Origin of the sequence: Actinomyces urinae (assembly GCF_900119695.1) — a bacterium.
GTDB classification, from domain to species: Bacteria; Actinomycetota; Actinomycetes; order Actinomycetales; family Actinomycetaceae; genus Gleimia; species Gleimia urinae.
On the sequence record NZ_LT632547.1, the window covers coordinates 1,153,431 to 1,268,773 of the forward strand.

Below are 115,343 nucleotides of genomic sequence, written 5' to 3' on the forward strand. Positions count from 1 at the left end.
ATCCGGGTGCAGCAGTGACGGTGCTGCACCAAGAAGAGTCTTTGTGTATGGATGCTGTGGATTCTCAAGCAACTGCTTGGCTGGCCCCTGTTCCACGACCTTGCCGGAGTTCATCACAGCAATGATGTCGGAAATGTAACGAACCGTCTGGATGTCATGGGAGATGAAGACCATTGCGAGACCAAGTTGGTTTTTCAAATCCATCAGCAAGTTCAAAATCTGGGCGCGAACCGACACGTCGAGTGCAGACGTGGGTTCGTCTGCGATGATCGCATCTGGGCTGAGCGAGAGCGCGCGCGCAATAGCAACGCGTTGACGCTGACCGCCAGAAAGCTGTCCGGGAAGCGCGTCTAGAGCTGAATGAGGTAGTCCCACCATGTGGATGAGTTCTTCCACTCTAGCTTCTCGATCAGCTTCACTTCCGATTTTGTGGACTCGAAGAGGGTCCATCAGCTGGTCACGCACCGCCATGCGAGCGTTCAATGCGGTTGCGGGATCCTGGAACACTACAGAAACCACGCGTCCAATCTTGCGCCTATCCGCCGCCGATCGTTTGGTGACTTCGTCGCCACGGAAGAACACTTTGCCCGACGTTGCGGACTGCAGGCCACACATAACGTTGGCCGTAGTGGACTTTCCGGAACCGGATTCACCCACGAGGCCGAGGACTTTGCCGGGCATCAGTTTCATGCTGACGTCTTGCACAGCATGAACCTTGTTCGGGCTGAAAACCGAGCCGGTACGGGTTTTGAACGTTACGCTGACGTCCTGTAGTTCAATGATTGGCCCATCGTAAGGGGCGAGTTCTGTCATTGAAGCTTTGCTAGCCATTATTTGGCCTCCCCATTCAACTCGTTTTCAACAGGCTTGCCGGGATGTTTTGGCGGCTCGTATCCCGCCTCGATCCAAACGCTGTCTGGCTCGGCAGCGTACCTGTGGCTGACGCCCGGAATACTCATGATGATCGGCTTCGTTTGCAGGCCTACATCCGGGTGGGATGAGCGGGGCGCAAAGCGGTCACCGTCGGGGAAATCCCGCGGCGAAGGCACCGTGCCGGGAACCTGGTGAAGTCGTCCTGATCCGGCCTCGATTGAGAGCACGGAGCCCAGTAGGCCGCGCGTGTACTCGTGAACCGGGTTGACCAGAAGTTCCGATGTCGTTGCCTGCTCCACAACCTGGCCGGCGTACATGACGGTAATCTTGTGGGCTACTTCGGCAACTAGAGCGAGGTCGTGTGACACGAATACCATGGCGAAGCCTAGCTTCTCACGAAGCTCGTTGAGCAGGTCGATCACTTGGCGTTGAACGGTGACGTCGAGTGCCGTGGTGGGTTCGTCTGCGATGATGAGCTTCGGATCGCGGGTGAGAGCCATTGCAATGAGGACGCGTTGACGCTGACCGCCGGAGAGTTCGTGCGGGTAGGACTCGAGCGTTCGCTTGGGGTCCAAGCCCACGAGCTCGAGGAGCTCTTCTGCGGTGCGGGTTCCCCCACGCTTGGTCAGCTGCTTCATTTGGGAGCGAATCAGCATGGCGGGGTTGAGCGAAGACAGGGCGTCTTGGTAGATCATTGCCAGTTCGTGACCGAGGAGCTTCTGACGCTCCTTGGGCGTCATCTTCAACAGGTCGCGACCCTGATATAGGATTTCTCCGGTAATCTGCGCCTTCGGGTCAATCAACCCCATGATGGTGAGAGCAGTGATCGACTTGCCACATCCGGATTCGCCTACAAGGCCCATGGTTTCGTTCTCGCGCACTGAGAATGAAACACCGTCTACCACATTCACGTCGCCGTGGCGGGGGAATTTGATCGACAGGTTCTTCACCTCGAGTAGCACTTTGCCGCTTTCCACAGGGGCAAACCGGTCGGTGCGCTCACGCTCAACGGCGGCCAGTTGGTTGATGCGCTGCTGTAGCGATTCGGCTTGCTCAGCGTAAGCGAGACGCGGGTCAAGGAGCAGGCGATCTTCCTTCCGCTCGCCTGAAACTGCCTGAACCTTCTGGGTGGATGCGGGGGCGGCAACCATTGCGTCCGTGATGCCTTCGGACAAAATGTTGAGGCACAGAACGGTCACCATGATCATGATGCCGGGGAACGTTGCGGTCCACCACATGCCCGCCAGGATTGAGCCGGATGAGGAGGCATCGGAAAGCACGTTACCCCAGGTGGGAACCATGGTTGGCTGCAGGCCCGAACCGATGAAGGTAAGGGAGGCTTCCAGGATGATCGCGTCAGCGACAAGGACGGTTGCGAACACGAGGACGGGTGCCGCGGTGTTGCGCACAACGTGCTTGGTCACGATCCACGGCGCCCTTGCACCAGAGACAATAACTGCACGCACGTAATCTTCGCCGTAGGCGCTCATGACGTTGGCGCGGACAATGCGCGCGATCTGGGGCGTGTAGACGAAGGCGATAGAGACGATGATGACCGTGACGATACCACCGACGTTGTCCGCATCCAGACGTTTGCTGAAGACCAGGACCATGACGGCAGCCATTGCGATGCCAGGAACCGCCATGATGATGTCCATGATGCGCATTATGACTTCGTTAACCCACTTGCGTGAGACGGCGGCAACGGCGCCGATGATTGACCCAACGAAGAGGGCTCCGAGGGCTGCGAACAGGCCGATGGAGATTGAGTATCGACCACCGTATAGGAGGCGGGAAAGGATGTCGCGACCCACGTGGTCGGTTCCGAACGGGTGTTCACCACCCGGGGCAACCCAGTTAGCGAAGGTTTGGGACGGACCGTAGGGCGCGATAAGGGGCGCGAGTAGCGAGAGTAGTACGACGAACGCGATCACGAAAATGGAGATGCGCGAGCCGATCGACATGTTCTTGAAACGCGTGAACTTAACGCCCGGTTGAGTAACTTTTTCTAGCTTTTTCTTTTTTGAAGTCATCGCTGTTTACACCGACCTTATGCGCGGGTTGATTAGCAGGTAGAGCATGTCGACGATGATGTTGACGATGATGAAGGCGATTGCGACAACTAGCACGCCACCTTGCACCAGGCTCACGTAGTTCGCTTGAATACCGGTGACGAGTACGCGTCCCATTCCCTGCAGGTTGAAGATGATTTCGATAACTACTGCGCCACCGATTAGGTAGCCGACGCGCAGACCCAACACAGTGACAGGGGTGATGAGCGCGTTGCGCAGAACGTTGCGAGATATGACGACAGCGCGAGGAATGCCTGCGCCAAGTGCAGTGCGGACGTAGTCCGAGTCAAGCTCTTCAACCATTGACGTTCGAACCACGCGGGTCATTTGACCAATTACCGGGGTTGCAAGAGCAACGGCCGGTAGCAACATGCGAAGGAACCAGCCGGAAAAGTCACCGGTGATTGAAGGTAGGGGGCCTGACACCGGGAGGGGTGATCCAACGAAGCCAAGCACGAGGAGGCTGGCTAGCCAAAATGACGGGGTTCCAAGGAAGATGACTGAGAGTACGCGGATCACTTGGTCTGGCCACTGGTCGCGGTAGATAGCTGCGATGATTCCTAGCGGGAATGCAAAGATGACCGCGATGAGGAGGCCGAAGAATGTTAGTTGCAACGTGATTGGCAGTGCGGTGCGCACAAGGTCCGAGACTTTGTTTGCGCTACCCACGCCGTAGGATCCAAGGTCGCCCTGGATCATGCCGGCCATGTAGTTGAGGTATTGAACTAGAAACGGATCTTTTAAGCCGTTGTCGATCCGGAATTGTTCGAGCGCCTCAGGGGTGGCAAATTCGCCAAGCGCTGAGTAGGCGGGATCGATAGGCGACAGGTACATGATGAAGAAGACCACTAAGGTCGCTCCAATCACCATGATCGGGAGAGCGATGAGGCGCCGACCGAGAAGTCTAAGAAGATTATTCACAACCCATTTCCTGTTCTATCTGCGCTAAGAGATGACGCAGATTTTTGGTGGGGGTTTATTGGAAAGGTGAAGGGAGGGGCGGGACGTAATCTCGCCCCTCCCTTGCTTAGATACGGGTTACTTGACGGTTACGCCAAGTGCTTCAAGGCCGGTGGTGCCGATGCCTTGGAAGCCAGAGACCTTGTTCTCATTCACACCGGTGATCATGGTGCGGTGGAAGAGTGGGAATACTGGCGCATTCTCAGCAATCAGATCCTGGGCTTCGCCCCACTTAGCCTTGGCTGCATCGCCATCAAGCTGGGAGGCTTCAGCAATGACGTCGCGCAGCTTCTTAAAGCTCTCCGGATCCGAGTTCTGCCAGTAGGTGCGCTTCTGAGTCCAGATGTTGTCGCCATACCACCAGTCGATGATGATGCCGGGGTCTTGACCAAATACCGACGGGTCGCCAGGTGCCATTGCAAGGTCGAAGGTTGGGTCATCAACGTCGGCGTAGTTTGCGTACAGGTCAGCGGAAGCTACGGACTGTACGTTTACCTTCAGGCCGGCTGCCTCGAGATCCTGCTTAACTTGCGGAACGAGGTTCACGATCCAAGCGTGGTCGGTGGTGACCAGCGTGATTTCGGTAAGACCCGCATCTGCGAAGGCTGCCTTCGCTGCTTCGGTGTCGAAGTCGAACTGCGTGGCGGCCTTCTTGTATACCGGGTTAGATTCTGGCAGGAAGGAGCTGGCTACTACCGCATCACCTGCAAGACCCTGCTCAACCAGCTTCTGACGGTCGATTGCCTGGTGGAATGCACGGCGTACCTCAGGCTTGTCGAAGGGTGCCTTTGAGGTGTTGAACATGAGGAACGCGTTGTTGTAGCCCGGGGTTTCCTGGATGGTCCAGCCGGCGCCCTCAACCTGCGACTTGAGCGCAGAGGGTACGGTTTCCATGATGTCAATGGTGCCGCCGAGTGCTGCGGAGAGGCGAGCCGAGTCATCCTTCAAGATATCCCAGTGCATCTTCTCTACCGTTGCGGGCTTGGAGCCGTTGTAGAACTCGTTCGGAACCGCATCAATAGCGGTATCGGTGATGGATTCGTACTTGTACGGGCCGGTACCAACGGGGAATGCCGTCATCTCTTCCTGCGTGGAAGAGGCGGGAATTACCTTGACATTCACGAGGCGCTGCGCCAGGTTGGCGAACGGGTACTTCAGCTTGAACACGAGGGTGGAATCGTCTTTTGCCTCTACTGAGTCCACCATTTCGAAGAACTGCTTGTAGATGGAGGTCTCATCAGTAGTGCGCGTCCAGGACTCGAGGTAGTCCTTTGTGGTCACGGGGGTGCCGTCAGAGAACTTGGCGTCCGCGCGCAGCGTGGCTTCGTATTCGGTGTCGGAAACCTGCTTGAGTTCTCCGTCAGCAAGTGCCGGGTAGACCTCGTACGTTGCCATGTCGAACTCGTACAGGCCTTCCATTACGTGCCAGTTAGACCCCATTGCAAGAGCCGAGGACGTGGTGGAAGGATTGTAGTTGGTGGTTTCATAGGCTACACCCAGATTCAGGGTGCCGGTGGGTGCACCACCATTATCGGCAGCACCTGTGGATTCCGTGCCGCCCTTGTCTGCCCCTCCGCCACAAGCTGAGAGCGCAAGCGCCGCGGCTGCCGCAACTGCGGCTACTTTGGCCCAGCGTTTCGAAGAACTCATTACTTTTCCTCTCCGTTGAGAAATGGGAATGAAACGGATTCGCTTCACTTCTGAAACAATAAGCATCGGTGCTTAGCATCAGTTAGGATAATCGTATGATGACAGACAACCTAATGCAAGCGTTTTTGGAAACCACTTCTAAAAACCTGCTGAAGAGCTCAGACTCTGGCAGAATCACGTCTGTTCACAGGTCCAAAGCCACTATGGACGCGGTGAAAACCTACATACTTGACCATCAGCTCAAGCCCGGCGATCCGCTGCCCACGGAGATTCAGCTATGTGAAGACCTCGGTGTCTCCCGCTCCTCCGTGCGTGAAGCTATTCGCAAGCTCGAAGCCCTTGACATTGTGCGAGTTCAGCAAGGACGCGGCTCGTTCGTTGGTGAGATGTCACTTCAGCCGATGGTAGAGACATTGATTCTGCGCTACGCTCTCGATCATTTTGAGGGATCAGAATCCATGCGACACGTGGTGGCCATTCGCAGATACATCGATCTTGGAATGAGTAACAGCCTGGCTCGAGAGATGAAGGGAACCTCCAATCCGGAGCTAGAAAAGCTGGTTGAGGTGATGATCAAGAAGGCGGAGTCCGGACAGACCTACCTAGAAGAGGACATTGCATTCCACAACGGGATCTCCTCCTACCTGGACAACAGCCTGCTAAATCAGTTGGTTGCGGCAATGTGGATGGTGCATCAGTCTTTCATTCCGGACATGGAACATAGGATCAAGCAAGATCTGGTGTCCACAGCGAAGGCTCACGCTCTCATGTTAGAAACCGCTCAGGCTGGTGACGCTGACGCGTATCGCGATGCCGTATACGCACACTATGAGCCGCTTGCAAACATTCTTGATCTCAGCTGATTCAAGACAATGAACATTTCACCGTGGCGCGCCCCGCTTGGGGTAGCGCCACGTTAATTTGAGGACAACGATGATGATGCCCGGTAGCGTTTGGTTTTCGAAGTGGACTGGCGGTGCGGCCACCGTTATGAGCGGCCCCGACTGGACCCTCGGCGTGGATGGCGACTGCCTGGTGTTCTCGGGAGAGAAGCCAGGCCCCTTTCACTACGTGTTAGAGGACACGCGCCTGAAAGGCGAGCATACGGTTGCGCTTTATGCTGGTGGACCGACACGCATTTTCTTGGACGGATACGAGGTGTGGTCTACGCCTATAACCGTTAGTGATCCGGTGGATGCGGATTCTTCGATACAGGTGCCCACTAACGCTTATGAGGAGATTGCACGACTGGCAAAGCAAGGTAGCACGCTACCAAAGGCACTAGTTGAGTTTGCGGCAATGGAGCTCAGTGAACGCGATGCCGCGCGCATTGGTGAGGTGCGTGAATGGGCGGTACACGCGCGCTTCCGGGTGCGCGGAGAAGGCCAGTACGGCACCGTGTTTGCCGCCCAAAACCGGGGTAAACCCACACTGTCTGCTTTCGTTTGTAAAGAGGGCATCCGAGTGGAGCTCCCCGCAACAGATACGCGGGTAGAGTGTGATGGCCGTTGGTCCGATGGGCGCTGGCACGACCTCGTAGTCGCATTTGGAGGCGGAGCTATTGAGGTTTTTGTGGACGGCTGGATGACGGGTCATGTTCCTGGTTCCGCGCCCCACCTTGATCGCTTCGTGATTGGGCAATCTCCACGCGGCGAACGCCTGATGGGCGAGGTTGGTCGCGGCGGCATATACCCGGCATTGAACGACCAGCAGGTTGCGGCGCTGAGCCGACGCGCCCCCGTGTTGCAAAACCCCGTGTTCGACCTCTTCCCAAACGGGATTTTTCACAGAATTCCCAGCCTGTTACACCACAGCAGTGGACGCCTGGTAGCGTTCGCAGATGCGCGCCATGGTCTGCCAAACGATTCTCCGAATGTAACCGAGATTGTCACCTCGTTTTCAGATGATGAGGGCGCCACGTGGTCTGATACGCAGACTATTGCGGGCTATCCGTCAAACCCTAAGGAACCGATTTCGGTTACGGACCCGGCGTGCGTGGAGGATGCGAAGGGCCGTATTCACTTACTGTTTGACCTGTATCCAGCCGGCATTGGCTTGTTGAATTCGCAGCCGGGTCACGGCCATGATGGCAAGGACCTGCTACTGCGAGCGAAGGACGAGCAGGAGTTTTTGATACCCGGAGGTTGGCCGCAGCGGCCAACGCCGGTGGTGACACGTAGCGGTGAACCCACCGAGTTTGTTGCCGAAGCCGGCCCGCAAATTCTTGGAAGGGGCCCGCTAACGGTAGTTCCAACGGGGCACATCGCTATCGTGACGTCCGCGGATAGGGGTGAAACCTGGTCAAGTCCTCGCCTAATAACTGCCGAGGTTAAAGACGAGTGGATGACGTTCCTGGGAATCGGACCGGGCGCGGGAATTTGCTTGCGCCGTGGAAAGAACGCGGGCCGCCTGTTGGTGCCGGTGTATTTTTCAAACGAGGATGCCTCGCAGTTCTCGGCCGCCGTAATCTACTCCGATGACCACGGCCAAACATGGCAACGTTCCGGTTCCACCAATGACGCGCGCATGGTAGACGGGAAGCAGGTGGATCCGCGCCGCTTCACTAATCCCGCGGCAACGATGTCAGAGTCCGCGATAGTTGAGCTACCCGATGGCTCCGTTGTGATGTTTTCGAGGTCGCAACGCCCGTTCATCCAACGCGCGGTTTCGCGAGACGGGGGTCTAACTTGGGGCGAGGTCACGGAAGAGACGCAGATTTCGGAGATCTTCTGTCAACCCGCAGCAGTGGCCAAGGGGGATTTCGTGTACTTCGCCAACGCGTCGCGAATGCTGCCCTACCGAGGCTGCGGAACACTGTACCGAGCCAGCGCGCAAAGCCTCACTAGCACAGGAGCGAAGCCGAATTGGGTCAAGCTAGCGATCAATCCGCGCCATCACGGCTATCAGAGCATCGTTGCCCTCGAAAAGGGCATCGGCATGCTGTGGGAGCGAGAAACGGCGGGCGTTTGGTTCAGTTTCATCCCCTTTTCCCTCTTCCCAGGCCAATAAATGAGGGCTGGGCGCGACACGCGCATGATTACCGAGCGCGGAATTGAAAATTTCGGCCAACCACAAAGTAATATGCTCATAAAGATCTAACTAACGCGAAGCCAAAGAGGGCGCCCTATGAACGCACACCCCACTAGAACTTTCATAATGCAGATACTGCGATTACTGGTCTGGGTGATTATCGCCGTTGCGCTAGTTAAGTTCGCGTTCTTTCCAAACCAACAGAAGGCGCCGGATTTGGCGGGAGATGGGGACTTCGCGTTCCCCACTACGCAGGTAACGCGCTCCGATATTTCCCACGAGGTCACGCTAGACGCGTCAGTCGTGCGTAACAAGTCGGAGACGGTGAAGGCAACGGCGCAGGGAACCGTCGTGTGGATGTTTGTTGAGGACGGCGCAAAGGTAAACGCGGGCGATCGTATTATGCAGATCATGCAAAAGGTAGTTCCTGAAACTCCCGATCCCGGCCCCGATGGTGAAGCGGGGCCGCCCCCCGCCGCGGTTGTGACCTACCACGACGTGGTTGCGGCCTCGCCCGGCACGATTTCTTTGGATGCCCTCATCGACCAACAGGTTGAGGTTGGCACACCCGTTGCAACTATCGTGCCCGACACGTTCCACGCGGAAGTTCCCGTGACGCCCGATCAGTTGTATTCGCTTCAGGGCGTTCCCGAGGAGGCCGAGCTGGCCGTCACCGGCGGCCCCGCACCGTTCAAGTGCACCGGTCTTAAAACCGTGACCGGCTCCCCGGTTAAAAAAGAGGGCGAAGAGCAAAGCAACTCCGGCCCTCAGCTTCGCTGCGATATTCCCGAATCAGAGCTCGTGTTTGACGGTGTTAAAGCCAAGCTAATCATTCATGGCGGCGAAGCCAAAAACGCCCTCGTCGTACCGGTTACGGCTGTAGAAGGTCGCTACCAGAAGGGCACGGTCTACCTCCCCACGGATGACATCACGCAAAAGCCCGAAAAGGTTGAGGTGAAGCTCGGCATTTCAGATGGCTACCTCATTGAAATCAAAGAGGGCCTAACGGAAGGACAGGAGATTTTGGAGTTCGTCCCCCGCCAGGACAACCAGAATAATGATCCGGCTGGTGACGACATGGGCGCGGGTGGAGTCGGTTAAACCGTGTTAGAACTTACCGGCGTAACCAGAACGGTCACTCTTCAAAACGGCAATCCCCTCCCGATTTTGCGCGGGGTTGACCTAACCGTGTCCGCACGCGATCACATTTCTATTGTCGGCCAGTCCGGAACGGGAAAGTCGACGCTACTGAACATTATCGGCATGTTGGATTTACCTGATTCGGGTACGTACATTTTTGCCGGCAAGGACGTAGCTAAGCTCTCCGAAAGCAAACGTGCGGCTCTGCGCGGCAGCTCATTTGGTTTCGTATTCCAACAGTTCAACCTGTTCAATGCGCGCACGGCCCTAGAGAACGTCGAGGTGCCGCTGCTGTATTCGTCCTCTACGAAAACGCTGTTGCGCCGCTCAAGTTTGGCTGCAGAAATGCTCGAGCTTGTGGGCCTAGGGGACCGTTTAGAGGCGATGCCCAGCCAGCTGTCGGGTGGCGAGCAGCAGCGCGTTGCGATTGCTCGCGCCCTCGTACGCAGACCAAAAGTGATCCTCGCGGACGAACCCACCGGCGCCCTCGACCTGCAAACCGGCAGCATGGTGATGGACCTGCTGGAGCGAGTGGCAGCAGAGATGAACTCCGCCCTCATCATCATTTCGCACGACATGCAGGTGGCGGCTCGCGCGAAGCAGATTTATCAGATTTCCGAGGGCGTCCTGGTTGAACGTAGCCACGAGCAGGTAAACGATGCTTTAGCTACCCGGTCTTTGGAGGTGGAGGCGCAGTGAATAAGGTTTTGAGCGCCCTCATCGAGGCCTGGGGCGAAATCAAGATTAACAAGGGTCGGTTTGTGCTATCGCTAACGGGTGTGGCCGTGGCCGTCTGGGCAATGGCCACCGTCCTGGCGCTAGGTTCGATAGCGCTTGCAACCGATGAGTATTTCCAAACTATCTCGGGAAACAGGCCAGGTGTTCTCACCTTCCAGGCCACGCCTTCAAGCGGTGACGGCGCCAATCCAGAAAGCAAGTTTGGCCCCTACGGCCCCTACGGTCCCGCTGGTTACGACACCGGGTCTGGTCAGCCGCAGTTTGGCAAGAGCGCCGAGCTCGTAGAAGATTCCACCGGTACGCGCACAAGTAAGTTCGGGGCAGCCGCGCGGGAGGCCATGGCGGACCTGAAGGTCACCAACTGGTCGCGTTCGGTGAGCGTATCTCCGAACATACGCACCTCCTCGTGGTCCTCCAAATGCGATTACAGCAAGGAAGACTGCTACGAAAAGCAGGTGGATCTAAAAGGCGTTGACCCCATTTACTTCAAGTTTTTTGCACGCCAGCTTTTGGTGGGGCGGTTTATTAATGACGCTGACGCTATGCTGCAGATGAACCCTGTTGTGATCAACGAGAAGCTATGGGACAACATGGGCAGGCCCAACCCGCTTAACTATCCGCGCATAATTGTTGAGGGCGATCCTGGCTTAACCCTTACCGTCGTGGGCGTTGTAAAAGGCCAAACGCGGTGGGATCAAAACGAGATTTTCATGCACTACGACGGCTTTATTGGTTCCCAACCCCGTCTTGCCGCAGGACAAAACGATATCCCGAATCTCGAATCTGGCGAGCTTCGCGCCTTGGTTCCCGTTGGTGAAGAAGAGCATGCGAATGATGTTGTGTTAGCCACGCTGAAATCTCGGCTTGGGCCTAACTGGCAGGTGGATGGCTACTGGTCTGGCGAACAGTCCGATGTGGGCGAGGGGCAGCGAGCAATCATTACAACCATCGTCTCCATCATTGGTGGCATTGTGATCATGCTGGGCGCATTCGGTTTGCTAACCGTTTCGATTGTGACGGTTCGCCAGCGCATTCGCGAGATTGGCATCAGGCGTGCGATGGGCGCATCCGCTCGGCGCGTGTTCTTCTCCGTATTCCTCGAATCCGTAGTGGCTACTACGGCCGCCGGCTTTACGGGCGTGCTGCTATCGATCCTCACTATCCGGCTTGCCCCTAGCGATTGGTTGGATTTCCCGATCCCGATCTCTTCCATCCCGTACCCCATGACCGCCGCCCTTCTGGGCGTCCTCATCGCGGCGGGTGTGGGAGCTCTTGCAGGCATCATTCCCGCGGCCATCGCGGTAAGGGTAAAACCGATCGACGCGATCAGGTACTAGCAACTAACAGCGTTTGGCCCGCTTACCCCGATACTTATCGGAATGTAAGCGGGCCTTTTCACTGTTCTGGATGGGATTCGCTAAACAAACTGGTTGACCCACGAAGCCTGTTTTAGGAAGTGGTGTAGGCCGCCGCCATCGTGCCCGGCGTAGGGGTACACCTCCATTTCGGCGGGCGCGTTATAAACGTTGTAAGCCGCATATGTGGTTGAGGGCGGCACCGTCACGTCCATCATGCCGAGGCTGAACAGTGCCGGGGCCTGGGCAATGCGAGCAAAGTTCACGCCGTCAAAATAGTTCAGTACTTGCTCGTAGTGGTCTACGCGGCCCGGGTGAGTGTTAAAGAAGCGCGCTAGTTCGCGATACGGATTGTCATCCGTGAGGTCAACTCCGCGCATAATGTAACAGAATCCAGCTACATCTGGCATGGAGGCACGCACGCGATCATGAAGGGCCCCCGCCGCGATGGACAGGTAGCCACCCTGGGACGCGCCCGTAACGAACACCCGTGACTTATCCACAAACGGAAGCTCCAACGCAGTATCCACAACCATTACCGCGTCGGTTACCAGCCTGCGAAAATAGTACTCCTCCTTGTTTTCAATCCCGTTCGCCATGAAGCCGCGAGCGTGAGGAGAAGCTGGATGAGGATCCGGCGTGGCAGCGTATCCTCCAAAATCCCCGCCCTGCCCGCGCGAGTCCATCGACAGGTGCACGTAGCCGGCCATAGGCCAGTGCGGGTAGGCGCCAGGGATTCCTCGTCCCCCTCCATATCCGTGATACTGCACCATGATTGGCAGATCATTTTGCTGCATGAAACCTGCCGGCCCGGACAGCCAGCCACGGATTGGATCCCCCATAAAACCGGGGAATTCGAGATCGTAATACTCCACCTGCTTATACGGGGTGTCAAGTGCGGTAAGCGAATAAACAAGGCCGCCTTGAGCGACCTTCTGGCGGGTTTGCGCCAGCGTGTCTTCCCAAAACGAGGTGAAGTCAGAAGGCATGTGCACGTCGGGTTGGAACGTGCGCATCTCGGTCAAAGTCAGATCTGTAAGTGCCACCCCACCAGATTAACGCTCGCCCGCGAGTGCGATTCCATTTTCAAGACCAACGCCTCTTTCATCAGATGTCTTATTTGTTAATATTTGAGAGAAACATTTTGTGCACGCAAAGGAGCCAACGGTGGCACTATCCTCCTCAATACTTGCAACCAGTGCCCGGCGTTTCATCGCCATAGACATTGGCGGCACCAAAATAGCGTCCGCCATCGTCGAACTTGCCGGCGATCTTCCCCGTGTTAGCAACAAGTCCGAGGTTCCCACCCCTGCCCAATCCGGCTCCAAGGCTGTAGTTGAGGCCGTGTTTGAATCTGTTCGACGTTGCCTCGCCATCGAAAATGAAGCCCCCGCGGCTATAGGCATTGCATCTGCCGGTGTTGTGAACACTGAAACCGGCGCGATCATTTCCGCAACGGATTTGATTAAGGGATGGGCGGGCACGCCACTGGCAAAGCTGGTTGAGGAAGAGTTTGGTTTGCCCGTGGCCGCGTTGAACGACGTGCACGCTCACGCGTTTGGAGAATGCACGTTCGGAGCGGGTAAAGGCTACGATTCCGTTCTTGCGGTGGCCGTTGGCACCGGCATTGGCGGGGCTATTGTTGTAGGCGATGAGCTCCACATGGGTGCGCACTTCGCCGCTGGACACGTTGGCCACGTCCCCCACCCTCTCGCGGCCGGTTTCCTCTGTTCGTGCGGCGCTAGTGGACACATCGAGTCCGTTGCGTCCGGTACCGGCCAGGTTGATCTTTACAATGCGCGCACAAGTGCGAATGAGGACCGGGCCAGGAGCGGGCGGGAAATCACTCAGCGCGCGCAGGATGGCGAGGCCCTTGCCAGGCAGGTTCTGGCCGACTCTGGCGCCGGACTGGGAGATGCTATTGCGGGGATCGCGAACTGTGTTGACCCTCAGGCCGTGGTGCTATCAGGTTCGGTCACAAGATCGGGCGAGATCTGGTGGTCCGCCCTCAAGAACGCATTCCAAGCTGGCGCCCTGCCCATTCTTAAAGAAATCGAAATACTTGAAGGCACGCTCGGATCTGACGCTCCCCTACTTGGCGCCACTACCTGGGCCGCTTCCAAACTTGCAGGAGTAAAAAATGAACGATAGAGCAAACACCCTTCTACAGCAGATCAAAGGCGGCCTTGTAGTCTCGGTTCAGGCCTACCCAGGCGAGCCGATGCGCCACCCCGAAACAATGGCACAGATTGCGCTCGCGGCACAGCAGGGCGGGGCGGTAGCTATTCGCTGCCAGGGCCTAGCCGATATTTCCGCGATTCGCGGCCAGGTGGACGTACCCGTAATCGGTCTGTGGAAAGACGGCCACGACGGCGTATTCATCACCCCCACGTTGCGCCACGCGCGTGCTTGCATGATGGCCGGAGCCGACATTGTTGCTCTTGATGCCACGCGTCGCCCCCGCCCGGATGGTCTAACCTACGCAGAAACTGTTGCGGCCCTGCACGATGAGGGCGCCGTTGTGATGGCTGATTGCGGGTCTTTTGAGGACGCAGTTATGGCCGCCGAGGCCGGCAGTGACATTCTCTCCACAACCCTTTCGGGATACACGGGTGAACGCCCCAAAACCGATGGCCCCGACTTTGAAGTGCTCCACCGCATCGTCGAGGAGTTCCCCAATCATCCCGTACTGTGCGAGGGCCGTATCCACACGGTTGATCAAGCCCGCCAGGTAATGGAAGCGGGGGCTTGGGCGGCCGTGGTTGGCACCGCAATCACGCACCCCACGTCAATCACCAAGTGGTTTGCCGCTGCCGTCCAAGAGGGCGCGGCCAAGTAGCTAACAAAAGCCGGTAGCGGGATGCCGCTACCGGCTTTTTGCCTAATCTTGCAGTTCGAACTCGACCTCAACCTCAACCGAAGCGTCGAGCGGGAGCGCGTTCACTCCAAGCGCGGAGCGCACGTGCTGGCTGCCAAAAATCTCTTGGTACAGCTCCGACGCCCCATTAATCACGGCCGGTTGGGCGTGGAAAGCGCGCGAGGAAGCCACAAAACCCGTCACCTTCAGTACTCGCTTTATGCGGTCCACTCCCCCGGCGGCCTCAGCTGCGGCAGCCAGTGCGTTCAAAGCACAAAGGCGCGCGGCCTCATACGCCTCCACCGGACTGGTCCGGTTCGGTCCAACGCGGCCCTGGCACGTCACTCGCCCGTCCGCCATCGGCAACTGACCGGACGTGCGCACCGTGTTTTCAAACACGAGGGCTGGCGTGTAGGCCGCTACAGGAGCCACCACTTTCGGCAACTCGATACCAAGTTCTTCCAAACGCTCACTAACACTCATAGCAGCTCCTTTCGCCCCAAATTTATCAAGCGAGCTCAAGCCAAAACTAAAACCTCGCGAAGATTCGCGGCACTCGGCACACAGAATTGAGCGCGCCTTAACTAACGGGTATCGTCCACAATTCGAGCAGAAGATGAGCGCCTTTCGGAGCACGAAGCGTTTTACTGATATTTTCCCATTAGAAAATGGCATTCGAGATTGGAACCGTGATGAGCGATCCTCAAAATACCCCATCGGGGCCACAGGCTGGTGAGTCTGGGTCAAACCCAGAGAAGCTACAACGAAAGCTTGGGGCTCGCCACCTGAACATGATCGCTATGGGCGGCGCTATCGGCACCGGCCTCCTCGTCGCATCAGGCGGTTCTATCTCCCAAGCTGGACCAGGTGGTGCCCTAGCCGCCTACGCAGCCATCGGTTTCATGGTGTACCTGCTGATGCAGTCGCTGGGAGAAATGTCCACATGGCTACCCACCGCAGGTTCGTTCGAGAACTGGGCAACCCGCTGGATCTCACCCTCATTTGGTTTTGCAACCGGATGGAACTACTGGTTCAACTGGGCTATCACCCTGGCCGCAGAGATCGTGGCCGTGGCGCTAGTCATGCGGTACTGGTTTCCAGACGTGCCCTCCTGGGTGTGGTCGGCCGCGTTCCTCACCGTCCTGTTCCTTATCAATGCATTCACTGTGAAGGGATTTGGCGAAACTGAGTTTTACCTCGCCCTCATCAAAGTCGTCACGGTGATCGTATTCCTAATCGTTGGCGTTGCCATGATTTTTGGCATTTTGGGCGGCCCGTCTCCCGGCACGCAAAACTGGACTTCAGGTGATGCCCCATTTGTTAACGGATGGTTGGGATGGTTCTCAATCATGATGATCGCGGGCTTCTCGTTCCAAGGCACCGAGCTTATTGCGGTTGCCGCAGGCGAGGCCGAGAACCCGGAGCGCACCATCCCTAAGGCTGTGCGCACCGTGTTCTTCCGCATCACCCTGTTCTACATTGGCGCGATTGCCGTTATTGGATTCCTGTTGCACTACTCTGACCCACACCTGCTGGCGGCAGATATTGGCGACATTTCCATCTCTCCCTTCACCCTCATTTTTGAGCGCGCTGGCATTCTGGCTACGGCAACCATAATGAACGCAGTGGTGCTGACTGCAATCTTGTCAGCAGGAAATTCCGGCATGTACGCCTCCTCCCGGATGCTGTACTCGCTTGCCCTCTCGGGCAAGGCCCCCAAGATTTTCACCAAGGTAAACAAGCGCGGAGTGCCCATGCCCGCCCTCCTGGCCACCACCGCAGTAGGCGCATTCGCATTCATCACATCACTGATTGGAGATGGAGCGGCCTACCTGTGGCTCATCACCGTCTCGGGCCTGTCCGGCTTCATCGTGTGGGCCGGCATTGCGTGGAGCCACTACCGCTTCCGTAAGGCCATGAAAGCCCAGGGTCACGATCCAGCCGAGCTTCCGTTCCGCTCCAAGCTGTTCCCGCTGGGACCCATCGTTGCCCTCATCATGGTTCTAGTCATTATTTTCGGGCAGAACATGGAGATCTTCTCGGGCCAGTTCAATGTCGGCGCAATCTTCTCAACCTACGTTGGCCTGATCGCGTTCCTGCTACTGTGGATCGGCCACAAGATAGTTACCCGCTCGAAAATGGTAGACCCCGCAACCGCTGATCTTTCCCGCGTGGACCACTAAAACACTCGTTGTTTGTGGCAAGCAGTGAGACAACTGCGTGAGAGCAGGGCCCTTGCTAGGCGATGCGCAAAACGTTGCTGGAGCGGCGTAGCGCCTCGATAGTAGAGGCGGATTTTGCCAAGCCTTCCAAGGAATTAACCTCAATCAAGACGCCCAGAACGCTTGGGTTGCGACGCAAGCCAGTGATGGCCTGTACGGGCGTATCGGAGTTTACTGAAACGATCACTGTAGTTCCCGCCCGGCGCGCCGCCGCGAGGATTCCTGCGGTAGCCTCCGCCCCGAAGTCCGATGCGCTAAACGAGACGTAGCTCAAACCCACTATCGACATTGCGCGCATTGCCTGACGGACCGTTCGCACACGCACACCCCAATTGCGAACCAGGCCCTCATCCTTCAAGGCGTGAAGCACCTGCACCTGCTTGCGCGACAACAAATGATCGGCGCACTGTCCGGTTAACTGCACGATATCTAGGCTTTCCCTGCCCGTGCGTTGGAGAGCAGCCAAGACGCTAACTTCAAGAAGCTGCGGGTCCATCCCAAGATCGTGTAGCGCCGCAGGCTCGCTAGGGTTACCGAGTTGGATACTCAATGCTGACTGGGTGGGAGCATTTGCAAGAAGAGATTGTGAAGAAGAGTCCGTGGCCTCAACAAAACGCAAGCCGGAAAGATCAACCCGATCCACGCCGGCACGCTGCGCGCAGCGAGCGAACGCATTGGTCAAGCTAATACCAACCGGAGCGTCCAGGCTCACCGACTGTGAATCGAACGCCGTATTCATCTCAAACATCGCAACCCCCTATCCTCTTTATGATTAGGTAAAGCTACTTTACCATCTATTGACTTATTTCTTTGCTTCAGTTTGCAATTTGTCTCATTTATCGCAAAAGGCTCGCTCTTTCGAGCGAGCCTTTCCTTAAATCACCAACAACTTCAACGAGGTCTCACGGCCTGACCTTGGCCTGCCTTTGCAAACTCCAGCCCTCGCCGGCTAGACACACTGACCACTTCACCCGTTTGCGGATCGGTGAACTCGAGATTCTTCGCCAGCAACTGCAGGTGCGCAAACCCCAGGGGAGTCTCGTCCAGCCCGTACCTTGCCGCAAACTGTCCTCCATACAGCGGATCACCCACAATCGGAGTACCCACCCCAAAAAAGTGTGCGCGAATCTGATGCGTGCGGCCAGTTACCGGCTCAACCTCCCAGACCTGCAAGCCCGCCCCGCACCCGGGCCCAGAAGCCTCGGGAACCAAACCGGCAGCGGGGCGCATAATCGTCTGCGAGTTAGGCTCACCCGCCTCGTTAAAAACCCTCGTTCCGCGCTTTTCAATACGCGAAGTAACGCACAGGTAGGGGCCGCGCTCGTCCACGCCGCCCGACACTCCAACATTGTCGTGTGTCCGAGCCGCAAACCAGCTCACATCCAACGCGCCCGCACTATCAAGGTCGAGGGCTGTCTGGCTTTGCACCCCCGCAACTTCCTCGCCCGCTGGGAGACCCGTGACCGCGAGGTAGCGCTTCTTCACCTCGCCGCACGAAAACATCTGCTGATACATGCCGCGTTTAGCCGGGTCCGAGGTTGCTAAAACCACCCCGGCCGTAGCTCGGTCCAAGCGGTGTGCAAACACAATGTCGTCATTTCCCTCTTGCCGGCGAAGCGCCACCGTTAGCGTGCGCGCCACAAACCTTCCTCGCGGCATTGTGGCTAAATCATGCGGCTTATCCGCAATCAGCCAGCCCTCACCGCGAGCCAGCACCTCCACCTCAATCGCGCTCGAAGGCTCGTCCGGGATTGGCCTATAAATCCACACGCCCTGCGAAAGACTTACCGTAGAAGCATCCGCGTCCAAGCTCCTCCCTCGCGCATCAACCACATCCCCAGCCGCAAAAATTGCTTCAATCACGGCCTTATCCAGGGTTGGAAACCGATTCTCCAAAGCAGCGCGAAGAGTCGAAAAATCCGAAACGCCCACGCGAATTGGGCGCACTCCCCCACGGACAGGAGGCACGTGCCTAGCGGATCGCATCCATCACGCGCACAGCATCCAACGCCCGCATGTGGGGCAGTGGGTCAACGCCCATTGAGATCACGTAGTCCGTCAGCTGCTCGCGCACCTCGTCTACAAGTTCCTCGGCGTTCCAAGGCTTTGTGAAATAGTGATCCAGGCTCGCCTCGTTCAGCGCGCGAATCGTGTCTTCCTGATCCGCCTGGCCCGTCACCAGTACCTTGCGCGTATCCGCTGTCTGCTCATCAGAGGCCAGCGCAATCAAGAAATCAACGCCAGACTCTCCCGGCAACCTGTGATCGGCCAGAACCAGCGCAAGCACGTCGCCGTCCTCGTCAATCTCATCAATCGCAAGGCGCGCGTCCTCCGCCGAATCAGCCACCTCAATGCGGCATACGCCCTGAAATGACTCGAGGTCACGCTCAAGCGCGTCACGCACCTCCGGCTCGTCCTCCACAATCAAGATCGCAAGCTTCATCATTCCTCGTTTCCACTATCTTCTAACAACAACTTTTCCACATCTGGCCCCGCAACGGGTAGAACCACAGAGATTGTGGTGCGACCTGGCTCGGACACGATCGAAAGCGAGCCGTCGTGATCATCCACAATCGACTTCGAAATCGACATTCCCATACCCAGCCCAAACCGCACCTGGCCGCCCTTTGTGGTGAAATGAGGCTCCAAAATGCGATGCACAAGCTCGCGGGGGATGCCGGGGCCGTTGTCTGTAATAGCAACGCGCACGTGCGCTTCATCTGGAGCCGACGTTTCCACCACAATCTTCGCCGCTTCCTCACCGCGCGCCGGAAGCGAGGGGGTGGGCGCCTGCGCCAGCTCGCCAGCTTCGTCCTGGATCGCCTCAGCCGCATTAATGAGCAGGTTAGTCCACACCTGCTCCAAGCGAGCCGGATACGCGCGGATCAGCGGTATCTCCGCGAAGCGGCTCTCCACTTCAACCCCGCGCATACGGTGAGCAGTCAGACGTAGCACGTCCTCGATGTTCTCATCCAGATCCACGCCCTCCACAGGGGACGTATCCGGGCGCGCATACGCCTTCAAAGAAGACACCAAATCCGTAATCCGTCCCGCCGCAACCGTGGAGTTTCGCACCGACCGTCCGATTCCAGCTGCGGCCTCAATAACTTCCAGTGACGGGCCCTCCGAGCCGCGTCCAAACCGACCCTTCTTCTGCCCGCGCAACACCTGTCGCACCTGATCTGGGTCCGTAATGCCAGCGCCCACCAGCCTCTTCGCCAATTCCCGGTTGCCATCAGTTAAAGCCATGACCTCGCGCACCAAAGCCCGCTCCTGCGCAGTTGAACGCGGACGCGCATCGCGGGCGCGCACCATCGCCTGCGCCGCATCCTCCATACCACCGCGAGCGCCCAACACAGTAGCCACATCGCTGGCAATATGCTCGGTGGCCCGCTGCAGCGCCGCCACGGGATTGTTCAACTCGTGCGCGATACCAGCCGAAAGCTCACCAAGCATCGCGAACTTCGTTTGCTCCACCAGCTGCTCACGGGCTGAACGAAGCTGCTGAAGCGTTTCAGACAGGTTCTTCCGCTCCATCTCAAGCTGTTCGGCCAGCTCATGGTTTTCAATGTGCAGGTACTCGGCGCGCACCAGCCGCGCGGTGAGAGCCTGGATTGCCACCACCGCCAAGTTGGCTGAAGTATCTGGTGAATGCTGGAGCACGAACTCCAACTGCTCAATAGACAGGCGAACCAACTCCACCCACGTTGTGGTGGTGGACGTGAACATGGCTCGCTGCTGGCGGGCCAGAGACAACAATCCGATGAGCGGCCCGGAAGTAGCATGATGCAAAAGCACGTCCCCAAACTGGGAGGAGCGATGCAAAGCCACCGAACCGCTGAGCACCAGGTACACCGCGTCCACAGACTCGCCCTGACGCGTCAGATCCACACCCTCGGGCAACACCATGCGCGGGCGCGGCCCCAAAATCCGCTCAATGCCCTCCAGAAGCACGCGCTGCACCTGCTCACCCGGAGTGTCCAACCCGTACAGCAAATCACCGGCTCGCGGCTCATCCCACGCATCAAACCCGGCAGTCACCCGCGTTATTTCCGCATCCGGCAAATACTTGAACAACCACCTGTTGATCACCGCCGAAACCTGCTCAACCAGCGCGGGCGGAGTCCACGGCACCGCCACCACCGATACCAGGGAGCCGTCATTCACAGACTGGGCCACGTCCTCGTGCCGCTTCTTATCCGTAAGTAGCACAAAGCCGGAGCGCACCAGTACACCAAACTTACGTAGGCGAGCCACCACCTCGTCCACACTTCCAAGACGCGGAGAAATGAGGACGCCTGGCACCAGACACTGGCTTGTCTCACACTGTGACGCGAGCGTGCGTTCGACCTGCTCAAACCCGAACGCAACGCGCACATCGCAGTTTTTAAGCTGCCCGTCAATATCAGAGGCCGCCTGGCAAACCGGATCGCTCTCATCTGCGGCAACGGCCAAAACATGCAACATGTATTCGGCTGAATCGCCGCCCACGCGCGTTACGCTCACATCTACCTGCTTTCCGCTAAACGCCTCGCGTTACAACAGGCCTGCCCCGCCCCAGTACAGCGGCATCACAAAAGCGAGTAGCAACGTGCCGGACACGCCAACCACAAGACCCGTCTTGATCATGCGCGGCGTGCTGATCTCGCCCGTCGAGTAGGCAATAGCATTCGGAGGCGTCGAGATCGGTAGACACATGCCCAGCGAACAACCGAGCGCCAACACCACCGCGATCTCGGCCGGCGTTGCCGCAACCGATGCACCCAGGCCCATGCCTAGCGGAATCAGAAGGTTTGCCGCAGCCGAGTGCGAAATAACGTTTGACATCAAGAAGCCCACTCCCGCGAGCGTCAGCATTAGCAGGGCAACCGGCACGGCCTCCCAATTAATGAGGCCAATTATCCAAGCATCGAGACCCGTCTTGCCCACACCGATACCCAGGGCAATACCGCCCGCAACCAGCCAAAGCACAGGCCAGTCAAGGTGGCGCAGATCATCGCCTGACATCGCCTGCGTCACCATCAGCAGCACCACGGGTACGAAACCAACCGTGTTAGACGAAATGCCGTGTAGCGGTTCCGTCATCCACAGCAACACGGTTATACCTGCCACTACGTAGAAGATCATGGCGTTGCGACCGCGATCGAACTTGGCACTTAAATCGAGCTCGATTTTGAGGTCCTTCGGCATGTAAGCAAACGCCAGCCATACCCACGAGATTGCCAGCACCACCAGCATTAATGGGACCGCCAGCGCCATCCAGCCGATGAACGAAATATGGATGCCCGCGCTTTGGAGAGCACCCAGCGCGATCGCATTGGGCGGCGTGCCCACGGGCGTGCCAATACCTCCCACGTTTGCGGCCACCGGAATTGCCAGGGCCAGGCCAACTCGGGACTTCCCCTCGGGCAACTGCGCCAAAACCGGCATGAACACCGCAAACATTGTGGCCGTTGTAGCCGTATTAGACATGAACATCGACAGGGTCGCCGTGATCAGCATGACGCCCATCAGCATCATCTTTGGAGAGGACAAGAACGGCTTCAACATAACCGCTGCAATCGCCTTATCCACGCCAAACTTTGCGGCCCCATCCGCAAGCATGAAGCCACCCAGGAACAGGATGATCACCGGGTTAGCAAGGGATGCAAAGAACGTGGCAGAAGTGGGCACACTATCAGGAACCGGCAAAAGAGCCTGATCGGAAACCAGCAGAACTTCTGCCATTATCACCAACACGGCGGTAGCTGACAGCGGGATAGCTTCAGTCACCCACAGCATGATCGCAGCCAGGAATATCGCCAGCATGCGCGACCCAACCGGATCAAGACCCGGAATATCAACAACAAACGGAATAATAAAGCCTATTACTGCCGCGATCTGACCAAATCGCTGAAGCTTGGTGGTCTGCTGAGCCACCACTGCTTTTGGCCCCGACTTACGGGGCGCGGACTTCCTAACCGTCGGCGTAGCTGAACGACGCCGAACCTGCTTAGATCCGGGGGTCATAGTGCGTCCTCATCCATATCTACAAATGCCAGCTCCTCATTGAGCGCGGCTTAACGCCCCTATAGTCTAGCTCACACTTACGAGGCAAATTGGGTCGAATGGCACGCTTTTCAACTCTCCGCCACCCTACTGCGGACACACAAGTAGAAAGCATGCGGGCATGGGCTTTGCTCGCATGACTCGGATGTAACTAGCTCCCTACTGGAACGACACAAACCACGGGCGCGGTTCAATACCCATGGTCTGCTCCGCGTTCAGCATCGGCTGGTCCTCATCGATGAAGTTCTTCCACGCCATCCAAACCCACGGCTGCATATCCTCACGAATCACGTCCCACGTATGCATCTTTGCCTCCGGACTTCCATGACCATCCACGTGAACAACCGTTGCCAACTCGGGGTGCTGCACCATCTGGTCGCGGTCGCGAATCATCTGCAACTGAAACTGGTGCAACATAAACACCTTCTGTGGCAGATTGTTATCGCGCACAAGCTCGGCCAGCCACTGCGAAACCTCATTCACTTCCGCAATCTCAACGTGGCCAACCTGCTGCAAATGCACCTGGTCGCCATACAACTTCCACTCCGGATCGAGCGCTAATCCAACGTTCGGGCGCTTCAACAGTTCCGCGTAAAGCTGCGCCTGATCAAGCAATTTCGCATGCCCCGGCTGCAGGTCGATAATCGCGTAGCCACCCACCTCGGTAACCGCATCAACAGAAGAAGCCAGATCAGCTGCCGGCGTCACATCCGAATAAAGACCGTCATCTCCCGCACCCGCCGATGCGACCGTGGCAATGATTTCAAACGCCGGAATAACCGGCACATCACTGAACTGCTGGTACTGCTGCGCATACTGCAATGCCAGCTGTGCCGCTTCAGTTGGGGACTGTTCGCCCAGCGCTCCCAAAGCCGCCAGCTTCGGGTGGCCGTACAGAGCCACCATTCGCCTGCCCGGGAACACCAGGCCACCCCCGCCGGGCAACTCATCCGCGGAAGTCGCCAGCTGAGCGGTCTGAGCCAGCATCTGCGTTCCCCCAAAATCCGGGCCTAAACCAACCGCAACCCTACCCTCGCGCATCAACTTCATAGATTCACTCGTCGCACGCGGATCAGCCTGCGCCAACACACTCACGTCAAGCCCCGCAGTTAGCGCATTAGCTACCACTCCCAAGGGAGAATCCTGCGTGGCAAACCCGACCGCATTCGGATTCGCCTTGCCCCTTTCACCGCGTGGAAGGGAAGCTAGATCCACCATTCGCGAGGTGGGGGCTGCCTCCGTACTTTCCAAAACAGTCTCGGCTTTCTCCTCGCCGGTTTGCTCGGTCTGAGCGGGGTGTTCCGTGACGTCCTCGGCCGCAGTCTGCGGGTCAAACTCCGGCACCGTCACATTGGCTGGATCAAGACTTAGTAGATCATCCACGCCAAACTCATCGGTAACGCGGACCTCGGATCCCAAAACGGTACTCAGCGCCTGCACGTTGCCCGCATCCGTCATCACGTCCACATCGGCTACAACGTCCACCGCGCCCACAGCCAACACCGTCTTCACGCCCAAACGCGTAAGCTCTGCACCTACGTCACCGGCGCTGGTCTCGGTCAACATAGGGATCGAGAGAACCCCTGCCACGGCGGCCGCCCGCGCCTGCGCAACCGGCTCTGTAGATGCAACCACCGCGGCCTCAGCCCGTTCGAACAGTGCTTTGGAAACCTCCACATCCGTATCAAAAGCAACAGTCTCAGCAGGCGCGGCGGGCTGCGTGGCCTCCGTAAGTTCAGACTCAGATTTCAAAGACCCATCACGTGCGTTGGAGCAGGCCGCTAGACCACTCACCATCAACGCGGCAACCAAACCGGCTAGAAGCCGTGCCCCAATAGAAAACGCGCGCATACCAAACCCCTCAGATAGTTAGCGCCCAAAGTCTAACAAGTGCGGGGCATCTACCCGAACGCAGGTTCACTGCAGCCGTCCACGACTCGACGAAATCAAGCTGGGCGCGCGACCTTGTTAGACGTAACGGGACACCCAGCTGGCGATGATCTCTCCTGCCCAGGCAGCTACACCCGGCCTCGTCAACAAATGATCCGATCCATCCAATGCCACAAAGCTCTTCGGCATCTGCGCAGACCGGTAAATATCCATCGCGTTATGCACGTCCACAACCCCATCTTGAGGCGAATGCATCACCAGCAGGGCGGCGGAGAGCGAACTGATCTTCTTATGAAAACCGTCTTGATTCTTCAGGTCGTGGAAAATCGGCGCGCCCACCAGCATCTCATGACCCGCAATCTGAATGACAGCCGTGCCCTCTTGGAACACCGGCGTCAGACGATCCTTCAAAATTTCTGCCACATGTCCCGGATCCGAGGGCGCCGCAATCGTTGTAACCGCAACAACCGAATCTAAATCCCCAGCTGCCGCAAGCACAGCCGCGCCGCCAAGTGAATGACCCACCAACAACTTCACCGTGCGTCCCTGCGAGTTCATCCACCGGCACGCGGCTTTCAAATCTTCAACATCGGCAGAAAACGTGGACTCTGTGAAGTTACCAGCCGACGCGCCCAACCCTGCAAAATCGAAACGCAACACGCCAATACCACGATTCTTCAAAGCTTTCGCAATCCGTGACACCGCCGGAACAGAAATGTTACACGTGAAACAATGCGCAACGATAGCCCAAGTTTTCGGCTCGTTATCAGGGGTATCCAACACCCCGCTGAGCTTTAATCCCGTCGCGCCTTCAAACGTAACCTGCTGCGCCATGCCTCGCTCCTTTGCGCGCGTACCGGCCTCTTAGAATCCGACCTCTTTATCGACTACAAAATGAGGACGATGCTTAACCTCACGATAAATCCTACCCACGTATTCACCAATTACACCCAGCGCAAGTAACTGAATGCCTGAAAACGCAATGATCGCCGCGATAGTCGTAACGTAACCGGGAGTCTGCACGCCGTAAATCGACCAGTCAACGATTAGCCAAATCAGGTAAACAAGGGCCAGAGCGAACATGAAACCACCGAGGCTCGCAACCACGCGTAGCGGCTTCGCATTGAACGAGACGATACCGTCCCAACCGTAGTTGAACAGGGACCTAAACGACCACGAAGATGCTCCTGCAATGCGCTGCTCATTCTCATACTTAACGTAGGAAGTAGGATAGCCGATCCAAGAGAATAAGCCCTTTGAAAACCGCGAGCGCTCATCGAGGGCGAGGAGTGTTTCCACTGCGCGGCGCGAAAGCAAACGGAAATCGCCGGCTCCGTCCACGAGCTCCACTTCCTCCATCATCTTGTTGGACAACCTGTAGTACATGCGAGAAAAAGCGGTTCTCAGCCTCGAGTCACCATCGCGATTGCGAAGCGCAACCACCTGGTCGACGCCCTCATCCTCCATCACTTGAATCAGCTTAGGAATCAGCCTGGGCGGATGCTGCAAATCCGCATCCATAACCAACGTAGCGTCACCATCGGCATACGTCAGCCCGGCGAGCATTGCCGGTTCCTTACCGAAATTGCGCGACAACAGCACGCCGCGAACCCGATCATGCTTGCCTGCAAGCTCCTCAATCACCGCGGCAGTATTGTCCGCAGACCCATCATCAACCAAAATGAGGTCCCAATCTTGCGGACCGTCCACAAACGCGGCCTCCACCTGACGAACCAGCTCAGGTAGCGTCTGCTCCTCATTAAAACAGGGCACAACAATGGAAATCCGCTGTAACTGCACGCTTAGAGTATAACAGCGGCAAAAAGCGTGCAGTCAGGCCGTCACGCGGCCCAAAAACAAAGGGAGCGCGGCAAAACCACCGCGCTCCCCCTAACCGCAAGGCGGCCAAGGCCTCACAAAATCAAACCTGCTCGGGAACCATCGAGATCGAACCGCACGGGCACTCCTCAGCACAAATTCCGCAACCCTTGCAGTAGTCGTACTTGAACTCGTACTCGCCCGGCTTGATCTTCGTGATCGCATTATCTGGGCACACGCCAAAGCAATTGTCACAACCAAAACAGTTGCCACACGACATGCAACGGCGAGCCTCAAACAGCGCCGAATCCTCGTCCAGACCCTTCACGACCTCATCAAACGTAGACGCGCGGCGCGGCCCCTCCAAACGAGCCCGCATACGCCTTGGCGCATCCGCGTAATACCAGGTGGTCAGGCGCTCAAACGCAGCATCATCGTGCTTGATCGGCGGCTCGTACTCGCTTCCGCGCAGGTACGCGTCAATGTAGCGAGCAGCCTTCTTGCCGTGGCCGATCGCAACCGTAACCGTGCGCTCAGATGGCACCATGTCACCACCCGCAAACACACCTTTCAGGCCCGTCATCATCTGGCGGTTAACCTGCACCACGCCATCTTCAATCTGAATGTCCTTAGCGTTTTCAATCAGCGACAGGTCGGCCTCCTGGCCGAGCGCCATGATCAGTGAATCCGCGCCAAGCTCTTCAAACTCGCCGGTGGGCTGAGGGAATCCCTTCTCATCCAGCTCCATCTTCTCAATCGTGATGGAACCGCCATCCACGTGCTTAACCGTGGACAGCCAGCGCATCATAATGCCTTCCTCCTCGGCCTCCTTGACCTCAGAGTCATGCGCCGGCATACGGTCACGCGTGCGGCGATACAAAATCACAGCCTCTTCCGCGCCGAGCCTCTTAGCCGTACGAGCAGCATCAACAGCCGTGTTGCCACCACCGTAAACCACCACGCGGCGGCCCAGTAGCGGCTTGTCACCCGTCTCCACCTCGGACAGCATCGAAACTGCGTCCATGATCTTCGCCGACTCACCGGCAGGCACGTAAGCACGCTTACCGATGTGGGCACCAACCGCGAGGAACACGGCGTCAAAGTCACCCGTCACGTCCTCCACGTTCTCGACCTTTCGGTTAAGCTCAATCCTCACGCCCATATCCACAATGCGTTGAATCTCGCCTTCAAGGATGCCGCGCGGCAGACGGTACGACGGAATGCCGAACCTCATCATGCCGCCAGCCATCGGACCAGCCTCGTAAATCGTCACGTTATGACCCAAACGACGCAGGTGATACGCCGCGGACAAGCCGGACGGGCCCGCACCAACAATCAGCACGTTCTTACCCGTATCCGCATTCACTGGCTCAACCGTCCAGCCTTCTTGAAGTGCCTTATCGCCCAAGAAACGCTCAACCGCGTTGATCCCCACGGTCTCGTCAACCTTGCCGCGGTTACACATCGTCTGACACGGGTGGTAGCAAACGCGCCCCATCACTGCAGGCATCGGATTGTTCACCATGATTTCGCGCCAGGCGGACTCATAGTCACCCTCTTCGGCGTGGTAAAGCCACTGCTGTACGTTCTCACCAGCCGGACACGCCTTATTGCAAGGAGGTAGCAAATCCACGTAGATCGGGCGCTCCGTGCGCCACGAACCCGTCTCATTTGCCAGCGACGAACCCACGTCCAAAGTGATAGCAAACGGCTTCGTATCACCGCTAATGCCAGAAGTTGCGTCACTGCGTGCCGCCGCCGAAACGTCTACGGCCTCACTTGTCACATCACTCTTACTCATCGTCAGTTCTGTCCTTGCTTATCCGCCATGCCAGCGCCCTCGCCAGCCTTCACATTTGCCGCCCCGTCAGCGCGCGTTTGCGCTCCAGCAGAATACTCACTCTGCGTTGAGGTCGCGTCCGTCTGCTCCGTGGCGCCCTCATCAAACTCGTCAAATGGCTTCCTGAACCCGTAGCGGGCCTCTTCGAACTCCACAAAACGCTCAGTTGCGAGGTCGTAATCCTCATCATCCACCAGGTTGTAGCGGCGAATATTCCTATCCGCGCCCGCCTGAATGCGCCTAATCGCCTCCTGGTCGCCACCCTTTTTAAACAGGTGCGCGAACCGGCGTTGCGGCTTCAAATACTCCTCAACCGGTGTGGGCCTGCGTAACTTCATCACCGAAGTGACCTCACCATACTCGGCCTCGTAAACCGGGAAAATACCCGTCTGTACAGCAAGGCGTGCCAAATGGACCGTCTGTGCCGAGGCCGAACCCCAACCCAACGGACACGGCACCAGCACGTGAATGTAGCGCGCTCCGTGGAACTGCATCGCGCGGTTCACCTTGTACTCCAAGTCGCGCAAGTCCGCCACGGTTGCCGTTGCCACGTACGGGATTTCGTGAGCCATCGCGATGCGCGGCATGTCTTTACCCTGGCCCCATTCGTTGCCCGGATTCGGACCCACCGGCTGGGTGGTAGCCGTGCGCGCCGTAGCAGGCGTAGCACCCGAACGCTGCACGCCCGTATTCATGTACGCCTGGTTGTCGTAACAGATGTACAGCACGTCATCATTGCGCTCAAACATGCCAGACAGCGGGCCAAAGCCAATATCTACCGTACCGCCATCACCGCCCTGAGCCACCACGCGCGTTGTGCGACCCTTTGCCTTAAACGCCGCGGCTGCGCCCGTTGCCACCGCCGCCGCGTTGCCAAACAGGGAATGCAGCCAGGGAATAGTCCAAGACGTTTCCGGATAGGGCGTTGAAAATACCTCCAAGCACCCGGTTGCGTTAATCGCCACCATGTCCTTATCGGTTGCACGCATCGCCGTATCTAGGGCGTAGCGGGCGCCCAGCGCCTCACCACATCCCTGACAGGCGCGGTGACCGGAGGTCAGCGAGTTATAACGGTCCGGATCCGACTGGACCGAACGCAACTGCTCGTCAGCCAGACGGTTACCCACCGCGTAAGAGCCAACCTGGTAGAACTTGACCTTCTCTCGCGCCGGAATAGCAGTTTGGCGCACCTGCGGAAAGCCCTCGCGTACTCCACTATCAGTACTCATCAGTTATCCGCCTTCGTAGAAACTTCCAAATCCAACTTCGCGTTCACCCGATCTTGCATGTCGCGAATCATATTCTCAGCGGGAGCACCCGAACGGCGCGTGCGCGCCTCGCGCTCCAACTCACGCTCAACGAGTTCCTTATCCAAATCCAAGAAAGTAAGGTGCTCGACGTCGTCAACAACTGCCTTATCAAGGTATTCCTGCAACGAGCCCGCGGTAATGTTGCGGCCACCTAGGCCTGCGATCAGCTCGTGACACGTGAAGTTCAAGCCGCGCATTGCCGCCCGGCAGTGCGATGACACGATGCCACCGATACCAACGGAGAACGCCTTTTCCAAAACCACAAAACGCTTCGCGCCCTGCAAGACCTCACGAACAGCGTCGGAGGGGAAAGGACGGAACGAGGTAATACCGAGAACGCCAATCTTCTCGCCGCGAGCGCGGCGAACATCAACCACGTCCTTGATCGTGCCCAGTACAGATCCAAGCGCCACGATGATCGTCTCCGCGTCCTCGCACTTGTAGGGGCGCACCAGACCACCAGAATCGCGGCCAAACACCCGCTTAAACTGTTCTTGCACCTGCGGGATCAGTTCCAACGCCTGCAACTGCTTCGCGTGAGCCAGGTAACGGACCTCAGTGAACGCCTCCGGGCCCACCATCGCGCCAATCGAAACCGGATCGGACGGATCCAACACCTGGCGCGGCTCGTAGGATGGCAAGAACTTTTCAACCTGCCCGGCCTCGGGCACATCCACTTGCTCCACCGCGTGCGTCAAAATGAAGCCATCCATGCACACCATCACGGGCAACGAAAGCTCCTCCGCGATGCGGAATGCCTGCACGTGCAGGTCGGCAGCCTCCTGATTATTCTCCGCGTAAAGCTGCAGCCACCCAGAATCGCGTTGGCTCATCGCATCCGTATGGTCATTCCAAATGTTGATCGGAGAACCAATCGCGCGGTTCGCAACCGTCATTACAATCGGCAAGCCTAGGCCCGAAGCGTTGTAAACAGCCTCAACCATGTACAACAAGCCCTGCGACGCGGTAGCCGTGTACGCCCTCGCCCCCACAGCCGAAGCGCCAATGCATGCCGACATTGCGGAGAATTCCGACTCCACATTCACATACTCGCAATGCTCCAGTTTGCCGGATTTAACCAGGGCCGAAATGGCCTCCACAATATGGGTTTGCGGACTAATCGGGTAGGCCGCAACGACCTCAGGATGGCACGCTGCAACAGCCTTCGCGATGGCTTGCGAACCCTCAATCTGCTCAAGCATTATCTACCTTCATTTCCTCAACCAAACGGAATGCGGCCTTCGCGGCCTCTTGGTTCGCCTCGCCAACCTTGCCTGCAAATCGGCCCGAAATAGCGCCAAGCACCGACTCCAAACGCACAATCCCGGTAAGCGCCGAAACACCTCCCAAAAGCACCGCGTTAGGCAGCGGACGCCCCAGGTGTTCTAGCGCAATCTCAGTAGCCGGAATCGTAACGATATGTCCCGGCAAAGAGCGTTCCTCCAACTCGGCAAGTCCGAGCTCCTCCAGCGACTTTGCTGAATTCACAAGACCGTATCCGTCTGGCTGCAAGCCTGAAAACACGTCCATAATCGGCAAAAGAGTTGGATCTTGAACAATAACCACATTTGGCGAGAGCACAGGCTCGCGACTGCGAATCACTTCATCGCGGATCCTGCAGTAAGACACAACCGGGGCGCCCATACGCTCAGACCCAAAAGAAGGGAAAGCCTGCGCGTGGTGGCCGTCTTCGAATGCCGCCATTGCCAACAGGTCCGCGGCAGTTACAACACCTTGTCCGCCTCGACCATGAATTCTTATTTCGACCATATGTTCATGCTAGACACGCGCCAGGTGCGCAATAGTGCAGGTGGGAAGATCGTTGAATTAGTGCGGCTTAACCTCTGTACACAATTATGAAACTGGCGAGGTTTTCATAATTTACGTGTTACATATATGTCATCGCCTCTATACTTCAGCGGATTCCTCCAACCGCTTAGCAAACCGAGTGAACACGCGCTCAATCACTTCGGCCTCGCCTCTTTCCCACCCAACCGCTACTTCCACGCACATTGCAAACAAAGCGGCCGCGAAACCAAACTCGCGGCCGCTCCCAAGTAACTACCAGCAGCGCATCATGCGCCAATAACCATTAACTAGGCCTGCTGCCACACAGCATCAAACGGGGTGTGAGCGGGAAGACTTCCCGCAATACCGCGCGTCACAATCTCCTTAGCGACACGCACAGCCTCGTAAATATCCGATCCCTTAGCGAGCTCAGCCGTAATCGCGGCCGCAAGCGTGCAGCCCGCGCCCGTCGGACGCTCATCACCAATCTTCGGCGAGGCATAGCGCGTGATCTTCTTGCCATCCCACAGCAGATCAACGGCCTCATCGCCTTCAAGCTGCATGCCGCCCTTAGCAAGCACATACTTCGGACCAAGCTCGCCGATCTTTTGCGCCGCACGAGCCAAATCGGCCTCCGTGCGCACCTCAATGCCAGAGAGCTGCTCCGTCTCAAACAAGTTCGGCGTCACAACCGTTGCTAGTGGCAGCACCTTTGTCTTCAGCGCTTCGTCGGTATCGTGCGCGTCACCCGCCTCCTGGCCCTTACAAATCAAAACCGGGTCAAGAACAATGTTCTTCCACTCGTTAGTCGCCAGCGCCTCGCGCACCGCTTCAATAGTGGCCACTGTGCCAAGCATGCCGATCTTCGTCGTATCCACATCCCAGGTATAAACTCCAGCTTCAACCTGATCCTTAATCACCTGCGGATCAACCGGAACGAACCTGTGAGCCCAGTTATTCTTCGGATCGAATGACACGATGCAAGTGACCGCACCCATACCAAACACACCAAGCTGGTGGAACGTCTTCAAATCCACCTGTAGCCCGGCACCACCAGTTGCCTCGTTGCCTGCTATCGTCATGACCTTAACTGGATTGCTCAATGACATTTCCACCTCGATAAAAATAGTTCGGAAAGCATAAGAAAGCGCCTAGCGAGCGCGTCTACAACGCAAAGATTACACTCAAACTACTGCCTTGCCATATCCACAAACCGCGCGTAATGGCCCTGGAAAGCAACCGGGATAGTTCCCGTCTCACCATTGCGGTGCTTGGCAACAATAATGTCGGCCTCACCCGGGCGCTCATCCTGATCGTAATAATCCGGGCGATGTAGAAGCATGATCACGTCCGCGTCCTGCTCCAGCGAGCCCGACTCGCGCAGGTCGGCAATCATCGGCTTCTTATCGGTACGCTGCTCCGGACCACGGTTCAGCTGTGCAACCGCAACCACCGGGATCTCCAACTCTTTAGCCAAAAGTTTGAGCGAGCGGGAGAACTCCGAGACTTCCTGCTGACGCGACTCCACCTGTTTTCCTGACGACATCAGCTGGAGGTAGTCGATAACTACAAGTCCAAGATTGTGCTGCTGCTTCAAACGGCGACACTTTGCACGAATCTCATTCATCGCCATATTTGGCGAATCGTCAATAAAGAAGGGTGCCTTTGAGATGTTCGAAATTGTCTTCGACAGCCGCGTCCAGTCTCGGTCTTCCATTTCTCCTCTACGCATCTTGCCAAAATGCACGCCCGCCTCGGCCGCCATCAGGCGCATACCGATTTCTTCCCGCGACATTTCCAACGAAAAGATAACCGAAGTGATGTTGTGGTGCACCGACGCCGCCCTCATGAAATTCATCGCGAGAGTTGACTTACCCATTGCTGGACGCGCGGCAACGATAACCATCTGGCCCGGCTGCAAGCCTGTAGTGAGGTGATCCAGGTCTGCAATACCCGTAGGCACACCCTTCGAGACGTCCTTGTTCTGCGCGAGCTCATCAAGATGGGCAAGTAGTGGATCTGCAATCTCGGACAACTGCACGTAATCCGTGGTACTCCGGCGTTCAGACACCGCGTAAATCTCAGATTGTGCGGCATCCACAATGTCATCAACGTCGCCGCCCGTTTCGGCGTAACCAAGCTGAACAATACGAGTGCCAGCCTCCACAAGATGCCGCAGTTGCGCTCGCTCACGCACAATGCGTGCGTAATAACCCACATTTGCAGCCGTCGGGACCGAAGCAATCAGAGTGTGCAGGTAGGTTGGCTCTGGCAAACGATTTAGATTTCCCTGGCGTTTAAGCTCACCCGCAACCGTTAGGGTATCCACGGGCTCGCCACGGGAGTAGAGCTCCATTATCGTGTTGTGGATCATTTCATGGTCCGGGCGATAGTAGTCCGAGCTATCCATCGCCTCAATAACGTCGTTCACGGCGTCCTTGGAAAGCATCATTGAGCCAAGAACAGATTGCTCCGCTTCAATGTCTTGCGGAGGGATTCGATCAAAACCCGACTGGTCTGCCACAAAAACCGCCTTCTAGTTACATGCACCCTGCGTCCACGATTTCAGTGAGGCTACGCTAGAGACGCGCTCTGTTTTGCACAGAGGCGCGGTTATCAACAGTTACTGAGGGAAACAGTTAATACCGGTAAGGTTATCCCCGAAAGGTCAACTTCAAAAACCCTAAATGTTAATAACTTGTGCATTTTCGGTGGATAACTGCCATAAATTGTTTAAAACCTGTGGATAACATGTGGATTGTGTGGAAATCGTGTCAACGATGTCCATTCTCAAACCCTTGGAACGGCGCCAAATTATCCACAGTTTTGTTCACACCCTGTGGAACAAAAGTCGAAGGTAAATAGGTGGATAACTTTGACACAACACTCAAGTAAGACTGAACCACAACTTGAAGGTTCACAGCTCAATCGAGAAATTCTGCGTCTCGCTCTCCCTGCACTCGGAGCGCTTTTAGCTCAGCCACTCTTCACTACCATCGACTCAGCCATGGTCGGGCACCTCGGAACGGAGCAGCTAGCGGGCCTCGCCCTCTCTTCGACCATCCTTATGACGGCGGTAGGACTATTCATTTTCCTGGCTTACTCCACAACATCAATCACTGCGCGAGCACTAGGTGCAGGGAATATTGCTTCCGGCTTGCGCGCAGGCATTGAGGCTATCTGGTTGGCCGCACTTCTTGGCGTCATAACCGCGAGCGTTCTCATTATTGCAGCCCCCACCATAATCAGCTGGTTCCGAGCTGACGCTTCGGTTATTCCACACGCCATCGCCTACCTGCAGTACTCGTCACCAGGACTCGTGGGAATGCTCGTAGTGCTTGCCGCGACAGGAACGTTACGCGGCCTTCTCGACACAAAAACGCCGCTGTACGTTGCCACAGCAGGCGCCGGGGGCAACGCAGCTCTAAACGCAATCTTCATTTACGGACTAGACATGGGGATTGCCGGTTCTGGTTTAGGCACCGCAATCGCACAAACCTTGATGGGGATCACCCTAGTGGCGGTAGTGATCAAAGGCGCTCGGCACGAGGGCGTCAGCCTAAAGCCATCATTCGGAGGATTGCTAGGCGCCACAAACGCTGGCCTGCCACTACTTGTGCGCACGCTGACACTGCGCATCGCGATCCTCGCAACCGTTGCTGTAGTTACGCGTGCGGGCGCGGTCGCCCTTGCCGCCCACCAGGTTGTAAACACAGTGTGGAACTTCGCGGCCTTCGCTCTGGACGCCCTTGGAATTTCTGCCCAGTCATTAACCGGCTACTCCATCGGTACCGGAAACCGTGCACGAACCCACGCGCTTGTTCACCGCATTACCATTTGGGGCGTTGCAACTGGCGCTGTGCTCGGACTGGTAATTGTCGCAGCCTCCGGCCTGCTTCCGTGGATCTTCGGTACCGACCCAATCATGCACAGCGCAGCTATGCGCGGACTATGGATTGCCGGCGGGTTCCAAGTTCTGGCCGGTTTTGTTTTCATGATGGATGGCGTATTGATAGGCGCGGGTGACAACCGTTACCTTGCTGTGGCAGGTATTCTCACGCTGGTGCCATACCTGCCCGTTTTGTGGATTATCGTGACGGTTTTCGCGGATGATAAGACCCTGACTGCCGCTACCCAAACCACAGTACTTATGTGGGTGTGGGTAGCTTTTGCAGGGATTTTCATGGGGGCGCGAGCGCTCACTACCGGGCTGCGTGCTCGCGGATCGAAATGGATTGCTCAAGCAGAAAGCACTCAGTAACGCGAGTTTTGGTGGGAGTTGCTCACATTTATTCGCGCGGTCTGGTACATGCGAGACCATCACGGTAGCATGAGAGTTCGGTCCACATTTGTGTACCGATTCGCATATCCCTCCTGTCACGGAACGACCGTGACCGTTGAGACCAGAGGAGGTGGGGAAACATGCGTAAGTACGAACTGATGGTGATCTTCGATCCCACTGTTGATGAGCGCACCGTCGGCCCCTCGATGGAGAAGCTTCTGACCAAGGTAACCGAGGCTGGCGGCTCCGTTGAGAACGTCGACATTTGGGGCAAGCGTCGTCTTGCCTACGAAATCAACAAGCAGTCTGAAGGCATTTACGTGGTTGTAGACATGACCACCACGCCGGAGGTTTCCAAGGAAATCAACCGACTGCTGTCACTGAACGAATCCGTGATGCGCACCAAGCTGATGCGCCCGGAAGCGTAACACTGGATGAGAATCTGAGGAGCCAAAGATGGCTGGAGATACCGTAATCACGATCATCGGCAACCTAACTTCCGACCCGGAGCTTCGTTACACCGCGTCGGGCGCACCGGTTGCTAACTTCACTGTTGCGTCTACTCCGCGTAGTTTTGACCGCAACTCTGGACAGTGGAAGGACGGGGAAACCCTGTTCATGCGCTGCTCCGTGTGGCGCGATGTTGCAGAGAACGTTGCAGACTCCCTCACCAAGGGAACGCGCGTGATTGTTCAAGGACGTCTCCAGCAGCGTTCCTACGAGACCCGTGATGGCCAGCAGCGCACCACCATGGAGCTCGCGGTCGATGAAATCGGCCCGTCGCTCCGTTACGCGCGCACGCAGATTACCCGCAATCCGTCCAACTATGGGGGCGGTAGCGGATACAACCAGGGCGGAATGCAAGATTCCTCTGGTTCGGGCGGACCGTCTTACGGCGGTGACGCTGGCTACGACGCGCCTCAGGGAGGGGCTTCTAATGACCCGTGGGCAACGGGTGGTTCCACGAACTTCGATTCGGAGCCTCCGTTCTAAACGGTTCTTATCTGACTTTGCTCAACAACAAGGGCGCACGCTAGTGCGTGAGATTTTTAGGAGACACCATGGCGAAGCCTCAACTTCGCAATAAGCCGATTAAGAAGAAGGCGAACCCGCTAAAGTCCGCCAAGATTGAAAAGATTGACTACAAGGACACAGCGCTTTTGCGCAAGTTCATTTCGGACCGTGGCAAGATCCGCGCCCGCCGTGTAACTGGCGTGTCCGTTCAAGAGCAGCGAAAGATCGCGAAGGCCGTGAAGAACGCCCGCGAGATGGCTCTGCTGCCGTACTCGAGCTCTGGACGTTAAAGAGGGAGGAGACTGAATAATGGCAAAGCTAATTCTGACCCACGATGTCCCTAACCTCGGTGCTGCTGGTGATGTCGTTACCGTTAAGGACGGCTACGCCCGCAACTACCTAGTTCCACGTCGTCTCGCTGAGCGTTGGACGCCGGGCGCACAGAAGGCGCTGGACAAGATCGCTGAACGTGCACGCGCGAAGGAAATCGCAAACGTGGATGATGCTCGCGAGGTTCGTGACCAGCTTCAGGAAATCAAGTTTGTTGAGATCTTCAAGCTTGCTTCCACCACCGATGCCCTTTACGGCGCTGTCAAGACCGGTGATATTGCTTCCGCTATCAAGGAAGCTTCGGGCATTGACATCGATCGCCGCAAGATCGTCGTGGAGAAGGCTATTAAGTACGTTGGCGACCACAACGTGACCGTTAACCTCCACCCGGAGGTTTCCGCACGAGTCAAGGTTCGTGTAAGCGCCAAGTAGTTTACGCATAAAAGGTGCCGTCCTCATGAGTTTGAGGTCGGCACCTTTTGGTATTTGCGCAGTAGGAGGGAGCCCCAAACTAGGCTTTCTCCCGCTTATGGGTTAATGATCCTCACTGGGTTCAGTTGCTGGCTCGGTGGTCGGAGGATTGGTTGCGTGAGTTTCGTTCGGAGCTTGCGTCTGCGCAGGTTCCTCGTTCCTCTCTGTACTCCTAGTTTCCGTTGCAGTAGTCTCCGTTGGCGGCGTGTACGTTTTGAACGTGGATTTACGGAAATCAGGCTTGTACCAGTCAAACTCCGCGACTTCGTACTTGTCGATAGCTTTCAACATATACGTTTGCCACACGGTGCCTGGCCATGTGGATCCGGTAACTTCGTATTCTCCACCGAATGGGCTGATGGAGACTTCATTACCGTCTTCACCGATCTGGTACATGGACACAACGGTTGCAAGTTGTGGAATTGCACCTGCGAACTGTGCAGAACGGTTTTCTTCAGATGAACCGGTCTTGGCCAGAACGGGTCGACCGATGATCCCAGCTTTTTCACCCGATCCCCACTGAGCACTTGCCTGCATACCAGGCAACGCAGCGGAGATGATTTCGGAGTCGAACACGCGCTCGGTGCTTGTCGGGCCTTGATAAATTTGTTCGCCGTCGTAGCGGGTAACTTCCTTAATTATGTGAGGCGTGCTACGAAGCCCGCCCGACGCGATTGTGGCGTATGCGCGGGTGAGGTCCAGATTATGTGGTGATGCTGATCCGAGGACATTGCGGATCGTGTCGTCAAGGCCCAGAGTGTCTTCTGGAAGGCCAAGCTTAACCGCGGCCTCGCGCGTCTTGCCCGGCCCCATCTCGTTATTCATTTCAACAAATGGGGTGTTGATGGATAGCGCGGTTGCACGAATCATATTGACGTAGCCGTACGAGTAGTCCCCATAGTTACTGAGTGGAGGCGTAACTTCCCCGGTGCGCTTGTCGGTGATTTGTAGCGGCGAGTTACCGTTGTACATATCCTCGATTGTTCCGCCGGCCTGCATGTATGCGATGAGGCCGAATGGCTTCATCGTTGATCCTGCCATCGCCCTGTCCTGAGTAACGGAGTTGGATTGGCGTTCTTGATAGTCAGCTCCAGCAAATTCGGCCAGTATTTCTCCGTTGGCCGGGTTAATGGAAGAAAGCGCCACCTGAAGCCCTGCATTGTGATCGTCAGGCAGCTCGTTAACGGCCTCAACGGCAAAGTTTTGCAGGTCCTTATCTAGAGTTGTGACAATCACGTAGCCGCCCGAATCTAGCTGTTCGGGCGTGATGCCTGCACGGCTTTCCAGCTCGGTGCGAATCTGTTGCATTAGATGACCCTTCCAGCCAGTCATGCTGGTTTCAGATTGCGGGTCAATGGTTTCTGGGAAGGCAGCGTTGTCAGCTTCGTCCTGCGTAATCCACCCATCTTCAACCATGTGCTTCAGGACGCGATCAAAGCGGGCTTCAGCCATGTCGGGGTCTACTGCAGGATCCCACGCAGAGGGTGCGGGAATGATGCCGGAAAGCATGGCTGATTCGCTCAATGTCAGATCTATCGCGGAATGTCCAAAGTACTTGAGAGAGGCTTCTTCGATGCCGTATGCCCCGCGCCCAAAGTAGATGGTGTTCAAATAGTTTTCCAGGATTTCGTCCTTGGATTGCTGCCTGTTGATTTTGAGGGCCAGCAGGGCTTCTTTAATTTTGCCCGGGATACTTGTGGTGGTGTCCAGGTAGTAGCGCTCTACGTATTGCTGACTGAGGGTGGAGGCACCCTGCAGAGAACCACCGCGTACGTTGTTGATAAAAGCGCGGGCTACGCCCTTCAGGTCAATACCGGAGTTGGTGTAGAAGGTGCGATCCTCTGACGCTATGACGGCTTTCCCAACGTAGTCGGGGATGGTTGAGGTATCGATGATGGTGCGGTCAATTTCAGCAAAGGTACCAAGTTCGGTTTCGCCATCTGAGTAGAAGACGCTCGTCTTTTGCGCCATCGCGAACTCTCCCGGCTTTGGCACAGTGACAGAGGCGTAGGCGAGCATAAACCCGATGGATCCAAGAATGATCATCGTGAGAATGGTGATGAGAATGCCGATTCCAATGCGAGCGCCGGTAGATTTCTTCTTTTTCCCGCTTTTTGCTTTCTTCGCATTTTTGTTGGCGGGTTTATTTGCGGTTTTATTCGCTGCTTTACCGCTCGGTTTACTCACATTGTTGGCGTTTTTTTGAGGCGCAGAAGGTGTCGTGACACCCGGTTTTCTTCGGGGGCGCTTGGGAATAGAAGAGGACGCCTTAGAGGAGGTGTTGGCGGTTGTGCCTTTTTGGTGGATGGAACGACGCGAAGGCAGCCCGGAGGGTTTTCGGCTGCTGTTTTTGTTAGGTTCGCGACTGTCAGCCATGTGAACCACCTTTCTAGAGCATTGCCCGGCGGTAATCGGGGGCCGGGTTCCTCGTTTCGTCTATGTAGTAATTGTGCACGGTTTTATTGCGATTCCCACCATTTTAGTAGTTCGTGTTCGGCTTCCGCTTTGCCAAGCGGGCCTCGTTCCATGCGTAGTTCGAGGAGATATTTGTATGCTTTTCCAACTTGAGGACCGGGCTTTAGGCCTAGCAGGTGCATGATTTCACCGCCGTCAAGGTCAGGCCGTACCGCGTCAAGTTCCTCTTGTTTTTTAAGTTCGCGAATGCGATTTTCGAGGTCGTCGTAGGCGGCTTGGAGGTAGGCGGATTTGCGTTTGTTGCGCGTGGTGCAGTCGGCGCGGGTGAGGCGGTGAAGGTATTCGAGGTAGGGACCGGCGTCGGTGACGTACCTGCGCACGGCAGAGTCGGTCCACTGTTGTTCGCCGTAGCCGTGGAATCGTTGATGCAGGCGCACTAGTTCAACAACGGCTTTGGTGGTGGCTTTGTCAAAGCGGAGGGCAACCATGCGTTTTTTGGTCATTTTCGCGCCGACAATTTCGTGGTGGTGGAAGGTGACGGTGCCGTCGGGTTCGAATCTGCGCGTGGCGGGTTTGCCGATGTCGTGCATGATGGCAGCGAACCTAAGAATGAAATCGGGGCCGGGAACAGGCCCTTCGGGACCGGTTTCAAGGGCGATTGCGTGTTCGAGGACAGTGAGGGTGTGCTCGTAGACGTCTTTGTGCCTATTGTGTTCGTCTTTGAGATCTTGGAGGTTCGACAGTTCGGGCAAGACGATGTCGGCGACCGTGGTGTGGACCATGAGTTCGAGGCCGCGCCGCGGCTTAGGGGATGTCAGTAGCCGTTCAAACTCAGAGCGGATGCGTTCTGCGGAGACAATTTCGAGGCGGCACGCTTGCTGCTCCATGGCTTTCATGACGTCTTCGGAAACGTCAATGCCAAGCTGGGCACTGAACCGTGCGGCACGCATGATGCGTAGGGGGTCGTCGTCAAAGGATTGCGTGGCGGTGACGGGCGTGCGCAAAATGGCGTCTGCTAGGTCTTGGAGGCCACCGTGCGGGTCTATGAGTTCAAGATCGGGCAAGGTGATGGCGCAGGCGTTGACGGTGAAGTCTCGTCTGGTGAGGTCACCTTCTAGTGTGTCGCCGTATTCGACTTGGGGTTTACGCGAGTTCGGGTCGTATGCCTCTGTGCGGTATGTGGTGACCTCAACTTGAAGGTCGCCTTTGCGCGCCCCGATGGTGCCGAAGGCTTTGCCGACGTCCCAGGTTTTGTCGCCCCAGATGCCAAGGAGGCGTTCCGTGTCGTCAGGCCTGGCATTGGTGGTGAGGTCAAAGTCGTGCGGTGTTACGGCAAGAAACGCGTCGCGAACTGGTCCGCCCACAAGGGCGAGTTCAAATCCGGCCTCGTGAAATACGTGGCCAAGTTCAATGATTTGTGAGGGAAGTTCGGCGAGAGCTTTTTGGGCGTTGCTACGAAGCAGTTCAAGGTCGCCGCATCCTACAGCGTCAAGTGCGTTCGCGTTTTGGCTTGCCTGAGTTACCCGTTTGTTGGTTTCTTGTTCCTTTAGCATCCCTATTAGCGTGCCATGAATCCTCACAATTCGGTATATCGGACGCGCCACGTCATAGAGTAGGAGCATGGATATTCATGACGGCACTCCTCGGATGGGTGTTCCGCGTCCCCCGCGCCGCCATTTTGCGGTACGTGGGTTTAGGGTGAGCGCGCGGCATTTGCCGGTTGTGGATGAGACGTCAGCTGGCGGTCTTGTGATTAAGGTGCGCGAGGGCGTTCCGTGGGTGGCGGTGATTGCGCGCCGCAATCGGGCGGGCAATATCGAGTGGTGTTTACCGAAGGGCCATCTTGAACGCGGCGAGTCGGCGGAAGAGGCAGCGGTTCGCGAGATTACTGAGGAAACTGGCATTACGGGCCGGTTGGTGACGGGTTTGACGTCGATTGATTACTGGTTTTCTACGGGGGATCGTCGGGTACATAAGGTAGTGCACCATTATTTGTTTGAGTACGTGTCCGGCGAGGTTACCGTGGAGAACGATCCGGATCAGGAGGCCGAGGACGCTGCCTGGTTCCCGTTGGATAAGGTTTCTCGAATGTTGGCGTATCCAAATGAGCGGCGCGTGGTGGCAATCGCGTTGGATTTGCTGTACCCAGAGGCGAACGTGTGAGCGGGCGTTTTAGAGGCGTTGCGGTTTTGCTGGCGGGAGCTTTGGTTTCCGCGATTTGCGGCGTTTTTGGGGGTTTCGAGGCGGTGGCAGCCCCTGCCGCCCCCGAGTCCGAGTACATCGTGGAGATTGATGATCTGGCGCCTCGTGTGGTGACGAATCAGAAAAGTGTGAAGGTTTCGGGCACGGTTAGTTTTGGGAAGGCGCAAAGCGAGGCGACCTTGAGCGTGTTTGTACGCGCGGATTCGATGGTGACGGTAGCAGATGCGAAGGCGTATTTGGAGGACTTCAATTTCGCGGGTGATTTTGTTGCTTCTGCGACGTTGAAGGATGTAAAGGCGGGCACGCCAACTCCGTTCTCAATTTCTATCCCGGCGGACGATTTGCCGTTCTATACCCCGTTTTTTTGGGGTCCAAGAGGCATTGAGGTGCGGGCTGAGGCAGAAGGTCATGTGGCCTCGGACAGGTCTTTGTTGCTGTGGGATTCGGGTTACGAGGTCCAGCCTTTGAACCTGTCTGTGGTCAGTTCAATTGCTATGGGCGTGGATGAAACTGACCAGGGGGTTAGGGCGACGAATACACCTGCCGAGCAGGTCCGTGTGGTGCAGAGTTTGGCTGGAGTTGAGGGCGTGACGCTTGCGGTTGGAGCGGGTTTGCTTGAGCAGGAGGATTTCGTTCAGGGCCTGGTGAAGGCGGGTGCGGGTCCGGTGATTTCGTTGCCGGCGGCTGATGCGGATGTGACTGGTATTGCTCATCTTTCGCAACGTTCACAGATTGTGCAGTTGGTGCAAGATTCGAAGTCGGCAGCAAATCTGCCGGTGGCACACGGGGCCGGTTTGCAGATTTTAGATGACTTTGTTGTGCCCGAGGTGGAAGAGCTTGACCGCCCGGTTGTGGATTTGTGGGCCAATCAGACGGTTGTGAGCACAGGCCAGGGTCTGACGCCTTTGGATGTCCTAACTTATGACCCGTCCGCGTGGTCTCGCTACGACGCGCAGACCGGTCTTGCGGTGAACGAAGAAGAGCCCGGCACGGACGTCTTGCTTGCACACAATGCGTTGTCGGATCTCCTTTCTTCTTCCGCTACTTCTAAGGCCGATGAGCTGGATGTTCAGCAGATGATTCGTTCTACCACAGCGATTATTACGCGCCAGTTGCCTAACCAGTCACGCACCGTGCTGGCTTTGACGCAGCGTAATCCGGATAGCGAGGTCACCGTGGCCCGGGTGAAGGCGGCGTTGGGAGACCGTTGGGTAAATCCAATCTCGGTAGCGGACGTGAAAGACATGTCAGGTATGCCCGAGCCACGCACTACCCTGCCAGATCTGGTTCCTTCTGCGGGTGGCATCACGGACGCGGAGGTTAGTTCTCTATACGAAGCGATTGAGTCTACGGCCGCAATGACTTCAGCGCTGGAGGATTCGACAGGCACTGTTGCAGAGCAGCGCTCCCGCGTGTTGCTGGCAACGTCTTTGGCGTTGCGGGAACAGCCAGATTTGCGCGCGCGGTTGATTAAGGGAGTGAATGAAGAAGCCGAGGCGCTGGCTACGTCCGTCAAGGTTGAGCAGTCTGCCCCCATCAACCTGTTGGATCGCAAGGCGCATTTGCCCGTACGGGTTAGTTCGGCGCTTGATGAGCCGGTGAATGTGGTTGTGGAGCTGGTTTCACCTGATCCGCGCCTGCAGATCGAGAAGAGTGTTGATGTCAGTGTGCCAGCGCACGGCTCATCGGTGGCGGAGATTCCGGTTCGGGCAATTGGTTCGGGTAATGTTGCCGTTCAGGTTAAGGTGAAGGGTCCAAATGACCTCGTAATCGATGATGCGGCGCGGCTACAGATTCGCGTTCGCGCGGAATGGGAGTCTATGGGTACGCTCATTCTCTCGATTGCCTTGGCGCTTTTGCTGGCGGCGGGGATTTGGCGCACTATTAGGCGAGGCCGCCGCGTGGATATCGCCGAGGAAGACGCAAGCGGCGGTTTGGAAACACCGCATGTGAACGAGGGTGCGCCTACTGATTTGAGTTTGGGAGGACATGATGAGTGAGGCCGAGTTGGCTGGCGATCACGATCAGCCGGTGGGTGATCCGAAAGAGTCCTCCCTGTTTAGGTCTTCGGCGATAATGGCGCTGGGCACCACTTTTTCACGAGGGCTTGGCTTTTTGCGTACTGCGTTGCTTCTGGCCGCGTTGGGTGCGGCGGGGGCGAATGATGCGTTTAACGTAGCGAATACGTTGCCCAACGTGGTGTTTAACCTGTTGGCAGCGGGTTTGCTGGATGCGATTCTGGTGCCGCAGATTGTGCGGGCATTTAAGACGAGGTCTGGCTCGGACTACGTGAATCGCCTGTTGACGCTGGCTGGCTTGATCATGTTCAGCATCACGATAGTGATGGTTGCGGCCGCAGGCATATTGGTGAATTTGACAGCTGGTTTGATGGCTCCGGCGTGGAAGTCGCTGGCAATAGTGTTTGCCATTTGGTGTCTGCCCCAGATTTTCTTTTACGGCATATATGCCCTCCTGGGCGAATTTTTGAACGCGCGCGGCATTTTTGGCCCCTATATGTGGACACCGGCGGTTAATAATGTGATCGCAATTATCGGCTTGATCGTGTTCATTGCGGTGTACGGTGCGGCCTCGGATGTGAATGACCCGTCGGTTTGGGATTTCCAACGAACGGCGCTTTTGGCGGGGCCGGCAACGTTGGGTGTGATTGCGCAGGCGCTGCTGTTGATTATCCCTCTCCGGCGCGCAGGTGTGCGGTTGCGGTTGGATTTTCATTTCCGAGGCACCGGCTTGCGCCGAGCGTCAAAGATTGCGGGCTGGGTGTTCGCAACCCTAGTTGTGGGCCAAGTGGGATACCTGTCTACGTCGAACATCGCAGCAGCAGCTAACGCGTGGAGTACGCAAACCGGTGTTTTTGCGGCATCCACTGCGGCACTGGGCATTACGTTTACGGTGTATATGCTCCCTCAATCGATAGTTTCGGTTTCGATTGCTACAGCGCTGTTTACAAAGATCGCGTCGGCGGCCGCTGATGGCGACCAGGAGAGCATGGTGCGCAATTATCAGATTGGCGTGCGCTCATCACTGTTGTTGACGATGTGGATGGCAGCGATTCTGGGTGCGGCGGCGATCCCGGTTTTCCAAATTCTGGGGCCTTCTAACGCGATTTCAGAGATGGTTGCGTACGCGAACGCTCTGGTGATTATTTTGCCGGGCCTTGCGGGCGCCGTGGTGGTTATTTTCAGCCAACGCGTTTTTTATTCGATGGAGGACGGCAGGCCCGTCTTTTACACGGTGCTTTGGCCAACGCTCGGCCAGGTGGTTTTAGGCTGGGCATTGATGATGTTCCTCCCTCCGGTGTACTGGCTGTTTGGGGCGCTATTTGCCGAGACTGTCTCGCGCATTGTGCAAGGTGTTTTGTCGACGTATTTTGTTCGCGCCAGGTTGCCGCAGGCAAATCCGTGGGTGGTCGTCGGCGATATGGTGAAGTATGGCGCGATAGCGGTTGGAGCTGGCCTGCTAGGTATGGGGGCGCTACATTTTGTGGGAGCGTTTGACACTTCAAGCACGGTAACGGGCGCAATTTGGGGTGGCCTCTGGCGTGCGGTTCTGGTGGCCGTGGTGGTGAGCGTCGGATACTTCTCGCTCATAGCAACGCTTGATCGCCAAAATTTCCAGACCGCTTTAGGGATGTTGGGCTCGCGAATCCCATATTTCCGAAGGTTTGCATCCGAGGGGGCAGCTCCGGGCGGCGGTGAAGGCTTCACCGACAACGGGTAGCCCCGCGTGCCGTTCTAACTGAGGATCTGACTTGCTAGAGCCCCACTGCTGGCGGGTTTTGAGCGACACTGGGCGGCGGCGCGGGCTTGCTCTACGCACGTGTATTAGTCTTGCAGTTGATGTTATTGAGGGGGCTCTATGTCTAAAGACGATCTTGGGTCGAATGAGGATTTCGATTCTGAGCAGGATCGCGGCGATCAGTTTACGCCGGAGCAGACCAGTGGATCTTTTGATGCCCTGCTTGAGGATTTGAACGAGAAAATGGTTTCAGGTCGCTTGGCGAGTCGTTTGCGCAACTCCATTTCGCGGACAGGACGACGCGGCAAGGAAACTTCAGAGACTGATGAAGATCTGAATGGCAACGCGCCCGCCTCCGATGATGAGGCGCCCGATGCGCACATCGAGGACAACGACGCTAACGAAGGCTCGGATGATACGCGAAAATTCATCTCATCTTTGGACGAGCGTTTCCCCAGCGTGCGCTCGCCGAAAATGCCCCCTCCACCCACACCTGAAGATGAAGCTCAGACTTCGGACTCTACTGAGGAAACTCAGGCAACGTCCGATTCGGATGATGATCTAGGCGAGGATTCCGTCGCCGATCATTCACTCACAGAAGAAACCAAGCATTTAGCAAATATTTCAAAAAGCTTTATTAAAGCGAAGGCTGCGAAGATTGCCGCAGCAGCGGCTGCGAGGGAAAACGCTCGCCGGGCCAAAGCGGAGTCCAAGCGCCTGGAAAAGCTTGCGAAGGAGGAGGAAGAGGAGCTTCTACAGCCCGTAGAAACCGGCTGGGGCAGTATCCTTGATGATGCCGTTTTTGACTTGGACATTTCCGAAAGTTCGTCCGCAGCTGCCAATTCTTCCAACGACGAGAGCGCGGCGCCGGTCTCGAAGAAGGACGAATCTGGCCGCGAGCGCTCTTCTACGAGCATTCCGAAGGCAGCGCCAACAGGTGAACCGGTACGGATGGCTGGGGATACAGACAGCTTGAAGGCCGTCGATTCGGATTTGCCGAAGAAGGTTAGCTTCACGCGGCGTGGCTCCTCGATTATGAAACTGCCTTCGGGCACGCGGGTTATTCAAAACTCGATGCGTTCGGTTCGTTCCACTGTGGATGCTTTGAACGAGGGGCAGAGTATCGACCCAACTCGGCCTACGATTGCGCTATTTGCGACGCTGATGGTGGCAGCAACGATCGTGTCACTAACTACGATGGCTGGCACGCACACGTTCTCTTCTTCGATTTTGAACATTGAGCCAAAGCCAACTGAAGTTGTTGAGGCTACGGAGGAGGCGCCGTCGGAAGCTCCTACTCCGCCGCCTGCGGGCGCACCCAAGATCGCTTCGATTGACGTTGTTTCATACAACAATGACGATGGTGACCACCCAGAATGGGCGCAATACCTGTTTGATGGGGATCAGTCCACGAGGTGGCAAACGCGCTACTTTGCCCAGCCCGAACTGCCTGAGGATAATCGCATTCGCCTGGTAATTCATTTGGAAGAAGAAAGCTCTGTTGAGAGCGTGAGCTTCCAGGGTCCGGTCGACGGCGGGCAAGTCGATCTGCGGGTTAATGATGGTTCGGATCCGTTTGCAACGCCCGTTTTGACGTCGTCGAAGATGGCTAAGACCACTACTCTCGCGCCTTCCGAACCCGCTGTGGGAACCACGGTGACGTTAGATTTCGTAGCTCTTCCCACGGATGACGAGGGGCAGTTCCGCGCAAAGATTGACGAGCTCACTCTCAACTAGCCGTGAATCAACTCTCAAATAGACGGTCGTCGAGTTTTTATGCGCCGCGCGTGAAATATTTACGCGCACGGAGCGGTTAGTTAGAGTGTTGTTGCGTGTAGGCCTTTTGTTTTGCACAGAAAGTTGTTTGTCTCATGGTCCATGATCTGATCATTGTTGGTTCCGGTCCCGCTGGTTATACCGCAGCTATTTATGCATCGCGTGCGGGTTTGAAGCCGATTGTTTTTGCCGGCTCATTTACGGCTGGCGGAGCCCTCATGAACACCACCGAGGTGGAGAACTTCCCCGGTTTTCCCGAGGGAGTGATGGGTCCGGAGCTCATGGTAAAGATGCAGGAACAGGCCGAGAAGTTTGGTGCTGACGTGCGGATGGAGGACGTGGAGCGCCTTGACCTTTCAGAAGATGTGAAGGTTGTTGTTTCGGACGGCGAGGAGTTCCAGGCTCGCGCGGTGATTGTGGCGACGGGCGCCGCGTACCGCACGCTGGGTTTGGAGGGTGAGCAGACTTACGCTGGTCGCGGGGTTTCATACTGCGCTACGTGTGATGGTTTCTTCTTCCGCGATAAGCAGATTGCCGTTGTGGGCGGTGGTGATTCCGCTATGGAAGAGGCCCTGTTCTTGTCGCGGTTTGGCAAGGTTACGGTGATTCATCGTCGCGACGAGCTTCGCGCTTCGAAGATTTTGCAGGAGCGCGCGCTTGCGGATCCGAATATTTCGTTCGCGTGGAACTCTGTTGTTGTGGACATGAAGGGTGAGACGAGCCTGCAGAGTCTGATTCTTGAGGATACGGTTACGGGTGAGCGCCGCGAGCTTGACACTGACGGTCTGTTTATTGCTATCGGTCATGATCCGCGTACGGAACTGGTGAAGGACCAGCTTGAGTTGGAAGGCGCCTACATCAAGGTGGCTGATCCCACTACGAACACTTCCGTTCCGGGCGTGTTTGCGTGTGGCGATGTTGCAGATCCCCGTTATAGGCAGGCCATCACGGCTGCTGGTACGGGCGCGAAGGCCGCCCTTGATGTACAGCATTACCTGGAGAACCTGTAGATAGTTGTAACGCTTAGTTAGGGGTTAAGAATGGCTGAGACAATCGAGGTTTCGGATGCCAATTTCGAAGACGCGGTGAAGAGCTCTGCGTTGCCGGTGCTGGTTGATTTTTGGGCGCCATGGTGCGGCCCATGCCAGCAGATGTCTCCGATTTTGGATGAGATTGCAAACGAACTTTCAGACAAGATTGTTGTTGGCAAGGTAAACGTCGATGATAATCCCACGCTCGCCACGAAGTTCGGAATCGTTTCGATTCCTACAATGATCCTGTTTAAGGGCGGCGAAGCGGTCAAAACAATCGTTGGTGGTCGCGCGAAGGCCAAGCTGAAGGCCGATATCGAGTCTGGTTTGTAGTTGCAGACCTGAAGCGCCGTCTTATTTTTGAGGTTTTTCTTTGGTTCCTTGTGATTTGGGTGGCACAATCAAGAGATAAGAACTTTCCCTTCGCTTTGAAAGATTGACTACATTGGTTGAACGTCCAGATCCGCATTCCGATTCAGGTACTTGGCTAGATCCCTGGCACGGAGCGTATGCGGCGCGAGCTCATGGGTTGCGTTCGTCAGAAATCCGCGCTCTGTTTGCCGTGGTCTCGAGGCCAGAAGTAGTGTCTTTGGCTGGAGGCATGCCAAACATTAAGGATTTGCCTCTGGATTCGTTGGCTGAGTCTGCTCGCACGCTCATTTCTCGTCACGGCGCGCAGGCTATGCAATACGGCTCGGGCCAGGGGTGGGAGGATCTTCGCCAGCGCATCACTGAGGTGATGACGTATGACGGTATTAATGCAGATCCTGATGATGTGGTTGTCACCACCGGTTCGCAGCAGGCTTTGGATCTGGTTTCTGAGATTTTCTTGGAGAAGGGCGACGTCGTGCTGGCGGAGGCTCCCTCGTATGTGGGCGCGCTCGGCACGTTCCGCGCGTACGAGGGCGAAGTTGTCCACGTGGACATGGACGAGGATGGCCTGATTCCCGAAGCTCTTGAAGAGATGATCCGCCACCTTCGCGCACAAGGGCGTCGGATTAAGTTCTTGTACACGATCCCGAATTTCCACAATCCGGCGGGCGTAACTCTTTCGGAGCAGCGCCGTCCTGTAATCGTCGAGATTTGTCGCCGCGAGCATATTTTGATTGTTGAGGACAATCCATACGGCCTGCTTGGGTTCGACTCGGATCCACTTCCAGCGCTACAGTCTTACAATCCCGAGGGCGTGGTTTATCTGGGCTCGTTCTCGAAGATGTTCGCTCCTGGTTTCAGGATCGGCTGGGCGCTTGCTCCGCACGCTATTCGCAACAAGCTGGTTTTAGCTTCGGAGTCTGCGATTCTTTCGCCGTCTATGGTTGGGCAGATGGCTATTGAACAGTATTTGTCTGATTATGACTGGTACGGCCAGGTTAAGGTTTACAGGCAGATGTACCGGGATCGTTGCAACGCGATGATGACCGCGTTGCAGGACTTCCTACCTGATTTGCAGTGGACCACTCCGAAGGGTGGTTTTTACACGTGGGTGACGTTGCCGGAGGGCCTGGATGCAAAGGCGATGCTTCCGCGCGCGGTCACAGGATTGGTCGCGTATGTTTCGGGTACGGCGTTTTACGCTGATGGCAGAGGGGGCGACCACATGAGGCTCTCGTTCTGTTATCCGCCGCCCGAGGAGATTCGTGAGGGCGTTAGCCGCCTGTCTCGCGTGATTAATGCGGAACGCGAGCTGGTTGAAATGTTTGGCACAAATGATCGCGCAGAGTTGCCCGATGACGCGGTGTCAGCGCCGGCTCCAGATCAGGTTTAAGTAAGGAGATCGCTGTGTCTGAAGCTTTAAAGATTTTGGTTGTTTCTGGCGGTTTGACGCACGAGCGCGACGTTTCGCTACGGTCGGGGCGACGGGTGGCTACAGTACTTCGCCATGCCGGCCATACGGTTGAGGTTTGCGATCTGAATTCTCAGTTTTTACCTACGGTTGCTGAGTTCGAGCCGGATGTGGTGTGGCCACTGATTCACGGTTCAGTGGGCGAGGATGGCTCGGTTCAGGATCTTCTTGAGCTAATCTCATTCCCCTACGTGGGTTCCACAGCAGCTTCGTGTGCCTTGGCGTCTAGTAAGCCAACAGCTAAGTCTTTGGCGCGGTTGAGCGGGGTGAGGACTCCAAGGTGGCTATCACTCAAGCAGGCTTTGTTCCGCCAGGTGGGAGCCCCCGCAATCATCCAGTCGATTGAAAATAATGAAGCCGGGCTTACTTTCCCTCTGATAGTGAAGCCTTCGGATGGTGGCTCTGCGCTTGGTCTGTCAAAGGTTTTCAACGAGGAGGAGCTCCGCTCGGCGATGGTTGATGCTTTCGCCTACGGAGACACCGTGATGGTTGAGCAGTTCGTTCCGGGCAAGGAAATCGCGGTTTCGGTGCTTGATCTTGGCGAGCCGGTGGCGCTACCTCCGGTAGAGATCGAAACTGATGACGGCAGGTACGATTATGACGCCCGCTACAACACGGGTCGATCTAAGTTTTTTGTACCCGCTCGTCTTTCCGAGGAGGAGCTAGCAGCTGTAAGCGATGTAGCGTTGGGAGTCCATAAGACTGTGGGAATGCGGCACTTGTCGCGTATTGATCTCATCCTTGGTGAAGACGGCACGGTCTGGTTCATTGACGCCAACGTGAGCCCGGGTATGACGGACACTTCCCTATTCCCGCTTGCCGCTGAGGAACACGGAAGTCTTAGCGATGTATTGGAAGATATAGCGCTGTACGCGGCGAGTAATCGGGACTAGGACCTGATGTAACACTTCTCTTTCTGGTCAGCTCTTTAAGGGCTGGCCAGAATTGTTTCACGTGAAACAATTGGTCCGGCAGAACAGCTCCACACAAAATAATTCCGCACATATAACTTCAGTGTTCTTAGCTTCGATCTACATGGTTCCTGCTCAAGTCATGCAATGAGTGGCACATTTGGCAGACCGCTTCAACTGTTCGATCCACTAGACAGCTGACACGAAACCCGGTTCATTTACAGAATTAGATCCTCTAAGCATGTCGCTTTAGAGGAATCCCGCAAATAGTGCGATGTTCAAGCAGATGAGTTCATGTGCGTTTCAAGAGCGGTAAGCAAATTGTTTCACGTGAAACAATTTGCGGACCAACATCGATCGGGAGACTACCTTCAACCGATTAGTCATTGACCCAACGAGTGTCCGCAAATGTCTCAGCGTTTTGCGTAACGCACACACTGTCTTGCCGGTAGCTATTGACTTCACGACCCGTTACACTCTGCAACACAGCGTCATATATCGGTTCGTGTCCACTCTAGCCACCACACGATTTGGGACGGGAGCTAATCAACTTGTAGCTGCGAGCATGCCACTGAACTAGATGCTGGCATGAACGAGATGCTAACGCTGAACGTGCCGCCTGTCATGAAACCAATTGTTTCACGTGAAACAATTGGCAGTGCACACGAAACAAAACCGTGCAGATCGAGTTACCACACACTACGGCGTAGACATCCATCCGGCAAGTACACGACGACCCTTAGCCGCGGAGATTGACGATTACTTGAGTAATTCTCTCCAGGTCCTCTGCACCGGCGTACTCAATGGAGATGCGCCCTTTATGTTTACCTTCAACTACTGTCACACGCGTGTCCAGCAAGTCTGTGAGGCGTTCTATTACGTTCGAGGCGTTTTCCGACAGAGGCCGTGGAATACGCTTTGCGCTCTTCTTCGTAGCAGTGTTAGAGACTTCTCCTAATGCCACAATCTCTTCCGTTGTGCGAACTGACAGGCCTTCCGCGATGATGCGATCGGCGAGGGCATCCATCTGTGCAACGCTTGGCAGGCCAAGAAGTGCACGCGCGTGTCCCGCACTGAGCACGCCCGCAGCCAGCTTGCGCTGAACCGAAGGAGGAAGCTTCAACAGTCGTAACGAGTTCGCGATTTGCGGCCTTGAACGCTTGATTCGTTCTGATAACTCCTGCTGCGTGTACCCAAAATCTGACATTAGTTGCGCGTACGCATTTGCTTCTTCAATCGGGTTCAACTGCGAACGGTGCAGGTTCTCCACCAAAGCTTCACGTAGTAGCTCATCATCTTCGGTGTTGCGCACAATCGCGGGGATCGTCTGTGCGCCCGCAAGCTTTGAAGCGCGAAGTCTTCGTTCGCCCATGATCAGTTCGAACTTAGGGAGCCTATCCAGACCCTCGGCCTTTCGCTGTTCAACGAGTTCCTGATAACGGTGGGCACCACCATCAATTTCACGTACAACGATAGGTTGCAGAACGCCGATTTCCTTAATCGACTCAGACAGTTCTGCTAGTTCGAACTCGTCAAAAATTTCGCGTGGTTGCTTAGGGTTAGGCACCACTAAATCAATGTCTATCAACGTGAAGTAAACTCCGGGAACCTCTACCAGATCTGGCGCATCATAGGTCGTTACCTCGGCATCCCTAGCTTCAGTGCCCTCCGGAATAATGTCTGCAAATAGGGGACGCTTTTCACGGCCAGAGCCGCCGCCACTAACAGCGCTGGAGCCAGAGTTCAAGGGACCTCCGGAGCCTGTAGTGCCACCGGAGCCAGCGCCCACCGGAGCCAGCGAAGCAGAACCTACATCTCCACGAGCCGCACGTGCATCATCAGCAGATGCGCGCCTCTTCGAGGACTTCGTTGACGAAGAAGAACGCGCTTGACTTCGCTTAGAAGCGCCATCAGCCGCCGAACCACTCTTAGTTGCTCCCTTGGCCACGGTGCTCTTCCCTCGCGTCCCGCGACCCTTGCGTGGTGCTGGCTTCAAAAGATCAGCGGAGAGAGACTGAGAACGTCTTTCTCCCGAGTCCTTACCCGAGCCACCCGCGAAAAATAGGTCGGAGGGCCGGCCAACGTTATCCTCGTGTGTAATTGTTTCACGTGAAACATTTGCATCTCGTTCCGGAATTAGGGAACCAAGCCCGCGCCCCAGTGCGCGCCTTTCACTCGCCGCCATCTTCTACTCCTAAACTCGCCCAACGCGAAGCCAACTCGTACGCGGCCGCCTTGTAGGCAACAGCGCCCTGGCCGCGTGGATCATGCCCAAAAATACTGGTTCCGAAACTTGGAGCCTCAGAGAGCTTAACCAGGCGCGGAATGTAGTTCTCCAAAACCACTCCTGGGAAATAACGTTTAATCTCGGCGGCTACTTCCGAACTAAGATTTGTACGCCTGTCGTACATCGTTAGCAGGATCGCGCCAATGGTTAAACCCGGATTCAAGTAGTTCTTGATCCGCTCAACGGTATTGACCAACATGGACAGACCTTCCAGCGCGTAATACTCGGTCTGGATCGGCACGATTACTTGATCCGCAGCAACAAAAGAGTTCAGGGTAAGCAGTCCCAGACTTGGCGGACAGTCAATCAGCACAACGTCCACACCTCGATTAACCGCGAGGAAATCCTTAATGGCCTTGCGCAACACGAATTCGCGGCCGTCGACAGTTGAGAGTTCAAGTTCCGCACCAGACAAGTCAATCGTGGCCGGACAAACAAGAAGGTTCTCAGACTCCTCGCACGCGTGTAGACACTCCGCAAGGCTCATCGAGCTGCTCAATACATCATACGTAGAGGGGGTACCCGGCCTGTGGTCCACGCCCAGCGCCGTAGAAGCGTTTCCTTGCGGATCAGAATCAATCACCAGCACGGAAAGGCCTGCTTGAGCTAATGCAACCGAAAGGTTCACCACCGATGTCGTCTTGCCTACTCCGCCCTTCTGGTTCGCGACTGCAACAACCAGCGGTCGCTGAGGACGAGGGAACACAACACCCTCAAGTTGTGCACGCAAACTAGCTGAGCGCGCGATCTCATCTGCAAGGGGACTAGAACCAGTGGTCACCAATGCTCCTTTCAACTACGCCTAGTGTAGTTGTTTTGCACGGTCTGGAACTCGTGGGCTTGCCGGGTGTGAACAATACCCCGCAGCGACGCCTGTGGAAAACTGCGCTAACGCTTCTTCTGCATCTCCACTACGCGCGTTGATTCTTCTTCCATGAGAGAGGGCACTTCGTGAACATGCACGCGCCCCACATTGAATTTCTTGAACAGGGGCCGCGCGGCCTTCACTTCCTCAGCGGCTCGCCTACCCTTCAAAGCAAGCATCTTCCCGCCAGGCAAGACTAGCGGCATTGTCCACCGCGTCAACTGCTTAAGGTTGGCAACAGCGCGAGAAGTTACAATGTCAGCTTCACCAACGTCGTGAAGCTCCTCCGCTCGCGCATTGTGGATCGTAACGTTTTCGAGCCCGATCTCACCGGCCACATCAGCAAGCCACTCACACCTGCGCACCATCGGTTCAACAAGATGTACGTCCAGATCCGGCCTCGCGATGGCAAGCACCAGCCCAGGAAATCCCGCACCCGAACCCACGTCCAGAACCTGCACACCCTCGGGAATGAATCCTAGAACAGCTGCCGAGTTCACGATGTGTCGGGACCACAGCCGCGGCAATTCACGTGGACCAATGAGGCCGCGAAGTTCGCCTTCTTCAACGAGCATGCGCGCAAAGTGACCCATCGCCCCAAATTGCGGGCCGAAGAATTCGCGAACCGCCTCATTCGGCTGTTCAACAAAAGAGCCGTCAGAGGCAGCCTGGATCGTAGTTTCCACCTTGTTCGAAGGCCCTACCTACTCGGCCGAATCCGAGCTTTCGCCGGCCTCTGCTTCGCCATCTTCCTCAGCAAGCTTGCCGGGCAGAATCACTACGCAGCGGTTTGGCTCAACGCCCTCGGATTCAGACATGAGGTTCTCGCGTGCGGCCACGTCGTGACAGATCTTGCGCTCAAACGGGTTCATCGGCTCAAGCATCACGGCCTCGCCAGTGGTGCGCACGCGCGTGATTGCCTCTTCGGCGATCGCGGTAAGTTCCCTGCGCTTATCGGCGCGGAATCCCGCAATATCCAACATGAGGCGCGAGCGCTCACCCGTCTCGTTCTGTACCGCGAGGCGCGTGAGCTCCTGCAGAGCATCAAGTACGCGGCCATCCTCACCCACCAGGCGCTCCAGGCGCGAGGACGGGTCTTCAGAGCCGATTTCCACGAGGGCGCGATCATTCTCAACGTCGAGTTCAATGTCGCCGTCAAGGTCAGCAATGTCGAGGAGTTCTTCGAGGTAGTCCGCCGCAATGTCACCCTCTTCAACGAGGTGAGCGATGCGGTCCTTCTTGGGGGTTTCGTCAGTCATTTTGTACCTTCTGGATCTTTCTGGCAGTACGCGTGGTGCTGCTATGCCTTGTCGTTTTGATCCTTACCTTGCTTCTTCTTACGCGCGGCGTTGCGACGCTGCTGGCGGCGCTCCTCCCGCTTGCGTTCAAGTTCTTCAGGGGACATTCCCTGCTGGCGTTCCTTGATCTGGCGTTCGCGTTCAAGTCGGCGACGCTCAGCTTGGTCTCGCAGCTGCCTCTCACGCTTGGTGAGGCGTTGAGGTTGCTTACGTTCTTTCGCGGCCTCCGCGTGACGCCTCGCGATTTCAAACCTTCGAGTCCAACGCTCGTCCGGCATCGCATCCCATTCGGAATATGCCAACTCGCGGTAGGCGCCAAGCTGCTGTTCAGCGGTTACATCCGCACCAAACTTTGTGGGAATCTTCTGCTTCGGCGCAGACTTCTTCACCTTCTTCAAAGTACGTTCAACGAGATCGGCGCGGCCCTGGTCGTCGTCAGCATCAAGGGTGCGAACTTCGTTGTCGTACTCTTCGAAAACGGGGCGAGCCCACTCGATGTAGTCCTTGCGGCGCTTGCCCATGAGTTTGGTGTAAGCATCGGAGCCAGGAGTCGGCATCTGCGCAATGGTCCAGAACTGCTGGCCCATGGTCCACAGGTTGGTGGTGAACCAGTAAACCAGCACACCCGTTTGGAAGAAGAAGCCGGAAACACCCATGATGAGCGGCATCGTGTACATCATCATCTGCTGGCTACGCATCATCGGGTTCGAGGGATCCTTCGCCGATTCTGGCATGTTCTTCATGGTCAGCTGACGCATGGTGATGAACTGCGTGATGACCATGAGAATGATCATGACGACGATGACGATCTTCGGGGTAACATCAACAGCAGTTGAGAACGTTGCAGATAGCGGCGCACCAAACAGGGTAGAGCCTTCAATCTCTGCCGCCTTCGACGCCGTCAGCGGGCCCAGCGAGGAGTACTGATATGTACCTTCTGCAATCGGTCCGGTGGAGGCAAGCACACGGAACAGGGCGAAGAATACCGGCATTTGGAGCAGGATTGGCATGCATGAGGAGTACGGGGAGGTTCCGTGTTCCTTGTACAGGGCCATCATTTCCTCGCTCATGCGCTGGCGGGAAGCTTGGTCCTTCTTGTTCTTGTACTTATCCTGAAGCTTCTTCAACTCCGGCTGCAGTGCCTGCATGCCGCGAGAAGCCTTGATTTGCTTGAAGAATAGCGGGAAAAGGAGGATACGAACGATGATGGTGAGGCCAATGATGGACAGTACCCATGCCGGTCCGGAACCGTCATCCATGCCAAGGAAAACGAAGACGTCATGTAGACGCACCATCACCCAGGCAACTGCAACCTTGAAGGGGTACAGAAGCTTGTCAAACCACACGGTTAGACTCCTTACTTATTTTAGGGTTCTTCCCATTCGTCGTCTTTTGGCCTCACGTAGGGCTCTGGTTTCCACTTACCCTTATCAGGCACGTGATCCACGCCGCCCAATGACCACGGATTGCATCTGAGCAGCCGCCACGTCGCAAGTATTAGCCCTTTAGCAGGTCCGTGCATTTCCAACGCCTTGACAGCGTAGCTGGAGCAACTCGGATAGTACCTACAGGTTGGCGGCATTCCCGGCGATATGAACTTCTGATAGAAGCGTACAGGCGCTACCAGGATACGCGAAATAGGGTTCATTTCGCGCTCCGCGCTAGTGCACGTGAAAGCGCATCGTCTACTGCCTCTTCAAGTTCATGGTAGTCGCTACCACGAGCGCCTTCTAGAACTCGAATCACGAGGACGGTGCGAGGGGGAAGTGTTTGCGCTCTGTCACGGCAAATGTGCCGCAACTGTCTCTTCACCTTGTTGCGAGCAACTGCCCGGGCAAATACCTTCTTAGGTACGACGAAACCGACGAGGCGCTCATTTTGAGAAACCTCGCCGGTCAGTACGTGAACTACTAACTTCCGGTTGCCCGCGCGTTCACCAAAGCGGAATGCTTTGCGAAATAGCTCCGGGTCTCGTAAGCGGTTCTGAGCTGATAGCACTCAGGCAGATAGCTGCTTGCGGCCCTTGCGGCGGCGGTTTGCCAAGATTGCGCGGCCTGCGCGCGTGCGCATACGCAGGCGGAAGCCGTGCTTCCTGGAGCGGCGGCGGTTATTCGGCTGATAAGTACGCTTCGTCACTTTGATCTCCTCAGGCTTGAGGGCGCCTGAAGGGCCCTCCCTATCTCCACATTTACTGCTGACGCAAAGAGCGCGCACTAAATGGTGCAGTGTCTGCACATACAACGATCCAGCTTATTGATTGGTTTTCGACTAGTCAACGTGATAAAAAACGAGATTCACCACATTTACTATCACCAACTGTGAATAACCCTGGGAATAACTACACTGTTGTGGCTGTGCATAAGTTTTAGTCAACATCGTTCTATACGAAACTTAATTGCTTGTAAACAGTGGGAACCACATTTGTGTAGTTCTATTCGTGTTATCCACAAAGTTTTCCCCATTGTGGGGATAACTTCACTAATTTGGTGTAAAAGTGACAAACTAAGGGAAGTTGAATGATCAGCCGTGTATTAGGTCACGTTTGAATAAGGAGCTGAGGTGGACGGCAAGAAGTTAAGCGCCGCTTGGAACACCGTTATTGCGGACCTTTTGAAGGACGACGAAATTGGTCCATCCGTTAAAGCGTTCCTATCTACAACGCGTCCACTCGGCGATCTAGAAGGCACCATTTTGGTGGCAGTTCCAAACGAATTCACTAAGACTTTTATTGAAAAGAACGCCAATGACGCCATTTGTAGCGCTCTTTCAAACTATGTTGGATCATCCGTTCGAATCGCGATCACGGTTGATCCGTCTCTCAACGAGGAAGTCGAAGCCGAGATTGATAAAGCTGAGCAGGCTGAAGAAGTAGCTCCTGCCGTAGATATTGCTGGCCTGTCACAATCCCATCCCTCCGTTGCAAGGGAGGTTGAAACTGAGGTAGACCCAATCCAAGCGGGCAACCCAGCTACGTCCTCGCCAATTGATTTTTCTGGCTCAAGACTCAATCCCAAGTTCACCTTCGATACTTTTGTTACCGGCTCGTCCAACCGTTTCGCTAACGCCGCAGCTACGGCCGTGGGTGAGATGCCGGCAAAAGCCTACAATCCTCTTTTTATCTATGGCGGTTCGGGACTGGGTAAAACCCACCTGCTACACGCGATTGGTAACTACGCGCTTTCGCTCTACCCGAATCTGAAGGTCAAGTACGTGAGTTCAGAAGAGTTCACAAACGACTTCATTAACTCGATTCGAGACGACCGCGCCGAGCAGTTTCAACGTCGCTACCGCGAGGTAGACATCTTGCTCATCGATGACATCCAATTCATCCAGGGAAAAGAACAGACAGTCGAAGAGTTTTTCCACACTTTCAACACGCTGCACAACGCGAACAAGCAGGTTGTTATCACCTCGGATGTGCCGCCGAAGAAGCTCGAGGGCCTAGGTGACCGCATGCGGTCCCGCTTCGAAATGGGATTGCTCACTGACATTCAGCCACCGGATCTAGAAACCCGTATCGCGATTTTGCGTAAGAAAGCTATCGCGGAAAACCTCGATGTTAATGATGAGGTGCTCGAGTTCATCGCCTCGCGTATTTCCTCAAACATCCGTGAACTTGAAGGCTCGTTGCTTCGCGTAACCGCATACGCGCAGATCACCAATCAAGAGATCAACAGGTCGCTTGCAGAGGTGGTTCTAAAGGACGTTCTTTCAGACCCGGATGACACCGAAATCACGATCGCGATGATCATGGGACAGGTTTCTGACTACTTCCAGGTCAGTATTGAACAAATGAATTCAGCTGACCGATCCCGCCAGATTGTTGAGGCGCGCCAGATTGCCATGTATCTGTGTCGTGAACTCACCGAGCTCTCGCTACCCAAGATTGGCCAAGCATTTGGGGGACGCGATCACACGACTGTTATGCACGCCAATAAGAAAATCTCTCATCAGATGACAATGAAGCGTGAAATCTACAATCACGTCACCGAACTCATCAGTCGAATCCGCGCTCAGGCGCGCCAAAGCCAGTAGTATCCACATGGTTTTGTGAATTCGTGTGGACAAGAGCTACTTCTTTGCCTCTCCACAGCAAAAATCTGTGGATAAATTTCTATAGTAAATTCACGTATTCACAACTGGTCTTCTTAAGCACAAGAGTTATCCAGATTTCATTAACAACATAGAAGTGCAACAGAGCAACGAAAAATCTACTTATCCACAGTTTGCACATAACCTATGACTACTACTGGAATTACAAATTATTGTTTCTATGTCCGCACAGAAAAGAAAAATCTGTGGATTGCGGGTTCGCGGCGTGGCACCTTGCATCATCGCTGGAGTGTGATCCAGCAACGTGCCTAATTGGATAAAATAACGTAAAGTAAAACAGCTAGTACTAATGATTGAAAGTGAGGCGGACTGTGAAGTTCACCGTTGAGCGCGACGTGCTATCTGAAGCAGTTAATTGGACTGCACGTACAGTTCCCACGCGTCCTTCCGTGCCTATTCTCGCTGGTGTTCGCATGGAAGCAGCCGATGGAGTTCTTACGCTTTCATCATTTGACTACGAAATTTCAACGCGTTCAGAAATTCCAGCAACCGTTGATGTTGCTGGAGAAGCCCTAGTTTCGGGTCGCCTACTTGCATCGATCGCTAAATCATTGCCTAACCAACCAGTGCAATTCACGCTAGAAGGCCCGAAGATGAGCCTCGATTGCGGCACCTCTCATTTCACCCTGGCCACAATGTCGGTTGATGAATATCCTCCGTTGCCAGTGATGCCTCAGGTACGTGGAACTATTGATGCCCAGGTTTTTGCGCAAGCAATCGCTCAAGTTTCAGTTGCTGCATCCTCAGACGACACAATTCCGCTCCTTACTGGCGTGCGGATGGAAATCGAGGATGACACTATTACCCTTTTGGGTACAGATCGTTACCGTCTAGCCATGCGTGAGTTTAAGTGGGAGCCCGCTGAGCCCGGTATTTCCACCGCTCTTTTGGTCAAGGCACGCGTGCTTGGCGACGTCGCGAAGTCGATGACTTCAGGCGGAAGCGTTGAACTAGCTTTCGATACTGAGGCTGCGGGCGCAGCGAACTCCCTCATCGGTTTCGCATCGGGATCCAAGCGCACTACATCAACTCTCATGGATGGTGACTACCCGCCGGTACGCCGTCTATTCCCGAATGATACGCAGATTCAGGCAGTGGTTGACCGCCACGAGCTTGTAGAGGCAGTCAAGCGCGTATCTTTGGTAGCAGAGCAACGCACTTCTGTTCGTCTCGGTTTTGAAGACGGGCAAGTGAATCTAGAAGCGGGTACTGATGACAACGCACAGGCCTCTGAAGTGGTAGCCGCGACCGTCGAAGGCGGTAGCTTGACTACTGCGTTTAACCCGAGATTCCTTGAAGGTGGACTTGGCGTAATTGACACAAGTCACGTCCGTTTCTCTTTCACTGATGCAGCTAAACCCGCAGTGATTACCGGACAGAAGGATGAATCGGGCGATCAAGACGGTTCCTTCAAGTACCTCATTATGCCTATCCGTTTTGGAATCTGATTTCACTAACGGCACCGCGGCAAATTTGCGCGGGGATTTACGGCTCCGATTGGTAAGGGAAAAGTCAAAGATTAGCTAGTGAGGGGAAGATATGTATATCTCGCATCTAGCTCTTGATGACTTTCGGTCCTACAAACACGCAGTTGTTGAGTTTGAACCGGGCACCACAGTTTTACTTGGCCACAACGGACAGGGCAAAACTAATCTCGTGGAGGCTGTTGCCTACCTTGCAAGCCTTTCTTCACACCGCGTGGCAGCCGACACTGCTCTCGTTAGATTTGCAAAATCAGATGAGCAATCCCCAGCCGGCGCAGTAGTACGCGCGAAGGTAAGAACCGGGGGTAGAGACCGCGTAGTGGAGTTGGAAATTATTCGCGGTCGTGCAAACCGAGCGAAGCTTAATCGTGCACCAGTACGCCCAGCAGAGTTAATGGGAGTTGTCAAAGTTGTCATTTTCGCTCCCGAAGACCTCGACCTAGTCAAGGGTGATCCAAGTGGCCGACGCAAGTTTCTTGATGAAATAGCACCGCAAATGTGGCCTGCTGCCAGAGTTGTCAAAAACGATTTTGATCGGGTGGCAAAACAGCGTGCGGCTCTGTTAAAACAGTTGGGAAAAGATCGTAGAGCGGGTAGGTACCTAGACTATTCGGGTATAGAGATCTGGAATGAGCAGTACATTCCGCTGGCCCGCCAGGTACTCGCATATCGTTTGAAGACCATTCAAGCCCTAAATCAGCCCGTCACTCTGGCTCATGACATCGTTTCCGAGGAAGCTCGTAAGCTTACTCTAAGGTATCAACACTCGTTAAATGAGGTTGACCAGGTTGATAATGGAGATCTATTTTGGCAAGTTCTCGAAGAGCCCGGGGCATACGAGGAACGACTCCGACTCGCGCTGAGTAGGGTGGTTGACCAAGAGATTGCACGGGGCGTGAATTTAATTGGACCTCATCGGGATGATCTTGGGATGACTCTCGATGAGATGCCGGTCAAAGGTTTTGCGTCCCACGGCGAATCCTGGTCGGTTGCATTAGCTCTGAGATTAGGCGCATTTGAGGCTCTTACTAGCGAAGCTGGAATTGGTGAGGAACTAGATCCTCCTATCTTGATTTTGGATGACGTGTTTTCCGAGCTCGACGGTAAACGACGAGAGGCCGTATTGGGAGCCATAGAGCGTGCGGAGCAGGTGTTCATAACCGCAGCTGTTGGCACGGACTTGCCAGCAGAACTTGACGCTAAGGTAATGACGGTTCAACTCGACCGGCAGGAAGGTTCTATTGTCGAAGGACCGCAGCCAGGAGGTATTGACGGCTCGTCAACTCCGTCAAGTGATAACCATGATTCGGCAGGCTTTGATGGGGCGAGTGCTCCATGACAACAAAGAATGGGTTTGAAGCACAGGCAGCTAGCTACGCCCAGGAGGCAGTGCGCCGGCAAAAGCAACTTGCGCAAGACTCTGGCTACTATCCGCAGACGGCTGCTAAGGTTCGGTTACTGAGTGAGCGCGGTGGTAAATCACGCGCGAGCTCATTTCGTACCAAGGGCGACGGATCTGGTCGCAGTAGTTACGGCCATTATAATGGGGGTTCGAAGGAAGGACTCGCTACCTCCAAATTGGGCACGGGTCCATCAAAATACGACCCCCAGCCGGTGGATAATGTAATTGGCAATTTGGTCAACAGACTTGGCTGGTCTTCAGTGCTAAACATTGCCACGATCGCAGCTAGGTGGCCGAGTATTGTAGGTGCTTCAGTTGCACAGCATTGCAAGGTAGAGACGTTTGAAGACAACGTCCTTGTAGTTAAGACCTCGTCAACCGCCTGGGCGAATCAAATGAAGCTTTTGCTTCCCACATTAGAGAAGCAGATTGCGCAGGCTTTTGGAGAGAACGCGGTAAAGCGGGTCATTATCAGAGGACCTCAGGCACCCTCGTGGAGAAAGGGCCGCTTACACGTTCCCGGTCGCGGTCCGCGTGATACATACGGGTGAGTGATCCAGTAAAGAGGTCACAATAAAACCTGTTTCCAAGAGTTATACACAGCTTTTCCCACCGTTGTGAATGACTTTTAGCCGCCATTTTTGGGGTTTTTAAATTACAAGGTTGACTGAGGTGCAGTGCGTTGCTCGAATCTGTGGATATGACAAAAAGTGGTAAGATTATAGAGGTTTTTAAGTGTAAATCTGCGTGTTTATGCGGTTTTTGACAGCCATCTTTTCGTGGCTTGAAGTCCCGCATCTGATTGATCTTTCGGGTTTAGCCCGGGCGCAGTTTGCTTCCCGCTAGAAAGGGGCTAGTTTGGCTGACCTAGAAGCTCGCCAGGCACAGCAAAATGGTGGTTACGACGCATCGAACATTACCGTTTTGGAAGGTCTAGAAGCTGTTCGCAAACGACCGGGTATGTACATCGGTTCAACGGGCGAGCGCGGTCTTCACCACCTGGTGTACGAAGTCGTTGATAACGCAGTTGATGAGGCATTGGCCGGATACTGCGATCATATTGAAGTTACGATCCGCGAGGACGGCGGAGTCACCGTTCAAGATAATGGCCGCGGTATTCCTGTGGACATTCATCCCACGGAAGGTCGCCCAACCGTAGAGGTGGTAATGACCATCTTGCACGCCGGCGGAAAGTTTGGAGGCGGCGGATACGCTGTGTCTGGTGGTCTGCACGGCGTGGGTATATCGGTGGTTAACGCGCTTTCGTCTCGCGTAGAAACAGAGGTGCGTCGCCAGGGTTACGTGTGGAGGCAGACGTTTGGTAACGGCGGGCACCCCCTCACCGATCTTGTTCGCGGAGAAGAGACCGACGAGACCGGCACGTCTCAAACTTTCTATCCGGATCCTTCAATTTTTGATTCCGTTGAGTTTTCGTTCGAGACTTTGCGCAGCCGCTTCCAGCAGATGGCCTTCTTGAATAAGGGCCTGCGGATCACCCTCACGGATGAACGTCCAGGTGTTATCGACGAGGGTGACGAGATCACCGGGGACGACCTCGGATCAAATGACGACCCAATTTCCGGTTTCCGCCAGGTTACTTATATGTACGAAGGCGGGTTGCGTGACTACGTCAACTTCATTAACAAGACGAAGAAGGCGGAAGTCATCAACAGCGAAATCATTGACTTTGAAAATGAGAACGCTGAAGGTTCCATGTCTATTGAAATTGCGATGCAGTGGACGCGAGCCTACTCCGAAACGATCCACACATACGCGAACACAATCAATACCACTGAGGGTGGTATGCATGAGGAAGGCTTCCGTTCCGCGCTAACTTCCATCGTCAACAAGTACGGGCGTGAGAAGGGAATCCTTAAGGATAAGCAGGATAACCTCACGGGCGATGATATTCGCGAGGGCCTAACCGCTGTTGTGTCGGTAAAGCTCACAGAGCCGCAGTTCGAAGGCCAGACCAAGACCAAGCTCGGTAACGCCGAGGCCCGAACTTTCACGCAGCAGCAGGTGTACACGCAGCTCGGTGACTGGTTTGATGCGCATCCGACGGATGCGAAAGCAATCATCCTCAAGGCTCTAGCTGCTCAGGAGGCGCGCCTAGCTGCGCGCAAGGCAAGGGAAGCGACCCGGCGAAAGAGCGTTCTGGAATCCGCATCGATGCCGGGTAAGCTCCGCGACTGCTCGTCGCGCAACCCGGACGACTGTGAAATCTTCATCGTAGAGGGCGACTCGGCTGGTGGTTCCGCCGTTATGGGTAGGGATCCTGAGCATCAGGCCATCCTGCCTTTGCGTGGCAAGATCTTGAACGTTGAAAAGGCACGCGTTGATCGCGCGCTGGACAGCAACGAAATCCGCGACCTCATTTCCGCACTCGGCACGGGTATTGGAGAGGAATTTGATATCTCCAAGATTCGCTACGGCAAGATCGTGCTGATGGCGGATGCTGACGTTGATGGACAGCACATCACCACTTTGTTACTGACTTTGCTGTTCCGCTACATGCGTCCGTTGGTGGAAGAGGGCCACGTGTATTTGGCGCAGCCGCCTCTCTACCGACTCAAGTGGACCAACGCACCACACGAGTACGTTTACTCCGATAGGGAGCGTGACGAACAACTCGCAGCGGGTAAGAATGCGGGATACAGACTTCCTAAGACCGGTGGCGTGCAACGCTACAAGGGCCTTGGTGAGATGAACCACGACGAGCTTTGGGACACTACGATGGATCCTTCAAGGCGACTACTAAAGAAGATAGATGTTGCCGAGGCGGCATCGGCTGACGAAGTGTTCTCCGTTCTGATGGGAGACGACGTGGAATCTAGGCGTTCATTTATTCAGCGCAACGCGCAGGACGTGCGCTTCCTAGACTTCTAGTCAACCTGGTCAAATTCGGATCGAAAGCTTATAAGGGACGGAAATAACGTGAGTGACGAAAAGCAGACTCCTGATGAGGTAGCCGCAACCGAACAAACCGGTGCCGCGGTGGCTCAGAAGATTAGCCACGTTGACATTGAAGTTGAGATGCAACGCTCCTATCTCGACTACGCGATGTCTGTAATCGTGGGACGTGCACTGCCCGAGGTTCGTGACGGTCTAAAGCCGGTACACCGACGGATTCTTTACGCCATGTACGACGGCGGCTACAGGCCAGACGCGGGATTCTACAAGTCGATGCGCGTAGTTGGAGACGTACTCTCTCACTACCACCCGCACGGTGATGCTTCGGTTTACGATGCGCTCGCTCGCCTTGTACAGCCCTGGTCCATGCGCTACCCCCTGGTAGCCGGTCAGGGTAACTTCGGTTCGCCAGGTAACCTGGGTCCCGCTGCTCCGCGTTACACAGAGTGTCGCATGCATCCCATGGCTATGGAGATGGTTCGTGATATCGACGAAAAGACAGTTGACTTTATTGACAACTATGACGGTCGGAATCAGGAACCAACGGTATTGCCGGCACGCTTCCCGAACCTTCTCGTAAATGGGTCTGAGGGTATCGCAGTTGGTATGGCCACTCGTATCCCGCCGCACAACCTTCGTGAGGTTGCTGAGGGCGTGCAATGGCACTTGGATCATCCGGAGGCAAGCCGCGAAGAGCTACTGGAAGCACTCCTCGGCATCATCAAGGGTCCTGATTTCCCGACGGGCGCAACGATCCTCGGTAAATCAGGCATTGAGCAGGTCTACCGCACCGGGCGCGGGCCGATTGTGCAGCGCGCAGATGTTACAGTTGAAGAGATCAAGGGTCGTACCTGCCTGGTAGTCACCTCGTTGCCCTATCAAGTCAACCCAGACAACCTCGCAGCCAAGATTGCCCAACTCGCAAAGGACGGGGTAATCCAGGGCATTGCGGATATTCGCGATGAGACTTCGGGTCGTTCAGGCATGCGTCTTGTGCTCGTTCTGAAGCGTGATGCGGTTGCGAAGGTCGTGTTGAACAACCTCTACAAGCGCACGCAGCTACAAGATTCGTTCCCCGCCAACATGCTTGCCCTCGTTGACGGTGTTCCCCGGACGCTTTCCATCGACGGCTTCATCTACTACTGGACCAAGCATCAGATTGACGTCATTGTGCGTCGCACCAAGTTCCGCCTGGATAAGGCACGCGAACGCCTGCATATCTTGAATGGCTATCTAAAGGCACTTGACGCACTTGACGAAGTGATCGCATTGATTCGGCGTTCACCAACCGTGAACGATGCGCGCGCAGGCCTTATGGAATTCCTGGAGATCGACGAGATTCAGGCAGACGCAATTCTCGCTATGCAGCTACGGCGCCTAGCAGCGCTCGAGCGCCAGAAGATCATGGACGAGCACGCAGAGCTTTCTGCCCGCGTGGCATATCTTGAAGACGTTCTCGTAAAGCCGGAGCGTCAGCGTCAGATCGTTTCAGAAGAGCTCGCTGAAATCGTCGAGAAGTACGGTGATGATAGGCGTACGCGCATCGTTCCGTTCTCGGGCGAAATGTCCACTGAAGACCTCATCCCCGAAGAAGACGTAGTTGTCACAATCACCCGTGACGGTTTCACAAAGCGCACCCGCGTGGATTCCTACAAGAGTCAACACCGTGGCGGTAAGGGAATTCGGGGCGCGAAGCTACGTCAAGACGACGTCGTGCAGCACTTCTTCGTCACTACGACCCACCACTGGTTGCTGTTCTTTACAAACCTTGGCCGCGTTTACCGCGTCAAGGCGTACGAGATCCCTGAGGGTGGCCGCGATTCGCGCGGACAGCACGTTGCGAATCTCCTCGCTTTCCAGCCGGATGAGGAGATCAGCGACGTCCTCGCCATCAAAGACTACGACCAAGCCGATTACCTGGTTCTTGCAACCAAGTCGGGCCTGGTCAAGAAGACTGCCCTTCAGGACTACAACTCGCCGCGAAGCGGTGGCCTGATCGCAATCAACCTTCGGGACGTCAATGGGGAGCCGGACGCGGTGGTATCGGCGAAGCTTGTGAATGCCGACCAGCACCTAATTCTCATTTCCAAGATGGGGCAGGCTCTGCGTTTCGAAGCGAGTGACGAATCTGTGCGTCCCATGGGCCGTGCAACTTCGGGTGTGCGCGGCATGAAGTTCCGTGACGGTGACTACTTGCTCTCTCTTGACGTCGTACATGAAGGCCGCGACCTCCTCGTCATCACAGAGGGTGGATTTGCCAAGCGTTCGGCTATCGACACCTACCCAACGCGTGGCCGCGGCGGCCTTGGCGTTAAGGTAGCGAACCTCGTGGATGAGCGCGGCGATCTCGTAGCTGGCCTTGAAGTCACCGAAGAGGACGAGGTTCTTGTCATCATGGAGAGTGGCAACATCGTGCGTAGCGCGGTAAGCGAAGTTCCGCGCACCGGCCGTAACACGCAGGGCGTGACCTTCGCGCGTCCCTCGAAGGATGACCGTATTATCGCAATCACTAAAAACCTGGAATCACAGTTGGATGATGATTCCGAGGCAGTAGACTCAGATGATGAGGACACGGCAACCTCGGAAGCACAAAATGCCAGTGAGATTGCCGAAGGAGTCGAACCCGAGTCCGCGGCTCGAAATGAGGAAGGTGACGAATGAGCGACACCTCGCGATCTGACGTTCAGCAAGATTGGGAGCAGGACACCCCGCATCAGGTGATGCTGGCAGTTGCCAGAGTTGACCCATGGACCGTGATGAAGGTCAGTTTCATGCTTTCTGTTGCCTTTGCAATCGCAACGGTTATTGCAGCGTTCGTGATTTGGCTGATGCTCGATGGCATGCACGTTTTCGCTGACATCGAGCACTTCCTGGTCAGTATTGGTGCCGAATCGTTCGTCAAACTACTTGATTACGCTCGTTTGCCGCAGGTGATGTCCATGGCAACTCTGGTGGGCGTGGTGAACATCGTGATCCTCACGGCGCTATCCACGCTTGGGGCACTCATTTATAATCTCGTTGCTGCACTTGTTGGCGGCGTGCGAGTGACCCTCATGGACGAATAACCAAGCTGCGAAACGAAAGTGCTGATCGCTCCAAATCGTTCCAATGTAAGGATTGTCACTGATGGCGGTTTGGAATTGTCCAACTGCGTTGGGTAATCTTATTTGGTGCGAGAGCGCAAGGGCCTATAGCTCAGTCGGTTAGAGCGCTTCCCTGATAAGGAAGAGGTCGCTGGTTCGAGTCCAGCTAGGCCCACAGGCGTTTGAATCACAGTAACGGAGGCTCGTATGATTCGCGAAGGACTACGAAATCTAGTTATTGGTGGGATCGTTGGTACAGTAGGTCTTGTGACTTACCAGATCACCCGCGATCTTTCAGACGATAAGAATCTGTGGCAGCCCGTCCAGGCTGAACCATCCAACTCGATGGACTAACAGATTCCCAATAGGGGCTATGGCGCAATTGGTAGCGCACCTGCTTTGCAAGCAGGGGGTTAGGGGTTCGAGTCCCCTTAGCTCCACAATCCTGAGGATCTCAGTGATTGCGGCGCTTTTCTTTTATTGTCGCAATGTGCGTGTGAATACGCGCGTGAATATACGTGTCCTGAATGAATCCAGAGTTCTTCGGAAAAGGGCATCAGAAAATCTGCCTCCCGTATGAAAACGTATGCAGATTACGATTTGGTAAAGCTTCGGGGACAAGTCCCTATTTCTTGACGAGATTGCCGCAAATGCTCTACTATCTCCGGTGTGGAAACGTATCCACAACTCCGAACTGTGCATAGACAACATATATTGCAACGGAAGGCTCAATGATGCGCGCACGCTACACTGCTCTCCCCGCCGCACTCCTGGCACTCTCTCTCGCCGCCTGCTCTGCCCCCGAAGGCCAGAGCACCCAGGGAGGCTCCGCCTCGGCAGATACCCTGAACATTGCCTGCTCCCAGCAGGAAGATTTCTGCCAGGCGATCGTCACCGCCTACACCAGGGAAACCGGTCAGAAGGCCACCTACGTTCGCCTGGGTGCCGGCGAAGTCCTCGCCCGCCTCGAAACCAACCCCGGTGAATTCGACGTCTGGTCCGGCGGCCAGGCCGAAAACCACCTCGTCGCCAACGACAAGGGCAAGATCGAAAAGTACGTCTCGAAGAACGCCTCCGCACTGCCCTCGCAGTACAACAACGCCGAAGGCATCTGGTCCGGCTTCTACACCGACTCCATTGCGTTCTGCTCCAACAAGAAGGAACTCGAACGCATCGGCGCACAGGCTCCCACGTCCTGGCAGGACCTGCTCAAGCCCGAATTCAAGGGGCGCATTGCCATGCCGCACCCTGCCACCGCAGGCGTTGGCTACATGGCCATGTACACCGTCGCCACCCTGAACAACGGCGACCAGGAGAAAACCATTTCCTACTTCAAGGAACTGGTTCCCAGCATCATGCAGTTCTCCAAGTCCGCAGCAACCGGTACCGAACAGGCCGGACGCGGTGAGGTGGCCGTTGCCATCGCCCTCGACTCCGACTGCGAAAAGGCCAACAAGGCCGGATATTCCGACCTGGTCACCACCTACCCCTCGGAAGGCACCGGCTACGAAGTGGGCGCAGTCTCCGTCCTCGCGGGTGCACGCAACCCCGAAGGCGCCAAGGCCTACATGGACTGGTTGCTGACCACCAAGGCTCAGGATCTCTACGCGGACGTCCCCTCCTTCGCAGCACCCACCCTGCCTGACGCCAAGGTCGGTCCGAACGTCCCCAAGCAGGACGTCGTGAAGCACGTGGACTGGGATGTACGCAAGGCAGCTGACTCTCGCGCCAACTACATCGGCATCTTCGAAAGCCAGATCGCCGGAGCAAGCTCCGCCAAGTGAGACCACGGGGTGCGCGAGAACCCACTGAGGAACCCGCGCACCCGTGTGCGTCTCTCCTGCCGTTTTCATTGGAGACAAGCTATGAGCATTCCACAGCTGCGTAAAGGTCGACAGCTCGACATCCCCGTCGCCCTCATCACCACGGTGACAGTTATCGGGCTGATTCTCCTCCTGGGAATCCCCGTTGCCAAACTCATCGGTATCGGCGTGTCCGAACGCGGGCTGGCAGCTATCACCCAATCCTTCGGCGCCAACGTCGACACCCTGGTGAACACCCTGGTGCTGGGACTGTGCGTCGGAATTGTCGGAACCTTCATCGGATTCGTCACCGCATTCGCCCAAGTGTTCCTCACCTTCCCCGGGAAGAAGCTCCTGCACTGGGTGACCCTCCTGCCCACGATTTCCCCGCCCTTTGCGACGGCCACCGCCATCATCACCCTGTTCGGTAAGCGCGGCATCATCACGTACGGAATCTTCGGCATCGAGAACAACATCTACGGCCTGGTGGGTCTGGTCATGGTGCTCTCCCTGACCTTCGCGCCCGTGGCCTACCTTAATATCCGCGGCATGATGGAAAACTTCGACAACTCCCTGTTCGAAGCATCCGCCACCCTCGGAGCGCAGCCGCTGAGTACCCTGGTGAAAGTCACCATCCCCATGGTGGTTCCCGCAATGCTGGCCTCCTTCCTTGTGCTTTTCGTTGAAGGCATCGCTGACCTGGCAAACCCCCTGGTACTGGGCGGTGACTTCCGAGTCCTGGCCAGTCAGATTTACTTTGCCGTCGCAGGAAGCGGTGACATCGCAAGTGCCGCAGGAATTGCCCTGGTGCTGCTCCTGCCCGCACTCACGGTGTTCGCCGTTCAGAAATACTGGTCGAACCGTAAGTCTGTGATCACCGTGACCGGTAAGCCCGTGGGCTCCCTCAAAGAGGTCACTGCGTCCAGCGTCAAGATCCCCATGCTCGTCCCCGTCTACGGGTGGATCGTCTTCGTCATCGTCGTCTACATGACGCTCTTCGTGGGAAGCTTCGTCAAGATCCTCGGCGTTGACAACACCTTCACGATGGAACACTTCTGGTACGTCCAGCGCCTGGGATCCTCCGCAATTGTCACAACGCTGTCGATGACCCTGGTCGCCGCTCCGATCGCAGCCGTCATGGCGCTGATTATTGCGTGGTTGGTCGTCCGCAAGTTCCCGAAGATCGGTAAAATCTTGGATTTCTGGGGCATGCTCGGTATAGCAATCCCCGGCACCGTCCTCGGTCTGGGATTCGCCCTGGCCTACTCCAACCCCACGTGGCTGTTCGGCAAACAGATTCTGCCCACTCTGGCAGGTGGCTTGGCCGTCGGAAGCGGCGCCATCGCCATCATCCTGGTCTACATTGCGCGCGCCATCCCCACCGGCCAGCAGGCCTGTATTTCCGCGCTCAAACAGATCAACCCGCAGGTGGAAGAAGCCGCGCGATCCCTGGGAGCCAGCCAGGTGTCCACCCTGGTGAAAGTGACACTTCCGCTGGTGCGTTCCGGCATCGTCACCGCCGTCACCTACGGCATCACCAAGTCCATGACCATGATCACCGCGATCATCTTCATTACGACGCCTCAAACCAAGGTGATGACCTCCCAGATCTTGGACGAGGTTGATGCCGGGCGTTTCGGCCACGCCTTCGCCTACTGCACCCTCCTCATCGGCCTCGTGCTCATCATCTTGATGATCGCCAACCTTCTTGTTAACCGACTGAATAGCTCCACCAGGACGGTAGTGAAATGACGACTGAACACCACACGCAGGCAGGCGCACTCCAGCTGCGCTCTGTCACCAAAATCTACGATGCCAAGCAGGGGCAGCTCCGAGCTGTTGACAGCATCAACCTCGACATTGAGGCCGGAAAATTCGTGACCTTCCTGGGACCGTCCGGCTGTGGGAAGACCACGACCCTGCGTATGATCGCCGGATTTGAGGACGTTACGGAAGGCGAAATCACCCTGGACGGTCAGTCCCTGGTGTCTGTCCCGCCCGAAAAGCGCCCCATGTCGATGGTGTTCCAGTCCTACGCGCTCTTCCCACACCTGACGGTGAAAGACAACGTGGGATTCGGTCTGAACTACCAGAAGCTCCCCGCCGCAGAACGTGAGCAGCGGATCGCTGACGGTCTGGCGCTCATGGGGATCGAACAGTACGCTCACCGCTACCCGCATCAGCTGTCCGGAGGCCAGCAGCAGCGCGTTGCCCTGGCGCGAGCACTCGTCATGGAACCGAAGATCATCCTCTTCGACGAACCCCTCTCGAACCTGGATGCGCGCCTGCGTCTGCGCATGCGTAGCGAAATCCGTGCACTCCAACAGCGTCTGGGACTTACCGCGATCTTCGTGACCCACGACCAGTCCGAGGCTCTCACCATGTCCGACATGATTGTGGTGATGAGCGCGGGCACCATCGAGCAGGTCGGGGAGCCGCGTGAAATCTACCATCGCCCGGTGAACCGCTTCGTGGCCTCCTTCATGGGAACTGCATCCTTCGTGGCCGGCACGGTCAGTGAGGTACGAGGCGACCGCTACCTGGTGGCCACCCCGCTGGGTGATCTGGACACCGCGGGAGTCCCCGGACTTGGTGTTGGCGATCACGTGGAGTTGGTCGTCCGAGCAGAAAACACCGCGGTCGGCCTGGATGCATCCGGGAACGAGCAGGCAGGGGAGGGCAGAGACGTGGTTCTGGAAGCCACAGTGCGCTCCGCAGCCTTCGACGGCTCGGTCAACACCTACGTCCTGGACACCGCGGCGGGCACCCTCGAAGGCCATTCTCACGGCATGAATGAACTTCATGCTGCCGGAGAGAAGGTCACCTGTGTGATCTCCCGCGAGTCCCTGTGGGTGATTCCCGCGGATTCCTCGGAGAAATAAAAGGTCGGAACCATGCGACGCTTTTTTGATCGTGAGGATACGCGGTGGCGCCGAGGAAATGGTGCGCTCCACTTCTACCTCGCGCCCCCCGAGGATTCCCCCCTGTGGGACTTGGTGCGCGAGGCGGAAAAACCCCTGTCAGCGCTCCCGCAGATCGGTATCCAACCGCCGGAGTGCATCCACGTGACGGTGCAACGCCTCGATCTGTATCGAGACGAGATCAGTGACGCCCAATGGGAGAAACTGCGCTCGCAGATGGATCGTCGCATGGCGCAGATCGACCCCTTCACGTTGACCTTCGCTCCGCCGGCCGTCCAGGAACGGGCAGTGGAAGTGATTTCCCCAGAGAACCCCTCATTTACGAGGCTGATCGACGCTGTGCGTGACAGCATCGTTGACGCGGGGCTGGGGGAGGCGCTCACGGATCCACCGTTTGGCCCCCATTTCAGCCTGGCCTATGCGGTTGCGGGGACGAGTAGCGAAGAGGATCGGGCGCTTGCTGATGCTCTTCACGCTCTGAAAACCGACAATTCGATGGAGTGCTCACAGATCGCTCTTGTCGAAGTCGATCAAGACCAAGAGGCCGGTATTTTTTCCTTCCGTCCCCTATATACTTGGACGGTCGGAACCCCGCGCTGACGTCGGGGAATACCCCACCACTCACTGAAAGGCGGATGTTCGAGGATGCCCAGAAAGAAACGAGCCAGCATCATTGATGTGGCTCAAGAAGCGGGAGTGTCGCAGGCGACTGCCAGCCGCGCACTTTCTGGGCATCCCGCCGTCAGTTCCCAAGCGCGCGTCGCTGTGCGCCAAGCTGCCGCCCGCCTCGGATATGTGCGAAACCTCGGTGCTGCTGGGATCGCCAGTTCCAGCACCACCACTGTCGGCCTTTTGGTGCGCAACGTTGGACACAGCTTCTATGGGAAAGTTGCAGAGGAACTCCAAGCGCACACCGACGAACTCGGGTTAGAACTGCTGATTACCGCTGGAGGTGACAGCAAAGAAGGCCAGATGCAGGCCATTAACAACCTCGTGGGACACGGGGTGGGCGTGGTTATCGTTGCTTCTGGTCGAGTATCGAACGAGGCCATGCAGTATGCGGCTTCCTTCGTCCCGCTCATTACTATCGGCTGTGGGGAAACCCGCCCTGAATTTGATTCCGTGCGCATCGATCCCGCGTATGAAGCGATGCTGGCGCAAAAAGTTGTGGCCTATGGACACCGGAAAGTTGCTGTCACCGCCACCAGCCACCCCCTCGCGGCCACCCTGCATGCCCGTACCGCAACCTTCATTACCCAGCTGGTTGTCGACGGCGTCCAGCCACATATCGTGACGTCTCACAGCGACTACGGTGAGGATCTTTTCGACGGCATTGACCGGGCGATTGATGCCGGGTGTACTGCGGTCATTACGGGAAGTGATCTGATTGCGGTGAAAATTTTGGAACACTTGGCGTCGCGAGGGATTGCCTGCCCGGAGCAGGTGTCGGTGACGGGCTTTGACGCGACCGGTCCGTATTCTTCCCCGCTTTTGAACCTGACGACGGTTGCGCAACCGGTGCGTGAATTGGCGAGGCGGACCGTGCTGCTCGCGCAGGAACGCCTAGCCGGTTCCGAGGCGCGCAACGCCTCGATCCTGGTGCCCGGAGACTTCATCGAAGGAGGAACTCTGGGGCGCCTTCCTGAGGTCAAATAGGGATCTTTTCTCGTGAAAACGGACTGTGGGTGGAGGGGATCTATAGCTTTCTCCTCCACCCACAGACGTCGCTAGCGAACAATCACTCGATCAATATCAGGAGCCCATGGGGTGTTCCCTGAGATGGTCACAGTATTTGTACCGGAGTGGAGTTCGACTGGAATATCAACGGTTCGGACGATTTCCCATCCGCTGGGCTGCCCGTCATTTCCTTTCCCGGAACGTGGAGGTGCCACCACAATATTGCGGTCGTTGACGCGTAGCAGGAAAGAGCAAGGATCTTCAGAGAGGTATCCGACTGACAGTGTGTAAATTCCTGCCCGGTCTACCGAGATATTCGGAAAAGTGATTGCGCCGTTACTTCCCAGATTTCCTACTTTGCGACCGCCTGAACAGCCGGGGCACGGGGAGATCGATGCCTGCCCGGAGCTATGAGACAACTCGGCTTCAAATAACGTTCCCGTGTGATCTTCGCAGGGGAGAGGAGTGCGAGAAATATGAATGCTGATACCGCCATGACGAAGCATGCGCAGATCAAGTGAGTCCCGTGAGGTTACTCGCTGGGTGCTGATAGTGAGAGCTCGACCATCGTTTATATCGCTGAAGATCGTTGCTGTGTATGTGGTGTTTTGATTTAGGAATGAGAGGGGAATCGAGAGGGAGCGAGCCTCGTCTGAGATTCCTCCGATGAACCACTCGTCAGCATTTCTTCGAGCGAAAACTGCGTAATCATCTGGGAAGCCAGCAAGAAGACGGCTTTCATCCCACACCGTTGGAAGTGCTCGTAGAAGGTGACGCCCAGGCCATGTTTCATAGGCTGCGGCTGAATCCGCTAAATGGAGCATGGCGGAGGAATAGACAATGCTCAAGGCGAGCTGGTGTGCAACCGTTGTTTTGAGTGTGGAATTCGAGAAAATAACAGGTGTTGCATCCATTTTGCCGATAATGTTGCGAGTGAATGGAAAGGTTGCATCATGAGTGGCTGTGGGTGGGCGACCGTACTTGTATTGTTCGCTTCCGAGCACCGCTTCGCTGGTCACGATGTTCGGATATGTTCGGTTTTCTCCCCCAGGTTTGGTGCTCCCGTGGAAATTCACCACGAGCCGATGCTTGAGAGCGCTTTGAGCAATCCAGCCGTATAGCGTAAGAGTCTCGAGGCGATCAGATTGCATAAAATCAATCTTGAGTCCCGCTATTCCGCCTGAAGCCAGCGAGGACGAGGTGGTTGAGGAAATCTCTGGGATGCTTGCCCTCTACCACGACGAGGAGGTTGAGCGCGCCTCACGCTGCCATGGCCACCAACAAAAGGTGATCGCGAGCCGGCACGAGTTCGACACGTGCCCCGTGAACTCCACAACCACCCGGCCGAATAGGCCGGGTTTTTTGATGCCCAAGGTTGTCCGCGCGGTTGTCTATAACCGAAGCCGTTTGTGGGGCGCGATTTGGGAAACACTGCGGCGCTATGCAGCATATTCGTTCAGATTCTCTAACAAACACCACTTATGCACAGATATATCCACACCTGGGGAAACTTACACATATGTAGTTTTCACAATGTAGTTCCTTGGAATCTCACACAGTTTACAATGCGCAAACAAAAATCGAGCCCGACCTGTGGAAAACCAGCAGGTCGGGTTCGAAATAGTTGTGGAAAGCTGTGTATAACTCAGCCGTATAACTGAATAAGCCCCCAGTAGATCCCGTAGTTCAAGGTCAACAGCGCTACAAAAATCCCAATAGATGCCAACACGGTGGCGGTGGTTTGGCTCTTTTCAGTCTTTCCGGGCTTCGGTCTTGCCAGGCGAACCAAAATCCATGCAACCAGCGCGCCCGTGATCAAACCACCTAGATGGCCTTGCCACGAAACTCCAGACACTACGAATCCGTAAACCAGGTTCACGGCCAGCAAAACCACAATCGACGTTGTATCTGCGCCAGAGGCCTTTTGGAGCACGAAAATAGCTGCAAATAGACCAAACAGTGCGCCCGATGCGCCCACCGTTGCTCCCACTAGAGAAGTGGGATCAACAAATCCCCACGTCAGCACAAACAGTGATCCACCCATTGCAGAAGCCGCGTACAGAACAAGGTAGCGCCCGGCCCCAAGGACCTGTTCCACGGGGTTACCAACGATGTAGAGCGTCAACATGTTCAAGCCCAAGTGCAAAAGCCCACCGTGCACGAGGGCAACCGTGAGTAGGCGCCACGGCTCGTGCATTGACCAGGCGGGCACATACATCAGCCAAACCTGGAGGGGCTTGTAAACCGTAGCAAGAAGCGAAACCGCTATGGTTATGCCAAGAATCCAAGTGGTGATGCTCTTGCCCTGCAAGCGATATGAAGGCCTGCGCACGCGGGCGCGCGTGCTACTACTCGCGCACTCGGGACAGATTGAACCTACTTCAGTGTGTATAGTGCAGTCCGAGCAGGTGCCCCTTCCGCACCGTTTACACGTGGAAATGGCGGGGAGGTTTGGGTGGCGAGGGCAGGCCACAGCGGGCTGTGACCTGCGTTCACCGTAGCGTGGTTGATCGCTCACTCTTCGATATCAATCGTTTCGATTACAACGTCCTCAACCGGCCTATCATTCATGCCCGTTGGGACTGCGGCAATCGCATCAACAACCGCCTTAGATTCGTCGTCAATAACCTTGCCGAAGATCGTGTGGTTACCCTGCAGCCAGGTGGTTGGAGCAACGGTGATGAAGAACTGCGAGCCGTTTGTGCCGCGACCCATACGCTTGCCCGCGTTAGCCATTGCAAGTACGTACGGTTCGTTAAAGTTCAGCTCCGGGTGGATCTCGTCGTCAAAGTTGTAACCGGGGCCGCCAACGCCAATGCCAAGAGGGTCACCGCCCTGAATCATGAAGCCGGGAATAACGCGGTGGAAAACAACGCCGTCGTAAAGTGGTGCGTTGGTCTTTTCACCCGTTGCTGGGTGCGTCCACTCCCGCTCGCCTTGCGCAAGTTCCGCAAAGTTCTTCACTGTGATCGGTGCGTGGTTGGGGAAAAGTTCGATGGCGATGTCGCCCTTATTCGTGTGAATTGTTGCTTTCATACTGCGATTGTCGCAGATTTGTTTGGATATGTCTTTCTTGATCGTCCAAGATTCTCGGCCCGTTCATCCTGCAATGCGCGCAGTTTCAGTGCAAAATGGAAGGGATAGTGTTTCGCTAACGCGAAGCTGATTCTCAACGTAACGGAGGAAATGATGGGCAAGCTAGACACTAAGAAGCTCCATCGTGAGGCCGATGCCGCAGCTGAGGCCGCGATGCGTCATGGCGAAGAGTTTGTAACAAAAGCGCAGAACCTGGCGCAAGAGGGCGCAGAATGGGTTGCTCCTCGCGCTCAGCACCTGTGGGATGAGACGGTTAAGGCAACCGCCCCGGTGCTAGAGGAAGCCGCAGATCGCGTTCGTCCCTACTTGGATGACGCTCAGGCTGTGGCCAGTGATTACGCCAAGCGCGGCGAGAAGGCTGCTCGTGCAGCCTCCGCCGCAGCGAAGAAGGACGGCACTATTGCAGAGCGCGTACAGCGCGCGGGTGAGGCCAGCCGCAAGGAGCTAACAAAGCCGAAGAAGTCCGTTGCCGGTACGGTAGCTAAGACGTTCGGGTGGGTACTGCTCGGTACCGCAGCAGCTGGCGTTGGCTACCTGCTTTGGCGTCGTTCCCAGCCGATCGAAGATCCTTGGGCAGAAGAGTACTGGGCGGACCTCGACACCGATGTTGACATCGTCGAAACCCCGGCAGAATCTGCTGAGGAAACCGAAGAGTAAGCCAAACTTAGCTTCTTCGATAAGGGAGGTTGAGGCCGCGAGCCTCGACCTCCCTTTATATTTCAAAGCTCTCGGCAGCTACAGCCTTACACCGGTAACAGCCGTGCTAGAACGGGCTTAGAAAACACAAAAATGGTGGGCAATCAGCCCACCATTTTGAGTGAAACTTTAACGCCAGCGCAGGGTCATGAGGAATCCGGTCATCATGAAACCAAGGCCGATTGCAAGATTCCAGTTGCCAATGCCAGGAATCGGGAAGCGAGCCCCCGTCATATACATGACAACCAGCCAGAGCAGGCCAATGATCAGCAAAGCTACGAACGTGGGAGCCCACCAAGACGGTGAGAGCGGGATGCCGTCAGTCCACGATTTGATTTCCAAATCATCCGAATGGGACGAGCTGGACGTCTTCTTGCGTTTTCTTGATTCAGGCACGCCTAATACCTTCCGACAGAGCCCCACCCGTACACTGGTTACACTGGATTGGGCGAATGATTAAAATCTTGTAATAGCGTACCAAAAGTAACAGATATCGCGAAGAGGAGGGCTAGTGGAACACGCGGAAACGCGCGGCGCTCACTGCGGCGCGCCCAGTCGCGGAGCTACTCATAGCCGCAAAACTCCTTTTTCAGAGCGCATGAAACACATCTTTGGTCGCGGATTTGTGCTCTTCTTAGCTGGATTACTGTTTGCTGGTTCAATGACGTTCCGCCCTTCGGTTGGCTCGAGATACGACTCAGATTTGCTGTCTCTTGTGGCCCGCAAAGAAGCTGCCGTGAAGGAGTTATCCGCGGACAATGAAGAAATGTACAAGCAGATTGACCAGATGATCACAGCTGTGCCCGACCAGCCGCAACTGCCCGTGTCGGAACGTACGCGTGTGGAGCTGGCAGGACCGGGCGTCACGGTAACGTTGAATGACGCGCCGATACCCGAACCATTACCGGAGGGCGTTGTGGCAGACGACCTCGTAATCCACCAGCAGGATATAGAGGCGGTTTTTAATGCCCTACGAAGCGGCGGTGCGGAGGCACTCAGCGTGCAGGGCCGGTTCGTTCGCGCTGACTCGAAGGTTTCATGCGTGGGGAATGTAATCAACATCGACGGTAAGCTCTACTCGCCTCCTTACGAGATCGGGGCGATTGGAGATGCTGCGAAAATGCGTGGCGCGCTCGCTCAGGATCCACAGATCGCTGTCCTGGGCGAGTACGTAGCACGGTTCAACTTGGGCTACAGTGTTCGAGACGAAGCAAAAGTTAGAATTAGTGCCGTGAATCAACAGCCGGTATTCAACTTTGTGAAAGTGACGGCTAACAATGACAACTAGTCCATACCCCAGCAGACGCTCAGCCGCGCGCAAAAAACCAAGCCTTTTTATTAGGTTTATTGGTGTGCTTGGCGAGCTCATGATCACAGCTTCGCTTGTGATTGGATTGTTTATCTTCTGGCAACTGTACTGGACCTCCTGGGAGGTCGAAGCAGACCGGGAGCAGGCGATCAGTGACTTCGAAGCAAAACTTCCAAAGGTTGCTGTCGATAAGGTTCCTCCGGCTCATACGGAGGCTCCACCAGAGTTCACCCCGGTGGGTTATGGCGAAACCATGGGCATTTTGCACATACCCGTTTGGGACAATATGAAAGTTCCGGTGGTGCATGGAACTGCACAGTACCTGTTGGATCAGGCGCTGGGCGGACACTATGAATTCACGCAATGGCCGGGCGAGGTTGGCAACTTCGCTGTTGCTGCTCACAGGCGATCGTATGGCAACAACTTCCGTTATGTGGATACTCTCGAAGAGGGCACCCCCGTGGTTATGGAAACCTCGAACGCATTCTTGGTATACAAGGTAGTGCAAAAAGAGATTGTGCTTCCAGAGCAGACGGAGGTTATTAACCCAGTTCCTGATCAGCCGATTGACGTCACTCCCACAAAGCGGATGCTAACGATGACCACGTGTAGTACTGAGACTGGAGGCCAGTTTGGTAACAGTCATCGCTATATCGTGCACCTGGAGTTCCAACACTGGTATGAGCGCGATGAGGGCCTGCCACCCGAACTGAAGTCTGAGAAGGAGGGCGCATAAATGTATGCCGCTATCTTCCGCCTGCTGCCGGGCCCGAAGTGGTTGAAGGTTGTCTGGTCGATCCTGCTGATTGTTCTCGTGGCCTGGTTGCTTCTCGAGTTTGCCTTCCCATGGGTACAAGAGACGTTTAACGTGGTTGAGAATACGGTCGACGTGCCGGGTGTGACAACAACGAGTACGTAAGCACTTAACATACGAAAATAGGTGGGCGGTCCGTTACATGAGTTTACGGACCGCCCACCTATTCGTGAGGATTATTGCGTATTTTCGGAGGGCTGTTCCTCGGTTGGTTCCGTCTGCTCTGGAACGGGAGGCTGCGCGGGCGCGGGCGCCTTAGCAACTGTGACGGTGATCGTAGTGTCCTTCGATACCGTTCCGGTTGCGGAAAGGCTCATCACGGTGCCCTCCGCGTGGTCAGCACTCTCTTCGGTTTCAACGTTGGTGTTAAGGCCCAGCTCCTGCAGTACTTGGAGTACCTCGTCGCGGGGGCGTCCAACTAGATCGGCTGGTACGGAAACGTTGCCAGACGCGATGAATAGTGTCACTGACTCGCCTTCGCTGATCTTAGCTCCGGCCTCTGGGTCGGTCTTGATAACCCGCCCCTTCTCCTGTGAAGGATCGTCAACGGTGACAACATCAGATACCTGTAATCCCTTTTGCTTGAGTTGATCTCGAGCTTGCTGCTGAGTTAGGCCGCTAACGTCAGGAACCGTTGTGTCTGCAGGACCTGAAGAGAGGACCACCTTCACGGTTGTGCCCTTATCTACGATCGTGCCTGCTTCCGGGTTAGACGAAATGACCGAGTTTGCAGGAATTTCTGAACTTGCTTCGGTGCTTTCGATGGCAAACTCTAATCCAGATTCTTTAAGCGTCGCGATTGCTTGTTCTTGAGTTTGTCCAACAACGGTTGGAACCGGAACTTGCTCTACTTCCGGCTCCCCCGAGTTGGTGGCGAACCACCACACCAGGCCGCCAATCATGGCAAGGGCAACAACGATAAGTAAAGCGATTGGCCAGCGCTTCTTCTTGGGTTCCTCCTCCAAAGTGTCAATGCGCGCCATGGTTTGCGTATCGTAAGCGGGGGCAGGAGGTGGCATGGTTGCCGCAGGTATCGTCATGGTTGCAGGGGACATAACCTGGGTTGCTGGAATCTGCCACGAGTCCGTTTCAGGTGCCATCACGAGAGCGCCGCGTGCCGCTCGGTTTAGGTCGGCACGCATCTCTTCAGCGGAGCTGTACCTGTCGTCACGGTTCTTTGCCAAAGCCTTGAGGACAACCCGGTCAATCGAGTCCGGCACGTCACTGGTGATAGACGAGGGGGTGGGCGGAATCTCTGAGACATGCTGGTAGGCCACGGCGACAGCAGAATCTCCCTTGAATGGCGGCTGCCCCGTGAGAAGTTCAAATAGTACGCAGCCCGTGGAGTAAATATCAGAACGGGCGTCAACCGGGTCGCCGTGTGCCTGTTCGGGGGAGAGGTACTGAGCGGTTCCAACCACGGCATTGGTCTGCGTCATGGTGGCTTGAGAATCCGTGAGGGCACGTGCGATACCGAAGTCCATGACTTTGATCTTGCCGGTGTTCGTCAGCATGATGTTGCCCGGTTTGATGTCACGGTGAACCAGGCCGTGTACGTGCGAATACTCGAGGGCGGAGAGTACGCCAGAGATGATTTCTACGGCTTCGTCGATAGGAACCGGGGCCCCTCCAGCAAGGAGGTCACGCACCGTGTGTCCTTCAACGTATTCCATAACGATGTAGGGCACGGAGACCGTTGATCCGTCAGGAGTTGTCACGTCCTCTTCGCCGGTGTCATAAACCGCAACTATGTTTGGATGATTCAAAGACGCGGCAGCCTGCGCTTCGCGGCGGAAACGCGTTTGGAAAATAGAGTCTCGCGCAAGGTCAGTGCGGAGCATCTTGATTGCGACCACTCGAGACAGGCGGGTATCGAAGCCAAGATGTACCTGTGCCATGCCTCCACGGCCGATCATCGACCGCACTTCGTAGCGTCCGGCTAGGCGGTGGGTGTGGTTGTCAGCCATGCTTGAACCTCCGTTGATGTGTTCTCTGCCAGAATACTCGTAAATCTCTCGTGGCTCGCTGTGGAGCTTACGGAGCTCGGGGTGCTTTTGAAAGCAAATATGACTAGCAGCGTGACAATAAAAATAACAATTGCGACAACTAATAACTCTTGTATTTTCAGCTCGTAAGCATCTGTAGCTGCGTGTCTGTAGGTCTTGTTACCTGATGGTTGTTGCCGTGAATTAGGAGCATATTGTGCCCGGGTGGGTAAATTGCTTTTCGTTGCCCGTTTTACGGATTGGTTGCGCTGGCCAGATTTGGAAGTGGGTGACGCGTCGGTTCGCACTTTAGAGGCAGTGGTTTTGCGTGGCTTGGTCACGTCAGTGCGTCTTTTGGTTGCGGCCTCGTTAGCGGAGTGTTTCTTAGGGATCGAAGTGGTAAAGCCCGCGCGATTACGTTTGAGGGTAGCTGGTGGCGCATCAGGTAGCGAAACGGGTTGAGGATTGGTAGATAGTCCAAGGGAGAGAGCGGCGTTGGATAGTTGCTTGGCGAGGGTAGCACCATCTTTTGGTCGATCTGATGGCTTCTTTTCCAGCAGTTTCATGACGATCTGCGCGAGCTCTTTGGGAACATCGTCGGGTAGTGGTGGGACTTCATCATTGACGTGAGCGAATGCGACGTCCACCTGGGTTTTGCCTGTGAATGGACGCTTTCCAGCAAGTGCCTCGTAGGCAATCACGCCCAGTGCATAGAGGTCGCCGCTGTGGGTTGCGGGATCTCCCATCGCCTGTTCGGGCGGCAGGTATTGAGCGGTACCCATTACCATGCCAGCCTCAGTCATGGTGGCTTGGCCAGGCGTAGTGGAAATGCCAAAGTCGGTGAGTTTAACCAAACCTTCGGGCGTGATGAGGATGTTGGAAGGCTTAATGTCGCGGTGGACGATTTCTCGGTCCTTTGCCGACTGAAGCACGTACGCGGTTTGGATAAGGATGGGTAGTAGCTGGTCCGGAGCGATGCGGTTACCGCCACGCAGGTACTCGTTGAAGGGACGGCCCTCAACGTACTCCATGACAATCCATCCTGTGCCGTCCTCTTCACCGTGATCGAGGACCGCAGCGATGTTGGGATGTTGTATGCGCATGGCGTTAGTTGCTTCCATGCGTAGACGTTGGAGGAAGGTAGCCTGGCCGGTGAGTTCTGGTTTGAGGATCTTCACGGCAATGTGTCGGCCCGTCACCTTATCGCGCGCGGTCCAAACTTCGCCCATGCCGCCCGTGGCAACCTGGCGGACAAGTTTGTAGCGCCCGCCCAGTACTTTCCCGCTGTAGTTACTCATCGGCGTACTCAGCTTCCAAGAGTTGGCGCACCACTGGGCCGGCGTCCGTTCCGCCACCCACATACGGGTTGATGTCGTCGCCCTGGATGGCAACGGCAACAACTACGGGGTTGTCGTTGGCGATAAAGGCTACGGACCAGGCGATGTTGTGATCTGCCACCTCGGCCGTACCGGTTTTTGCAGCGACGGTGGCGTCAGGCAGGTACATGGTTCCGCCCGTGCCGTACCGAGTGTCAACTACCGCAACCATCATTGTGCGCAGCTGAGAGGCAACCTCTGGTGTGATTGGAGTAGAGAGGAGTTTTGGTGTAGTGGTGGTTTGAACCTCAAGATCGGCGTTTACTACCGAATCGATAAGGTACGGCTTCATTAGTTGCCCATTGTTTGCCACCGCCGCAGCGATCATAGCCATTTGAAGAGGCGTGACTTGCACGTCGCTTTGCCCAATCGCGGCGAGGGCGGTCTGAGCCTGGTCTAAGTCGTCAGGATAGGCTGAGGGAGTAACTGGTAGCGGGATGGCAAGATCCTGCTCGAAGCCGAAGTCTAGGGCCTTCTGGCGGAGCTTTTCTGCGCCAACTGTGACACCGCCCTCGGCAAAAGTTGTGTTGCACGAGCGCGCGAAGGCTTCGGTCAAGGTCGGGTGGCCGTCGCCGCAGGCAAGGCCACTAATGTTAGGCAGGTCGGTTTCAGTGCCGGGTAGGCGGTATGAAGCCGGGCCGTTCACCTTCGAATCTGGAGTGAGACCGGATTCAAGCATTGCCGCGGCAGTCACAAGCTTGAACACTGAACCGGGTGCGTAGCGATCGCCTGCAATGGCGCGATTCTTGAGTGGCTTTCCACTGTCTGCGTCCAGCTGCTTGTAATAGTCCATTGCTGCCGCCCCGTCCGGGTCGGCTAGTTTGTTCGGATCGTAGGAGGGGGAGGAGTAGAGGGCGCGGATTGCCCCGGTCTTCGCCTCGATGGCAACCACAGCTCCTTCACGACCTCCGAGGGCAGATTTAGCGGCTTCTTGGAGAGAGGCGTCGATGGTCAGGTTGACGCCTCCACCTCGCCGCTCCTGACCGGTGAGCAGGTTTTGGAGCCGCTGGGTGAAGAGGGAGGGTGCGTCGCCCTCAAGAATCTCGTCGGCGGCGGATTCAAGGCCGCTGGATGATCCGAGGTTTGTGGAGAACCAGCCGGTGAGGTGCCCGTAGAGGTCGCCGGCCGGATAGCTGCGGTTGTACCTGCGCGAGTCCGGGATTTTCACCGACTCGGCGATGGCGGTGCCGTTCACAATGATGGGCCCGCGGTCACGTTCTGCCGCGTGCAGGATGGTGCGCGAGTTGCGTGCGTCCGCGTTGAGTTCGGGCGCCTTGTAGAACTGAATGTAGGTGGCTGCTAGCGCCAGGGAACACACCATGGCAAACAGGATGATGTAAAGTTTGCGGATTTGATTGTTCATTGGGCGCCTCCCGCAAGGTCGCTAGGCATGGCAACCGGGGTTGGGGGGCGGCGCGACGCGTCGGATATGCGTAGCAGTAGGGCCACAGATATCCACGAGGCAACCATGGACGAGCCACCTTGTGCGAGGAAGGGCGCGGTGAGGCCCGTGAGTGGGATCAGGCGGGTGATGCCGCCGAGCACTACAAATAGTTGGAGGCCGAGCGAGAAGCTGATGCCGGTGGCAAGTAATTTGCCAAATCCATCGCGCACACCGATGGCGGCGCGCAGCCCGCGCTCGATGAGGATTAGGTACATGAGCAATATGGCCATGAGGCCGGTGAGGCCAAGTTCTTCCGCGAGGGAAGACAGGATGAAGTCAGACTGTGCAAAGGGTACTAGTTGTGGGTATCCGCGCCCCCAGCCGGTACCGAACAAGCCACCCGATGCCATTCCGAACTGGCCTTGCACTACCTGGTGTGAACCGCCGATGGCGTTGTAAATGTCATTGTCGTACGCGTGAAGCCAGATGTTGATTCGCCGCCCAACATGAGGGAAAGTCTTGATTGCGAAGTAGGCGGCTGGTGCGAATAGTGTAGCGCCGATGATTAACCAGGAAACGCGGGCAGTGGCCACGTAGATCATGGCGATGAACAGGCCGAAGAATAGTAGCGAGGTGCCAAGGTCGCGCTGCAAGACGAGCACGAGGATTGCTACCAGCCATGTGAGCAGGATGGGGCCGAGGTCGCGTGCGCGAGGCAGGCGTATACCGAGGAATTTCTTGCCTCCAACGGTGAGCATGTCGCGGTTGGTGACGAGGTATCCGGCGAAGAAGATGGCGAGGGTGATTTTCACGAACTCGGCAGGTTGGACGGAGAATGGGCCGAGGTAAATCCAGATGCGCGCGCCGAAATGTTCCTGTCCAAGCCCGGGAATGAGGGGCAAGATTAGTAGCACGATGGACACGAACATGGCGATGTAGGTGTAGCGGCGCAGGTTTCGATGGTTGCGAACCAGAATGAGGACGGCCGCACCGGCCAGTAGCCCTACGGCTACGAAAATCAGCTGTTTCATACCGACAATCGGGTATTGCGATTCAGGCGGTAGGTTTTCGTTCAGCGTTTTGTAAGACACGTCGAGCCGGTAAATCATGGCGAGGCCAACGCCGGTCAGTCCGACAGCCACGGGTAGGATCACTGGGTCAGCGTGCGGAGCGAGTTTACGTACCCCGAGGTATGCAACGGTTGAGAATACGACGAGGATTACCACGTGCCAAAGGATGTTGGCAGGCAACTCGTCGGTTCGATTCAGGGAGGTGAGGACGTAACCGCCCAGGCCCGCGGCCGTGGACAGGACAAGCAGGAGCAGCTCTAAGAAGGGCCGCGATCTTGGAGGAGAGATCGTTACGGTTGCCATTAGCTCTCCTTAGTGGCAGCCGTTGTTGGTGAGCTGGTTCCAGATTCAGATGGTTTAGTTTCCCCCGTTTTGCTAGTCGTTTCAGTTGTCGAAGTTGTCTTACTGTTCTTCGCTGTACGCTTTAGGGATTCAACGTACTGGTTGATTTCCTCCATGGAAGATCTGCGTACAGGCTCTTGTAGACGCGTTCTTTCAACAGGGAGGAGATCTGTAGCCTTGAGCTCGGTTAGTTCAACTGGGTGAGATAGCTCGAACGGGCCAACCGCCTGCGGAATACCCTGGAAGATGACAACCTGGTCTTCCACCAATTGCGCGTAATACTGGGTTTGTGACCAAACATATCCGCCCCACGCACCCAGAATGACCAGCGTTGCAGCGATTAGAGCGAAGAAGGGTTTAACCCAGGATCTTGGTTTCGAGTCTTCGGGTTCTTCCTCATCGATCATGGTTTCTCGCGGGGCGAGGTTAGCGGCACGTGCGGCAGCGCCTCCGCCTCCGCGGCTAGGAAGGTTGCGGTCAATCGCTGCGGCGCCCACTACCTGGGGGGTTGGCACGTCGATGGAGCCGGCGGGTACGACGTCAGCGATCACGCATGTGATGTTGTCGGGCCCGCCCCCTCGCAGGGCGAGGTTGATTAGTTCTTCGGCGCATTCGCCAGGATCGTCGATGGTGGAGAGCGTTTCGATGATGGTGTCGGCGGAAACCACGCCAGACAGCCCGTCGGAGCACAGCAACCACCGGTCGCCTACCACGGCTTCGCGCACGGATTCGTCGGGCACAACGTCAGAGTCGGAGTCGCCAAGAATACGCAGCACGATCGAACGCTGTGGGTGGTTTTCAGCCTCTTCTGGCGTGATTTGCCCGGTTTGGATGAGGTATTGCACAAACGAGTGGTCGGTGGTGACCTGCGTGAGGTTGTCGCCGCGAAGCACGTATGCGCGCGAGTCACCGATGTGCACCATCGCAAGTTTTGACCCGGACCGCATGAGGGCAATGCAGGTGGTGCCAAGGCCTTGCAGTTTCGGGTCGTTCTTTGAGCGTTCAATCAGCTCCTCGTGCGCCGCATTAAGGGCGTCGCGGAGCAGGGGAAGCATTTGCTCGGCCGGGTGGTCGTCCGCATCGAGGGGGGCGAAGTGGGCAACGGCCACCGATGATGCGATGTCTCCGCCCGCAGGCCCGCCCATACCGTCGGCCAGTAGGAGCAGGTGCGGCCCGGCGTAGCCGGAATCCTGATTGTTTTTGCGCACGAGGCCCACGTCAGACCTGGCGGCGAAGCGGAAGTCAATGGCCATTAGCTCACCAGCTCAAATGTGGTTCTACCAATGCGAACGTTAGCGCCAAACGTGAGCCGGTGGGGCCGGTCGATGCGCTCGTCGTCAACGAACGTGCCGTTTGTGGAGCCAAGGTCTTCAACCCACCAGCCTTCATCGTCCAGGTGGAGGCGGGCGTGGCGCGAAGATGCGTATTCGTCGTCGATTACAAGCGTGGAGGCGGGCGAGCGGCCGATAGTGATGTCCGCGTTACCTAGCTTCATGGTGGTGCCAACCAGGGGCCCTCCGGTGATAAGGAGTTTGGTTGGCGTTGCGGGGGCTGCGCCGCGTTTGCGGCGTCGTTTAGATTCAGCGAGGTGCTTGTCAGCCTCTTTGCGACCCGCACCGCGCGGGGTGACCACGGTTCCGAAGATGTCTTGGCGTAGCAGTGAGACAGCTCCGAGCGCCACCGCCCAAAGTAGGAGGAGATAGAGGAGTCGGAGCAGCGTGAATGCTAGGTCAGAAGCCATCTACGTGTATTGCTCCTTTGCGGCAGATGTCCAAAACAGGATGCGCGTGCGTCCGATCACCAGCTGATTTCCGTCCACTAGTGTGGCGGCGTCTACCTTGTGTCCTTCGACGTAGAGGCCGTTTGTGGAACCAAGGTCGGAAGCAATCACGCCGTCTGGGGTTTTGCGTAGTTCGAGGTGGCGGCGAGAAACTCCGGAGTCTGAGATGGTGATGTCGGCTTCGGCGCCGCGTCCGAGGATGGTTACAGGCTCGGTGAGGATCCAGCGTTCACCCTCTACGTCGATGATCGGGTTGGATTCGGTAGCAACTTGGCTGGTGGCTGGGGCTACCGCCCCGCGTTTGGTGCCAACTTCGATTTCGAGTTCACCCGTGAGCTCTTCAGGGCCTTCCTCAATATTCACGTCGATGGGGCCAACGAGGGCGAAGTTGTTTTCTTCGGCGTGTTCTCGTGCCGTGTTCTCCACTTCGGTGGCGAGGACGTCAATGCCTAGCTCTTCTAGTCGCTTCATGTCGGAGGGTGCGACGCGGACAGTGTACTGGTTTGGGGCGATGGCGCGATCCCGGGAGTATTCCTGGACGTGGTTGTCCATGGCGCTGCGCACCGCCGAGCTGACGTCTACAGGTTTAAGTTCAGAACGGAAGATCCGGGAGAAGGTGCCTTGCACGCCTTTTTCGATTACTGATTCGAATCGGTCAAGAAACCGCATTGTCCACCCCCAATAGGTAGCTCGATTGTTTTGCTACAAGCTCGGAATCTACGCTACTACTTTGGCCATATTATAGCGATTGCGCGAGGTTGGCTGAATTTGCCTCACAGGTTTTGATTTTATATGCTGATCTAGCTTCAGCCCGGGTGGCGGAATTGGTAGACGCGCACGGTTCAGGTCCGTGTGCCCTTACGGGCATGGGGGTTCGACTCCCCCCTCGGGCACTCAGTTTGCCGCAGAATCATGCGGTTTTTGCGAAAAGCAGAACGATATTGCTACATAGAGTGCTACACCCCCTGGACGGAGCGAATAGTCGCGATTGAGATTTTTGCTTTGGGGCCTTGATGTGTCTCGTCATTGTTCCGTTTCTGGTTTGGTAGTTTCCGGTTATTGCGACGCGCTCAACCTAGGTCGGCTAGCTTGTAGCTAAGAGATACGAGTGTCGAGTGACGTTATGAAATGGGCGGAAAGAGCAGACGATGGTTGAAGAGGATGGGGCGGGCAAGACTCGCGCGTACCGTACATTTCCGAAAATGTGCGGCTTGATTAAAGAAGATTTAGAGCGCGTGTCAGATGGTTCTAACCCGGTAGTGGCAGGGTTTGACCGCACCGGTTACATCATCAACACGCTATCGGCGTTGCGCGATTACTCGGCGGGAAGCTTTTTTAGCGGAAAACCAGAGCTTGAAGTGCCGGTCTTGGACGTGATGATCGACCAATACAAACGCTACGGGCACTTCATACAGGCAAGGCCCTGTAGGGATGCGGTATTGCACTGGCTCGAGATGGAAGAACGGGCAGGGAGCGTGGGCGTTATGCCGTTCACCATGTCGTACTTCGACATCATCGGCGGGCGCGTCAGAGAGGAAGACGAACCAAGAGGATCAGAAACGCCATACAAGCTAGAGGACTGGATCAAACGCGCTGAACCATACTTTAGCGACCTGGTAGAGCGCTATGCGCTCGCGGTAAACGCGATGGTGCACGAAGAGGCGAATAAGTACTACAACTAGCTCCCGGGGCACCTATCCGACCACCCCGGCGGATTGCCGTGCCGATATTCGCCCAAGCCTCCCCCTGCGAACTAGTGTGTGCTGCGTCATACTGGAAGTGTCTCGATTGCAAACGGATGGGTGAGGGACATGAGCGATTCGCTTGTTAGCTGCAGGTTTCTTGGTGCGGCTGGAACCGTGACCGGATCGAAGTATTTGTTAGAAATCGATGGCCGTAGGGTGCTGGTTGACGCGGGCATGTATCAGGGCGATAAGAAATGGCGTGTCAAGAACTGGGAGCCGTTCTCTCCAAGCCCGCAAACTATTACCGACATTTTGGTTACGCACGCTCACGCTGACCACGTCGCTTACTTGCCGGTGCTTGTGAAGCAGGGTTTTAAAGGCTCGATTTGGGCTACTAAGGCAACGATTAAACTCGCTGAGATAGTCCTGCGCGATGCCGGCAACCTGCAGGTGAATGACGCGAAGTCAGCGAAAAAGGGCGGCTACTCTAAGTATGAGAATCCGCTGGCCCTCTTTACTCCAGAGGACGTGGAGAAGACGCTGCAGTATTTCCGCCCCGTTGAGTTTGATGTGGAAGTTGATTTTGGGCAGTTCTCCGCCCGCTGGGTACCGGCCAGCCATATCCTCGGGTCGGCTTCGATTCTGATAAAGACAGAGGGCACGCGGATCCTCTTTTCTGGCGATCTGGGCAGGGAGAACCCGTACCTGCTGAAGCCGCGCGGGAAAACCCCGGCAGCGGATTGGGTGATTATGGAATCCACGTACGGTGACCGGTTGCATGAGGTTGCCGAGGTGCCGCACGAAGAAATGGCGCGCGCGATCCGTGACACCGCGGCGCGGGGTGGAAAGATAGTGATTCCCGCATTTGCGATTCACCGTACAGAGTCGGTGCTCGCCCAGCTGGTGTCAATGATGGGCGAAGGGCGAATCCCGGATCTGCCGGTGTTTGTGGACTCGCCGATGGGCCTGCGCGCCCTCAGCGTGTACGAGGAGTTTGCGGATGAAGAGATGCGCAGCGGTATTGATAAGGAAGACTTCCTGGGCATTCCGCAACTACAACAGATGCTGAGCGTGGAGGATTCGAAGAAGATCAATGAGTTCAAAGGCTCGTGCATCATAGTGACATCCTCAGGAATGTTGGAGGGCGGCCGCGTTTTGCACCACCTGCAAAGGTTGTTGCCAGATCCGAAGAACTGCCTCATTATCACCGGATACCAGGCTGTGGGAACGCGCGGTCGAAAACTGCTTGAGGGTGCGGAATCGATCAAAATGCACGGCTGGTACGTGCCGGTTCGCGCTGAAGTTACGCAAGACCGCGAGTTTTCTGCGCATGCCGATCGTGACGAGCTTTTGCGTTGGGTTATGCAAGCTGGCCAAGGCGATGATGACGAGGCGGGGAAGGCCCCGCACGCGGTGTTCTTGACGCACGGTGAGCCGCGGGCAGCCCAGGCGCTGGGTGAGCGAATCAAGCAGGAGCTTGGCTGGAATGTGGTTATCCCCCAGTTTGGCGAGGTTGTGAGGCTTGCGCCAAACCCGGACTGGGTCAGGGATTAACGCAAGCCGCCTCTAACCTGCGGCTAGTCGTGTCCGCGTAGCACGGCTTGCAGTCTTGGGTCCTCCAAGTAGCCGTCCAACACGTTGCGCGCCACGGCAATCGAGTCAACTAGCGGGTGGCTTGCAATAGCGTGCCAAGCGGCCCCCTCGTTGGATTCAAAGAACGCGCGTAACAGTTCTTCTTCCACTGCCTTGACCGTTGAGACAAGGCCAAATTCGGGGCCGGTTAGGGGCGCAACCTGGTGCGGGTGGATGCCGCCAGCGTCAACCGTGCAGGGAACCTCCACGACTGCGGATTCGGACAAGCCTGGAACCAGCAGGCCGCTTGGCCCGTCGCCGTTTGCCACGTTCAGAATCATGGTTGCGGGCTCGCCGTTGGTGATGGCTTTCATGATGTTGAAGGCAACCTCTTGATAGCCGCCGCCCATGTCCTCATTGCGGCGCCCGGCCCGCTCTTCCTCGGGACGTGATTCAGCCATGTAAGTGGCTTCGCGCTCGTTGTGCGTGGCCTGCCACAGTTCGGCTGCCTGCTGCGGGTCGGCCGTTGCGGCCTCGTAAAACTTTTCTTGCTGAGCGCGCAAGAACTCCCCGCGCGTCTCACGCTCGTCCAGAATGCGTTGCAGTGATTCGCGCGCGTAGTAGTAGTAGAACAGGTATTCGTTAGGCAGAGCCCCGAGAGTGCGCACCCAGTCGAAGCCGAGGATGCGGGCCTCTTCAATATGATCGAGCATCTCGTCAGATGCGAGCAGCTCGGGCAGACGGTCAACTCCGTCTACGCGTAGTTCGCGCAACCATCCGAGGTGGTTCAGGCCAACATAGTCAAACTCAACCTCGCTTGGCAAAACGCCTATCGCCGCGCACGCCTTACGCATGAGGCCGATCGGGGTGTCACAAATGCCAACGACGCGGTTGCCGAGCACCGTGCGCATTGCCTGCGTGATGATACCGGCCGGGTTGGTGAAGTTGATGACCCACGCGTTTGGTGCCACTTCGCGCGCAGCCTTCGCTAAACGCATGGCTTCCGGCAATGTGCGCAACGCGTACGCATTGCCGCCCGGGCCAACCGTTTCTTGCCCAATAACGTGGTTAGAAAGAGCCACTCGCTCGTCGCGAACACGCCCATCGGTGCCGCCTACGCGGATTGCTGAAAATACGAAGTCCGCGCCAGTAAGCGCCTCGTGAAGATCGGTGGTCGCAGTGATTCGAGGCAGGCTAGGCCGGTCAGAATACAATCCGCGGATCACGTTTTCGATGACGCCCATTCGCATAGTGGAAACGTCATACAACGCCACGTCAGTGATCTGGAATACAGAATCGTGCTTTGAGAGGACGTCCAGAACTTGAGGGACGCGAAATCCGCCGCCTCCAGCGATCGTTAGTTTCACGGGCGAACACCTTTCAGATCGAAGGAAAAGCACAGTCTCTTGCGCATACCTTCTTATCTTATAAAGTCTGCCTGCACGCGTGAACTATCCGTTATGGGGCCGCGGAGTGTTTGTCATGAACGAGATGTGGGGCGATACTGATCGAAACGGTACGCAGAAGGAAGCAGGCTGTATGTCCACCGGCGCAATAGCGGTTTGTGGCCCAACGTTCTTGGACGTGGTGATGGCTGGGATGCCACATGCTCCAGTGCTGGGCGAGGAGATGTGGGTTGATTCTTCGGCGCTTACCGCGGGAGGCGCTGCCAATCAGGCGGTTGCTGTGGCGCGGCTGGGCCATCCGGTAGAGCTGATAACTCGCCTCGGAAATGATCGGGCGGGCCAGATCGTGCGGTCAGTGCTTGAAGAAAACAAGGTTGGCACCGCGTATGCCAATTCCGTTGAGCGCCAGTCCGTAACTGTTGCGCTTGCCTGGGACGCAGACCGGGCAATGGTCACCCACGGGTCGGATGAAGGTGGCGTGCTACCGGAGAGCTTCACTCCTTCCGTGCTAATCGCAGACCTGCGCGCGATCGATAAGAATGTTGAAGTTGTTAAGCAGTGGCGCGCTCGCGGCACGAAGGTGATTGGTGACGTCGGTTGGGATTCAACGGGCGCGTGGCGCACCAGCGACCTGCTTCCGCTTGAACACTGCGATTATTTTGTTCCCAACGAGACCGAAATATTGCACTATGCCCGCTGTTTTGATGTTCGCCAGGCCGTTTCGATGATCGGTCAGCTGGTGGAAACCGATGCACGAATAGTTGTAACAAGAGGCGGTCGTGGCGTGGCTCTGGGTCCAGAAAACTACCAGACTCTGCCCGGTATCGCGGCCCATGTGGTTGATCCAACGGGTGCGGGCGACGCGTTCAGTGCCGGGCTCGCGGTAGCTGTTGCTAATGGGGCAACAGATAGTGAGGCTGTGTCTTTCGCCCTCCTTCTAGGCGCACTATCGGTTACCAAGACAGGAGGAGCGGGCTCTACTCCTACCGCTTCAGAGCTAACAAAAATGATTGAAGAGCTCGACATTCCTGGGTCATACGATTTGGGATTCGTTCATCAGTTTGTAAAAACATTCGAGTTTAAGAACCAAATAGTTTCGTCAGATGAAACACTAAAGCAGACGAAGTAATTGTCGAAAGGGAGGACAATGAGGCCTGCAAAGTTTATTGCACCTGCTGCAGTTGCGGCTGTGGCACTGATGCTTGGAGCATGTGCTCCCGGACCTTCTAACGAATCGAGCCCCAGTGATGGCGGCGCGTCAAGCGAAGTCATCACCGATATTTCGAGCTTGCCGGAGCAGACTCTGACGGTTTGGGACCAGGAGGTTCGCGGAGGCCAGGACGAGCAGATGAAGCGCCTGAACGAGGCGTTTATGAAGAAGTATCCAAACATCACCATTGACCGGGTTTCGCAGTCGTTTGATGACCTACAAACCACGCTTCGCCTCGCGCTTTCGGGTGATGACGCTCCCGATGTTGTGGAGGCGAATAATGCGCGGTCAATGATGGGTCAGTTCGTTTCGGCAGGGCAGATCATTCCGCTGGATCCATGGGCGGAAGCTTACAAGTGGCGGGATCGCTACTCTGACAGCATTCTTTCTTACTCTTCGTATTCGGATGACGCTACGAAGTTTGGTGAAGGATCGCTTTATGGCTTGCCGCAGGTAGGCGAGGTTGTGGGCGTTTTCTATGCGCCTTCACGACTCGAAGAGCTGGGGCTGCAGGTACCGAAGACGTGGGATGAGTTCAGCGACCAGTTGAAGACCATTAAGGACGCAGGTAAGACGCCGCTTATGCTCGGTAACGTAGATAAGTGGCCGGCGTTCCACCTGTTTGGCGCGGTTCAGGCCGCTCACGTTCCGGCGGATCAGGTGCGCCCACTTGGTTTCGGTAACGCGGGTGCTACGTGGAAGTCGGAAGAGAACGTTGCGGCAGCGAAGCAGTTGCAGGACTGGGCAACGTCCGGTTACTTCAACGAGGGCTTCAACGGTGTTGACTATGACTCGGTATGGCAGAGCTTTGCCAAGGGTGATGGTATCTACCTGATCGCCGGTTCTTGGCTTGCTCCGGATCTGATGGAGGCTATGGGTGACGACGTTGCATTCATGGCCCCACCTATGGCATCGGATAAGCCGGCAACAACTGGTGGCACGGGCTTGCCGTTTGCGATTACGTCCTCGGCAAAGGATCCGAACGTGGCCGCGGCATACATTGATTTCATCACCTCTGATGAGGCCATGCAGGTGCTTGCCGACACGGGCAACGTGCCGGTTAATGATGCTACGAAGTATGCGGGCGGAACCAAGGGTGTTGTGGCAGACGTTTTGAACGTGTTCACAACCGTTTCTGAGGATGGCGAGATTCTGCCGTACCTGGACTACGCAACTCCGACGTTTGATCAGACGCTTGGTGATGCGTTGCAGCAGTTGATGGCGGGATCGATGACTCCGGAGGCATTCTTGGATGCCCTAGAGGCGGACTACTCCGGTTTTGCGAAGTAGGCACATGTCAACGGTTTCTAACGGTCCGCGCGCAGACTCAAAGAGTGGCGCTGCGCGCGGATCGGCCGTGAAATTTAGCCAGACTAAGCGGGGCAGCAATACGCTGGCCGCGCTGGCTTTGATGGCCGTGCCTTTCGCCGTGTATGCGGCGTTCATGCTCTATCCGTTGATCCGCGTATTCCAGTTGTCTTTGTATAAGTGGGATGGGCTGGGTTATTCAACGTTTGTAGGCTTTTATAACTACATTGAGACGTTTTCGAATCCGCGGTTGTTGGCAGCGTTTTCGCACGCGCTGATTTTGATCATTTTTTACGCGGTTATTCCCCTGTGCGTGGGTCTGGTTTTGGCGTCGCTATTGACAAGGTCACAGATTCACGGCCTGGGATTTTTCCGCACGGTGGTGTTTTTGCCGCAGGTGATCGCAATGGTGGTGTTAGCGATTGCGTGGCGGGGAATTTACGCCCCGGACGGGCCAATTAACGGGTTTTTGCGTGCGATTGGTTTGGGATCGTTGACGAGGGCGTGGCTGGGTGATTTCACGTTTGCTCTGCCTGCGGTGGGCTTGATTGGTTCGTGGGTGAGCCTGGGCTTGGTAACGGTGCTGTTGATGTCTGGGATGGCTGCGATTCCGCGTGATTTGTATGAGGCGGCCATGCTTGACGGCGCAGGCAGGGTGCGCCAGTTCTTCGCAATAACTGTGCCGTCGGTTCGCGCGGAGATAGTTGTGTCTTTGACCTTGACGATTGTGGCGGCTTTGAAGACGTTTGATCTCGTGTATGTGACCACGTCGGGCGGTCCGGGAAGTGCCACAACCGTGCCGTCTTACGAGGTTTACTATCAGGCGTTTCGAATTGGCGAGGTAGGAACAGCCTCGTCGCTCGCAGTGGTGCTGACGCTGGTGATCTTCTTGATTAACTTGGCCCTCAACCTGGTGGGGGAGCGTGAATAATGAGGCCCTCGCGTACGGAACAACTGATTAATTACGTGGTGCTCACGCTGTTTGCAGCGGGAGCGTTGATGCCAGTTTTGCGGATTCTGGTGCTGTCATTGCAGCCGGAGTCTTTTGGCGGGCAGGGCTCATTCCATTTTGAGAACTACGCGGCGGCATGGGAGCAGGGGCGTTTTTCGGTTTATATGCGTAACTCGATAATGGTGGCGCTGCTGGTGGTGACGGTGGCGCTGGTGTTGTCAATAGCTTCCGGTTATGTTTTGGGCGTGTTGCGCCCACGCGGGGAGAAGATCCTGTTCTTCACTTTCTTGCTGGGAATCATGGTGCCGTCTGAAGCAATCGTGTTGCCCTTGTTTTTTGATTTGAGGTCGCTGGGGCTGACGGACACAATTTGGGCTATTGCACTTCCCCAGATTGCGCAGTCGCTGGCTTTTGGAACGTTTTGGATGCGCGCGTTCTTCAGAAGTGTGGATAGGTCTTTGATTGAGGCTGCGCAAATAGATGGGGCCGGAAATTTGCGGCTTTTGAGGTCGGTTTTGGTACCGCTCGCCGTGCCAACAGTGGTTACGCAGGTGGTGCTGACGTTCATGTGGACATGGAATGACTTCCTCATTCCGCTGGTCATGTCGCCTTCGGGCAAGATGCGCACGGCACCGTTGGGGTTGGCGTTCTTCCAGGGCCAGTACACGCAGGGTTCTAGCCTGCTAGCTGCGGGGGCTGTGCTGGTAGCTTTGCCGATGGTGATTTTGTACTTTGCGCTCCAACGCCATTTCATGGCTGGAATGACAGATGGGGCAGTGAAGGGCTAGATTCAGAGTCTTTTGCAAGCCGCAGGTAATAATTGCGTTCACCAGGTGGCTTTTGCTGGGCATGGGTAAGCTTTCAGGTATTGGAGGATTAGTTATGCGTGTTCCACTTTCTATTTTGGATTTGTCACCGGTTTCCGCTGGTTTGGGCAGACGCCGAGCGCTGGATGATTCGCTTGAGTTGGCGCGCCTTGCGGAGAGCGCGGGATACAAGCGGTATTGGATGGCGGAGCACCACGGTTCTCGTTTGTTCATGTCGTCGGCTACCTCGTTGTTGTTGGCACGGGCAGCGGAGCACACCTCCACGATCCGTTTGGGGGCTGGCGGCGTGATGCTGCCAAACCATTCGCCGCTGATGGTTGCAGAGTATTACGGTACGCTCGCAACGATTTACGGCGACCGGTTTGATTTGGGCCTTGGACGCGCGCCGGGCACGGATCCGGTGACGGCTTCAGCGCTGCGGCGTGGAAGTGGCCAGTTGAATGATTTCAGTGTTGATGTGGCCCAGCTGGTGCAGTATTTCCAGCCGAGCCCGGTTGACGATTTCGGTCTTGCTGGAGCTGAGGCCGCGGCTTTCGGACTGTCTCCTAATCCCGCTTCGATCCGCAATAGGATCTTGGCGATTCCAGGGGAGGGAACCGAGGTTCCGTTGTGGATGCTCGGATCTTCGCTCGGTGGCGCCCAGGTGGCTGCGGCACTGGGCTTGCCCTACAGTTTTGCGTCGCATTTTGCACCCCAATACTTGCGTAACGCGGTAGCGACGTACCGCGCGAACTTTAACGCGGAGGCTCCCACGGCGCAGGTGGATCGCCCGGTGTTCATGGCGGGCGTGAATGTGTTGGTGGCGCCAACTCGGGAGGAGGCGAACTACCTGTTCACCTCTTACACGGATTGGAAGGATGGGCTTAGCAAGGGCAAGAACGAGCCGTTGTCGAAGCCTAATGCGGCCTTGCAGTATGACGTTGCAGCGCAAGGTTTGAACACGACGGCCGTGGTGGGCTCTCCTGACGATGTGGTGGAGTACCTGGATAGTTTTGTAGAGCAGTTCCGTGTGGATGAGCTGATTATCGTCTCTTACGCGTGGGATCCTGAGCTTCGCCGTCGGTCTTTCCAGCTTCTTGCCGACGCGTGGCTGGAGCGTGAGTGAATTAGGTGCGCCCACCCCGCAGCGCGGCAGGCTAGTGCGCGTGCGGCGCGAACATTCGGACGTGGCGCTATCTGCGGTGGGGGCGGTTTCGGCGATGGCCGTTGGGTCTGCCCTCGGCGTGCCGTGGGAGCTTGCCACGCCGCCCACGGACGCGCAGCGTTTAGATTTGCGAGGACGCAGCGGCCTGTTTGATGAGGGCGAGTGGGGCGCGGACGTTCAGCTGGCTGTTTTGGGGCTGGAGGTAGCGGCTCAGAGCGCGCTAGGTTCGCAGGCGGCACTCGATCAGTTGGCTGTGCGAGTGATGGCTTGGTATCGCTCGCATCCGGCGCAGGTGGCTCCGGGATTGCAGTCGGTTTTACAGTGGGCGGATCAGCCCTCGCTTGCGCCAGCGCATTTGCGGGAGCGGATTGAGCGAGCGCAGGGCGAGCCGTTGGGGGCCGCCCGTTTGGTGGCTGCGGCGAGTGCCCGCTGGGAGAGTTTGCGTCCGCGTGCACGCGTGGCTGGCAATGAGGTGTTTGCACTCATGGTGCCGGTGGCACTGTCTGCGGCGTTGGATTCTCGCGAGTGCACGCGGGTGAGTTTAGAGGTTGTGCGCATGGTGACGCCGGATCCGCGTACCGCTTTGCTGGCAGCCTCGTACGCGCAGTTACTGCGTGGGGCGCTCGCGGGTTTTGCGCCGGGAAAGCCGTGGCAGGAATGCCTGGACTGGCATGCGGCAGTTGAAAATGTTTCGGATGGAATCGGAAGCCTGGGGTCAGAATGTCCCATTTTTGGCGTTGAAGGCGTGGCGGACGAGGACGAAGCGTTCTTGCTGTCGATGCGGCGAGGTGATGATGCGGGCGTAGCGTCTGGGCTGGGTGCTGGTTTGGATGCGGTGTCGGTGATGGATCGCGTGTTGGCGGCTGTTCGGGTGGCCGAGTGGGAGCAGCGCGGCAATGCGCAGTTGAACCCGGTTTGGGTGGGGGTCAGTTCTGCGGTGCGCGCGGGCGGGGACACGGACACGGTGGCTTGCCTGGCGGGTGCGTTGTTGGGCGCGGCCGCAGGGGTTGGTGCGGTGCCTGCGGATCTGGCCAGCCAGGTGTGGGGTTGGCCGGGCTTGCGCCAGGATGGTTTACGCGATTTGGCAACGGCGGCGGTATATGCGGGCCTAATGCAAAAATAGTGAGGTTGTTTAGGAAATGTACATGGTGTAGAAAAGGTCGCGGTCCAATGCTGAAGCATTGGACCGCGACCCGGTAGTTTCTCTAGTAGAAACTATGCCTTCCTTGACGCGATGTACTTCTTCCATCCGCCGTGCTTAGAGATATCTGGATGTTTTATTGCCATCTCTTCGCTGTAAAGAATTCCTGGAACTACGCGACCATCAGCCAACGTTACAGGCCCGCGATATAGGCCTGCTGGCTCGCCTTCAATCACGCGAAGTAGGATTTCAGGTGACAGTTCATATAGCTCACCGTCAACTGCTACACCATCAGAAGCAACTTTGTACATGCCTGGGTGGATATCGTCAATTGTGTGTAGACGATAATTTGGTGCTGTTGCGATCTCTTCTTTAAACTCGGCACCGGCAAGGTTGTCGTGCAGTTCAAGGCCACGCATAAGTGTTCCATTAACGAAGAGTAATTCGTCTGGAAGCGTATCATCGTGAAGATTTCTCTGCCACCAAGCAAACCCGGCGAGAATGGCCGCGAGAACGATATAACCAATCGTTACGCCAGGTGACGCATTCACGCCTACCTCGTAAGCATTAATCAAACCGAAGAAGCTAAGTGCCGCTGAGATCAATGCAACTATGGATGCCGAATACAGTTTCTTGTCGATTACAAAGCAGGTAATTGCACCTAGCAGAATTCCAACCAGCACCGCACCTTGTCCAAGTAGTTTCATGCCATCGTAAATCACACCCGCGTCGACCAACGAAGCGATTCCCACGCTATCCGCTGTTGTGCCAGCGGCGGCAAGGGCATTCTCAACCTGTCCGGTCGCCCATTCTGCAAGGGACGGAATCATTGCAAGCACGATTGCAGGTGAGTAGCGGCTGGGTGATACATCGAATGCCTGGGAGCCGATGATCAGACCGATGTAGAGCAGAACCGGTACCAGTGCTTGCATCGGGAAGATTGCAAGGAATGTTGCAATTAGTCCGGTGGCGCAAACGATAGCGACAATGATGCCGGTTACAAGCGAGTATCCAATTCGGCCACCAACCTGTTTCCAGCCGGGGTGCCCGACGTATACAGCGGGCGGGAATGGCGAACCGAGGAAGGAACCGATGATGGCTCCAAGTCCATCCGCGGTCAGGACTTGCCTTACGGAGAATTTATCTCCTGCTGCTGCGGCGCTTTCCACGTTGGTCATGCCTTCCGTGAAGTTGTAAATACCGAGGGGAATAGCTGAGGCCAAAAGCGGTGCAATATCACCAAGTCCGACTATGACGTCATTAGACGGGATAGGAAGATAGAAGCCCACGTTAGCGAATGATTCCGCAACCGCAGACGGTACTAGAATTCCACTCCAACCTGCCAGAACGGCTATCCATGCCACAACCGTCGCGACAATCACTGCTACCAAACCAACAGGTGCATCGAAAGGCATACGCCTTCCAGCAAGCCAGCCAATGAGGATGAACGCGAATGCAATGAAGGCAATCCAGGGGGCTTGCCACATTTGACCAGCAGGCCGCATTGCGATGAACGTGATTGAGATACCAGCCAGGGCGCCAAGGAGTGCGGCGCGTGGAATAGCTTTTCGTATCCAAGGACCTATCATGGCACCGATTAGCACAATGCACCCGATGATAAATGCCCAAGCTAGCCCAGCCCGCCAAGCTTTAATCGCGTCACCGGACTGCAGGTATACGGGTAGCATGACAACGAATACAACTATGAACGTGTGCGGCACGGATGGGCCATAGGGAAGAGCTGTAACATCGTTCCTGCCTTCCTTCTTGGCAAGACTCCATGCAAGCCATGCATACCAGATGTTTCCTAATGGCAGTGCGATTGCTAAAGCTGGCAAGACACGACCATAGACTATTGTCTCCGGCATCTTGACAACAGCCAAACAGAGGCCAGTTAGAACGATGACGTTGAGGAGTACGTTAGTTCCCAGGCCAAATAGGCCATTCCAGTCCCCTTTAACCCAGAGCTTAGGTTTTGTAGTAGTTGCGGTCTGAATTGACATGGTGATCACTTGGCCTTATCGATTGATTCAATAAGAGTGGTGGAGTCACAAACCCAACCAATGATTGCACCCTGAGCAGAGAACTGTTCAAGCGCTGATTTCTTAAATTCTGGGAAGTAAGAGCTGGTGCAATCCGACAAGATAATGCACTCGTATCCGCGATCGTTTGCTGCACGAGCTGTCGACTGAACACAAACTTCGGTGGTAACGCCTGTGATGATGAGTGTCTTTATACCCTGGGCTCGGAGCATTACGTCAAGATCTGTTCCGTAGAAAGAATCTTTGCCGGGCTTATCGAGAATGACTTCCCCATCAGCGGGATAGAGTTCGGGGATAATATCGTGGCCTTTTTCTCCACGAACGAGGATACGCCCCATAGGTCCTTGGTCGCCGATGCGAAGTGATGGGTTTCCGCGGTCGCGTTTGGCGGGGAACAGATCCTTAAGGTCGGGCCTATGTCCTTCTCTGGTATGAATGATCAATAGTCCCATTTCTCGGGCTCTATCCAGCACCCGCTTCGTTGGCTCAATAGTTTCCCGTAACGGTGAGACATTGTTGCCGAGTGTTTCGCCGAAACCACCTGGCTCCATAAAATCGCGCTGGAAATCAATGCAAATAAGTGCAGTTGAAGCCGGATCCCATTCAACGCTGAATGGGTTGGCTTTTGTGATAATCATAGGTTCTCCTCCGTGATGTGTGTGCCACCGTTGCCTCTCATAGCTTCGGCAGCCGTGTTTATGTTGGTTATGATGACTTGTTTGCCTCCACCTTCTAGGAAGGAAAGAGCGGCCTCTATTTTTGGACCCATGGACCCAGCAGGAAACTGGCCGTCGTCTAGCCATTTACGCATTTGGGTACGGCTGGTCTCCAGGATGTTGCTTTCGTGTTCCGTGCCCCAGTTGAGAACGACGTTGGGAACGCCGGTAAGAAGTATTAGGGTGTTTATTTCAGCCTGGGCTGCCATTAGTGCAGAAGTGTAATCCTTGTCGATAACGGCATCGATCGGAACCAAACGTCCACGATTTTCTACAAGCGGTATCCCGCCTCCGCCGCCTGCGATCACGATTTGGTCATTGCGCATCAGGGTTGCTACTGCTCTGGACTCTAGAATGGTTTTAGGTTTAGGACTTGGCGCAACCCTACGAACCATTCCGCCGCGTAGTTCCACCGTGTCCCAACTGGTTGGAGCTTCCTGTTTAGCTAATGCCATTCCTATTGGTTTATTCGGATTGTTGAACGCTGGATCTTCGGCATCAACGACGCAGTGTGTAACGACTGCTACCACTGGATAATCAAGCCCTCTTTCACGGAAAGTATTGGAAATAGCATTGGCTAGAATGTGCCCGATTCCGCCTTGAGAATCAGCCACTGCCAGCCACAGCGGTAAACTTGGGATTTGGATTGACTTCGAATCTCTAGCCGACCGCTCAGCGCGTTGCATAATGAAACCAACTTGGGGCCCATTTCCGTGGGTAACGGTAACGCCGTGTCCATCTTCTACAAGATCAGCTATCAATCCACCTATGGCTTCTGCACGACGATTCTGGGCTTCTAAGGTGGGAGGTTCGTTCTCTTTAACTAACGCGTTTCCTCCCACAGCTACAAGTACCGATTTCATGTCAAGTTCCTCAGGCGTGCTATTTCTCGAATCGCGTTAAGGAAGACTTCCTTTGGTGCGCGGACGATGCCAGCGCCAATTTGTCCGATACCGGCTTGTTTGTGGGCAATTCCGGTGTTGATGACGGGTAAAATATCGGTTTCGGATACCTTTAGAACGTCGATTCCTGAAGGGCTGCCAGCAAAGTTCAATGGAGGTAATTGGAAAGCTGGATGCTGAGATATGGTGATGCGTCCCATCTCGACCGAAATTTTCAAAGCGTCAGAGGGAACACCGCCAACAAACTTCGTGATAGCCGGGGAAGCCGCCATAGCGAAGCCGCCGATTCCTAGGGTCTCCGTAATGGCTGAATCTCCCAGATCTGGATTCGCATCTTCAATGGAGTAGCCAGGGAAGAATAGGCCATCAGCAGGTCCTACTTCAGCAGTGAACCATGTGTCACCGGTGCCCGCAGTTTGTAGTCCGAATTGGACACCATTGCGTGCCATCGCAACCACCAGCGTTGAGTTTTCTGTTCCTCTCGCTGCATCCATGCACAACTTTGCAGCGGCCATAGATAGGTTCAGTGCGAAATGATCGTTTGAAGCAAGGAACTCAAGGGTCTCTCGACCTCTGTCCAGAGTTGATAAGAATGGCGCGAGTTTTCGTGTGAATAAACTCGTAGCAGCAACATTCCTGTTATGCCCCTCATCTCCCATTGCGAGTGCCTGGCCGAAGAGGGCAGTTGTATCTAAGGGGCCAGTCATCTCGAGACTGCTGTTCAAGGTCGGACCAAGAACATCGCGCATCCACTTCAGACGCTGTATGACTTCGTCGTCATAGGCTCCGAACCGCAGAACCTTTCCTAGGCCCTCGTTCATAGAGGCGTAGGCTTGTCGGTCTCCATCAGAAACTACAAATACCGGCATAGAGGGGGAGAGCACCCCTGCCATGGGACCCACGGCACCGTAATGGTGGCATGGAGAGACTTGAATTTCGCCAGAGTTCAGTAGGGTAAACGCCTCATCTTCGTTCGTTGCCCAATTTTCAAATATGCTCGCGCCAATCAGGGCTCCTTGCATAGGCCCGCACATTTGGTTGAAAGAGATAGGAGGTCCTGCATGGAGTAGCAGTCGTTGTTGCAATGCGGGGATTGCTTCTTTGGCTGGAATAATTCCTTGCAACTGTGGTCGTACTGAGTGAACCTTCGCAATTGCTTCCTCGTTAGCTTTGCGAGTCACCTCGTCATCCAGCATGGAGGTTAGGCGAGCGATTTCGATGTCTCCAAAGGATGGTGGCTCCCATTGCAGATGCACGACTCGGTCCGATGGTACGGCTTCAACGATCAGTGGAAGACCGATATTCAATATTGAATAATCTTTCGAAAACATGATTACTCCTTGGAGACTAGGTCAATGGCGCAACGTACTGCAGCGGCATTGGAAGGAAATACGAATATGCCTGCATTGCGAAGAATCTCGGCTTGAGATTGATAGCCTTGATGATCCTTCTCCGTTCCTGTTATTGACGCGAGAACTACCGGATCGTGCCCGGATTCTCGTGCTTTAGTGATCGCCTGGGTAAGGGGAGTGGCGGGATCAGATGACGATCCCCACCCAATAACTACATCAACTAACAAAACGTCTGTGTCTTCGAGATTTTCAATGAATTCGCTTCGAAGGTCTGGGGAGATCATCGGGTGAGGACGCCCCTGGGTATACTGGTCGTCACCAAGATCTAGTATGTTGTACGAAACGCCGGCTCGTTCGCAGAGGATCTCCGCCTCGTGAGCCAGCGTTCCTCCAGTGTAAAGACCCGTTATTTTTGATCCGTCAACAGATGTGTCGACGTGCGGCGTATCAAAGTCGAGTTGTTTCCTGAAATATGCGGCGATCTCAATGGCTGCGCCTTCTAGGGTGCCGCGGACAGTCATAGAAGAACTGCTGTCTTCTTCCCCGAGCAGGCATGCAATGAGAGGTTTGCTGATCTGCTTCGATACGACTTTGAGCTTTTCGACCAATTCCTTGGCAGGGGGCTTTGAAATCACAACAATTAGTTTTGTTTCAGGATCAGAGTCGAGTTTTTCGAGTGCTATGAACGTTGCAGGCCAGCGTACCTTGCCAGACAAGTCGCGGCCTCCGACGCCAATGAGTTGACTGACTCCAATGCCCGCCCGGTCAATAAGCGTCGAAACTTCCTGTGCGCCCGTACCCGAAGCAGAAACAATGCCGACATTTCCGTGGCTAATCTCGTTGGCAAATCCAAGGGGAGCTTGATCGATAATCGCAGTTCCGCAGTCTGGGCCCATTAGCAGAAGGTTCCGATCGTGGGCTAGTTTCTTTAGCCGGTCTTCATCTTCGATGGAGACATTGTCTGAGAAACAGAAGACGTTCAGATCACGCTTAAGAGCAGTCTCTATGACGGGTGCGGCGTAAACTCCTGGAACTGAGACCGTGGCTAATTCAGGAGTTGAATCCTTTAGGGCCTCATCAATAGTCTTCGGTTCGAAATCTAATGATTGTGAACCCTTAGTATTCACTTCCGCAGTGAGTTTCTCGTCCGCGAGTTTTAATGCTGCCGTGATCGAATCTGTATCAGTTCCTCGCACCGAAATTAGAAGATCATCGGGCCCCGCTTCTAAATCCTCCGGTAGCATGTTCGAGCGGGATAAAATGTCGAGGTTTGAAGGGGTTGCCATCACGACCCCTGCTTCGAGAATGCCTTCCATTTTTTGCAGGTCTGCGGCTAACGACATTAGAGTAACCGAGTCCCTGTAAAGGCGATGATGGAGACTGTACTCTAAATGGCTTGCTGACATTTTGACTCCTTGATTTTTAAGATTTGGACGGATTGAACAAGGAAACCCAGTAGAAAATCGATGCCCGATGTGTGCCCGATGCGTTGAGCATTCTCAATCACCCTTGTAGGTGGGTGCTTGCAACTCATTTGGTCAATTAAATCCAAGTGAATTGAGGCGAACTGTCTTTTATAGGCCCAAGACAGTTGATGTCTAGAGGCGCGGGTGGTATTCATTAGCCTGTTACGCGCAATTCGGCTCAATGATTTGAAGGTTGTTTCATCACCCGTCGAGAGACAGGCAGCAAGAGCCCCGGTAAGTATGTCGTCGCCGGCTGGTGTGGCCCCTGCGCCTGCGCCGATTAGAGTAGAGATTCTCTTCGCGTCCTGACTAATTAGGTTTTCAAGCATATGCACCGATACTGTGCTACTCGTTTGCGTGATTAGGAGAGCTTGCGTCAGGTATGTCTGATCGAGATTATGTCGTGTGAGAGTTAAATCTGGTCGTGGGATCAGCGTATTGTCTTGGAAGAATTCTCCCAGAGATACGCGTTGATGTACGGATACTGTCTTGGAAAACAAAGCAAAGTCTTTGTCGCTGATCTGCAGACCGCCGGGAACTAATCCACGTTGGGAGTTAGTTACAACTACGAGCTGCCCGCATTCAGTCTCAGTTACGACCGAGGAAGGCCCTTTGTATATGACTTCCACTTTTGAAAGGTCCCTTGAAACGAGCGGCTTTGCAGCACTGCAAACCGGCTCTATTCGATACGATAGGACGTTCATGTAACTCACATTAGGCACAGAAATAATGTGTGTCATCTCTCAAAAATGCCAGTATTATTTCTTATAATTGGCCAAAAAAGACAAAGGAGGTAGTATGGCAGGAATATCGTTGAACCAAGTCATGCAACTACCTGCCCTGCGTGACGCTCGCGTGGTTGCAGGGCGGGATGGGATGGGGCGCCACGTTCATTCGGTGAATGTCATGGAAGTTCCGGATGTGGAGGCGTTTGTTCGAACGGGTGATTTGTTGGTAACAACTGCCTATCCAGTTCACCACGACCCCTCGATACTTGTCCGTCTAGTCAAATACTTTCACGTGCGCGGTCTCGCAGCTTTGGCAATAAAAAAAGGACGTTATTTAGAGCACTGGCCTGAAGGTCTCCTGGAAGTTTGTAACAATCTAGGTTTTCCATTAATTGAACTGGGAGACAACTTATCGTTCGATGAAGTCATCGGAGAAGTGATGGCAGTTGTCCTCTCCGAATATGGGCCCGAGCCAAGCCGCGCCGATGCTATTCGCCAACAACTGACGGAAGTTGCTTTGTCCGGTGGAGGACTTGAGGATATTGCGCTGACACTAGCGGATGCATTGCTGAGTAGGGTGAATATCGTTGACCTTGAAGGCAAGACACTTGCAGTAGCGGATGCGGAATCTGTAAGAAATGCCCCCGAAGGGGTGCCGGACTATGAGTATGTAGAGTCATTTGAAATTACGGTCGCGTCTCTTCGCAAAGGGTACATAAAGGTATTTGCGGCCGGTCCCTTAACCATCGGCCAGAAACGGTTAGTGCAGCAGGCTTGTTTTGCGTCAGGCATGCATATTGCACAACAGCAGGCAACTATTGCAGTTAATGAACGCCTTCGTGCACTTGCATTAGAAGAAATTGTTCGCGGCACAGACGGTGGTGAATCCAGGCATCAGCATTTGTTTGATTGGCCTTTGGAAAAATTGGATACCGTCGTGGCCATTTCTAACGCGAAAGCTCTGCCTGATGAAACAGTTGTTCGCAAAATGTGGGGTAGATCCGCATTGGCATGGCTGCGTGGTGAGGATGTCATGTTGCTGTGCAATAGACAAGAGATTGGGCGTCCGATTGGTGAGGTGAGCCTAGAATTCTCCAAGTTGTATTCTCATGATGTTCGAGTTGGCGTTGGGGATGCGGTTGATGAACCGTTACAGTTGGTGCATTCCCATTCGACAGCGTTGGAGGCGCTACGTATTGCAAGGCTAACGAACCAAAAAGTTGGAATCTATGAGGAATTGGAGTTGGAGCTTCTTCTGCTTTCTTTGGGTTCTGTGCGTGTAGATCGATTTATAGATCGCAATATTGGCCCATTAATCACCTACGATCACAACAATAAAGGTGCGTTGGTCAACACACTACGCGAAGTGTTGAGCTGTCGTAATGGCAGGGAGGCCGCGGAACGTTTGTTTATCCACTACAACACCCTCAAGTACCGCCTTGAACAGATCCGAGATCTTCTTGGTGAAGATTGGGACAACCCTGATTTTCATGCTGGATTGGTTGTTGCGATCCAGCTACAGGAGCTACGCGACTAGTTGAGCTAATACATGTAATTTAGGAGATTCTCAGTAGCGTAGCGAGAAATCTGAGCCGCAACTTCGCCGTCAATGTGGAAGTCTTGGTTGGCGGCGGGTCCGCAAAGGTCCGAGACTGCCCGCACAGAAATGAACGGCACGCCGGCGCGGGTGCAAACCTGAGCGGCCGCAGTGGTTTCCATGTCGGCGCCGAGGGCGGCGGGGAAGGTCTCACGCATTTGCTCCACGTTTGCCGCGGTGATGAAAGCGTCAGAAGAGACCACTTGGCCAAACCAAACCTGGCCTGTGCCCTGAAGGTGGCTAGAATCCTCGGATTGATCGCAGTTCTCAGGACGGTCAGTCGCAGAACAATCGCTGAGCAGGGGCTCGTCGGCGAGGGCGGTTCGAGCTTTCTCTACCAGTGCCGGATCCGCGAAGTACTGCTCGGGCATGCCGGGCACCTGCCCGGGAGCGTAGCCAAAAGCGGTGGCATCGGCCCGCGAGTAGGTGAATGCCGTGCCAACAACAACGTCTCGCACACTTGTTTGTGCGCCCAGGCCACCCGTGGTGCCGCCGCACATGTATGCGCTCAAGTTCTCTCCAAAAAGCAGGTGCGCTCGGGCGGCCGCGCTCGCGGCGTTAGCCAGGCCAATGCCCGTGGTGATAACACAAAGTTGGAGCGGCCCCGCCTCACCCTCAAAAAGGCCTACACGCCAGGTTTGGCCCGCAATGTCAACGCTTGGCTCAAAGCTGGTGAGGTCAAGGAGCGGTTCGGTCTCCATATCCATGGCGGCCGCAATGGCAACCGTTTTAAGATCAGTGCTTGCGTGTAAATCTCGTAGGATGTGCATGTGCCCGCTTTCGCTGGTGTTTTGTAAAACTTAATTTAGCTCAAGGAACCCGATGGTTTTTGAACCTTCTGTCGCTCCGGCTCACGTGGATGGGCCAAGCCCTGCCGGCATGATTTCCGGTTTGATTGATGTTGAGGATTCGGTGCGCCCCCTGTCCGTGTTCGACATGTTCCGGATTGGCGTTGGACCTTCGTCTTCGCACACGGTCGGGCCGATGAGGGCAGCGCAGGCGTTCGCGCAGGAGCTTTACGAGCTGGATTTGAAGCCGCAGGTGGTGCACGCGGAGCTTTTCGGTTCGCTGGGTGCCACGGGCCGCGGCCACTCCACCGACCGCGCAGCGTTGCTGGGCTTGGAGGGCTACATGCCGGACACGGTTCCGGGCGAGGTGGTCACGGCAATCTCGCAGCGCGTGGAAAGCACGGGTGTGGTTAGTCTTTTAGGTGGTTGGTGCGAGGCCCGCATGGAGCCGATCGTGATGACTCCATTCACCGTCTTGCCATATCACGTGAACGCTCTGACGCTTACCGCGAAGCGTGATGGCAAGGAGTTCTCGCGCACCTACTATTCGGTTGGTGGCGGTTTTGTGATGGAAGACCTGTCCGATGATCCGCAGCGGCCAAACGTGCGGGCTCTCGCTACGCCGCAAGCGGCGCAGCTGCACGCCACGGCCGCTCCTTTCCCGTTCACCACGGCCTCGGCTCTGTTGCAGACCTGCGCGCGCGAGGGCTTGTCAATCTCGGATGTGGTTCGCGCTAACGAGGAAGCTGCGCGCTCGCGCGAAGATGTGGACGCTTACCTCGATTTGATTGCAAAAACGATGGAGGAATGCGTCGAGGCGGGATGCAAGACCGATGGCGTTCTGCCCGGTAGCCTGCGGGTGAAGCGGCGCGCGTCGAACCTGTTTAAGAGCCTGGGCGGGCGAAGTTCCGGCCCCGCGCAGGGTGATAAGTGGGCGTGTAGTGAGGACGACCCGCTTCGGGCGATGGATTGGGTGAACCTGTATGCGCTCGCGGTAAATGAGGAAAATGCGGCGGGTCACCGCGTGGTGACGGCCCCAACGAATGGGGCGGCGGGCGTCATCCCTGCGGTGCTTGGGTACCTGTGGCATTTCACGCCGGAGGGCGAGGTGAACCGGCTGGAGGCCACCCGCGAGTTTTTGCTGGCGGCCACGGCGATTGGGTCGCTGATTAAGACGAACGCGTCGATTGCGGGCGCCGAGGTGGGTTGCCAGGGCGAGGTTGGTTCGGCCTCGGCAATGGCGGCTGCTGGTTTGGCTCAGGCGTTTGGGGGCACGGCTCCCCAGGTGGAGAATGCAGCGGAGATCGCGATGGAGCATTCGCTTGGCCTCACTTGCGATCCGGTTGCCGGTTTGGTGCAAATCCCGTGTATTGAGCGCAATGCGATTGCGGCTGTGAAGGCTATTAATGCGGCGCGTATGGCCATGTGGGGCGATGGGCGTCACACGGTTCCGTTGGATGCGGCGATTGAGACGATGAGGCAGACGGGCCTGGACATGATGTCGAAGTATAAGGAAACTTCGGCTGGTGGTCTGGCCGTAAATGTCGTTGAGTGTTAACGAGTGTGCGACACGCCCGAGCGCACTAATTCTCTAGGTCATTTAACATCTGTCCACTCCACAGTGTCCACAGCATGTGAATATCTATTGTCCACAGTTTCAACAAGCCCTGAACCGGGCGCAGCGGCGTCTGGCTCGGGGCTTTCAAAATGTTTGTCCTACCCCTGTTAGACCATTGTTTATAGCCGGTTCCAAACAGTGATGCAGAGGGGGTGAGGCCGCGTATACAGGGCCGTTTCACGTCCACAGACAGCCGTCAGGCCGTCCACAGCCTCTCTTTCTTGAGTGAAGAAAAATGCTCCATATTGTGGTCGTGATGTAACTCAACCACTAGGTATAGTGTCTAGAAGTTACATACGGGCTAAACATCTAGTACAATCACATGAGTGTAGTTACAAGGCGCGGATTCGTCCGGGTCTTAGATAAGAATCGTTGAGGAGAATGCCATGAGCATCACCGTTTACAGCAAGCCGATGTGCGTCCAGTGTGACGCCACTAAGCGCGCGCTGAACAAGCAGGATTTGGTGTACGAAGAAGTCGATCTGACTGAGGATCCAAATGCGCTTGAGTTCGTGAAGTCGCTCGGCTACGTGCAGGCTCCTGTAGTTATGGCTGGCGACCAGCACTGGGCGGGCTACCGTCCGGATCTGATTAAGAAGATCGCTAAGGAAGCCGCCCTCGTAGTCAACGGCTAAAGCCAAACCCGGCCGTCACATTTGGTGGCCGGGTTAACTATGCAAAAAACCCTTTCGAATCAGAAGTACCCGTAAAACAGCAGTTGAGCAGAAGGTAAGTCATGTCGGAAAAGAAGAGTGTGGACAAGTACATACTTGTTGTGTACTTTTCGTCAGCGACGGGCAACACTAAGCGGTTTGTGGAAAAGTTGGGGTTTAGGAACTCGCGTATTCATCTGTTGCCGCGCGATGAGTTCTTGTATGTGCATGAACCGTACGTTCTGATCGTTCCCACCTATGGGGGAGGGAACTTGAAGGGCGCGGTTCCAAAACAGGTGATTAAGTTTTTGAACGTGAAAGAGAATCGGGATTTGTGCCGCGGAGTGATTTCGGGGGGAAACACGAATTTCGGTCAGGCTTACGGCCTTGCGGGTGATGTGATTGCTCGCAAGCTGGGTGTGCCACACATGTATCGGTTCGAGCTTCTTGGTACCAGCCAGGATGTTTCTAAAGTGCAAGAAGGATTGAGAGAATTTTGGCAGAAAATCTGACTGACACGGGGTTGGAAAGCGCGCTTCCGCCCGAGCTGGATTACCACGCGCTGAATGCTCAGCTGAATCTGTATGATCGTGATGGCAAGATTCAGTTTGATGCGGATAAGAAGGCCGCAAGGCAGTACTTCTTGCAGCACGTCAACCAGAACACGGTGTTCTTCCACACGCTGAAGGAAAAGCTCGACTACCTGGTGGAAGAGGGCTACTACGAGAAGGAAGTTCTGGACCAGTACAGCTTTGAGTTCATTAAGTCGCTGTATGACCACGCGTATGACAAGAAGTTCCGTTTCGAAACGTTCCTTGGTGCGTACAAGTACTACACGTCTTACACGTTGAAGACGTTTGATGGTAAGCGCTACTTGGAGCGTTTTGAGGACCGCGTTGTCATGGTTGCCATGTATTTGGCGCAGGGCGATGAGGAACTTGCGGTCAAGATGGTGGATGAGATTCTCTCGGGTCGTTTCCAGCCGGCAACACCCACGTTCTTGAACGCGGGTAAGAGGGCGCGCGGCGAGCTCGTTTCGTGTTTCTTGCTCCGCGTGGAAGACAACATGGAGTCGATTGCGCGCGGCATTAACTCGGCACTGCAGCTTTCGAAGCGTGGTGGCGGCGTGGCGCTGTCGCTGACGAACTTGCGCGAGGCCGGTGCGCCGATCAAGAAGATCGAGAACCAGTCTTCCGGCGTGGTTCCGGTAATGAAGCTACTTGAGGATTCCTTCTCGTACGCGAACCAGCTTGGTGCCCGCCAAGGCGCTGGTGCCGTGTACCTGCATGCGCACCACCCCGACATCATGTCGTTCTTGGACACGAAGCGTGAGAACGCGGATGAGAAGATCCGCATTAAGTCGCTTTCGCTGGGTGTGGTGATTCCAGACATCACGTTCGAGCTGGCGAAGCGCAACCAGGACATGTACCTGTTTAGCCCGTACGACGTGGAGCGCGTGTATGGCGTTCCGTTCACCGAGATTTCGGTTACTGAGAAGTACCACGAAATGGTGGAGAACCCGAAGATCCGCAAGAAGAAGATCAACGCTCGTCGTTTCTTCCAAACGATCGCAGAGATCCAGTTTGAGTCGGGATACCCCTACATCGTGTTTGAGGACACGGTGAACCGTGCAAACCCGATTAAGGGCCGTATCTCTATGTCCAACCTGTGTTCGGAGATCCTCCAGGTGTCGGAGCCCTCGGAGTACAACGAGGATCTGACGTTCGCGAAGGTTGGTAAGGATATTGCTTGTAACCTCGGTTCGATGAACATTGCGAAGTCGATGGATTCGCCCGACTTTGGACTTACGGTTGAGACGGCTATCCGCGGCCTCACCGCGGTTTCGGGTCTGGCAAATATTGCGGCTGCCCCGTCCATTGAACGTGGTAACCAGATGTCGCACGCCATTGGTCTTGGCCAAATGAACCTGCATGGATACCTGGCTCGTGAAGAAATCTTCTACGGTTCTGACGAGGCGTTGGACTTCACGAACATGTACTTCTACGCCGTGGTTTACCAGGCGATTAAGGCGTCCAACAAGATTGCACGTGAGCGCGGGGAAACGTTTGTTGGGTTTGAGGATTCGCAGTACTACTCGGGTGAGTACTTCAAGAAGTACATTGAGGGCGAGTGGGTGCCGAAGACCGATAAGGTGAAGGGCCTGTTTGCAAGCTCCAACGTGTACTTGCCGACCCCTGATGATTGGCGTGAGCTCGCGGCGAATGTGCGTGAGTACGGCATGTTCCACCAGAACTTGCAGGCGGTTCCGCCTACGGGTTCGATCAGCTACATCAACAACTCGACGTCGTCGATCCACCCGATTGCCTCAAAGATTGAGATTCGTAAGGAAGGCAAGATTGGGCGCGTGTACTACCCGGCTCCGTACATGACGAACGAGAACTTGGAGTACTACCAGGACGCCTACGAGGTTGGTCCGGAGAAGATTATCGACACGTATGCTGTGGCAACTCAGCACGTGGATCAGGGCTTGTCGCTCACGCTGTTCTACCCGGACACGGTTTCAACGCGCGACTTGAACAAGTCTTACATTTACGCGTGGCGTAAGGGCATCAAGACGATGTACTACATGCGTATTCGTCAGATGGCACTTCAGGGAACCGAAGTTGAAGGCTGTGTTTCCTGCATGCTGTAAAGGCTGACTGAAGAGGCGCGGAGCGTCTGGAGGATTCCAGAGCTCCGCGCCTTTTGCGTTCGATCGAACCGTTATCCCGTGGACGCACGAGTGATTTCAGAATTTGCCGTTCCATTCCTCGGGTAATCCAAGACTTTCTGGATCTACAAGAGGATTGGTCAAGAAGTCATTTTGTATGAGGCTACTGACTTTGTCTGGCCACGTGGTTTTCGGTGATGTGGTGCGAACTAAATTTGCCATTACCACTAGCGCGCCAAATATTTG

At 55.8% G+C, this 115,343-nt stretch carries 101 protein-coding genes and 3 tRNA genes (2 of these 104 cut by a window edge); 54 read left to right on the forward strand and 50 right to left on the reverse strand.

The window, feature by feature from the left end:
- The 4 genes from BQ7114_RS06605 to BQ7114_RS06620 form a co-directional block, all read right to left on the reverse strand.
- A protein-coding gene (locus BQ7114_RS06605) for an ABC transporter ATP-binding protein (RefSeq protein ID WP_083431774.1) crosses the window boundary here: on the reverse strand, nucleotides 1-831 show its 5' portion. 21 nt of this gene lie to the left of the window's left edge; only the first 831 of its 852 coding nucleotides appear in the window; its start codon is at nucleotides 829-831; its stop codon lies beyond the left edge, outside the window.
- Entirely contained in the window at nucleotides 831-2,906 is a 2,076-nt protein-coding gene (locus BQ7114_RS06610; protein WP_072343522.1) for a dipeptide/oligopeptide/nickel ABC transporter permease/ATP-binding protein, read from the reverse strand. The genes BQ7114_RS06605 and BQ7114_RS06610 overlap by 1 nt, the downstream gene beginning before the upstream one ends.
- A 6-nt stretch (nucleotides 2,907-2,912) precedes the next feature.
- Nucleotides 2,913-3,866, reverse strand: coding sequence for an ABC transporter permease (locus tag BQ7114_RS06615; RefSeq protein WP_072343525.1), 954 nt, complete (start codon nucleotides 3,864-3,866; stop codon nucleotides 2,913-2,915).
- A 117-nt stretch (nucleotides 3,867-3,983) separates the two neighbouring features.
- Entirely contained in the window at nucleotides 3,984-5,555 is a 1,572-nt protein-coding gene (locus BQ7114_RS06620; protein ID WP_072343528.1) for an ABC transporter substrate-binding protein, read from the reverse strand.
- A 98-nt stretch (nucleotides 5,556-5,653) separates the two neighbouring features.
- Between BQ7114_RS06620 and BQ7114_RS06625 the strand changes: the two genes are divergently transcribed.
- From BQ7114_RS06625 to BQ7114_RS06645, 5 genes are all read left to right on the forward strand, one after another.
- Nucleotides 5,654-6,418, forward strand: coding sequence for a FadR/GntR family transcriptional regulator (locus BQ7114_RS06625; protein WP_230205991.1), 765 nt, complete (start codon nucleotides 5,654-5,656; stop codon nucleotides 6,416-6,418).
- 76 nt (nucleotides 6,419-6,494) lie between these two features.
- Entirely contained in the window at nucleotides 6,495-8,564 is a 2,070-nt protein-coding gene (locus BQ7114_RS06630) for a sialidase family protein (protein WP_195906730.1), read from the forward strand.
- Nucleotides 8,565-8,711: 147 nt separating this feature from the next.
- Nucleotides 8,712-9,686: an efflux RND transporter periplasmic adaptor subunit gene (locus BQ7114_RS06635; protein ID WP_083431775.1), complete on the forward strand. Its 975-nt coding sequence runs from the start codon at nucleotides 8,712-8,714 to the stop codon at nucleotides 9,684-9,686.
- 3 nt (nucleotides 9,687-9,689) lie between these two features.
- Nucleotides 9,690-10,424: an ABC transporter ATP-binding protein gene (locus BQ7114_RS06640; protein WP_072343539.1), complete on the forward strand. Its 735-nt coding sequence runs from the start codon at nucleotides 9,690-9,692 to the stop codon at nucleotides 10,422-10,424.
- Nucleotides 10,421-11,800: an ABC transporter permease gene (locus BQ7114_RS06645; protein ID WP_072343542.1), complete on the forward strand. Its 1,380-nt coding sequence runs from the start codon at nucleotides 10,421-10,423 to the stop codon at nucleotides 11,798-11,800. The genes BQ7114_RS06640 and BQ7114_RS06645 overlap by 4 nt, the downstream gene beginning before the upstream one ends.
- 80 nt (nucleotides 11,801-11,880) lie before the next feature.
- Here BQ7114_RS06645 and BQ7114_RS06650 read toward each other — a convergent pair whose 3' ends face one another.
- Nucleotides 11,881-12,864: an acetylxylan esterase gene (locus BQ7114_RS06650; protein WP_072343545.1), complete on the reverse strand. Its 984-nt coding sequence runs from the start codon at nucleotides 12,862-12,864 to the stop codon at nucleotides 11,881-11,883.
- A gap of 121 nt (nucleotides 12,865-12,985) precedes the next feature.
- Here BQ7114_RS06650 and BQ7114_RS06655 point away from each other — a divergent pair, with 121 nt between their 5' ends.
- Both BQ7114_RS06655 and BQ7114_RS06660 read left to right on the forward strand, forming a co-directional pair.
- Nucleotides 12,986-13,969: an ROK family protein gene (locus BQ7114_RS06655; RefSeq protein WP_195906731.1), complete on the forward strand. Its 984-nt coding sequence runs from the start codon at nucleotides 12,986-12,988 to the stop codon at nucleotides 13,967-13,969.
- On the forward strand, nucleotides 13,959-14,657 hold the full coding sequence (locus tag BQ7114_RS06660) for an N-acetylmannosamine-6-phosphate 2-epimerase (protein ID WP_072343548.1): 699 nt from the start codon (nucleotides 13,959-13,961) through the stop codon (nucleotides 14,655-14,657). Before BQ7114_RS06655 ends, BQ7114_RS06660 begins: the two co-directional genes overlap by 11 nt.
- Before the next feature lie 42 nt (nucleotides 14,658-14,699).
- Here BQ7114_RS06660 and BQ7114_RS06665 read toward each other — a convergent pair whose 3' ends face one another.
- Nucleotides 14,700-15,158, reverse strand: coding sequence for a RidA family protein (locus BQ7114_RS06665; RefSeq protein ID WP_034509829.1), 459 nt, complete (start codon nucleotides 15,156-15,158; stop codon nucleotides 14,700-14,702).
- A gap of 185 nt (nucleotides 15,159-15,343) precedes the next feature.
- On the opposite strand from BQ7114_RS06665, the gene BQ7114_RS06670 reads away from it, so the two are divergent.
- Complete coding sequence (locus BQ7114_RS06670; protein ID WP_230205992.1) at nucleotides 15,344-16,858, forward strand: amino acid permease; 1,515 nt, start codon at nucleotides 15,344-15,346, stop codon at nucleotides 16,856-16,858.
- Nucleotides 16,859-16,913: 55 nt separating this feature from the next.
- On the opposite strand, the gene BQ7114_RS06675 is transcribed toward BQ7114_RS06670, so the two are convergent.
- From BQ7114_RS06675 to dnaB, 14 genes are all read right to left on the reverse strand, one after another.
- Complete coding sequence (locus BQ7114_RS06675; protein ID WP_072343551.1) at nucleotides 16,914-17,645, reverse strand: aldo/keto reductase; 732 nt, start codon at nucleotides 17,643-17,645, stop codon at nucleotides 16,914-16,916.
- A 143-nt stretch (nucleotides 17,646-17,788) separates the two neighbouring features.
- On the reverse strand, nucleotides 17,789-18,760 hold the full coding sequence (locus tag BQ7114_RS06680; RefSeq protein WP_195906732.1) for a pseudouridine synthase: 972 nt from the start codon (nucleotides 18,758-18,760) through the stop codon (nucleotides 17,789-17,791).
- Nucleotides 18,761-18,869: 109 nt separating this feature from the next.
- Nucleotides 18,870-19,340, reverse strand: a complete 471-nt coding sequence (locus BQ7114_RS06685; RefSeq protein ID WP_072344913.1) for a response regulator — start codon at nucleotides 19,338-19,340, stop codon at nucleotides 18,870-18,872.
- The gene (locus BQ7114_RS06690; RefSeq protein ID WP_143236820.1) at nucleotides 19,340-21,403 is read right to left on the reverse strand and encodes a sensor histidine kinase; all 2,064 of its coding nucleotides are present in this window, start codon (nucleotides 21,401-21,403) and stop codon (nucleotides 19,340-19,342) included. Before BQ7114_RS06690 ends, BQ7114_RS06685 begins: the two co-directional genes overlap by 1 nt.
- Before the next feature lie 30 nt (nucleotides 21,404-21,433).
- The gene (locus BQ7114_RS06695; protein WP_230205993.1) at nucleotides 21,434-22,906 is read right to left on the reverse strand and encodes an SLC13 family permease; all 1,473 of its coding nucleotides are present in this window, start codon (nucleotides 22,904-22,906) and stop codon (nucleotides 21,434-21,436) included.
- 198 nt (nucleotides 22,907-23,104) lie between these two features.
- Nucleotides 23,105-24,796, reverse strand: a complete 1,692-nt coding sequence (locus tag BQ7114_RS06700) for a hypothetical protein (RefSeq protein WP_072343560.1) — start codon at nucleotides 24,794-24,796, stop codon at nucleotides 23,105-23,107.
- Between the two features lie 117 nt (nucleotides 24,797-24,913).
- Entirely contained in the window at nucleotides 24,914-25,669 is a 756-nt protein-coding gene (locus tag BQ7114_RS06705) for an alpha/beta hydrolase family protein (RefSeq protein ID WP_072343563.1), read from the reverse strand.
- A 30-nt stretch (nucleotides 25,670-25,699) separates the two neighbouring features.
- Entirely contained in the window at nucleotides 25,700-26,635 is a 936-nt protein-coding gene (locus tag BQ7114_RS06710) for a glycosyltransferase family 2 protein (protein WP_072343567.1), read from the reverse strand.
- Between the two features lie 121 nt (nucleotides 26,636-26,756).
- Entirely contained in the window at nucleotides 26,757-28,454 is a 1,698-nt protein-coding gene (locus tag BQ7114_RS06715) for an NAD(P)-binding protein (RefSeq protein WP_230205994.1), read from the reverse strand.
- Between the two features lie 2 nt (nucleotides 28,455-28,456).
- Complete coding sequence (locus BQ7114_RS06720; RefSeq protein WP_072343570.1) at nucleotides 28,457-29,722, reverse strand: thiamine pyrophosphate-dependent enzyme; 1,266 nt, start codon at nucleotides 29,720-29,722, stop codon at nucleotides 28,457-28,459.
- Nucleotides 29,722-31,005 carry a pyruvate ferredoxin oxidoreductase gene (gene porA, locus BQ7114_RS06725; protein WP_072343573.1) on the reverse strand — a complete coding sequence of 428 codons (1,284 nt, stop codon included), beginning with the start codon at nucleotides 31,003-31,005 and terminating at the stop codon, nucleotides 29,722-29,724. The genes BQ7114_RS06720 and porA overlap by 1 nt, the downstream gene beginning before the upstream one ends.
- Nucleotides 30,998-31,573 (reverse strand): 2-oxoacid:acceptor oxidoreductase family protein, encoded by a 576-nt coding sequence (locus BQ7114_RS06730; protein WP_070664973.1) that lies wholly within the window; start codon nucleotides 31,571-31,573, stop codon nucleotides 30,998-31,000. The genes porA and BQ7114_RS06730 overlap by 8 nt, the downstream gene beginning before the upstream one ends.
- Before the next feature lie 326 nt (nucleotides 31,574-31,899).
- On the reverse strand, nucleotides 31,900-32,700 hold the full coding sequence (thiD, locus tag BQ7114_RS06735) for a bifunctional hydroxymethylpyrimidine kinase/phosphomethylpyrimidine kinase (protein WP_072343576.1): 801 nt from the start codon (nucleotides 32,698-32,700) through the stop codon (nucleotides 31,900-31,902).
- 80 nt (nucleotides 32,701-32,780) lie between these two features.
- Nucleotides 32,781-34,115, reverse strand: a complete 1,335-nt coding sequence (gene dnaB / locus BQ7114_RS06740) for a replicative DNA helicase (protein ID WP_072343579.1) — start codon at nucleotides 34,113-34,115, stop codon at nucleotides 32,781-32,783.
- Nucleotides 34,116-34,430: 315 nt separating this feature from the next.
- On the opposite strand from dnaB, the gene BQ7114_RS06745 reads away from it, so the two are divergent.
- From BQ7114_RS06745 to rplI, 5 genes are all read left to right on the forward strand, one after another.
- Nucleotides 34,431-35,852 (forward strand): MATE family efflux transporter, encoded by a 1,422-nt coding sequence (locus BQ7114_RS06745; RefSeq protein ID WP_268258627.1) that lies wholly within the window; start codon nucleotides 34,431-34,433, stop codon nucleotides 35,850-35,852.
- A 161-nt stretch (nucleotides 35,853-36,013) separates the two neighbouring features.
- Nucleotides 36,014-36,301 carry a 30S ribosomal protein S6 gene (rpsF, locus tag BQ7114_RS06750; RefSeq protein WP_016444431.1) on the forward strand — a complete coding sequence of 96 codons (288 nt, stop codon included), beginning with the start codon at nucleotides 36,014-36,016 and terminating at the stop codon, nucleotides 36,299-36,301.
- A gap of 28 nt (nucleotides 36,302-36,329) precedes the next feature.
- A complete protein-coding gene (locus tag BQ7114_RS06755; RefSeq protein ID WP_072343582.1) occupies nucleotides 36,330-36,866 on the forward strand; it encodes a single-stranded DNA-binding protein in 537 nt (178 codons plus the stop codon).
- Nucleotides 36,867-36,934: 68 nt separating this feature from the next.
- Nucleotides 36,935-37,177 (forward strand): 30S ribosomal protein S18, encoded by a 243-nt coding sequence (rpsR, locus tag BQ7114_RS06760; protein WP_016444433.1) that lies wholly within the window; start codon nucleotides 36,935-36,937, stop codon nucleotides 37,175-37,177.
- A 19-nt stretch (nucleotides 37,178-37,196) separates the two neighbouring features.
- Complete coding sequence (gene rplI / locus BQ7114_RS06765) at nucleotides 37,197-37,649, forward strand: 50S ribosomal protein L9 (RefSeq protein ID WP_070618843.1); 453 nt, start codon at nucleotides 37,197-37,199, stop codon at nucleotides 37,647-37,649.
- A 102-nt stretch (nucleotides 37,650-37,751) separates the two neighbouring features.
- On the opposite strand, the gene BQ7114_RS06770 is transcribed toward rplI, so the two are convergent.
- Entirely contained in the window at nucleotides 37,752-39,875 is a 2,124-nt protein-coding gene (locus BQ7114_RS06770) for a transglycosylase domain-containing protein (protein WP_230205996.1), read from the reverse strand.
- 272 nt (nucleotides 39,876-40,147) lie between these two features.
- Nucleotides 40,148-41,725 carry a CCA tRNA nucleotidyltransferase gene (locus BQ7114_RS06775; RefSeq protein WP_230205997.1) on the reverse strand — a complete coding sequence of 526 codons (1,578 nt, stop codon included), beginning with the start codon at nucleotides 41,723-41,725 and terminating at the stop codon, nucleotides 40,148-40,150.
- Between BQ7114_RS06775 and BQ7114_RS06780 the strand changes: the two genes are divergently transcribed.
- From BQ7114_RS06780 to BQ7114_RS06815, 8 genes are all read left to right on the forward strand, one after another.
- Nucleotides 41,724-42,266: an NUDIX hydrolase gene (locus BQ7114_RS06780; RefSeq protein WP_072343589.1), complete on the forward strand. Its 543-nt coding sequence runs from the start codon at nucleotides 41,724-41,726 to the stop codon at nucleotides 42,264-42,266. The two genes, BQ7114_RS06775 and BQ7114_RS06780, sit on opposite strands and share 2 nt — an antisense overlap.
- Nucleotides 42,263-44,305 carry a DUF6049 family protein gene (locus BQ7114_RS06785; RefSeq protein ID WP_072343592.1) on the forward strand — a complete coding sequence of 681 codons (2,043 nt, stop codon included), beginning with the start codon at nucleotides 42,263-42,265 and terminating at the stop codon, nucleotides 44,303-44,305. The genes BQ7114_RS06780 and BQ7114_RS06785 overlap by 4 nt, the downstream gene beginning before the upstream one ends.
- Complete coding sequence (gene murJ, locus BQ7114_RS06790; RefSeq protein ID WP_072343595.1) at nucleotides 44,298-46,043, forward strand: murein biosynthesis integral membrane protein MurJ; 1,746 nt, start codon at nucleotides 44,298-44,300, stop codon at nucleotides 46,041-46,043. Before BQ7114_RS06785 ends, murJ begins: the two co-directional genes overlap by 8 nt.
- Nucleotides 46,044-46,181: 138 nt before the next feature.
- Entirely contained in the window at nucleotides 46,182-47,798 is a 1,617-nt protein-coding gene (locus tag BQ7114_RS06795; protein WP_072343598.1) for a hypothetical protein, read from the forward strand.
- A gap of 134 nt (nucleotides 47,799-47,932) precedes the next feature.
- Nucleotides 47,933-48,847: a thioredoxin-disulfide reductase gene (gene trxB, locus BQ7114_RS06800; RefSeq protein WP_072343602.1), complete on the forward strand. Its 915-nt coding sequence runs from the start codon at nucleotides 47,933-47,935 to the stop codon at nucleotides 48,845-48,847.
- 30 nt (nucleotides 48,848-48,877) lie between these two features.
- Nucleotides 48,878-49,201 (forward strand): thioredoxin, encoded by a 324-nt coding sequence (gene trxA / locus BQ7114_RS06805; protein WP_072343605.1) that lies wholly within the window; start codon nucleotides 48,878-48,880, stop codon nucleotides 49,199-49,201.
- Nucleotides 49,202-49,304: 103 nt separating this feature from the next.
- Nucleotides 49,305-50,633, forward strand: coding sequence for an aminotransferase-like domain-containing protein (locus BQ7114_RS06810; protein WP_052038971.1), 1,329 nt, complete (start codon nucleotides 49,305-49,307; stop codon nucleotides 50,631-50,633).
- Nucleotides 50,634-50,647: 14 nt separating this feature from the next.
- The gene (locus BQ7114_RS06815) at nucleotides 50,648-51,604 is read left to right on the forward strand and encodes a D-alanine--D-alanine ligase family protein (RefSeq protein WP_072343608.1); all 957 of its coding nucleotides are present in this window, start codon (nucleotides 50,648-50,650) and stop codon (nucleotides 51,602-51,604) included.
- Between the two features lie 757 nt (nucleotides 51,605-52,361).
- Here BQ7114_RS06815 and BQ7114_RS08810 read toward each other — a convergent pair.
- The 8 genes from BQ7114_RS08810 to rpmH all read right to left on the reverse strand — a co-directional run bounded on the left by BQ7114_RS08810 (nucleotide 52,362) and on the right by rpmH (nucleotide 58,208).
- The gene (locus BQ7114_RS08810) at nucleotides 52,362-53,807 is read right to left on the reverse strand and encodes a ParB/RepB/Spo0J family partition protein (protein WP_083431780.1); all 1,446 of its coding nucleotides are present in this window, start codon (nucleotides 53,805-53,807) and stop codon (nucleotides 52,362-52,364) included.
- Nucleotides 53,794-54,690 carry a ParA family protein gene (locus BQ7114_RS06825; RefSeq protein WP_072343611.1) on the reverse strand — a complete coding sequence of 299 codons (897 nt, stop codon included), beginning with the start codon at nucleotides 54,688-54,690 and terminating at the stop codon, nucleotides 53,794-53,796. Before BQ7114_RS06825 ends, BQ7114_RS08810 begins: the two co-directional genes overlap by 14 nt.
- Before the next feature lie 107 nt (nucleotides 54,691-54,797).
- A complete protein-coding gene (gene rsmG, locus BQ7114_RS06830; protein ID WP_072343614.1) occupies nucleotides 54,798-55,460 on the reverse strand; it encodes a 16S rRNA (guanine(527)-N(7))-methyltransferase RsmG in 663 nt (220 codons plus the stop codon).
- Nucleotides 55,461-55,478: 18 nt separating this feature from the next.
- Nucleotides 55,479-56,033 carry a Jag family protein gene (locus BQ7114_RS06835; protein ID WP_072343617.1) on the reverse strand — a complete coding sequence of 185 codons (555 nt, stop codon included), beginning with the start codon at nucleotides 56,031-56,033 and terminating at the stop codon, nucleotides 55,479-55,481.
- A gap of 41 nt (nucleotides 56,034-56,074) precedes the next feature.
- A complete protein-coding gene (gene yidC / locus BQ7114_RS06840; RefSeq protein WP_072343620.1) occupies nucleotides 56,075-57,418 on the reverse strand; it encodes a membrane protein insertase YidC in 1,344 nt (447 codons plus the stop codon).
- Nucleotides 57,419-57,438: 20 nt separating this feature from the next.
- Entirely contained in the window at nucleotides 57,439-57,720 is a 282-nt protein-coding gene (gene yidD / locus BQ7114_RS06845) for a membrane protein insertion efficiency factor YidD (protein WP_072343623.1), read from the reverse strand.
- The gene (gene rnpA / locus BQ7114_RS06850; RefSeq protein ID WP_072343626.1) at nucleotides 57,717-58,070 is read right to left on the reverse strand and encodes a ribonuclease P protein component; all 354 of its coding nucleotides are present in this window, start codon (nucleotides 58,068-58,070) and stop codon (nucleotides 57,717-57,719) included. The genes yidD and rnpA overlap by 4 nt, the downstream gene beginning before the upstream one ends.
- On the reverse strand, nucleotides 58,071-58,208 hold the full coding sequence (gene rpmH, locus BQ7114_RS06855) for a 50S ribosomal protein L34 (protein WP_034509921.1): 138 nt from the start codon (nucleotides 58,206-58,208) through the stop codon (nucleotides 58,071-58,073).
- 423 nt (nucleotides 58,209-58,631) lie between these two features.
- Between rpmH and dnaA the strand changes: the two genes are divergently transcribed.
- From dnaA to BQ7114_RS06925, 15 genes are all read left to right on the forward strand, one after another.
- Nucleotides 58,632-60,107 (forward strand): chromosomal replication initiator protein DnaA, encoded by a 1,476-nt coding sequence (dnaA, locus tag BQ7114_RS06860; RefSeq protein ID WP_072343629.1) that lies wholly within the window; start codon nucleotides 58,632-58,634, stop codon nucleotides 60,105-60,107.
- A gap of 389 nt (nucleotides 60,108-60,496) precedes the next feature.
- Entirely contained in the window at nucleotides 60,497-61,633 is a 1,137-nt protein-coding gene (gene dnaN / locus BQ7114_RS06865; RefSeq protein ID WP_072343632.1) for a DNA polymerase III subunit beta, read from the forward strand.
- Nucleotides 61,634-61,724: 91 nt separating this feature from the next.
- Nucleotides 61,725-63,008, forward strand: coding sequence for a DNA replication/repair protein RecF (gene recF, locus BQ7114_RS06870; protein ID WP_072343635.1), 1,284 nt, complete (start codon nucleotides 61,725-61,727; stop codon nucleotides 63,006-63,008).
- Complete coding sequence (locus tag BQ7114_RS06875; protein WP_072343637.1) at nucleotides 63,005-63,622, forward strand: DciA family protein; 618 nt, start codon at nucleotides 63,005-63,007, stop codon at nucleotides 63,620-63,622. The genes recF and BQ7114_RS06875 overlap by 4 nt, the downstream gene beginning before the upstream one ends.
- Before the next feature lie 307 nt (nucleotides 63,623-63,929).
- The gene (gene gyrB, locus BQ7114_RS06880; protein WP_072343640.1) at nucleotides 63,930-65,960 is read left to right on the forward strand and encodes a DNA topoisomerase (ATP-hydrolyzing) subunit B; all 2,031 of its coding nucleotides are present in this window, start codon (nucleotides 63,930-63,932) and stop codon (nucleotides 65,958-65,960) included.
- A 48-nt stretch (nucleotides 65,961-66,008) separates the two neighbouring features.
- Nucleotides 66,009-68,645, forward strand: a complete 2,637-nt coding sequence (gene gyrA, locus BQ7114_RS06885; RefSeq protein WP_456047805.1) for a DNA gyrase subunit A — start codon at nucleotides 66,009-66,011, stop codon at nucleotides 68,643-68,645.
- Nucleotides 68,642-69,049, forward strand: coding sequence for a DUF3566 domain-containing protein (locus BQ7114_RS06890; protein WP_072343643.1), 408 nt, complete (start codon nucleotides 68,642-68,644; stop codon nucleotides 69,047-69,049). The genes gyrA and BQ7114_RS06890 overlap by 4 nt, the downstream gene beginning before the upstream one ends.
- A gap of 119 nt (nucleotides 69,050-69,168) precedes the next feature.
- Nucleotides 69,169-69,242 (forward strand) — tRNA-Ile (locus BQ7114_RS06895).
- Between the two features lie 32 nt (nucleotides 69,243-69,274).
- Nucleotides 69,275-69,421, forward strand: coding sequence for a hypothetical protein (locus BQ7114_RS08915; protein WP_154665478.1), 147 nt, complete (start codon nucleotides 69,275-69,277; stop codon nucleotides 69,419-69,421).
- A 13-nt stretch (nucleotides 69,422-69,434) separates the two neighbouring features.
- Nucleotides 69,435-69,507, forward strand: a tRNA-Ala gene (locus BQ7114_RS06900).
- A 291-nt stretch (nucleotides 69,508-69,798) separates the two neighbouring features.
- A complete protein-coding gene (locus BQ7114_RS06905) occupies nucleotides 69,799-70,851 on the forward strand; it encodes an ABC transporter substrate-binding protein (protein WP_143236821.1) in 1,053 nt (350 codons plus the stop codon).
- An 81-nt stretch (nucleotides 70,852-70,932) separates the two neighbouring features.
- Complete coding sequence (locus BQ7114_RS06910) at nucleotides 70,933-72,621, forward strand: ABC transporter permease (RefSeq protein WP_072343645.1); 1,689 nt, start codon at nucleotides 70,933-70,935, stop codon at nucleotides 72,619-72,621.
- Nucleotides 72,618-73,751 carry an ABC transporter ATP-binding protein gene (locus BQ7114_RS06915; RefSeq protein WP_072343648.1) on the forward strand — a complete coding sequence of 378 codons (1,134 nt, stop codon included), beginning with the start codon at nucleotides 72,618-72,620 and terminating at the stop codon, nucleotides 73,749-73,751. Before BQ7114_RS06910 ends, BQ7114_RS06915 begins: the two co-directional genes overlap by 4 nt.
- A gap of 12 nt (nucleotides 73,752-73,763) precedes the next feature.
- Nucleotides 73,764-74,390 (forward strand): 2'-5' RNA ligase family protein, encoded by a 627-nt coding sequence (locus tag BQ7114_RS06920; protein ID WP_072343651.1) that lies wholly within the window; start codon nucleotides 73,764-73,766, stop codon nucleotides 74,388-74,390.
- A gap of 45 nt (nucleotides 74,391-74,435) precedes the next feature.
- The gene (locus tag BQ7114_RS06925; protein ID WP_072343654.1) at nucleotides 74,436-75,446 is read left to right on the forward strand and encodes a LacI family DNA-binding transcriptional regulator; all 1,011 of its coding nucleotides are present in this window, start codon (nucleotides 74,436-74,438) and stop codon (nucleotides 75,444-75,446) included.
- Between the two features lie 71 nt (nucleotides 75,447-75,517).
- Here the strand turns inward: BQ7114_RS06925 and BQ7114_RS06930 are convergent, their stop codons facing one another.
- From BQ7114_RS06930 to BQ7114_RS06940, 3 genes are all read right to left on the reverse strand, one after another.
- On the reverse strand, nucleotides 75,518-76,690 hold the full coding sequence (locus BQ7114_RS06930) for a glycoside hydrolase family 97 C-terminal domain-containing protein (RefSeq protein WP_326844868.1): 1,173 nt from the start codon (nucleotides 76,688-76,690) through the stop codon (nucleotides 75,518-75,520).
- A 422-nt stretch (nucleotides 76,691-77,112) separates the two neighbouring features.
- Nucleotides 77,113-77,799 (reverse strand): rhomboid family intramembrane serine protease, encoded by a 687-nt coding sequence (locus BQ7114_RS06935; RefSeq protein ID WP_230205998.1) that lies wholly within the window; start codon nucleotides 77,797-77,799, stop codon nucleotides 77,113-77,115.
- A 182-nt stretch (nucleotides 77,800-77,981) separates the two neighbouring features.
- Nucleotides 77,982-78,503 carry a peptidylprolyl isomerase gene (locus tag BQ7114_RS06940; RefSeq protein ID WP_072343664.1) on the reverse strand — a complete coding sequence of 174 codons (522 nt, stop codon included), beginning with the start codon at nucleotides 78,501-78,503 and terminating at the stop codon, nucleotides 77,982-77,984.
- A gap of 153 nt (nucleotides 78,504-78,656) precedes the next feature.
- Between BQ7114_RS06940 and BQ7114_RS06945 the strand changes: the two genes are divergently transcribed.
- Nucleotides 78,657-79,220, forward strand: coding sequence for a hypothetical protein (locus tag BQ7114_RS06945; protein WP_083431781.1), 564 nt, complete (start codon nucleotides 78,657-78,659; stop codon nucleotides 79,218-79,220).
- A 168-nt stretch (nucleotides 79,221-79,388) separates the two neighbouring features.
- Here the strand turns inward: BQ7114_RS06945 and BQ7114_RS06950 are convergent, their stop codons facing one another.
- Nucleotides 79,389-79,655 carry a cell division protein CrgA gene (locus BQ7114_RS06950; protein WP_072343669.1) on the reverse strand — a complete coding sequence of 89 codons (267 nt, stop codon included), beginning with the start codon at nucleotides 79,653-79,655 and terminating at the stop codon, nucleotides 79,389-79,391.
- A 115-nt stretch (nucleotides 79,656-79,770) separates the two neighbouring features.
- Here BQ7114_RS06950 and BQ7114_RS06955 point away from each other — a divergent pair, with 115 nt between their 5' ends.
- The 3 genes from BQ7114_RS06955 to BQ7114_RS06965 are packed head-to-tail and all read left to right on the forward strand — an operon-like array spanning nucleotide 79,771 to nucleotide 81,487.
- A complete protein-coding gene (locus BQ7114_RS06955; RefSeq protein WP_083431782.1) occupies nucleotides 79,771-80,547 on the forward strand; it encodes a DUF881 domain-containing protein in 777 nt (258 codons plus the stop codon).
- Entirely contained in the window at nucleotides 80,537-81,304 is a 768-nt protein-coding gene (locus tag BQ7114_RS06960; RefSeq protein ID WP_072343672.1) for a class E sortase, read from the forward strand. Before BQ7114_RS06955 ends, BQ7114_RS06960 begins: the two co-directional genes overlap by 11 nt.
- Nucleotides 81,305-81,487, forward strand: a complete 183-nt coding sequence (locus BQ7114_RS06965; protein ID WP_072343675.1) for a hypothetical protein — start codon at nucleotides 81,305-81,307, stop codon at nucleotides 81,485-81,487. It abuts the gene before it with no gap.
- 71 nt (nucleotides 81,488-81,558) lie between these two features.
- On the opposite strand, the gene pknB is transcribed toward BQ7114_RS06965, so the two are convergent.
- From pknB to BQ7114_RS07000, 7 genes are read right to left on the reverse strand one after another with little or no spacing between them, the layout of a single operon-like run.
- A complete protein-coding gene (gene pknB, locus BQ7114_RS06970) occupies nucleotides 81,559-83,349 on the reverse strand; it encodes a Stk1 family PASTA domain-containing Ser/Thr kinase (RefSeq protein ID WP_072343677.1) in 1,791 nt (596 codons plus the stop codon).
- Nucleotides 83,322-84,665 (reverse strand): serine/threonine-protein kinase, encoded by a 1,344-nt coding sequence (locus BQ7114_RS06975; protein ID WP_072343684.1) that lies wholly within the window; start codon nucleotides 84,663-84,665, stop codon nucleotides 83,322-83,324. The genes pknB and BQ7114_RS06975 overlap by 28 nt, the downstream gene beginning before the upstream one ends.
- Nucleotides 84,658-86,106, reverse strand: coding sequence for a peptidoglycan D,D-transpeptidase FtsI family protein (locus BQ7114_RS06980; RefSeq protein ID WP_072343692.1), 1,449 nt, complete (start codon nucleotides 86,104-86,106; stop codon nucleotides 84,658-84,660). The genes BQ7114_RS06975 and BQ7114_RS06980 overlap by 8 nt, the downstream gene beginning before the upstream one ends.
- On the reverse strand, nucleotides 86,103-87,500 hold the full coding sequence (locus BQ7114_RS06985) for an FtsW/RodA/SpoVE family cell cycle protein (RefSeq protein WP_072343699.1): 1,398 nt from the start codon (nucleotides 87,498-87,500) through the stop codon (nucleotides 86,103-86,105). The genes BQ7114_RS06980 and BQ7114_RS06985 overlap by 4 nt, the downstream gene beginning before the upstream one ends.
- A complete protein-coding gene (locus BQ7114_RS06990; protein ID WP_072343705.1) occupies nucleotides 87,500-88,792 on the reverse strand; it encodes a PP2C family protein-serine/threonine phosphatase in 1,293 nt (430 codons plus the stop codon). Before BQ7114_RS06990 ends, BQ7114_RS06985 begins: the two co-directional genes overlap by 1 nt.
- Nucleotides 88,792-89,280, reverse strand: coding sequence for an FHA domain-containing protein FhaB/FipA (locus BQ7114_RS06995; protein ID WP_034508431.1), 489 nt, complete (start codon nucleotides 89,278-89,280; stop codon nucleotides 88,792-88,794). Before BQ7114_RS06995 ends, BQ7114_RS06990 begins: the two co-directional genes overlap by 1 nt.
- Nucleotides 89,281-89,988, reverse strand: coding sequence for an FhaA domain-containing protein (locus tag BQ7114_RS07000; protein ID WP_072343710.1), 708 nt, complete (start codon nucleotides 89,986-89,988; stop codon nucleotides 89,281-89,283).
- Nucleotides 89,989-90,128: 140 nt separating this feature from the next.
- Here BQ7114_RS07000 and BQ7114_RS07005 point away from each other — a divergent pair.
- From BQ7114_RS07005 to BQ7114_RS07015, 3 genes are all read left to right on the forward strand, one after another.
- Nucleotides 90,129-90,212 (forward strand) — tRNA-Leu (locus BQ7114_RS07005).
- 309 nt (nucleotides 90,213-90,521) lie between these two features.
- A complete protein-coding gene (locus BQ7114_RS07010; protein WP_230205999.1) occupies nucleotides 90,522-91,001 on the forward strand; it encodes a hypothetical protein in 480 nt (159 codons plus the stop codon).
- Between the two features lie 129 nt (nucleotides 91,002-91,130).
- Nucleotides 91,131-92,558 (forward strand): MBL fold metallo-hydrolase RNA specificity domain-containing protein, encoded by a 1,428-nt coding sequence (locus tag BQ7114_RS07015; protein ID WP_072343718.1) that lies wholly within the window; start codon nucleotides 91,131-91,133, stop codon nucleotides 92,556-92,558.
- Between the two features lie 23 nt (nucleotides 92,559-92,581).
- Here BQ7114_RS07015 and BQ7114_RS07020 read toward each other — a convergent pair whose 3' ends face one another.
- Nucleotides 92,582-93,943 (reverse strand): family 4 glycosyl hydrolase, encoded by a 1,362-nt coding sequence (locus BQ7114_RS07020; RefSeq protein ID WP_072344940.1) that lies wholly within the window; start codon nucleotides 93,941-93,943, stop codon nucleotides 92,582-92,584.
- A gap of 79 nt (nucleotides 93,944-94,022) precedes the next feature.
- Between BQ7114_RS07020 and BQ7114_RS07025 the strand changes: the two genes are divergently transcribed.
- The 6 genes from BQ7114_RS07025 (at nucleotide 94,023) to BQ7114_RS07050 (ending at nucleotide 100,546) form a co-directional block, all read left to right on the forward strand.
- Entirely contained in the window at nucleotides 94,023-95,111 is a 1,089-nt protein-coding gene (locus BQ7114_RS07025; protein WP_143236822.1) for a carbohydrate kinase family protein, read from the forward strand.
- A gap of 18 nt (nucleotides 95,112-95,129) precedes the next feature.
- Complete coding sequence (locus tag BQ7114_RS07030; protein ID WP_072343729.1) at nucleotides 95,130-96,482, forward strand: extracellular solute-binding protein; 1,353 nt, start codon at nucleotides 95,130-95,132, stop codon at nucleotides 96,480-96,482.
- 4 nt (nucleotides 96,483-96,486) lie between these two features.
- Nucleotides 96,487-97,431, forward strand: coding sequence for a carbohydrate ABC transporter permease (locus BQ7114_RS07035; RefSeq protein ID WP_143236823.1), 945 nt, complete (start codon nucleotides 96,487-96,489; stop codon nucleotides 97,429-97,431).
- Nucleotides 97,431-98,240, forward strand: a complete 810-nt coding sequence (locus BQ7114_RS07040) for a carbohydrate ABC transporter permease (RefSeq protein ID WP_072343734.1) — start codon at nucleotides 97,431-97,433, stop codon at nucleotides 98,238-98,240. The genes BQ7114_RS07035 and BQ7114_RS07040 overlap by 1 nt, the downstream gene beginning before the upstream one ends.
- Before the next feature lie 61 nt (nucleotides 98,241-98,301).
- On the forward strand, nucleotides 98,302-99,384 hold the full coding sequence (locus tag BQ7114_RS07045) for an LLM class flavin-dependent oxidoreductase (RefSeq protein ID WP_230206000.1): 1,083 nt from the start codon (nucleotides 98,302-98,304) through the stop codon (nucleotides 99,382-99,384).
- On the forward strand, nucleotides 99,377-100,546 hold the full coding sequence (locus BQ7114_RS07050) for an ADP-ribosylglycohydrolase family protein (RefSeq protein ID WP_072343742.1): 1,170 nt from the start codon (nucleotides 99,377-99,379) through the stop codon (nucleotides 100,544-100,546). Before BQ7114_RS07045 ends, BQ7114_RS07050 begins: the two co-directional genes overlap by 8 nt.
- 92 nt (nucleotides 100,547-100,638) lie before the next feature.
- Here BQ7114_RS07050 and BQ7114_RS07055 read toward each other — a convergent pair whose 3' ends face one another.
- From BQ7114_RS07055 to BQ7114_RS07080, 6 genes are read right to left on the reverse strand one after another with little or no spacing between them, the layout of a single operon-like run.
- Complete coding sequence (locus BQ7114_RS07055; protein ID WP_143236824.1) at nucleotides 100,639-102,567, reverse strand: allophanate hydrolase-related protein; 1,929 nt, start codon at nucleotides 102,565-102,567, stop codon at nucleotides 100,639-100,641.
- A gap of 5 nt (nucleotides 102,568-102,572) precedes the next feature.
- Complete coding sequence (locus tag BQ7114_RS07060; RefSeq protein WP_072343748.1) at nucleotides 102,573-103,244, reverse strand: cysteine hydrolase family protein; 672 nt, start codon at nucleotides 103,242-103,244, stop codon at nucleotides 102,573-102,575.
- Entirely contained in the window at nucleotides 103,241-104,185 is a 945-nt protein-coding gene (locus tag BQ7114_RS07065; RefSeq protein WP_072343751.1) for a carbamate kinase, read from the reverse strand. Before BQ7114_RS07065 ends, BQ7114_RS07060 begins: the two co-directional genes overlap by 4 nt.
- Nucleotides 104,182-105,555, reverse strand: a complete 1,374-nt coding sequence (locus tag BQ7114_RS07070) for a YlbE family protein (protein ID WP_072343754.1) — start codon at nucleotides 105,553-105,555, stop codon at nucleotides 104,182-104,184. Before BQ7114_RS07070 ends, BQ7114_RS07065 begins: the two co-directional genes overlap by 4 nt.
- 2 nt (nucleotides 105,556-105,557) lie before the next feature.
- Complete coding sequence (locus BQ7114_RS07075; RefSeq protein WP_195906733.1) at nucleotides 105,558-106,919, reverse strand: acyl-CoA synthetase FdrA; 1,362 nt, start codon at nucleotides 106,917-106,919, stop codon at nucleotides 105,558-105,560.
- A 44-nt stretch (nucleotides 106,920-106,963) separates the two neighbouring features.
- Nucleotides 106,964-107,671, reverse strand: coding sequence for an oxamate carbamoyltransferase subunit AllH family protein (locus BQ7114_RS07080; RefSeq protein WP_195906734.1), 708 nt, complete (start codon nucleotides 107,669-107,671; stop codon nucleotides 106,964-106,966).
- A 169-nt stretch (nucleotides 107,672-107,840) separates the two neighbouring features.
- On the opposite strand from BQ7114_RS07080, the gene BQ7114_RS07085 reads away from it, so the two are divergent.
- Entirely contained in the window at nucleotides 107,841-109,307 is a 1,467-nt protein-coding gene (locus tag BQ7114_RS07085; protein ID WP_072343763.1) for a PucR family transcriptional regulator, read from the forward strand.
- Between the two features lie 5 nt (nucleotides 109,308-109,312).
- On the opposite strand, the gene BQ7114_RS07090 is transcribed toward BQ7114_RS07085, so the two are convergent.
- On the reverse strand, nucleotides 109,313-110,137 hold the full coding sequence (locus BQ7114_RS07090) for a 5'-methylthioadenosine/S-adenosylhomocysteine nucleosidase (RefSeq protein WP_072343766.1): 825 nt from the start codon (nucleotides 110,135-110,137) through the stop codon (nucleotides 109,313-109,315).
- Between the two features lie 52 nt (nucleotides 110,138-110,189).
- On the opposite strand from BQ7114_RS07090, the gene BQ7114_RS07095 reads away from it, so the two are divergent.
- From BQ7114_RS07095 to nrdE, 4 genes are all read left to right on the forward strand, one after another.
- Nucleotides 110,190-111,713 carry an L-serine ammonia-lyase gene (locus BQ7114_RS07095; RefSeq protein ID WP_072343769.1) on the forward strand — a complete coding sequence of 508 codons (1,524 nt, stop codon included), beginning with the start codon at nucleotides 110,190-110,192 and terminating at the stop codon, nucleotides 111,711-111,713.
- A gap of 446 nt (nucleotides 111,714-112,159) precedes the next feature.
- The gene (gene nrdH / locus BQ7114_RS07100) at nucleotides 112,160-112,408 is read left to right on the forward strand and encodes a glutaredoxin-like protein NrdH (protein WP_034508458.1); all 249 of its coding nucleotides are present in this window, start codon (nucleotides 112,160-112,162) and stop codon (nucleotides 112,406-112,408) included.
- Between the two features lie 101 nt (nucleotides 112,409-112,509).
- Nucleotides 112,510-112,938 (forward strand): class Ib ribonucleoside-diphosphate reductase assembly flavoprotein NrdI, encoded by a 429-nt coding sequence (gene nrdI / locus BQ7114_RS07105; RefSeq protein ID WP_072343772.1) that lies wholly within the window; start codon nucleotides 112,510-112,512, stop codon nucleotides 112,936-112,938.
- A complete protein-coding gene (gene nrdE / locus BQ7114_RS07110) occupies nucleotides 112,923-115,079 on the forward strand; it encodes a class 1b ribonucleoside-diphosphate reductase subunit alpha (protein WP_072343775.1) in 2,157 nt (718 codons plus the stop codon). Before nrdI ends, nrdE begins: the two co-directional genes overlap by 16 nt.
- Before the next feature lie 96 nt (nucleotides 115,080-115,175).
- Here nrdE and BQ7114_RS07115 read toward each other — a convergent pair whose 3' ends face one another.
- On the reverse strand, nucleotides 115,176-115,343 hold the 3' portion of the coding sequence (locus tag BQ7114_RS07115; RefSeq protein ID WP_230206001.1) for an Abi family protein. 780 nt of this gene lie beyond the right edge of the window; 168 of the gene's 948 nt are visible here — the last part of the coding sequence; its start codon lies off the right edge, out of view — the gene reads right to left on this strand; the stop codon is at nucleotides 115,176-115,178.

Excerpts from the sequence above, each read along its gene's own strand:
- BQ7114_RS06715 (WP_230205994.1), bottom strand. The coding sequence starts at position 28,454 with ATGAGTAAGAGTGATGTGACAAGTGAGGCCGTAGACGTTTCGGCGGCG.
- recF (WP_072343635.1), top strand. The coding sequence starts at position 61,725 with ATGTATATCTCGCATCTAGCTCTTGATGACTTTCGGTCCTACAAACAC.
- BQ7114_RS07075 (WP_195906733.1), bottom strand. The coding sequence starts at position 106,919 with ATGTCGTTAGCCGCAGACCTGCAAAAAATGGAAGGCATTCTCGAAGCA.
- BQ7114_RS07090 (WP_072343766.1), bottom strand. The coding sequence starts at position 110,137 with ATGCACATCCTACGAGATTTACACGCAAGCACTGATCTTAAAACGGTT.
- BQ7114_RS06670 (WP_230205992.1), top strand. The coding sequence starts at position 15,344 with ATGGCATTCGAGATTGGAACCGTGATGAGCGATCCTCAAAATACCCCA.
- BQ7114_RS06910 (WP_072343645.1), top strand. The coding sequence starts at position 70,933 with ATGAGCATTCCACAGCTGCGTAAAGGTCGACAGCTCGACATCCCCGTC.
- BQ7114_RS06755 (WP_072343582.1), top strand. The coding sequence starts at position 36,330 with ATGGCTGGAGATACCGTAATCACGATCATCGGCAACCTAACTTCCGAC.
- trxA (WP_072343605.1), top strand. The coding sequence starts at position 48,878 with ATGGCTGAGACAATCGAGGTTTCGGATGCCAATTTCGAAGACGCGGTG.
- BQ7114_RS07085 (WP_072343763.1), top strand. The coding sequence starts at position 107,841 with ATGGCAGGAATATCGTTGAACCAAGTCATGCAACTACCTGCCCTGCGT.
- BQ7114_RS06920 (WP_072343651.1), top strand. The coding sequence starts at position 73,764 with ATGCGACGCTTTTTTGATCGTGAGGATACGCGGTGGCGCCGAGGAAAT.
- BQ7114_RS06915 (WP_072343648.1), top strand. The coding sequence starts at position 72,618 with ATGACGACTGAACACCACACGCAGGCAGGCGCACTCCAGCTGCGCTCT.
- BQ7114_RS06660 (WP_072343548.1), top strand. The coding sequence starts at position 13,959 with ATGAACGATAGAGCAAACACCCTTCTACAGCAGATCAAAGGCGGCCTT.
- BQ7114_RS06975 (WP_072343684.1), bottom strand. The coding sequence starts at position 84,665 with ATGAGTAACTACAGCGGGAAAGTACTGGGCGGGCGCTACAAACTTGTC.
- BQ7114_RS06720 (WP_072343570.1), bottom strand. The coding sequence starts at position 29,722 with ATGAGTACTGATAGTGGAGTACGCGAGGGCTTTCCGCAGGTGCGCCAA.
- BQ7114_RS06960 (WP_072343672.1), top strand. The coding sequence starts at position 80,537 with ATGACAACTAGTCCATACCCCAGCAGACGCTCAGCCGCGCGCAAAAAA.
- nrdI (WP_072343772.1), top strand. The coding sequence starts at position 112,510 with ATGTCGGAAAAGAAGAGTGTGGACAAGTACATACTTGTTGTGTACTTT.
- BQ7114_RS06940 (WP_072343664.1), bottom strand. The coding sequence starts at position 78,503 with ATGAAAGCAACAATTCACACGAATAAGGGCGACATCGCCATCGAACTT.
- BQ7114_RS07095 (WP_072343769.1), top strand. The coding sequence starts at position 110,190 with ATGGTTTTTGAACCTTCTGTCGCTCCGGCTCACGTGGATGGGCCAAGC.
- BQ7114_RS06700 (WP_072343560.1), bottom strand. The coding sequence starts at position 24,796 with ATGCGCGCGTTTTCTATTGGGGCACGGCTTCTAGCCGGTTTGGTTGCC.
- BQ7114_RS06890 (WP_072343643.1), top strand. The coding sequence starts at position 68,642 with ATGAGCGACACCTCGCGATCTGACGTTCAGCAAGATTGGGAGCAGGAC.
- yidD (WP_072343623.1), bottom strand. The coding sequence starts at position 57,720 with ATGAACCCTATTTCGCGTATCCTGGTAGCGCCTGTACGCTTCTATCAG.
- BQ7114_RS07010 (WP_230205999.1), top strand. The coding sequence starts at position 90,522 with ATGTGCGGCTTGATTAAAGAAGATTTAGAGCGCGTGTCAGATGGTTCT.
- porA (WP_072343573.1), bottom strand. The coding sequence starts at position 31,005 with ATGCTTGAGCAGATTGAGGGTTCGCAAGCCATCGCGAAGGCTGTTGCA.
- BQ7114_RS06675 (WP_072343551.1), bottom strand. The coding sequence starts at position 17,645 with ATGTTTGAGATGAATACGGCGTTCGATTCACAGTCGGTGAGCCTGGAC.
- BQ7114_RS06620 (WP_072343528.1), bottom strand. The coding sequence starts at position 5,555 with ATGAGTTCTTCGAAACGCTGGGCCAAAGTAGCCGCAGTTGCGGCAGCC.
- BQ7114_RS07035 (WP_143236823.1), top strand. The coding sequence starts at position 96,487 with ATGTCAACGGTTTCTAACGGTCCGCGCGCAGACTCAAAGAGTGGCGCT.
- BQ7114_RS07045 (WP_230206000.1), top strand. The coding sequence starts at position 98,302 with ATGGGTAAGCTTTCAGGTATTGGAGGATTAGTTATGCGTGTTCCACTT.
- BQ7114_RS07015 (WP_072343718.1), top strand. The coding sequence starts at position 91,131 with ATGAGCGATTCGCTTGTTAGCTGCAGGTTTCTTGGTGCGGCTGGAACC.
- BQ7114_RS07065 (WP_072343751.1), bottom strand. The coding sequence starts at position 104,185 with ATGAAATCGGTACTTGTAGCTGTGGGAGGAAACGCGTTAGTTAAAGAG.
- BQ7114_RS06985 (WP_072343699.1), bottom strand. The coding sequence starts at position 87,500 with ATGGCAACCGTAACGATCTCTCCTCCAAGATCGCGGCCCTTCTTAGAG.
- BQ7114_RS07060 (WP_072343748.1), bottom strand. The coding sequence starts at position 103,244 with ATGATTATCACAAAAGCCAACCCATTCAGCGTTGAATGGGATCCGGCT.
- pknB (WP_072343677.1), bottom strand. The coding sequence starts at position 83,349 with ATGGCTGACAACCACACCCACCGCCTAGCCGGACGCTACGAAGTGCGG.
- BQ7114_RS06610 (WP_072343522.1), bottom strand. The coding sequence starts at position 2,906 with ATGACTTCAAAAAAGAAAAAGCTAGAAAAAGTTACTCAACCGGGCGTT.
- BQ7114_RS06945 (WP_083431781.1), top strand. The coding sequence starts at position 78,657 with ATGGGCAAGCTAGACACTAAGAAGCTCCATCGTGAGGCCGATGCCGCA.
- BQ7114_RS06730 (WP_070664973.1), bottom strand. The coding sequence starts at position 31,573 with ATGGTCGAAATAAGAATTCATGGTCGAGGCGGACAAGGTGTTGTAACT.
- BQ7114_RS06835 (WP_072343617.1), bottom strand. The coding sequence starts at position 56,033 with ATGACTGACGAAACCCCCAAGAAGGACCGCATCGCTCACCTCGTTGAA.
- BQ7114_RS06995 (WP_034508431.1), bottom strand. The coding sequence starts at position 89,280 with ATGGCTTCTGACCTAGCATTCACGCTGCTCCGACTCCTCTATCTCCTC.
- BQ7114_RS06980 (WP_072343692.1), bottom strand. The coding sequence starts at position 86,106 with ATGAACAATCAAATCCGCAAACTTTACATCATCCTGTTTGCCATGGTG.
- BQ7114_RS06795 (WP_072343598.1), top strand. The coding sequence starts at position 46,182 with ATGTCTAAAGACGATCTTGGGTCGAATGAGGATTTCGATTCTGAGCAG.
- BQ7114_RS08915 (WP_154665478.1), top strand. The coding sequence starts at position 69,275 with ATGATTCGCGAAGGACTACGAAATCTAGTTATTGGTGGGATCGTTGGT.
- BQ7114_RS07000 (WP_072343710.1), bottom strand. The coding sequence starts at position 89,988 with ATGCGGTTTCTTGACCGATTCGAATCAGTAATCGAAAAAGGCGTGCAA.
- BQ7114_RS07070 (WP_072343754.1), bottom strand. The coding sequence starts at position 105,555 with ATGTTTTCGAAAGATTATTCAATATTGAATATCGGTCTTCCACTGATC.
- BQ7114_RS06780 (WP_072343589.1), top strand. The coding sequence starts at position 41,724 with ATGGATATTCATGACGGCACTCCTCGGATGGGTGTTCCGCGTCCCCCG.
- BQ7114_RS07040 (WP_072343734.1), top strand. The coding sequence starts at position 97,431 with ATGAGGCCCTCGCGTACGGAACAACTGATTAATTACGTGGTGCTCACG.
- BQ7114_RS06665 (WP_034509829.1), bottom strand. The coding sequence starts at position 15,158 with ATGAGTGTTAGTGAGCGTTTGGAAGAACTTGGTATCGAGTTGCCGAAA.
- BQ7114_RS06905 (WP_143236821.1), top strand. The coding sequence starts at position 69,799 with ATGATGCGCGCACGCTACACTGCTCTCCCCGCCGCACTCCTGGCACTC.
- rpsF (WP_016444431.1), top strand. The coding sequence starts at position 36,014 with ATGCGTAAGTACGAACTGATGGTGATCTTCGATCCCACTGTTGATGAG.
- nrdH (WP_034508458.1), top strand. The coding sequence starts at position 112,160 with ATGAGCATCACCGTTTACAGCAAGCCGATGTGCGTCCAGTGTGACGCC.
- BQ7114_RS06875 (WP_072343637.1), top strand. The coding sequence starts at position 63,005 with ATGACAACAAAGAATGGGTTTGAAGCACAGGCAGCTAGCTACGCCCAG.
- BQ7114_RS06925 (WP_072343654.1), top strand. The coding sequence starts at position 74,436 with ATGCCCAGAAAGAAACGAGCCAGCATCATTGATGTGGCTCAAGAAGCG.
- BQ7114_RS06625 (WP_230205991.1), top strand. The coding sequence starts at position 5,654 with ATGACAGACAACCTAATGCAAGCGTTTTTGGAAACCACTTCTAAAAAC.
- BQ7114_RS06695 (WP_230205993.1), bottom strand. The coding sequence starts at position 22,906 with ATGACCCCCGGATCTAAGCAGGTTCGGCGTCGTTCAGCTACGCCGACG.
- BQ7114_RS06965 (WP_072343675.1), top strand. The coding sequence starts at position 81,305 with ATGTATGCCGCTATCTTCCGCCTGCTGCCGGGCCCGAAGTGGTTGAAG.
- BQ7114_RS06685 (WP_072344913.1), bottom strand. The coding sequence starts at position 19,340 with ATGAAGCTTGCGATCTTGATTGTGGAGGACGAGCCGGAGGTGCGTGAC.
- rpsR (WP_016444433.1), top strand. The coding sequence starts at position 36,935 with ATGGCGAAGCCTCAACTTCGCAATAAGCCGATTAAGAAGAAGGCGAAC.
- BQ7114_RS08810 (WP_083431780.1), bottom strand. The coding sequence starts at position 53,807 with ATGGCGGCGAGTGAAAGGCGCGCACTGGGGCGCGGGCTTGGTTCCCTA.
- BQ7114_RS06705 (WP_072343563.1), bottom strand. The coding sequence starts at position 25,669 with ATGGCGCAGCAGGTTACGTTTGAAGGCGCGACGGGATTAAAGCTCAGC.
- BQ7114_RS06635 (WP_083431775.1), top strand. The coding sequence starts at position 8,712 with ATGCAGATACTGCGATTACTGGTCTGGGTGATTATCGCCGTTGCGCTA.
- BQ7114_RS06990 (WP_072343705.1), bottom strand. The coding sequence starts at position 88,792 with ATGGCCATTGACTTCCGCTTCGCCGCCAGGTCTGACGTGGGCCTCGTG.
- trxB (WP_072343602.1), top strand. The coding sequence starts at position 47,933 with ATGGTCCATGATCTGATCATTGTTGGTTCCGGTCCCGCTGGTTATACC.
- BQ7114_RS07055 (WP_143236824.1), bottom strand. The coding sequence starts at position 102,567 with ATGTCAATTCAGACCGCAACTACTACAAAACCTAAGCTCTGGGTTAAA.
- thiD (WP_072343576.1), bottom strand. The coding sequence starts at position 32,700 with ATGTCATTGAGCAATCCAGTTAAGGTCATGACGATAGCAGGCAACGAG.
- murJ (WP_072343595.1), top strand. The coding sequence starts at position 44,298 with ATGAGTGAGGCCGAGTTGGCTGGCGATCACGATCAGCCGGTGGGTGAT.
- BQ7114_RS06775 (WP_230205997.1), bottom strand. The coding sequence starts at position 41,725 with ATGCTCCTACTCTATGACGTGGCGCGTCCGATATACCGAATTGTGAGG.
- BQ7114_RS06630 (WP_195906730.1), top strand. The coding sequence starts at position 6,495 with ATGCCCGGTAGCGTTTGGTTTTCGAAGTGGACTGGCGGTGCGGCCACC.
- BQ7114_RS07030 (WP_072343729.1), top strand. The coding sequence starts at position 95,130 with ATGAGGCCTGCAAAGTTTATTGCACCTGCTGCAGTTGCGGCTGTGGCA.
- rplI (WP_070618843.1), top strand. The coding sequence starts at position 37,197 with ATGGCAAAGCTAATTCTGACCCACGATGTCCCTAACCTCGGTGCTGCT.